108 protein-coding genes (2 of these 108 running past the window's edge) are annotated in these 112920 nt (G+C 70.9%); 64 read left to right on the plus strand and 44 right to left on the minus strand.

Annotation, left to right across the window (positions count from 1 at the left end):
* From ACIPJ2_RS04825 to ACIPJ2_RS04840, 4 genes are all read left to right on the plus strand, one after another.
* Window positions 1-616, plus strand: the 3' portion of a protein-coding gene (locus ACIPJ2_RS04825; protein ID WP_402727795.1) for an ABC transporter permease. 293 nt of this gene lie to the left of the window's left edge; the window shows 616 of its 909 coding nt (coding positions 294-909); its start codon lies off the left edge, out of view; its stop codon occupies window positions 614-616.
* Window positions 613-2322, plus strand: coding sequence for a dipeptide ABC transporter ATP-binding protein (locus ACIPJ2_RS04830; RefSeq protein WP_402727796.1), 1710 nt, complete (start codon window positions 613-615; stop codon window positions 2320-2322). The genes ACIPJ2_RS04825 and ACIPJ2_RS04830 overlap by 4 nt, the downstream gene beginning before the upstream one ends.
* Window positions 2319-3530: an acyl-CoA dehydrogenase family protein gene (locus tag ACIPJ2_RS04835; RefSeq protein WP_402727797.1), complete on the plus strand. Its 1212-nt coding sequence runs from the start codon at window positions 2319-2321 to the stop codon at window positions 3528-3530. Before ACIPJ2_RS04830 ends, ACIPJ2_RS04835 begins: the two co-directional genes overlap by 4 nt.
* Window positions 3531-3622: 92 nt before the next feature.
* Window positions 3623-4801, plus strand: a complete 1179-nt coding sequence (locus tag ACIPJ2_RS04840) for a Fic family protein (protein ID WP_402727798.1) — start codon at window positions 3623-3625, stop codon at window positions 4799-4801.
* A gap of 13 nt (window positions 4802-4814) precedes the next feature.
* On the opposite strand, the gene ACIPJ2_RS04845 is transcribed toward ACIPJ2_RS04840, so the two are convergent.
* Entirely contained in the window at window positions 4815-5630 is an 816-nt protein-coding gene (locus ACIPJ2_RS04845; RefSeq protein ID WP_402727799.1) for a hydrolase, read from the minus strand.
* 156 nt (window positions 5631-5786) lie between these two features.
* Here ACIPJ2_RS04845 and ACIPJ2_RS04850 point away from each other — a divergent pair, with 156 nt between their 5' ends.
* Together ACIPJ2_RS04850 and ACIPJ2_RS04855 are read left to right on the plus strand one after the other, a co-directional pair.
* Window positions 5787-7010 (plus strand): MFS transporter, encoded by a 1224-nt coding sequence (locus tag ACIPJ2_RS04850; RefSeq protein ID WP_402727800.1) that lies wholly within the window; start codon window positions 5787-5789, stop codon window positions 7008-7010.
* A gap of 153 nt (window positions 7011-7163) precedes the next feature.
* Window positions 7164-8252, plus strand: a complete 1089-nt coding sequence (locus ACIPJ2_RS04855) for an N-formylglutamate amidohydrolase (RefSeq protein WP_402727801.1) — start codon at window positions 7164-7166, stop codon at window positions 8250-8252.
* Window positions 8253-8386: 134 nt separating this feature from the next.
* On the opposite strand, the gene ACIPJ2_RS04860 is transcribed toward ACIPJ2_RS04855, so the two are convergent.
* Window positions 8387-9730, minus strand: a complete 1344-nt coding sequence (locus ACIPJ2_RS04860; RefSeq protein WP_402727802.1) for an anaerobic C4-dicarboxylate transporter family protein — start codon at window positions 9728-9730, stop codon at window positions 8387-8389.
* A gap of 130 nt (window positions 9731-9860) precedes the next feature.
* Here ACIPJ2_RS04860 and ACIPJ2_RS04865 point away from each other — a divergent pair, with 130 nt between their 5' ends.
* The 5 genes from ACIPJ2_RS04865 (at window position 9861) to ACIPJ2_RS04885 (ending at window position 15432) form a co-directional block, all read left to right on the plus strand.
* Window positions 9861-10544: a response regulator transcription factor gene (locus ACIPJ2_RS04865; RefSeq protein WP_402727803.1), complete on the plus strand. Its 684-nt coding sequence runs from the start codon at window positions 9861-9863 to the stop codon at window positions 10542-10544.
* Window positions 10541-11878 (plus strand): ATP-binding protein, encoded by a 1338-nt coding sequence (locus tag ACIPJ2_RS04870; protein WP_402727804.1) that lies wholly within the window; start codon window positions 10541-10543, stop codon window positions 11876-11878. The genes ACIPJ2_RS04865 and ACIPJ2_RS04870 overlap by 4 nt, the downstream gene beginning before the upstream one ends.
* Before the next feature lie 114 nt (window positions 11879-11992).
* Window positions 11993-13201 carry an ATP-binding protein gene (locus ACIPJ2_RS04875; RefSeq protein WP_402727805.1) on the plus strand — a complete coding sequence of 403 codons (1209 nt, stop codon included), beginning with the start codon at window positions 11993-11995 and terminating at the stop codon, window positions 13199-13201.
* Window positions 13202-13240: 39 nt separating this feature from the next.
* Complete coding sequence (locus tag ACIPJ2_RS04880; RefSeq protein ID WP_402727806.1) at window positions 13241-14449, plus strand: UDP-N-acetylglucosamine--N-acetylmuramyl-(pentapeptide) pyrophosphoryl-undecaprenol N-acetylglucosamine transferase; 1209 nt, start codon at window positions 13241-13243, stop codon at window positions 14447-14449.
* On the plus strand, window positions 14446-15432 hold the full coding sequence (locus ACIPJ2_RS04885; protein ID WP_402727807.1) for an SDR family NAD(P)-dependent oxidoreductase: 987 nt from the start codon (window positions 14446-14448) through the stop codon (window positions 15430-15432). The genes ACIPJ2_RS04880 and ACIPJ2_RS04885 overlap by 4 nt, the downstream gene beginning before the upstream one ends.
* Here ACIPJ2_RS04885 and ACIPJ2_RS04890 read toward each other — a convergent pair.
* The 7 genes from ACIPJ2_RS04890 to ACIPJ2_RS04920 form a co-directional block, all read right to left on the minus strand.
* Window positions 15429-15785: a cation:proton antiporter gene (locus ACIPJ2_RS04890; RefSeq protein WP_402727808.1), complete on the minus strand. Its 357-nt coding sequence runs from the start codon at window positions 15783-15785 to the stop codon at window positions 15429-15431. The genes ACIPJ2_RS04885 and ACIPJ2_RS04890 overlap by 4 nt on opposite strands.
* Entirely contained in the window at window positions 15782-16120 is a 339-nt protein-coding gene (locus ACIPJ2_RS04895) for a sodium:proton antiporter (protein WP_402727809.1), read from the minus strand. Before ACIPJ2_RS04895 ends, ACIPJ2_RS04890 begins: the two co-directional genes overlap by 4 nt.
* Entirely contained in the window at window positions 16117-16704 is a 588-nt protein-coding gene (locus ACIPJ2_RS04900) for a Na+/H+ antiporter subunit E (RefSeq protein ID WP_281266574.1), read from the minus strand. The genes ACIPJ2_RS04895 and ACIPJ2_RS04900 overlap by 4 nt, the downstream gene beginning before the upstream one ends.
* Window positions 16701-18353 carry a Na+/H+ antiporter subunit D gene (locus ACIPJ2_RS04905; RefSeq protein WP_402727810.1) on the minus strand — a complete coding sequence of 551 codons (1653 nt, stop codon included), beginning with the start codon at window positions 18351-18353 and terminating at the stop codon, window positions 16701-16703. Before ACIPJ2_RS04905 ends, ACIPJ2_RS04900 begins: the two co-directional genes overlap by 4 nt.
* Window positions 18350-18802, minus strand: coding sequence for a Na(+)/H(+) antiporter subunit C (locus tag ACIPJ2_RS04910; RefSeq protein ID WP_402727811.1), 453 nt, complete (start codon window positions 18800-18802; stop codon window positions 18350-18352). The genes ACIPJ2_RS04905 and ACIPJ2_RS04910 overlap by 4 nt, the downstream gene beginning before the upstream one ends.
* Complete coding sequence (locus ACIPJ2_RS04915) at window positions 18799-21699, minus strand: Na+/H+ antiporter subunit A (protein ID WP_402727812.1); 2901 nt, start codon at window positions 21697-21699, stop codon at window positions 18799-18801. The genes ACIPJ2_RS04910 and ACIPJ2_RS04915 overlap by 4 nt, the downstream gene beginning before the upstream one ends.
* A gap of 110 nt (window positions 21700-21809) precedes the next feature.
* A complete protein-coding gene (locus tag ACIPJ2_RS04920; RefSeq protein ID WP_402727813.1) occupies window positions 21810-22754 on the minus strand; it encodes a zinc-binding dehydrogenase in 945 nt (314 codons plus the stop codon).
* 73 nt (window positions 22755-22827) lie between these two features.
* Between ACIPJ2_RS04920 and ACIPJ2_RS04925 the strand changes: the two genes are divergently transcribed.
* The 6 genes from ACIPJ2_RS04925 to ACIPJ2_RS04950 all read left to right on the plus strand — a co-directional run bounded on the left by ACIPJ2_RS04925 (window position 22828) and on the right by ACIPJ2_RS04950 (window position 28684).
* Window positions 22828-23241 (plus strand): MarR family winged helix-turn-helix transcriptional regulator, encoded by a 414-nt coding sequence (locus ACIPJ2_RS04925; protein ID WP_402727814.1) that lies wholly within the window; start codon window positions 22828-22830, stop codon window positions 23239-23241.
* Window positions 23242-23606: 365 nt separating this feature from the next.
* Window positions 23607-24725, plus strand: coding sequence for a PQQ-dependent sugar dehydrogenase (locus ACIPJ2_RS04930; protein ID WP_402727815.1), 1119 nt, complete (start codon window positions 23607-23609; stop codon window positions 24723-24725).
* Between the two features lie 44 nt (window positions 24726-24769).
* The gene (locus ACIPJ2_RS04935) at window positions 24770-25591 is read left to right on the plus strand and encodes an aldo/keto reductase (RefSeq protein WP_402727816.1); all 822 of its coding nucleotides are present in this window, start codon (window positions 24770-24772) and stop codon (window positions 25589-25591) included.
* A gap of 54 nt (window positions 25592-25645) precedes the next feature.
* Entirely contained in the window at window positions 25646-26521 is an 876-nt protein-coding gene (locus tag ACIPJ2_RS04940; RefSeq protein WP_402727817.1) for an SMP-30/gluconolactonase/LRE family protein, read from the plus strand.
* Between the two features lie 7 nt (window positions 26522-26528).
* Window positions 26529-27680, plus strand: a complete 1152-nt coding sequence (gene rlmC / locus ACIPJ2_RS04945; RefSeq protein ID WP_402727818.1) for a 23S rRNA (uracil(747)-C(5))-methyltransferase RlmC — start codon at window positions 26529-26531, stop codon at window positions 27678-27680.
* Between the two features lie 338 nt (window positions 27681-28018).
* Entirely contained in the window at window positions 28019-28684 is a 666-nt protein-coding gene (locus ACIPJ2_RS04950) for a transglycosylase family protein (protein WP_402727819.1), read from the plus strand.
* Between the two features lie 67 nt (window positions 28685-28751).
* On the opposite strand, the gene ACIPJ2_RS04955 is transcribed toward ACIPJ2_RS04950, so the two are convergent.
* Both ACIPJ2_RS04955 and ACIPJ2_RS04960 read right to left on the minus strand, forming a co-directional pair.
* The gene (locus ACIPJ2_RS04955; RefSeq protein ID WP_402727820.1) at window positions 28752-29750 is read right to left on the minus strand and encodes an LCP family protein; all 999 of its coding nucleotides are present in this window, start codon (window positions 29748-29750) and stop codon (window positions 28752-28754) included.
* Between the two features lie 42 nt (window positions 29751-29792).
* Window positions 29793-30191: a MarR family winged helix-turn-helix transcriptional regulator gene (locus ACIPJ2_RS04960; protein WP_402727821.1), complete on the minus strand. Its 399-nt coding sequence runs from the start codon at window positions 30189-30191 to the stop codon at window positions 29793-29795.
* A 77-nt stretch (window positions 30192-30268) separates the two neighbouring features.
* On the opposite strand from ACIPJ2_RS04960, the gene ACIPJ2_RS04965 reads away from it, so the two are divergent.
* Both ACIPJ2_RS04965 and ACIPJ2_RS04970 read left to right on the plus strand, forming a co-directional pair.
* On the plus strand, window positions 30269-32404 hold the full coding sequence (locus tag ACIPJ2_RS04965; RefSeq protein ID WP_402727822.1) for an MMPL family transporter: 2136 nt from the start codon (window positions 30269-30271) through the stop codon (window positions 32402-32404).
* Between the two features lie 4 nt (window positions 32405-32408).
* Entirely contained in the window at window positions 32409-33059 is a 651-nt protein-coding gene (locus tag ACIPJ2_RS04970; protein WP_402727823.1) for a GntR family transcriptional regulator, read from the plus strand.
* A 55-nt stretch (window positions 33060-33114) separates the two neighbouring features.
* On the opposite strand, the gene ACIPJ2_RS04975 is transcribed toward ACIPJ2_RS04970, so the two are convergent.
* The 6 genes from ACIPJ2_RS04975 to ACIPJ2_RS05000 all read right to left on the minus strand — a co-directional run bounded on the left by ACIPJ2_RS04975 (window position 33115) and on the right by ACIPJ2_RS05000 (window position 38985).
* The gene (locus ACIPJ2_RS04975) at window positions 33115-34182 is read right to left on the minus strand and encodes a 2-aminoethylphosphonate ABC transporter substrate-binding protein (protein ID WP_402727824.1); all 1068 of its coding nucleotides are present in this window, start codon (window positions 34180-34182) and stop codon (window positions 33115-33117) included.
* A gap of 67 nt (window positions 34183-34249) precedes the next feature.
* Window positions 34250-35044: an ABC transporter permease gene (locus ACIPJ2_RS04980; protein WP_402727825.1), complete on the minus strand. Its 795-nt coding sequence runs from the start codon at window positions 35042-35044 to the stop codon at window positions 34250-34252.
* Window positions 35044-35904, minus strand: a complete 861-nt coding sequence (locus ACIPJ2_RS04985; RefSeq protein WP_402727826.1) for a 2-aminoethylphosphonate ABC transporter permease subunit — start codon at window positions 35902-35904, stop codon at window positions 35044-35046. Before ACIPJ2_RS04985 ends, ACIPJ2_RS04980 begins: the two co-directional genes overlap by 1 nt.
* Window positions 35901-37100: an ABC transporter ATP-binding protein gene (locus ACIPJ2_RS04990; RefSeq protein WP_402727827.1), complete on the minus strand. Its 1200-nt coding sequence runs from the start codon at window positions 37098-37100 to the stop codon at window positions 35901-35903. The genes ACIPJ2_RS04985 and ACIPJ2_RS04990 overlap by 4 nt, the downstream gene beginning before the upstream one ends.
* Window positions 37097-37810, minus strand: a complete 714-nt coding sequence (locus ACIPJ2_RS04995) for a phosphonatase-like hydrolase (RefSeq protein WP_402727828.1) — start codon at window positions 37808-37810, stop codon at window positions 37097-37099. The genes ACIPJ2_RS04990 and ACIPJ2_RS04995 overlap by 4 nt, the downstream gene beginning before the upstream one ends.
* The gene (locus ACIPJ2_RS05000) at window positions 37807-38985 is read right to left on the minus strand and encodes a TIGR03364 family FAD-dependent oxidoreductase (RefSeq protein ID WP_402727829.1); all 1179 of its coding nucleotides are present in this window, start codon (window positions 38983-38985) and stop codon (window positions 37807-37809) included. Before ACIPJ2_RS05000 ends, ACIPJ2_RS04995 begins: the two co-directional genes overlap by 4 nt.
* Before the next feature lie 146 nt (window positions 38986-39131).
* Between ACIPJ2_RS05000 and ACIPJ2_RS05005 the strand changes: the two genes are divergently transcribed.
* Window positions 39132-39869, plus strand: coding sequence for a GntR family transcriptional regulator (locus ACIPJ2_RS05005; RefSeq protein WP_402727830.1), 738 nt, complete (start codon window positions 39132-39134; stop codon window positions 39867-39869).
* 142 nt (window positions 39870-40011) lie between these two features.
* Here the strand turns inward: ACIPJ2_RS05005 and ACIPJ2_RS05010 are convergent, their stop codons facing one another.
* Window positions 40012-40788: an IclR family transcriptional regulator gene (locus ACIPJ2_RS05010; RefSeq protein WP_402727831.1), complete on the minus strand. Its 777-nt coding sequence runs from the start codon at window positions 40786-40788 to the stop codon at window positions 40012-40014.
* A 379-nt stretch (window positions 40789-41167) separates the two neighbouring features.
* On the minus strand, window positions 41168-43408 hold the full coding sequence (locus ACIPJ2_RS05015) for an FAD-dependent oxidoreductase (protein WP_402727832.1): 2241 nt from the start codon (window positions 43406-43408) through the stop codon (window positions 41168-41170).
* Between the two features lie 108 nt (window positions 43409-43516).
* Between ACIPJ2_RS05015 and ACIPJ2_RS05020 the strand changes: the two genes are divergently transcribed.
* From ACIPJ2_RS05020 to ACIPJ2_RS05030, 3 genes are all read left to right on the plus strand, one after another.
* On the plus strand, window positions 43517-44869 hold the full coding sequence (locus ACIPJ2_RS05020; RefSeq protein ID WP_402727833.1) for an MFS transporter: 1353 nt from the start codon (window positions 43517-43519) through the stop codon (window positions 44867-44869).
* Between the two features lie 112 nt (window positions 44870-44981).
* Window positions 44982-46502 (plus strand): LCP family protein, encoded by a 1521-nt coding sequence (locus ACIPJ2_RS05025; protein WP_402727834.1) that lies wholly within the window; start codon window positions 44982-44984, stop codon window positions 46500-46502.
* Between the two features lie 10 nt (window positions 46503-46512).
* On the plus strand, window positions 46513-47295 hold the full coding sequence (locus ACIPJ2_RS05030) for an endonuclease/exonuclease/phosphatase family protein (RefSeq protein WP_402727835.1): 783 nt from the start codon (window positions 46513-46515) through the stop codon (window positions 47293-47295).
* Window positions 47296-47304: 9 nt separating this feature from the next.
* On the opposite strand, the gene ACIPJ2_RS05035 is transcribed toward ACIPJ2_RS05030, so the two are convergent.
* The gene (locus ACIPJ2_RS05035; protein ID WP_402727836.1) at window positions 47305-48018 is read right to left on the minus strand and encodes a hypothetical protein; all 714 of its coding nucleotides are present in this window, start codon (window positions 48016-48018) and stop codon (window positions 47305-47307) included.
* A 122-nt stretch (window positions 48019-48140) separates the two neighbouring features.
* On the opposite strand from ACIPJ2_RS05035, the gene ACIPJ2_RS05040 reads away from it, so the two are divergent.
* The 5 genes from ACIPJ2_RS05040 to ACIPJ2_RS05060 all read left to right on the plus strand — a co-directional run bounded on the left by ACIPJ2_RS05040 (window position 48141) and on the right by ACIPJ2_RS05060 (window position 53426).
* Complete coding sequence (locus ACIPJ2_RS05040) at window positions 48141-48854, plus strand: GntR family transcriptional regulator (RefSeq protein WP_402727837.1); 714 nt, start codon at window positions 48141-48143, stop codon at window positions 48852-48854.
* Window positions 48851-49897: an ADP-ribosylglycohydrolase family protein gene (locus ACIPJ2_RS05045; RefSeq protein ID WP_402727838.1), complete on the plus strand. Its 1047-nt coding sequence runs from the start codon at window positions 48851-48853 to the stop codon at window positions 49895-49897. Before ACIPJ2_RS05040 ends, ACIPJ2_RS05045 begins: the two co-directional genes overlap by 4 nt.
* A gap of 75 nt (window positions 49898-49972) precedes the next feature.
* Window positions 49973-51460, plus strand: coding sequence for a cytosine permease (locus ACIPJ2_RS05050; protein WP_281266597.1), 1488 nt, complete (start codon window positions 49973-49975; stop codon window positions 51458-51460).
* A complete protein-coding gene (locus ACIPJ2_RS05055) occupies window positions 51460-52392 on the plus strand; it encodes a PfkB family carbohydrate kinase (protein WP_402727839.1) in 933 nt (310 codons plus the stop codon). Before ACIPJ2_RS05050 ends, ACIPJ2_RS05055 begins: the two co-directional genes overlap by 1 nt.
* Window positions 52393-52514: 122 nt before the next feature.
* A complete protein-coding gene (locus tag ACIPJ2_RS05060) occupies window positions 52515-53426 on the plus strand; it encodes an SDR family oxidoreductase (protein WP_281266599.1) in 912 nt (303 codons plus the stop codon).
* A 140-nt stretch (window positions 53427-53566) separates the two neighbouring features.
* Here the strand turns inward: ACIPJ2_RS05060 and ACIPJ2_RS05065 are convergent, their stop codons facing one another.
* Window positions 53567-53890, minus strand: coding sequence for a hypothetical protein (locus ACIPJ2_RS05065; RefSeq protein ID WP_281266600.1), 324 nt, complete (start codon window positions 53888-53890; stop codon window positions 53567-53569).
* 166 nt (window positions 53891-54056) lie between these two features.
* On the opposite strand from ACIPJ2_RS05065, the gene ACIPJ2_RS05070 reads away from it, so the two are divergent.
* Window positions 54057-54731 (plus strand): TetR/AcrR family transcriptional regulator, encoded by a 675-nt coding sequence (locus ACIPJ2_RS05070; protein WP_281266601.1) that lies wholly within the window; start codon window positions 54057-54059, stop codon window positions 54729-54731.
* 19 nt (window positions 54732-54750) lie between these two features.
* On the opposite strand, the gene ACIPJ2_RS05075 is transcribed toward ACIPJ2_RS05070, so the two are convergent.
* Window positions 54751-56259 carry a threonine/serine exporter ThrE family protein gene (locus ACIPJ2_RS05075; protein ID WP_402727840.1) on the minus strand — a complete coding sequence of 503 codons (1509 nt, stop codon included), beginning with the start codon at window positions 56257-56259 and terminating at the stop codon, window positions 54751-54753.
* Between the two features lie 70 nt (window positions 56260-56329).
* Here ACIPJ2_RS05075 and ACIPJ2_RS05080 point away from each other — a divergent pair, with 70 nt between their 5' ends.
* Complete coding sequence (locus tag ACIPJ2_RS05080) at window positions 56330-57034, plus strand: hypothetical protein (protein WP_402727841.1); 705 nt, start codon at window positions 56330-56332, stop codon at window positions 57032-57034.
* Window positions 57035-57043: 9 nt separating this feature from the next.
* On the opposite strand, the gene ACIPJ2_RS05085 is transcribed toward ACIPJ2_RS05080, so the two are convergent.
* Both ACIPJ2_RS05085 and ACIPJ2_RS05090 read right to left on the minus strand, forming a co-directional pair.
* Window positions 57044-57289, minus strand: coding sequence for a hypothetical protein (locus ACIPJ2_RS05085; RefSeq protein WP_402727842.1), 246 nt, complete (start codon window positions 57287-57289; stop codon window positions 57044-57046).
* A 140-nt stretch (window positions 57290-57429) separates the two neighbouring features.
* Window positions 57430-57870 (minus strand): OsmC family peroxiredoxin, encoded by a 441-nt coding sequence (locus ACIPJ2_RS05090; RefSeq protein WP_402727843.1) that lies wholly within the window; start codon window positions 57868-57870, stop codon window positions 57430-57432.
* 119 nt (window positions 57871-57989) lie between these two features.
* Here ACIPJ2_RS05090 and ACIPJ2_RS05095 point away from each other — a divergent pair, with 119 nt between their 5' ends.
* On the plus strand, window positions 57990-58613 hold the full coding sequence (locus ACIPJ2_RS05095; protein ID WP_402727844.1) for a DUF805 domain-containing protein: 624 nt from the start codon (window positions 57990-57992) through the stop codon (window positions 58611-58613).
* Here the strand turns inward: ACIPJ2_RS05095 and ACIPJ2_RS05100 are convergent.
* Entirely contained in the window at window positions 58565-59404 is an 840-nt protein-coding gene (locus ACIPJ2_RS05100; protein ID WP_402727845.1) for a TSUP family transporter, read from the minus strand. The genes ACIPJ2_RS05095 and ACIPJ2_RS05100 overlap by 49 nt on opposite strands.
* Before the next feature lie 77 nt (window positions 59405-59481).
* Here ACIPJ2_RS05100 and ACIPJ2_RS05105 point away from each other — a divergent pair, with 77 nt between their 5' ends.
* From ACIPJ2_RS05105 to ACIPJ2_RS05115, 3 genes are all read left to right on the plus strand, one after another.
* Complete coding sequence (locus ACIPJ2_RS05105) at window positions 59482-60237, plus strand: AraC family transcriptional regulator (protein WP_402727846.1); 756 nt, start codon at window positions 59482-59484, stop codon at window positions 60235-60237.
* A gap of 331 nt (window positions 60238-60568) precedes the next feature.
* The gene (locus ACIPJ2_RS05110; RefSeq protein WP_402727847.1) at window positions 60569-61729 is read left to right on the plus strand and encodes a peptidoglycan DD-metalloendopeptidase family protein; all 1161 of its coding nucleotides are present in this window, start codon (window positions 60569-60571) and stop codon (window positions 61727-61729) included.
* A gap of 65 nt (window positions 61730-61794) precedes the next feature.
* A complete protein-coding gene (locus tag ACIPJ2_RS05115; protein WP_402727848.1) occupies window positions 61795-62511 on the plus strand; it encodes an NYN domain-containing protein in 717 nt (238 codons plus the stop codon).
* A gap of 72 nt (window positions 62512-62583) precedes the next feature.
* Here ACIPJ2_RS05115 and ACIPJ2_RS05120 read toward each other — a convergent pair whose 3' ends face one another.
* From ACIPJ2_RS05120 to ACIPJ2_RS05145, 6 genes are read right to left on the minus strand one after another with little or no spacing between them, the layout of a single operon-like run.
* Window positions 62584-63285: a GntR family transcriptional regulator gene (locus tag ACIPJ2_RS05120; RefSeq protein ID WP_402727849.1), complete on the minus strand. Its 702-nt coding sequence runs from the start codon at window positions 63283-63285 to the stop codon at window positions 62584-62586.
* Between the two features lie 43 nt (window positions 63286-63328).
* On the minus strand, window positions 63329-64954 hold the full coding sequence (locus ACIPJ2_RS05125) for a dipeptide ABC transporter ATP-binding protein (RefSeq protein ID WP_402728314.1): 1626 nt from the start codon (window positions 64952-64954) through the stop codon (window positions 63329-63331).
* A gap of 10 nt (window positions 64955-64964) precedes the next feature.
* Window positions 64965-66821, minus strand: a complete 1857-nt coding sequence (locus tag ACIPJ2_RS05130) for a gamma-glutamyltransferase family protein (RefSeq protein ID WP_402727850.1) — start codon at window positions 66819-66821, stop codon at window positions 64965-64967.
* 5 nt (window positions 66822-66826) lie between these two features.
* A complete protein-coding gene (locus ACIPJ2_RS05135) occupies window positions 66827-67702 on the minus strand; it encodes an ABC transporter permease (RefSeq protein WP_281266613.1) in 876 nt (291 codons plus the stop codon).
* Window positions 67699-68652: an ABC transporter permease gene (locus tag ACIPJ2_RS05140; RefSeq protein WP_281266614.1), complete on the minus strand. Its 954-nt coding sequence runs from the start codon at window positions 68650-68652 to the stop codon at window positions 67699-67701. Before ACIPJ2_RS05140 ends, ACIPJ2_RS05135 begins: the two co-directional genes overlap by 4 nt.
* The gene (locus tag ACIPJ2_RS05145; protein WP_402727851.1) at window positions 68649-70307 is read right to left on the minus strand and encodes an ABC transporter substrate-binding protein; all 1659 of its coding nucleotides are present in this window, start codon (window positions 70305-70307) and stop codon (window positions 68649-68651) included. The genes ACIPJ2_RS05140 and ACIPJ2_RS05145 overlap by 4 nt, the downstream gene beginning before the upstream one ends.
* 191 nt (window positions 70308-70498) lie before the next feature.
* Here ACIPJ2_RS05145 and ACIPJ2_RS05150 point away from each other — a divergent pair, with 191 nt between their 5' ends.
* The 4 genes from ACIPJ2_RS05150 (at window position 70499) to ACIPJ2_RS05165 (ending at window position 73998) form a co-directional block, all read left to right on the plus strand.
* Complete coding sequence (locus ACIPJ2_RS05150) at window positions 70499-71215, plus strand: NYN domain-containing protein (RefSeq protein ID WP_402727852.1); 717 nt, start codon at window positions 70499-70501, stop codon at window positions 71213-71215.
* 167 nt (window positions 71216-71382) lie between these two features.
* Window positions 71383-72480, plus strand: coding sequence for a type I restriction endonuclease (locus tag ACIPJ2_RS05155; protein ID WP_402727853.1), 1098 nt, complete (start codon window positions 71383-71385; stop codon window positions 72478-72480).
* Between the two features lie 91 nt (window positions 72481-72571).
* Window positions 72572-73375, plus strand: coding sequence for a sulfite exporter TauE/SafE family protein (locus tag ACIPJ2_RS05160; protein WP_402727854.1), 804 nt, complete (start codon window positions 72572-72574; stop codon window positions 73373-73375).
* Window positions 73372-73998: a DNA alkylation repair protein gene (locus tag ACIPJ2_RS05165; protein ID WP_402727855.1), complete on the plus strand. Its 627-nt coding sequence runs from the start codon at window positions 73372-73374 to the stop codon at window positions 73996-73998. The genes ACIPJ2_RS05160 and ACIPJ2_RS05165 overlap by 4 nt, the downstream gene beginning before the upstream one ends.
* Window positions 73999-74003: 5 nt before the next feature.
* On the opposite strand, the gene ACIPJ2_RS05170 is transcribed toward ACIPJ2_RS05165, so the two are convergent.
* Window positions 74004-74855, minus strand: coding sequence for a polysaccharide deacetylase family protein (locus ACIPJ2_RS05170; protein ID WP_402727856.1), 852 nt, complete (start codon window positions 74853-74855; stop codon window positions 74004-74006).
* Between the two features lie 89 nt (window positions 74856-74944).
* Here ACIPJ2_RS05170 and ACIPJ2_RS05175 point away from each other — a divergent pair, with 89 nt between their 5' ends.
* The 7 genes from ACIPJ2_RS05175 to ACIPJ2_RS05205 all read left to right on the plus strand — a co-directional run bounded on the left by ACIPJ2_RS05175 (window position 74945) and on the right by ACIPJ2_RS05205 (window position 86805).
* The gene (locus tag ACIPJ2_RS05175) at window positions 74945-75832 is read left to right on the plus strand and encodes an aminoglycoside phosphotransferase family protein (protein WP_402727857.1); all 888 of its coding nucleotides are present in this window, start codon (window positions 74945-74947) and stop codon (window positions 75830-75832) included.
* A gap of 105 nt (window positions 75833-75937) precedes the next feature.
* The gene (locus tag ACIPJ2_RS05180) at window positions 75938-77125 is read left to right on the plus strand and encodes a zinc-dependent alcohol dehydrogenase (protein WP_402727858.1); all 1188 of its coding nucleotides are present in this window, start codon (window positions 75938-75940) and stop codon (window positions 77123-77125) included.
* A complete protein-coding gene (locus tag ACIPJ2_RS05185; protein WP_402727859.1) occupies window positions 77122-78171 on the plus strand; it encodes an NAD-dependent epimerase/dehydratase family protein in 1050 nt (349 codons plus the stop codon). The genes ACIPJ2_RS05180 and ACIPJ2_RS05185 overlap by 4 nt, the downstream gene beginning before the upstream one ends.
* Before the next feature lie 137 nt (window positions 78172-78308).
* Window positions 78309-78746 carry a DUF6314 family protein gene (locus tag ACIPJ2_RS05190; RefSeq protein ID WP_402728315.1) on the plus strand — a complete coding sequence of 146 codons (438 nt, stop codon included), beginning with the start codon at window positions 78309-78311 and terminating at the stop codon, window positions 78744-78746.
* A 29-nt stretch (window positions 78747-78775) separates the two neighbouring features.
* Window positions 78776-79453 carry a pentapeptide repeat-containing protein gene (locus ACIPJ2_RS05195; protein WP_402727860.1) on the plus strand — a complete coding sequence of 226 codons (678 nt, stop codon included), beginning with the start codon at window positions 78776-78778 and terminating at the stop codon, window positions 79451-79453.
* Window positions 79454-79826: 373 nt separating this feature from the next.
* The gene (locus ACIPJ2_RS05200) at window positions 79827-86525 is read left to right on the plus strand and encodes a PA14 domain-containing protein (protein WP_402727861.1); all 6699 of its coding nucleotides are present in this window, start codon (window positions 79827-79829) and stop codon (window positions 86523-86525) included.
* Window position 86526: 1 nt separating this feature from the next.
* Window positions 86527-86805: a hypothetical protein gene (locus tag ACIPJ2_RS05205; protein WP_402727862.1), complete on the plus strand. Its 279-nt coding sequence runs from the start codon at window positions 86527-86529 to the stop codon at window positions 86803-86805.
* A 1084-nt stretch (window positions 86806-87889) separates the two neighbouring features.
* Here ACIPJ2_RS05205 and ACIPJ2_RS05210 read toward each other — a convergent pair.
* Window positions 87890-88870 (minus strand): NAD(P)/FAD-dependent oxidoreductase, encoded by a 981-nt coding sequence (locus ACIPJ2_RS05210; protein WP_402727863.1) that lies wholly within the window; start codon window positions 88868-88870, stop codon window positions 87890-87892.
* 57 nt (window positions 88871-88927) lie between these two features.
* On the opposite strand from ACIPJ2_RS05210, the gene ACIPJ2_RS05215 reads away from it, so the two are divergent.
* Window positions 88928-89545: a helix-turn-helix domain-containing protein gene (locus tag ACIPJ2_RS05215; RefSeq protein WP_402727864.1), complete on the plus strand. Its 618-nt coding sequence runs from the start codon at window positions 88928-88930 to the stop codon at window positions 89543-89545.
* A gap of 15 nt (window positions 89546-89560) precedes the next feature.
* On the opposite strand, the gene ACIPJ2_RS05220 is transcribed toward ACIPJ2_RS05215, so the two are convergent.
* Window positions 89561-90232 carry a hypothetical protein gene (locus ACIPJ2_RS05220; protein ID WP_402727865.1) on the minus strand — a complete coding sequence of 224 codons (672 nt, stop codon included), beginning with the start codon at window positions 90230-90232 and terminating at the stop codon, window positions 89561-89563.
* Between the two features lie 142 nt (window positions 90233-90374).
* Here ACIPJ2_RS05220 and ACIPJ2_RS05225 point away from each other — a divergent pair, with 142 nt between their 5' ends.
* From ACIPJ2_RS05225 to ACIPJ2_RS05250, 6 genes are all read left to right on the plus strand, one after another.
* Window positions 90375-90803, plus strand: a complete 429-nt coding sequence (locus ACIPJ2_RS05225) for a MarR family winged helix-turn-helix transcriptional regulator (RefSeq protein WP_402727866.1) — start codon at window positions 90375-90377, stop codon at window positions 90801-90803.
* A gap of 72 nt (window positions 90804-90875) precedes the next feature.
* A complete protein-coding gene (locus ACIPJ2_RS05230; RefSeq protein WP_402727867.1) occupies window positions 90876-91577 on the plus strand; it encodes an HAD family hydrolase in 702 nt (233 codons plus the stop codon).
* Window positions 91574-92086 carry a VOC family protein gene (locus ACIPJ2_RS05235; RefSeq protein WP_402727868.1) on the plus strand — a complete coding sequence of 171 codons (513 nt, stop codon included), beginning with the start codon at window positions 91574-91576 and terminating at the stop codon, window positions 92084-92086. Before ACIPJ2_RS05230 ends, ACIPJ2_RS05235 begins: the two co-directional genes overlap by 4 nt.
* A gap of 51 nt (window positions 92087-92137) precedes the next feature.
* Window positions 92138-92620 (plus strand): GNAT family N-acetyltransferase, encoded by a 483-nt coding sequence (locus ACIPJ2_RS05240; RefSeq protein ID WP_402727869.1) that lies wholly within the window; start codon window positions 92138-92140, stop codon window positions 92618-92620.
* A 46-nt stretch (window positions 92621-92666) separates the two neighbouring features.
* Entirely contained in the window at window positions 92667-93287 is a 621-nt protein-coding gene (locus ACIPJ2_RS05245) for a TetR/AcrR family transcriptional regulator (RefSeq protein ID WP_402727870.1), read from the plus strand.
* Window positions 93284-94981 (plus strand): MDR family MFS transporter, encoded by a 1698-nt coding sequence (locus tag ACIPJ2_RS05250; protein ID WP_402727871.1) that lies wholly within the window; start codon window positions 93284-93286, stop codon window positions 94979-94981. The genes ACIPJ2_RS05245 and ACIPJ2_RS05250 overlap by 4 nt, the downstream gene beginning before the upstream one ends.
* 309 nt (window positions 94982-95290) lie before the next feature.
* On the opposite strand, the gene ACIPJ2_RS05255 is transcribed toward ACIPJ2_RS05250, so the two are convergent.
* Window positions 95291-96289 carry a LacI family DNA-binding transcriptional regulator gene (locus tag ACIPJ2_RS05255; RefSeq protein WP_402727872.1) on the minus strand — a complete coding sequence of 333 codons (999 nt, stop codon included), beginning with the start codon at window positions 96287-96289 and terminating at the stop codon, window positions 95291-95293.
* Window positions 96290-96438: 149 nt separating this feature from the next.
* On the opposite strand from ACIPJ2_RS05255, the gene ACIPJ2_RS05260 reads away from it, so the two are divergent.
* Genes ACIPJ2_RS05260 through ACIPJ2_RS05275 form a run of 4 tightly spaced genes read left to right on the plus strand, consistent with a single transcriptional unit; the run spans window position 96439 to window position 100721 of the window.
* Window positions 96439-97434 (plus strand): nucleoside hydrolase, encoded by a 996-nt coding sequence (locus tag ACIPJ2_RS05260; protein WP_402727873.1) that lies wholly within the window; start codon window positions 96439-96441, stop codon window positions 97432-97434.
* Between the two features lie 5 nt (window positions 97435-97439).
* A complete protein-coding gene (locus ACIPJ2_RS05265; RefSeq protein WP_402727874.1) occupies window positions 97440-98879 on the plus strand; it encodes an MFS transporter in 1440 nt (479 codons plus the stop codon).
* Entirely contained in the window at window positions 98876-99733 is an 858-nt protein-coding gene (locus ACIPJ2_RS05270) for a ribokinase (RefSeq protein WP_402727875.1), read from the plus strand. Before ACIPJ2_RS05265 ends, ACIPJ2_RS05270 begins: the two co-directional genes overlap by 4 nt.
* A gap of 49 nt (window positions 99734-99782) precedes the next feature.
* Window positions 99783-100721, plus strand: coding sequence for a Ppx/GppA family phosphatase (locus ACIPJ2_RS05275; protein ID WP_281266639.1), 939 nt, complete (start codon window positions 99783-99785; stop codon window positions 100719-100721).
* Window positions 100722-100727: 6 nt separating this feature from the next.
* On the opposite strand, the gene ACIPJ2_RS05280 is transcribed toward ACIPJ2_RS05275, so the two are convergent.
* Together ACIPJ2_RS05280 and ACIPJ2_RS05285 are read right to left on the minus strand one after the other, a co-directional pair.
* A complete protein-coding gene (locus ACIPJ2_RS05280; protein WP_402727876.1) occupies window positions 100728-101333 on the minus strand; it encodes an antibiotic biosynthesis monooxygenase in 606 nt (201 codons plus the stop codon).
* A gap of 25 nt (window positions 101334-101358) precedes the next feature.
* Window positions 101359-102123, minus strand: coding sequence for an SDR family NAD(P)-dependent oxidoreductase (locus tag ACIPJ2_RS05285; protein ID WP_402727877.1), 765 nt, complete (start codon window positions 102121-102123; stop codon window positions 101359-101361).
* A gap of 22 nt (window positions 102124-102145) precedes the next feature.
* Between ACIPJ2_RS05285 and ACIPJ2_RS05290 the strand changes: the two genes are divergently transcribed.
* Together ACIPJ2_RS05290 and ACIPJ2_RS05295 are read left to right on the plus strand one after the other, a co-directional pair.
* Entirely contained in the window at window positions 102146-102868 is a 723-nt protein-coding gene (locus tag ACIPJ2_RS05290) for an SDR family oxidoreductase (protein ID WP_402727878.1), read from the plus strand.
* Entirely contained in the window at window positions 102865-103521 is a 657-nt protein-coding gene (locus ACIPJ2_RS05295) for a FadR/GntR family transcriptional regulator (protein WP_402727879.1), read from the plus strand. The genes ACIPJ2_RS05290 and ACIPJ2_RS05295 overlap by 4 nt, the downstream gene beginning before the upstream one ends.
* Window positions 103522-103605: 84 nt before the next feature.
* Here the strand turns inward: ACIPJ2_RS05295 and ACIPJ2_RS05300 are convergent, their stop codons facing one another.
* Window positions 103606-104559 (minus strand): Ku protein, encoded by a 954-nt coding sequence (locus tag ACIPJ2_RS05300; RefSeq protein ID WP_402727880.1) that lies wholly within the window; start codon window positions 104557-104559, stop codon window positions 103606-103608.
* A 62-nt stretch (window positions 104560-104621) separates the two neighbouring features.
* Between ACIPJ2_RS05300 and ACIPJ2_RS05305 the strand changes: the two genes are divergently transcribed.
* The 6 genes from ACIPJ2_RS05305 (at window position 104622) to ACIPJ2_RS05330 (ending at window position 110007) form a co-directional block, all read left to right on the plus strand.
* Window positions 104622-105512 (plus strand): SDR family oxidoreductase, encoded by an 891-nt coding sequence (locus ACIPJ2_RS05305; RefSeq protein ID WP_402727881.1) that lies wholly within the window; start codon window positions 104622-104624, stop codon window positions 105510-105512.
* Window positions 105509-108034 carry an ATP-dependent DNA ligase gene (locus ACIPJ2_RS05310; protein WP_402727882.1) on the plus strand — a complete coding sequence of 842 codons (2526 nt, stop codon included), beginning with the start codon at window positions 105509-105511 and terminating at the stop codon, window positions 108032-108034. The genes ACIPJ2_RS05305 and ACIPJ2_RS05310 overlap by 4 nt, the downstream gene beginning before the upstream one ends.
* Before the next feature lie 148 nt (window positions 108035-108182).
* On the plus strand, window positions 108183-108338 hold the full coding sequence (locus ACIPJ2_RS05315; protein WP_402727883.1) for a hypothetical protein: 156 nt from the start codon (window positions 108183-108185) through the stop codon (window positions 108336-108338).
* A 156-nt stretch (window positions 108339-108494) separates the two neighbouring features.
* A complete protein-coding gene (locus ACIPJ2_RS05320; RefSeq protein ID WP_402727884.1) occupies window positions 108495-109109 on the plus strand; it encodes an RNA polymerase sigma factor in 615 nt (204 codons plus the stop codon).
* Window positions 109106-109681 (plus strand): hypothetical protein, encoded by a 576-nt coding sequence (locus tag ACIPJ2_RS05325; protein ID WP_402727885.1) that lies wholly within the window; start codon window positions 109106-109108, stop codon window positions 109679-109681. Before ACIPJ2_RS05320 ends, ACIPJ2_RS05325 begins: the two co-directional genes overlap by 4 nt.
* On the plus strand, window positions 109678-110007 hold the full coding sequence (locus ACIPJ2_RS05330) for a hypothetical protein (RefSeq protein WP_402727886.1): 330 nt from the start codon (window positions 109678-109680) through the stop codon (window positions 110005-110007). Before ACIPJ2_RS05325 ends, ACIPJ2_RS05330 begins: the two co-directional genes overlap by 4 nt.
* A gap of 21 nt (window positions 110008-110028) precedes the next feature.
* Here ACIPJ2_RS05330 and ACIPJ2_RS05335 read toward each other — a convergent pair whose 3' ends face one another.
* The 6 genes from ACIPJ2_RS05335 to ACIPJ2_RS05360 all read right to left on the minus strand — a co-directional run.
* Window positions 110029-110208 (minus strand): hypothetical protein, encoded by a 180-nt coding sequence (locus ACIPJ2_RS05335; protein ID WP_402727887.1) that lies wholly within the window; start codon window positions 110206-110208, stop codon window positions 110029-110031.
* 10 nt (window positions 110209-110218) lie between these two features.
* Entirely contained in the window at window positions 110219-111166 is a 948-nt protein-coding gene (locus ACIPJ2_RS05340) for a sugar phosphate isomerase/epimerase (protein ID WP_281266652.1), read from the minus strand.
* Window positions 111167-111343: 177 nt separating this feature from the next.
* Window positions 111344-112027: a fumarylacetoacetate hydrolase family protein gene (locus ACIPJ2_RS05345; RefSeq protein WP_402727888.1), complete on the minus strand. Its 684-nt coding sequence runs from the start codon at window positions 112025-112027 to the stop codon at window positions 111344-111346.
* Window positions 112028-112055: 28 nt separating this feature from the next.
* Window positions 112056-112268, minus strand: a complete 213-nt coding sequence (locus ACIPJ2_RS05350) for a hypothetical protein (RefSeq protein ID WP_402727889.1) — start codon at window positions 112266-112268, stop codon at window positions 112056-112058.
* Window positions 112243-112587 (minus strand): hypothetical protein, encoded by a 345-nt coding sequence (locus ACIPJ2_RS05355; RefSeq protein WP_402727890.1) that lies wholly within the window; start codon window positions 112585-112587, stop codon window positions 112243-112245. The genes ACIPJ2_RS05350 and ACIPJ2_RS05355 overlap by 26 nt, the downstream gene beginning before the upstream one ends.
* Before the next feature lie 101 nt (window positions 112588-112688).
* On the minus strand, window positions 112689-112920 hold the 3' portion of the coding sequence (locus tag ACIPJ2_RS05360) for a phosphoketolase (protein WP_402727891.1). Its footprint extends 2168 nt past the window's final position; only the last 232 of its 2400 coding nucleotides appear in the window; the start codon falls outside the window, past its right edge; it ends in the stop codon at window positions 112689-112691.

Genomic DNA, 112920 nt, shown 5'->3' on the forward strand with positions numbered 1-112920 from the left:
CGGAGCCGGCCAGTCGGTCCTGATCGGGGTCGGCGCGACCGCGCTCGGGCTCGCGGGGGCCGTGCTGCTCGGGGTCCTCGGCGGACTCGGCGGGCGTGCCGTGGACGCCGTCGTGACCCGCGTGATCGAGGTGCTCTACGCGTTCCCGGGCATCCTGCTCGCGCTCATCCTGATCGCCGTGTTCGGGTCGAGTGCGGGGACGCAGATCCTCGCCGTCGGCATCGCGACCATCCCCGGGTACGCCCGGATGGTCCGTGGGCAGGTGCTCGCCGTCCGCGGTGCACCGTACGTGCAGGCGGAGCGGGCGCTCGGCCACTCGTCGGCGCACGTGCTGTTCCGGACGCTGCTGCCGAACGCGTTCCGGCCGCTCACCGTCCTGGTCACGCTCGGCATCGGGCAGGCGATCGTCTGGGCGTCGGCGCTCGGGTTCCTCGGCATGGGCGTGCAACCGCCGGCACCGGAGTGGGGCGCGATGCTCAACGCCGGCCGCAACTACCTGCAACAGGCCTGGTGGCTCGACTTCTGGCCCGGCGTCGTGATCGTGCTGCTCGCCCTGTCGCTGACTGCCGTCGGTCGCGCCGTGCAGACCCTGACCCAGCCTGGAGGCCCCCGGTGACCACCGCAGACTCGCTCACGTCCGCCACGTCAGTCGTCCAGGGCCCAGCCCCGGTCGTCGACGTCCGGAACCTGTCCGTCGCCTTCGGCGACCGCACCGTCGTGCAGGACGTCTCCTTCACGCTCGACGCCGGCCGCTGCGTGGCGATCGTCGGCGAGTCCGGCTCCGGCAAGAGCGTCACCGCCCGGTCGTTGCTCGGGCTGAACGGGACCACCGCGACGACCACGGCCTCGGCCCTGTCGCTCGGCGGTCAGGACCTCCGCGACCTGTCCGACGGCGCATGGCGGAAGGTCCGCGGGAAGCAGGTCGGCTACGTGCTGCAGGACGCACTGGTCTCGCTCGACCCGCTCCAGAAGGTCGGGGCGTCCGTCGCCGATGCCCTGCGTGAGCACGGCGTCGGGCCCCGCTCCGTCCGGGAGCAGCAGGTGCTCTCGCTGCTCTCGCGCGTCGGTGTGCCGTCACCCGCGCTCCGTGCTCGTCAGCTGCCGTCGGAGCTGTCCGGCGGGCTCCGGCAGCGTGCGCTCATCGCCGCCGCGATCGCCCTCGACCCGGCCGTGCTCATCGCCGACGAGCCGACGACCGCGCTCGACACCACCGTGCAGGCGCAGATCCTGGCGCTCCTCGACGAGCTTCGTGCGGGCGGGACCGGGCTCGTGCTCATCAGTCACGACCTCGGCGTCGTCGAGCAGCTCGCGGACGACGTCGTCGTGATGCAGCACGGGGTCGTCGTCGAGCAGGGGCCCGTCGGCGCCGTGCTCGGCGACCCGCAGCACCCGTACACGAAGCGTCTGCTCGCGGCGATCCCGTCCGCACACGCACCGGGAGCCCGGCTGTCGGACGCTCCCCGTGCGACCCTCGCCCCGCGGCCGGCATCACGTCCGGTGCCCGTCGCCGGCTCCGTCGTGCTGTCGGTGTCGCACGTGACCAAGCGGTACCGGGGGCCCGACCGGGTCACGCGGACCGTGGTCGACGACGTGTCGTTCGAGCTCCGCGCGGGCGAGACGCTCGGCATCGTGGGGGAGTCCGGCTCCGGGAAGTCCACGACCGCGGCGATCGCCCTCGCACTGACCCCGCCCTCGTGGGGGACGGTCACGTTCGAGGGCCGCCCGTGGTCGGACCTGTCCGAGCGGGCTCGTCGCGGCGATCGTCCGCGCATCGCCACGGTGTCGCAGGACCCGCTGTCCTCGTTCGACCCCCGCCGCACGGTCGGCGAGCTCATCCGCTCCGCCCTGACGGGTGCGCGCGCCGCCCGAAGGTCATCCGACGACGGTCGTTCCGACTCCGGTCGCGTGGAGGATCTCCTCACGGGCGTCGGGCTCGACGTGGGGATCGCCCGCCGGCACCCCTCGACGCTGTCCGGCGGGCAGCGCCAGCGCGTGGCCATCGCCCGAGCGCTCGCCACCGACCCCGACGTGCTCGTCCTCGACGAGGCCGTCAGCGCGCTCGACGTCTCCGTCCAGGCGCAGGTGCTCGACCTCCTCGCGGACATCCGCCAGGAGTACGGCACCGCCGCGCTCTTCATCTCGCACGACCTCGGGGTGATCCACCACGTCAGCGACCGCGTGCTCGTGCTGCGCGACGGTCGTGTCGTCGAGGAGGGGCCGGCCGACCAGGTCTTCCGCTCCCCGCGCGACCCGTACACGCAGGGGCTGCTCGACGCGGTCCCCGGCGTCAGCATCCACCGGAACCCGCAGGAGGAACCATGACCGTCACGACCCAGCCCACCCGGACCTCGCTGCTCGATCGCTTCGCCCCGGTGTTCGACCGGATCGCCACCGGAGCCGTGGAGCGCGAGCAGACCCGCACCCTGCCCCACGAGCAGGTCCGATGGCTCGCCGCCGCGGGGTTCACCGCCGTCACCGTTCCCGTGTCAGCCGGGGGCAGCGGTGCGTCGGCGACCGACCTGTTCACCCTGCTCATCCGGCTCGCCGAGGCCGACTCGAACATCCCGCAGCTGCTCCGCGCGCACTTCGCCTTCGTCGAGGAGCTCCTGCTCGGCCCCGACGTCGTGCGCCGCGACGAGTGGTTCACCCGGATCGCAGCCGGAGAGGTCTTCGGGAACGCCAGCCACGAGCGGAGCTCGGCCGCGGTCGGCCAGCTCGCGACGCACATCGTGCCGGACGGCGACGGCTGGCGGCTGCACGGCGAGAAGCACTACAGCACGGGGACGATCTTCGCGGACTGGACCACCGTCACCGCGCAGACGCCGGACGGCCACACCGTCGGCGTCACCGTGCGGGTGGACGATCCGGACGTCGAGGTCCACGACGACTGGAACGGCTTCGGGCAGCGCCTGACCGGCAGCGGCACCACGACGTTCGACGGGGTCCGCGTCGAGCTCTGGCAGCTCCGACCCGAGCGTGCCGAGCGACGCACGGTGCTGCCGGCGTTCCTGCAGACCGTGCTGCTCGCCTCGCTCGCGGGTGTCGGCGCGGCCGCAGCCCGCGACGCCGCCGCGTTCGTGCGGTCCCGGACCCGGCACTACCAGCACGGGGTCGGCCGGACCGCGGCGTCCGACCCGCTCGTGCAGTCCGTCGTCGGCCGGATCGCATCGGACGCCGTCGCCGCAGAGGCCCTCGTGCTCAACGCCGCCGCCGCCATCGACGCCGCGCACGACGCGATCGTGGACGGCGAGGACGGCCCCGGGCTCGACGCGGTCATCGACGCCGCCGAGCTCCGGACGATCGCCGTGCAGGGGGCCGTCGTCGAGGTCGTCCTGCGTGCGACGACGACCCTGTTCGAGGTCGGCGGTGCGAGCGCGACCGACCGCGACCGCGCACTCGACCGGCACTGGCGGAACGCCCGGACGCTGTCGTCGCACAACCCCGTCGTGTTCCAGCAGCGGGTGATCGGCGACCACCTGGTGAACAGCGCTCCCCTGACCTACTTCTGGGCGACGGGGGAGACCCGCTGACCGACGACGATCTGTCACTCGCCACACCGACGAGTTACACTTAGCGCGATAAGTGTCAAAACCTTCGCGTCGTGGTGACAGATCGGAGCGTCATGAACTGGCCATCGATCGATTCTGAGGAACTCTGGTTCGAATCGAAGTACGCCGGGTTCGGTGTCGCCGCCAGTCGGCGGAGCACCCTCGGGCACGCGTACCGCGCGGCCGTTCCGCCGCTCATCGCAGATCTCGACCCCGTGGTGTCGTCGTCGACTGCCGCGCTCGTCGACGACGCGGTCGAGGCCCTCGTGCGGTTCGATGCGCAGCTCGGTGGGGAGATCGCACCGTTCGCCTCGTTGCTCTTGCGGTCCGAAGCGGCGGCATCGTCGCAGATCGAGAACCTCACTGCGAGCGCTCGGGCCGTCTTCACGGCCGAGCTCGGCGACGACTCACGGCAGAACGCCGCGCAGATCGTCGCGAACACCCGTGCGATGCAGAGCGCGCTCGACCTCGCTGACGAGCTCACGCCCGAATCCGTGCTCGCCATGCACGGCGTCCTGCTCGACGGTGATCCGCATCACGACGCCGGGTCTTGGCGTGAGGAACCGGTCTGGATCGGCCGGAGTGCAGACAGCCCTGCCGGTGCGGACTTCGTCGCTCCCGGGTTCGAGCGGGTTCCCGTCCTCGTCGACGACGTCATGGCGTTCGCTCGCCGCACCGACCTGCCGCGGCTCGTGCAGATCGCCGTCGCGCACGCCCAGTTCGAGACCATCCACCCGTTCACGGACGGCAACGGTCGGACGGGCCGCGCTCTGATGCAGGCGATGTTCCGCGGAACGGGGCTCACCCGGAACGTGACGATCCCGGTGTCTGCGGGGCTTCTCACCGACACCGTCGGCTACCACGCGGCTCTCGACGCCTATCGATCCGGCGACATCGAGCCGATCGTCGTCGCCGCGGCGGAGGCGTCGTTCCGAGCCGTCAACAACGCGCGCGAGCTCGTCGACGACGTCCACGCCGCCCAGGCTCGGTGGCGGGAGGGCGTCACGGCGCGCGCAGACTCGGCGGTGTGGCGGGTCCTCGAGGTCGTGGCACGCCAGCCCGTCCTCACAGCAGCATCGCTCTCGGCGCAGCTCGGCGGATCGGTCAACGTCTACCGGCTGCTCGACACGCTCGTCGCCGCGGGAGTGCTCGTGTCGAAGTCCGAGTACAAGCTCAGGACGACCGTGTGGCGGAACGACGACGTCCTGCGCGCGCTCGATGCCTTCGCCCGGCGCTCCGGTCGTCGCGGCTGAACCGACTCGGGCGTCACTCGGGGAAGTCGCCCCGCAGCCAGCCGACGTACCGCTCGAGCGACGACTCGACGATCCCCGATGCATCGGCGGGGAGCTCGCCGAAGGCGCTGTAGAGCCGATCGAACGCGAACCCCCGCGCCACGTCCTGCACTCGACGAACCGCGCGCTCGGGCAGCGGGATGTTGTTCACGAAGCTCCGCATCACGTTCGCCGATTGCCGGTCCCCACCGACCGCGATCGTGTCGCCCGTGAGCAGCACGCCGCGTCCGTCGGAACCGGCTGCCCAGTGCACGACGCTGCTCCCCGCGAAGTGCCCGCCGGCCTCGACCATGACGAGCCCGGGCAGCAGCTCGACCCGGTCCCGCCACAGCGCGATCACCGGGTCCGGCCGACGGACCCAGTGCCCGTCCTTCTCGTTGACCAGGACGGGGACCCGGTCGAAGGCATGGCTCCACTGGATCGACGACCCGGTCAGGTGCGGGTGGCTCGAGGCGATCACCGCGACGCCGCCGAGGGCACGCACGGCTGCGACCCCGGCCGCGTCGATGAACCCCGGCGGCTCGAACAGCAGGTTCCCGCCCTCGGTCTGCACGAGGAGTCCACGCTGGTTGATGCCGAGCGCGGGCTCGGTCGTGATCGCGTGCAGGCCCGGTTCGATCTCGGTGACGACGATCCGGAGGCCCTCGTCGGCGAGGGCGTCCCGGGTCGTCCACCGCTGTCCGCCCGCCGGGACGAACTGCCGTTCGTCCGAGCAGATCTCGCAGCGGACGGGTGGTTCGTCGGTGTCGGCGTGCTCGATGGCGCACGTGGCGCAGGTCCAGACGGTCATGGCATCCAGTGAACGACCTCAACCAAGGTGGAGATCAAGCCCTTTGGTACCATCAGCGAACGCAGTGTGTATCTACCGGCCGTCGCACCTCGACGGACAACGGCGGCACCCGATGGGTCCGCCGGACAGACGCGGGCCGAGAAGGCACACCTCGACATGCTCCAACCGCGTTCTTCCGACGCATCGCTGATCGCCCACGCCGGACGGTCCTACTTCCCGATCGCGTTCATCGCCCGGCTCCCCTTCGCGATGATGGTCGTCGGCGTCCTGACCCTCGTCGTCGCGTCCCGTGACTCTGTCGCCCTCGGTGGGATCAACTCCGCCTTCGTCGGCATCGGCTCGGCGGTCTTCGGCCCGATGGTGGGCGCAGCGGCCGACCGGCTCGGCCAACGGAAGGTGCTGGTCCCCGTCGGCCTGGCGAACGGCGTGCTGCTCGGCGTCCTGCCGTTCGTCGTGCAGAGCGCCGCTCCCGACCTCGCCGTGCTGGCGATGTCGTTCCTCATCGGCGCGACAGCACCCCAGGTCGCCCCGATGTCCCGCACGCGGCTCGTCGCGATCATCCGGCAGCGCATGTCGGGGGACCGTCGCGAGCGGGTGCTCAGCGGCACGATGGCGTACGAGTCCGCCGCCGACGAGACGGTGTTCATCATCGGCCCGTTCCTGGTCGGGCTGCTCGCGAGTGCGATCGCCCCGTGGGTGGCCGTCGCTGGCGCGTCCGTGCTGACGTTCGTGTTCGTGACGGCCTTCGCGCTGCACCCGACCGGCAAGCTGTCCGCCGGGCAGCACGCCGTGGTCGCCCAGGCGCCGGCTCGGGAGCTCCTGCGCCCGCGGCTCGTCGTCGTGATCGCCGGGATCCTCGGCATCGGCTTCTTCTTCGGCTCGACCCTGACCTCGCTGACCGCGTTCATGGAGGTCCACGGCGAGTCCTCGCAGGCAGGGCTCCTCTACGGCCTGATGGGGATCGGCTCCGCGGGACTCGCGCTCGGTTCGGCGGCGTTCCCGAAGACGTTCGGCATCGGCTGGCGGTGGCTCGTCTTCGGTCTCGTGCTCCTCGGCGGGGCCGTCGCGTTCGCCTCCGCGGACTCGGTGCTCGCGGTCGGGATCGTCCTCGCGATCATGGGTGTCGGCATCGGCCCGACGCTGGTCGCGCAGTACAGCCTCGGCTCGGACCGGTCGCCCGTCGGGCGCTCGGCGACGACCATGACGATCCTCGGCTCCGCCGTGATCGTCGGCCAGTCGCTCACCTCGGCGGTCGTCGGCGAGGTCGCGGAACGATCCGGCACCGAAGCCGCGATGCTCTTCCCGGCCCTGTCCGCCGCCCTCGTGGTGCTCGCAGCCGTCGTCAACCTGGTCCTGTCGCGTCGCAACCAGCGGGGCTGACGCGACCACGGGACGGACGGGAGGCTCCCCACCGGTCACGGCCGACCCGCCGCTGGCGCGTCGGTCCGGAACCGGCCGGTGTGGGCCCAGGTGCCAGCCCGCACCGAGCCTCCCGTCCGTCCCCCGGTCGCGTCCTGCGGATACGTTCGGTCCATGGACGAAGCGAGTCGCGACCTCATCCCCGCCGGCACCACGTTCACGGCCGACGACGTCACCTGGTGGGCCGGGAAGGGCGAGCGGTCCCTCGACCAGGCGATCGCCGAGGCCGACGTCCTCGTCAGTGCTCCGCATGCCGGAGCAGCGATCCCGGAGGAGCTCGACCGGTTCCTCGCGCCGGAGTTCACGCGGCGGCTGCAGTACGACTACACCGACGTGTCGACGAGCGCCGTCGTGCGTCGCTGGGCCGAGATCGATCCCCGCGTCGTCGTCGTCGAGAACCCGCACCCCCGCATGGTGCGCGACCCGAACCGTGCACGTCCGGCGAGCCTCGTCGACGACCTGCGCGAGGCGTTCGACCGCGTCCGCACGGCCGGCCGCGGGAACCGCGTGGACCTCGGCGGTGTCGACGCGATCCGCCCGGTGACGTTCTCGTTCTTCCCGCTCATCGAGCCGCCGACCTCGGACGCGGCGCTCGTGGACCTGGCCGCGGCGTTCGAAGACGTCGCCGACCGCGGGCTCGGCGTGTACGAACGGACCCGCGACGAACTCATCGAGCGTTTCGTGACGCGCACCATGGCCGGCGGCGGCACGTTCACCACGCTCTCCTTCCACGACACGATGAACACCACCACGAGGATCGACGGCGCGGTCGACGTTCCCCGGGAGCCGGCGGACCGGCTCCCGGACGTGGTGGCGCTCTCGAACCGCGGCGACGCGAACGGTGACCGGCGTGGGGACGACGCCGTGACGATGGACCCGGCGCGACTGCGGTCTCTGGCGGCGGCGCACCGGATGGCGTTCGGGGTGCCGGACGGCGCCGTGCAGTGCAACCAGCCGTACCTCGGCAGCCAGGAGATCATCCGCGCCGGAGCCCGGTTCGCGCAGCTGGCGAACGACGCCGCCGTGCACGGGGCGACGTTCGACGCGGTGCAGGCCGAGTTCCTGCGGGAGTTCCTGCTCGGCGACGCGAACACGGCGGTGCTCCGTGCGCCGGGGACCGGGTGGGTCACGCCGGATGCCGCGCACGTGGACCGCATCGCGCACGCGTGCCGAGACGCCTGGGACGCGTACCGGGCTGGCTGACCCGTGCTCGCGCGGGCGGCCGCCTTCCCGATCGCACCCCTGTACGAACATCGCACCCGGGCGTGACGGGGCGTGATGTTCGTGCGGGGGTGCGATCACGCCGCCGATCGCGCTCGCGGGCGGCGGTCGCGGGGTCAGCCCCAGAGCAGGCCGAACACCGCGCCGAACACGATCGTCGTCGCCGCGAGCACGAGCGTCGGGACGAAGAACGAGTGGTCGACGAGCTTCGTGCCGAGCTTCGTGCTGCCCGTCGGGTCGAAGTTCGCCGCCGCGATCTGCGACCCGTTCGTCGGCAACAGGTAGATGCCCGCGAACGCGCCCGCCCACATGCCGCTGAGCAGCCCGAGCGGGATGCCCGCAGCGAGCCCGATCGGCACGATCGTCCTGGTCGCCGTCGACTGGCTCGTGGTGAGCACACAGACCAGGAAGACACCGAGGGCGAAGATCCACGGCGCAGCGGTCACGAGTCCGCCGATCGACGTCGAGATCTCCTCGGTGTAGTGCGACAGGAACGTGTCGGTCAGCCAGGCGAGCCCGAAGAGGGCCACGGCGGAGACCATGCCGGCGCGGAACACCGTCGCCGTCGGGACCTCGGACGCCTTCGGTCGGCTGATCAGGATGATGAGCGTGCCGACGACGAACATCACGATCTCGATGATCGGCGTCATGCTCACCGGCACCCCCTCGGCGTCGAGCGGGCGGAGGCCCCGGAAGAGCCCGAACACCACGATCGCGACGACGCCGAGCAGGAACACGATCGCCGCGTTGCGTCCGCCGGAGGTCACGGTGACCTCGGCCTTCGCCGCGTCGGCCGCCGCGGACCCCGGCGCGGGGATGGTCCCGGCGGCGATGCGCGCCTGGATGTCGGGGTCGTGCGCGATGTCCTTGCCGAGCCGCCCGACCACGAACGACGACACGACGATGCCCGCGATCGCCGCCGGGATCGTCACCTTGAGGATGTCGACGAGCTCGTACCCGTACGGCGGCACCTCGGTCAGTGTCACCATCGCCGCCATGGCTGCCGAGACCGGGCTGCAGGCGAGGGCGACGCCGGTGGCCACCACCGAGAGTGACAGGGGCCGCGAGGGTCGGATGCCGTTCCGGTAGGACAGGTCCTGGATGACGGGCAGCAGCGGGTAGAGGATGTTCGAGGTCCCCGCGCCGACGGAGAACAGGAACGCGACGAGCGGGGCGATCAGGGTGATCTGCTTCGGGAAGCGCGAGATGATCTTCGCCGCGACCGACACCATCCAGTCGATGCCGCCGGCGACCTGCATGATCGACGAGGCCACGACGACCGAGATCACGATGAGCAGCGCGTCGATCGGCGGCGACCCCGGCGGCAACCGGAAGACGAACACCAGGATCGCGACACCGAAGCCGCCCCAGAGCCCCAGCCCGACGCCGCTCGACCGGGTGCCCATGACGATGCACCCGAGCACGACCAGCAGTTCCACGATGAACAGCACGACGTCCATGCCGGACCCCTCCGTGTCAGCGCCCCGGCCCCTGTCCGGCGCGTCGAGCGCGAGCCTATCCAGGAAGCGCAGAGCCGGTTCGGCGCCGCATGAGGCGAAGGTGAAGCGGTTCCGTGCCAGCATGACGGGCATGGCACGGCAGACGACGGTCCTCGTGGTGGACGACGACCCGAACGTGCTGCTCGGCATCCGTGTCGCCCTCGAGACCGACGGCCACACGGTCGTCACCGCTCCCGACGGTCGGCAGGCACTCGCCGCGGTCGTGTCGGACGACCCCGACGCCGTCGTGCTCGACCTGGCGATGCCCTTCCTCGACGGCCTCGGCGTGTGCCGGGCCCTGCGTGCCGCCGGCGACGCCGTCCCGGTGATGATGCTCACCGCGCACGACCGACCCCGCGAACGCGTGGACGGACTCGACGCCGGTGCGGACGACTACCTCGGCAAGCCGTTCGACGTCGACGAGCTCCGGGCGCGGGTGCGTGCGCTCGTCCGACGAGGTGGCCAGAGCACGGGGACGGACCAGCCCACCTGGCGCGGGAACGGTCTCGACGCCGAGCAGCAGCGACTCCTGACGGCAGCCGGCCCCGTCGACCTCACACGCACCGAGACCGTCGTCGCCGAGCTGCTCTTCCGGGACCCTGCCCGCGTGCGCACCCGCGACGAGCTCGGCGAGGCGGTGTGGCCCGACGGATCCGTGCCCACGTCGAACGCCCTCGACGTCGCGGTGAGCTCCCTGCGACGGAAGCTCGTCGCCGCGACCGACGGCCCCGCGATCACGGCCGTCCGCGGTCTCGGCTACCGGCTCGAGCCGTGAGGACGCGGACCGGATCGCTCCGCCGTCGCCTGGCCGCCGTCGTGGCCGGAGCCGTCGCGGTCGCCGTCGTCCTGGTGGCCGTCCTGACGTGGTTCGTCGTCGCCTCGCAACTGCACAGCGCGCTCGACACCTCCCTCGACCGCGAGGCCACCCGCGTCCAACGTCTGATCCAGGCGAACGCCGACTGGACCGGCGAGGGGAGTGGCGGGTGCGCGTACGCCGTGGAGCCCGCGTGCGTCCGGCGCATCGACACGAGCGAGCCGGTGGGGGCTGGGAGCGGGCCGCTCACCGTCACCGAGCAGGCGCACGCGGTCGCCACCCGGGAATCGGCACGCGCGCGGTACACGGCCGACGGGGTCCGGGTCGCTGTGGTCCCGACCCGTACGGACGAGGCCGTGATGGTCGGCGTCCCCACCCGCCAGACCGAGACGGCGCTCACGCGCACGGCGATCGCGCTCGCCGTCGCCGGTGCGATCGGGATCGTGCTCGCCGCGGTCCTCGGGTACGTCGTCGCCACCGTGGGGCTCCGGCCCGTGCGCGCGCTCGACACCGCGGTGCGACGGGTCCGAGACACGGCCGATCCGCACGAGCGCGTCGACGTGCACCGCAACGACGAACTCGGGCGGCTCGCCGGCGCCTTCGACGAGATGCTCGCCGAGCTCGCGGCCGCCAGCGACGCACAGCGGGACTTCGTCGCCGACGCGTCGCACGAACTCCGGACCCCGCTGACGACCCTGCGCACGAACCTCCAGCTCCTCACCGACGACCGGCCGCTCGACGAGGCCACCCGCGCCGCCCTGCGCGCAGCGGTCACCGAGGAGATCACCGCGATGCAGGCGACGATCGACGACCTCGCAGAACTCGCGCGCGGGGACCGTCCCGGCGCCGACACCCTGACGACGGTGAACCTGGTCAGTGTCGTCCGGTCGTCGGCGGCCACGGCGGCCCGTCGTTGGGGCGTGTCGTTCCGGGTGCAGTTCCCGTCGTCGGACGTCCCGGTCCGCGTCGCCGACGGACGGCTCCCGCGCCTGCTGGACGTCGTGCTCGACAACGCCGGCAAGTACGGCGCAGGCGAAGCGGTCGACATCGAGGTCCTCGACGGGCGGCCGGTCCTCGTGTCGATCCGGGACCGAGGGATCGGCATCCCACCGGAGGACCGCGCACACGTCTTCGACCGCTTCCACCGGGCCGCGTCCGCGCGCGGGCTCCCCGGGTCCGGTCTCGGGCTGGCGATCGCGGCGCAGATCGTCGCCGCGTCCGGCGGGACGATCACGGCTGCCGCTCGCGGCGACGGCCCCGGTACCGAGATCGTCATCACCCTGCCGGCGACCTGACCGGATTCGTGCGGAGGCAGCGTCGCACGATGAGTGGCCGACCCATCGGCGGGCAGGTATTGCGAGCGATTGCCAGCAATTGGGTTTTCATAATCATCCACTATCGTTCTGTACATGCTGCCGGAACAGAACCCGTACAGCCCGGGATCGGGCCGCCGGCCGCCTGAACTGGTCGGTCGAACCGGCGAACTGGAAGCGTTCGACACGCTCCGGGCTCGGGTTGCCAACGGGCTCGGCGACCGTGGTGTCGTCCTCACGGGACTCCGGGGCGTCGGGAAGACCGTCCTCCTCAACGAGATGCACCGGATGGCGGACAGATCCGAGTGGCTCACCGTGCGTATCGAAGCGCGCCGCGATGAGACCGGAGCTCGTGCAGTCCGACGCGCGCTGGCCCGAGAACTCGTCGTTTCGGCTCGGAAGCTCACGCGAACAAGGATGACAGCGCGGATGCGCGAGGCGCTCGGCACGATCTCGTCCTTCAACGCCAAGGTCGGTGCAACCGGGATCGAGCTCGGTGTCGATCTGAGTCTGGGACGCGCGGACTCCGGCGATGCAGAGGTCGATCTGCTCGAGTTGGTGGAGGACGTCGCGCTCGCGCTCGGCGAGGGCCGACGAGCGTTCGGCGTGTTCGTCGACGAGATGCAGGATCTCGACTCGGAGACGATGGGGGCGCTCATCGCCGCGCAGCACGCGGCGAACCAGCGTGACTGGCCGTTCTACGTCATCGCCGCCGGTCTGCCGAACCTCCCGCGGGTCCTCACCGAGACCCGCTCGTACGCCGAGCGCCTGTTCAACTACCGCCAGATCGGCAAGTTCAGCCGCGAGGACGCGACGCAGGCGCTTCGGGAACCCGCGGAACGACTCGGCGCGGAGTACTCCCCCGATGCGTTGGAGATCCTCCTCGACGCGGCAGGCGGCTACCCCTACTTCATCCAGGAGTACGGGCAAGCGGCATGGAACCTCGCGGGCGACCGGCTGGTGTCCGGCGCGGACGCAGTCGCTGCAGTGCAGTACGGCACCGAGCAGCTCGACAGTGGGTTCTTCCGATCAAGGTGGCATCGGGCCACGCCGTCCGAGCGACGGATGCTCCGCGCGATGGCGGTGGACGGCGAGGGACCGTCGCCCACCGCGCGCGTCGCACAACGCATGGCGCTGCAGCCCAGCAGCCTCGGCCCCTACCGCGCGGCCCTGATCAACAAGGGTCTCGTGTACGCACCCGAACACGGTCAGATCGCCTTCACCGTCCCCGGGATGGCCGCCTACGTGGACCGCCACCATGACGACCTCGACGACGCTGCCGACGATGGAGCCGCGACCGACTGACCTCACGTTCGGCTCACGACCGCGTCGCACCCTTGCGGCATGGTCATGCTGCACTCGAACCGCACGTCGCGCCCCGTCGCCGACGGTGCACCGCTCCGCGTCGTCATCGCCGCCGGCGGCACCGGCGGACACGTCTTCCCCGGCCTCGCGGTCGCCGCCGCGATCGAACGACTCGTGCCCGGCGCGTCCGTCACGTTCTCGGGAACGCCGGACCGCCTGGAGGCCCGGCTCGTCCCCGCCGCCGGGTACCGTCTCGACACCACACGGATGGTGCCGTTCCCGCGTCGCGTGGACCGGCGCGCGTTCGGCTTCCCCGCACGGTTCATCCGGTGCGTCCTGCGCGCCCGCCGGCAACTCCGCGACCGACGGGCGGACGTCGTCGTCGGCGTCGGCGGGTACCCGAGCGTGCCGGCGATCGTCGCCGCGTGGACGCTCCGGATCCCGGTGCTCGTGCACGAGTCGAACGCGACGCCGGGGCTCGCCAACGTCCTCGCCGCGCGGCTGGCCGGGAAGGTCGCGTGCGCGTTCGACCCCGAGCGTGCCGGGTTCGCGTCGAGCGCCGAGGTCCGGCGGGTCGGCATCCCGATCCTCCCGGGGCTGGCGTCCTGCGACCGCAAGGTGATGCGGGAACGTGCCAGGGCGGTGTTCGGCATCGCCGCCGAGGAGCGCTTCGTGGTCGTGTCCGGCGGGAGCCTCGGCGCGGTGTCGCTCGACCGGGCCGCCGTCGACCTGGCGTGTGCCCGGTCGTGGGACGGTCGGCTCCGCATGCTGGTCAAGGCGAGCGGCTCGCACGCCGAGGAGCTCGGACAGCGACTCCGCGACGGCGGGGGAGACGCGGTCGCCACGCTCGTGCCGCACATCGACGACATGGCCGCCGCGTACGCCGCAGCCGACGTCGTGGTCGTCCGGGCCGGAGCCTCGACCGTCGCCGAGGTCGAGCACCTCGGTGTCCCCGCCGTCCTCGTGCCGCTGCCCGGTGCCACCGCCGACCACCAGACCGCGAACGCCCGAGCCCTCGCGGCGTCCGGCGCCCGTGTCGTGGTGCTGGCCGACTCGGAACTGGACGCCCGTGCCCTGGACCGGGCCGTCTCGGAACTCGCCGGGCCCGTCGGAGCCGGACCGGGCCTCCCGGTCGCACCGATCAGCCACGCGCACCACGCGACCTCACCCCATGCGGCGGCGGCCGACGCCGTCGCCGACTGGGCGATCGAACTCGCCCGTACCTCCTCGGAAAGGACCGCACGATGAACGACACGTCCTGGGAGGGCCGCAGCGTCCTCGTGACCGGAGCCGAGGGCTTCATCGGCTCGACGCTCGTCGACGCTCTCGTCGAACGGGGCGCCCGTGTCCGCGCGCTCTGCCACTACAAGCCGTACGGATCGGCTGGGTGGCTCGCCCGGTACGCCGAGGACGACCGCGTCGAGGTCCTCGCGGGCGACGTGCGCGACCCGTTCCTCGTCGACTCCGCGGTCGCGGGCACGGACACCGTGTTCCACCTGGCGGCCCTCATCGGGATCCCGTACTCCTACGTCGCGCCGGAGTCGTACGTGCAGACGAACGTCGTCGGCTCGCACAACGTCGTCGCCGCGTGCCGACGCCACGGTTCCCGGATGGTGCACACCTCGACGTCGGAGACCTACGGCAGCGCGTTGCGGGTGCCGATGGACGAGACGCACCCGGCGCAGCCGCAGTCGCCGTACTCCGCGTCGAAGATCGCCGCGGACGCGATGGTGCTGTCGTACCACGCGGCCTTCGGCACGCCGGTCGCGGTCTGCCGCCCGTTCAACACGTACGGACCCCGGCAGAGTGCCCGCGCAGTGATCCCGGCGGTCCTCGGGCAGCTCGCCGCGGGGTCCGACGTCATCCGACTCGGCTCGACGACACCCACGCGGGACTTCACGTACGTGACCGACACGGTCGCGGGGTTCCTGGCGATCGGGGCCTCGGACGCGGCGGTCGGACGCACGTGCAACCTCGGGACCGGGAGCGAGGTGTCCATCGGGGACCTCGCGGCGATGCTCGTGCGGGTGAGCGGCCGGCGGGCGCGGATCGTGGTGGACGAGTCGCGCCTGCGCCCGGAGGCCAGTGAGGTCGATCGACTGCTGTCGGACAACACGCTCGTCCGGTCGCTCACCGGGTGGGCACCGCAGGTGTCGCTCGAGGACGGTCTCGCCCGCACGTGGGAGTCGGTGCGTGCGGCCTCCGGCCTGGGGACCGCCTACGTCGTCTAGGACTCGGTGTCGTCGACGAGGAGCGCCTGGTGGTCGTAGTCGCCCGACCGGACCCCGGCCCGGGCGATCATGTGCGTCGACACCGGCACCAGGAAGAGCTGGAACACCATGATCGGCAGGACGACCCAGAGCGCGGTCCACGTCCACACCGCGACGACGATCGCCGCGAGCCCGAACGCCAGCCCGAGGACCTGCGGCTTCGCCATCGCGTGCAGCCGGACGAGCGGGTCGGGGAAGCGCACGATGCCGACGCCGGCGCCGAGTGAGAGCAGCGACCCGACGAGCAGCAGCCCGACGGCGATCCATGCCCGGATGCCCGCGCCGTCGATGAAGGACTCGATGAGTTCGATCACGACTCGCCTCCTCGTCGTCGCTCCGGTGTGGTGACGTCGGCACCGTCGTCGGAGGGGTCGGAGGACGGGGTCACGGCACGGGCCACGGCGATGGTCGCGAAGACGCTCGTCGCGGCGATCACCACCAGCACCGGGATCCCTGCGAGGTCCTGCCGGATCACCATGGCCGCGGCGATCACCACGAGGACGGTGGTGAGCACCATGTCGGAGCCGATCATCCGGTCGAGGATGGTCGGGCCGCGGACGATGCGGAACACGGCGAGGAGCAGGGTGGCCCCGAGCAGGGCGAGGACCACGGCGATGAGGATCCCCATCACGACGACTCCGGCACTCATCGGGTCACCTCCGGCAGGGGTTCGGACAGTTCGGAGAGGTCCTGCTTCGACCCGAGCGCCCGGATCACCATCGTCTCGATGCCGAGTGCCTCGCGCTTGGCGTGCTCGACCTGTTCACCCCGTTCGGTGTCGAGCACGTGGAGCAGGAGCCGACGGCGGCGGAGGTCGACGTCCGCGACGTACGAGCCCGGCACGAGCGACACCGCGAGGGTCGCGAGGGTGAACGTCATCTCGGACGTCGTGTGCATCTGCACGAGCACGATCGAGCTGCGTCGGACACCCCGCGGCCGGAACGCCACCCACGCGACCCGGAACGACGCGGCGACGACGAGACCGGACCAGACGACGAGGAACCAGACGAAGTGCAGCGGGGAGAACCGGGAGGACAGCGGGACGGCCGGCAGGGGGAGGGCCTGCGTCACGAGGAGCGCGACGACGATCCCGCACAGCAGGGTCAGTGGCGTCCACGATCCCCACAACAGCGCCCACAGCACCGTGAGTCCGAGCACGAGCGGCACGTCGTAGCGCCACGCGACGGCGATCCGTCGGGCGTTCGCGATGCGTCGGGTCCTGGCGTCGGTCACGGTCGTGCCCCCAGGACTGCCTCGACGTACTGCTGGGGGGACTCGAGCGACTCGGCCGCCCTGGTGGCGTACCCGTACAGCGGGCCGGCGACGACGGTCAGCGCCACGGAGCCGAGCACGGCGACCGTGGTGACGCCGACCAGCATGCGCGGCAGGCGGGTGCGGCCGGAGACGTGCTGCATGCTCCCCGTGACCGGATCCGTGACCGTCACCGAGCCTCCCGACAGGACCGAGCCGTCCGCCTCGGATCGGGTGACGGGTGCCGGCTCCGGCGCCCGCAGCGACTCGTGCGGCTCCGCCACCGCGACGTGCGGGGCCGCTGCCTCGGCGGCGGGCTTCGGCCGCCAGAAGGCGGCATCCCACACGCGCATCAGCGCGTAGAGGGTGAGGAGCGAGGTCACGACCCCGGCGGCGATGGTCATGTACGCCAGTGGACTGCCGTCGATCGCCGCGGCGCGGAAGAGTCCGAGCTTGCCGATGAAGCCGGAGAAGGGTGGGATCCCGCCGAGGTTGAACGCCGGGATCAGGTACAGGGCGGCCAGGAACGGTGCGGCCTTGAGCAGGCCGCCGAGCGACCTGGTCGACGTGGTCCCGCCGACGCGTTCCATCAGGCCAGACACCAGGAACAGGGTCGTCTGCACGACGATGTGGTGCACCGTGTAGAACACCGCAGCGGCCGTGCCGACGACCGATCCGAGCCCGATGCCCATCACCATGAACCCGATGTGGCTGATCAGCGTGAACGACAGCAGTCGCTTCACGTCGGTCTGCGACACGGCGCCGAGCACGCCGACGATCATCGTCAGTGCGGCGACCACGAGCAGGACGGTGTTGAGCTGTGGACGCGGGAACATGATCGTCTCGAGGCGGATGATCGCGTAGATGCCCACCTTGGTCAGCAGGCCGGCGAACACCGCCGTGACCGGTGCGGGTGCGGTCGGGTACGAGTCAGGGAGCCAGAACGCCAGCGGGAACACGGCCGCCTTGATGCCGAAGCCGATGAGCAGCATCGTGTGGATGAGCAGCTGCACGTGATCAGGCAGCGCTGCCATCCGCTCGCTGATCTGGGCGATGTTGACCGTGCCCGTCGCGCCGTAGACCAGCCCGATCGCGGAGAGGAAGATCGCCGACGCGATGAGGCTCGTCACGATGTACGTCGTGCCGGCCCGCACGCGCTGCTCGCTGCCGCCGAGGGTGATCAGCACGTAGCTCGCGACGAGCAGCATCTCGAACGCCACGTAGAGGTTGAAGAGGTCGCCGGCGATGAAGGAGTCGAGGACGCCCGCCGCGAGGACGAGGTACGTCGGGTAGAAGATCGTGACCGGGGCCTCGCCGTCGTCCGCGGCCAGACCCTGCCCGATCGAGAACAGCAGGACGATGAGCAGCACGCTCGCGGACACCGTGAGGAGCAACGCGCTCAACCGGTCGACGACGAGCGAGATGCCGTAGGGGGCGTCCCAGCCACCGACCTGCACGACGATGGTGCCGTGGTGGTCGACGAGCACCATCAGCGTCGCGGCGACGGCCAGCGCGATGACGAGCACGGCCACGGTGATCGCGCGCTGGATGCGCTGGTGCCGGAGCAGCCCGAGGGCGACGGCCGCACCGAGGAGCGGGACGAGGACGAGGAGCGGGACGAGGAAGGTCATCGGTGGGCCTCGTCCTGTGTCTGGTCTTCGTGGTGCCGTTCGTGGGCGGTGTCGGCTTCCGGGTCCGTGTCGGTCTCCGGGTCGTCCTCGGCCGGGGCGTCCCGTTCGTGTCGGATCGCGACGTCGGCCTCGTCCACCTCGACCTCGTCGGCGCGGGACAGCGTCCAGGAGCGGTGGATGAGGGCGAGCAGGAACGCGCTGACGGCGAAGGTGATCACGATGGCGGTCAGGGCGAACGCCTGGGGCAGCGGGTCGGTGATGCCGTCCGACGACTTGCCGATCGGCGGGTTCCCGGCGGCGCCGGACATCACGAGCAGCAGCAGGTTGAGGGCGTTGCCGACGAGCAGGAACCCGAGCAGCATCCGCGTCAGCGAGCGTTCGAGCAGCAGGTAGACCCCGCAGGCGAAGAGGACGGCCATCGCGATGACGAGGACGAGGGTGATGGTCATGCGGTCACCTCTTGCTGTTCGCGGTCGTCGGGGTTGCCCTCGATCGAGTCGGACGTCGGGGTACTGGAGTCCTCGAGCCGCTGCCGGTCGACCTCTGCGCCGAGGCTCCGCAGGACGTCGAGCACCAGGCCGACGACGACGAGGTACACACCGATGTCGAAGAACGTCGCCGTGACGAACTCGACGTGCCCGAGGATCGGGACCGTGGCCTCGAAGAACTCCGAGTACAGGGCTTCGCGGCCGAAGAACAGCGGCACGATCGCGGTGATCGCGGCCGTCGCGACCCCCAGGCCGAGCAGCCGGCCGGCACGGATCGGAGCGGCGGCGCCGAGCTCGGCTGGGCCACCGGCCAGGTAGCGGGCCGCGAGCGCGATGCCCGCGACGAGGCCGCCGGCGAACCCGCCGCCGGCGGCGTTGTGCCCGGCGAACAGCAGGTACACGGACAGGACGATGAGCCCGTGGAACAGCAGTCGGACGACGACGTCCAGCAGCGCGGAGCGACCGGTCGGGAGCGCGGCGCTCGTCGGCAGCCAGGCGCGGGGCTCGCCGTCCGGGCGGTGCTTGTCGCTCGCGATGACACTCGGCAGGTCGCGGAGTCGGGGGAGCGTGTCCTCTCGCGAGTTCACGAAGATCAGGCTCGCGACACCGGTGGCCGCGGCGACGACCACGGTGAGTTCACCGAGCGTGTCCCAGCCACGGAGGTCGACGAGCGCGACGTTCACCACGTTCAGGCCGTGTCCGAACGAGCTCGTCAGCGCGGGGAGGTCCGGCCAGATCGGCTTGGCCGACCGAGCAGAGGCGGCGACGATGACGACGACCGCCAGGGTGGCGCCCGCGAGTGCTGCGAACAGGGCGCGGAGCACCCGGAAGCGCGAGGGGTTCGCCGTCGCGATCCGCGGGGGGAGGCGGCGGAGCACCAGGACGAAGGCGATGAGCGTCACCGTCTCGACGACGAGCTGCGTGAGGGCGAGGTCCACGGCGCCGTGCAGGACGAACAGCACGGACATGCCGTAGCCCGTGACGCCGACGAGCACGGCTGCGGCGAACCGGGTCTTCGCGGTGAGGACGGCGATCGCGGCGATCGACATCACGATCACGACCGGGATCTGGCCCCACGAGTCGGCGAAGCGCACGTGGAACTCCCACGGCCCGCCCAACGCCAGGTTGACGAGGGCACCGGCGACGAACACCGACAGGATGACCGTCAGGTAGTAGGGGAGCGAGCCCCGCTGGAGCGCGGCGGTGACACCGGTGGCGGCGCGATCGAGTCCGCGCATGAGGTGTCGGTAGGTGTTCGCGGCGCTCGGGAACCCGGCGAGGCGGTGCTGGAGCGCCTCGACCTGCGTGCGAGCGGCGAAGAGCGCCAGGCCGCCGATGAGCGTGATCGCGGAGATGCCGAGCGCCGGCTCGAGTCCGTGCCAGAGCGCCAGGTGCGGCACGGCTTCCCCGGACATCGACGCGGCGGCCGCGGCCGGTTCGAGCCCGTGCGCCACGACCGGCGTGAGGAGTCCGAGCGCGAGGCCCGTGAGCCCGAGGATCGACGGGACCACCCCGAGACCGTGCAGTGCATGCGGCTCGGTCTGCTCCACGCCGGGCTTGCGGGCGAAGGCGCCCCAGAGGAAGCGCAGCGAGTAGGCGACGGTGAGGACGGACCCGACGGTGACACCGACGAGTGCGAACCACGCCCACCCGGACCCCGGGCCGTGCAGCGCTTCGACGAGTCCGGTGAGGACGGCTTCCTTCGCCACGAACCCGATCATCGGCGGGATGCCGGCCATCGACAGGAGCGCCAGGACGGCGACGGTCGCGAGCCATGGGAGCTTCCGCCCGAGCCCGGACAGATTGCCGAGGTCCCGGGTGCCCGTGACGTGGTCGATCGTCCCGACGACCAGGAACAGCGTCGACTTGAACGCGGCGTGGGCGACGAGCAGCGCGACCCCGCCGAGGGCGATCGCGGGCGTGCCCCAGCCGGCGGCGAGCACGAGGAACCCGAGCTGGGCGACCGTGCCGTACGCGAGCAGCAGCTTGAGGTCGGTCTGGCGGAGGGCCCGGTACCCGCCGATCACCATGCCGAGCACGCCGAGCAGGGTGATCGTCTCGCGCCAGCCCTCGAGCAGCGCGAACGCCGGGGCGAGCCGGGCGACGAGGTAGATGCCGGCCTTGACCATCGCCGCGGCGTGCAGGTACGCGCTCACCGGGGTCGGCGCGGCCATCGCGGCCGGGAGCCAGAAGTGGAAGGGGACGATCGCGGACTTCGTCAGGGCACCGGCGAGGATCAGCACCACCGACACCGTGACGACCGTGCCGGTCGGGGCCTGCGCGACGATGGCGGACAGCTGCGTCGTGCCGGCCGTGACGGACAGGATGACGAGGCCGGCGAGCATCGCCAGGCCGCCGGCCGTGGTGACGACGAGCGCCTGCATCGCAGCGGCGCGGCTCGCCCGCTTGACGGCGTCGTGCCCGATGAGCAGGTAGGAGAAGACGGTGGTCGCTTCCCACAGGACGAACAGCACGATGACGTCGTCGGCGATCACCAGGCCGTACATCGACCCGGCGAACGCGGTGAGGACCCCGGCGAACCGGCCGAGCCCGGGTTCCTCCGGGCCGAAGTACGACGCGCAGTACACGAGCACGAGCGCGCCGACGACCGTCACCACGAGCGCGAGGACCCACGACAGTGCGTCGACCCGGAGCGCGATCGACAGGTCGAGTTGCGGGATCCACTGCACCGACGAACGGACGCCCCCGTGCAGGGCCCGGTCGGTCTGCGCGATGGTCAGGACCGCAGCAGCCGCCGGCGCGAGGGCGGCGACGTAGAACACACGGCGCCCGAGCAGGGGCGTCAGCGCGGGGACGAGGAGCGCGACGACCCCGAACGCGACGAGGACGGTGACCATGGGGCGCCTCCTCGGGGTCGGGCGTGCAAGTCCGGCTCTGGGTGGCTCTCAGGCTACCGAGAGCCGGATGGGGAGAACCTGAACGACCGGACAGGATGACCCACCGAGGATCAGACTTCGAGCACCACTCTGCTCGTCCCGGTGTCGACCTGTCCGGCCCATGCGTCCGCGACGGTCCGCATCGGCAGCGCGGTCGCATCGACCGTGATGGTGCCGTCCGCGATGGCGCCGACGATGCCCGGGAGCTCGGCGACGAACCCGGACGTCCCCACCGATCCCTGCCCGCTGCCGACGATGGTGAGGCCGGACGCCCGGAGCGCTGCGGACGGGATCGGAGCCTCCTGGCCGGCCGTCGACCCGATCGCGATCCAGTCGAGGCGCTCGCCGCGGGCCTCGCGGGCGGTGACGAGCGTCCGCATGACCGCGGCGGCGGGCGCACCCCAGACGTAGTCGATGACGACGTCCACGTCGGACGCCGCGCGGCCGATCGCCTCGACGTCGTCGAGCGGGACGACGACGTCCGCGCCGAGCGCGGGGAGTCCGGCGAGCCGCTCCGCACTGCGGCCGCTCGCGACGACGTGGGACGCCCCGAGGTGCTTCGCGACCTGCACGGCGGCACGGCCGGATGCCCCGGTCGCGCCGAGCACGAGCACCCGCGCCCCGTCCGGGAACGCGATGCGGCGACGGAGCGCCACCCACGACGACATCACCGGGTTGACGCCGGCTGCGACCCGGGCGGGGTCGGCGCCGTCGGGCAGCACGACGCTCGCGCGGGGGTCCACCGCGGTGCGTTCGGCCATCGAGCCCCTGGTGTCGGACTGCACGGCGAAGTAGCGGAGCGTGCCGTCCGGGAAGCGCCCGACGCCGTCCACGCCCGGCACGAGGGGGAGCGCGCCCTCGCTCGTGTAGTGCGACCCGTCCGCCTGCGACCGGACGCGGGGGTGCAGGCCGGCGGCGACGACGTCGACCACGACCTCCGCACCGCGGGGTTCGGGTTCCGGGAACTCGGTCCACGTGGGTGCCGAGTCGAAGTGCGTGACGACCGATGCGTGCATGACTGTCTCCAATTGGTTCGTGTTGCGAATCAAATTAGTTCGCACAACGAAGTTCGTCAAGTAGGCTCGGTCCATGGACACCACCGAGCAGGACCGCCTCGTCGACGCCCTCGGCCACGCGGCGTTCACGACCATGGGATCGCTGACCGGGCTGGCGGCCGACGCCGGGTTGTCCCTGACGCAGCTCCGGGTGCTCGCGATCCTGCGTGACCGACGCCTGCGGATCGGCGACCTGGCCGAGTACCTCGGGCTCGAGAAGTCCACGATGACCGGCCTCGTCGCCCGTGCCGAGAAGAAGGAACTGCTCGCGCGCGTCCCGAACGCGGACGACGCGCGCGCGGTCGACGTGGTGCTCACCGACCGCGGGCACGAGGTGGCCGCCGCGCTCGAGGCGGCCATGCGTGACGCGCTCCTGCCGCTCACCGAGCGGCTGCCGTCGGCGGACCGCCGTCGGCTCCGCGAGCTGCTGGAGCGCATGCTGCGCTGACGTGCGAGGGTCCGGCAGGTGCTCTGGTCGCGCCAGCGCCGGACGGGAGGCTCGTGCCGGGGCCGCCACGAGCCTCCCGTCCGGTGGCCGGCCGCGTCGATCGCCGTGGGACGCGCGCACGTGTCGTTGCGTCTGCAAGGAGCGACAGGGTCGCTGTCGTACGACAGCGACCCTGTCGCTCCCACGCGCCTGCAACTGTTGCGGACGCGTGGGGACGACAAGACCGATGTCGTACGACACCGACGCTGTCGTTCCGAGTCGGGTGGAGGGAACGCGGGTGCGGGGGCGGGTGCGGGGGCGGGTGCGGGGGTGCGGGAGGGGGCGGCGCACGCGGGCTCGCAACCGCGGCGCGTACTGTGCGCGCCATGCGCACCCGGACCGCAGCACCGATCGCGTCGTTCGCCCTGCTCGTCCTGGCGCTCGCCGGGTGCACCGCCGGGTCGGACGCCGACGAGTCGACCACGCGCCGCAGCGCCACCGCGGGGCCGGCGCCGACCGACCTGGCCACCGGCGAGGTCGCACCCACCGGAGCCGTCTCGGACGTCGTGCTGGACCTCGACGCCCCGTGGTCGGTGGTGCTCACCGACGACGACGTCCCGCTCGTCAGCCTGCGCGACTCCGGGGACGTGCTCGAAGTCGGGGACGACGGCGACACCCGCACGGTCGGCACGATCGAGGGTGTCCGGCACGGCGGCGAGGGTGGGCTGCTCGGCCTCGCGCTGCACGACGACGACCTGTACGTCTACTCGACGGGCGACGACGGCAACCGCGTCGAGCGCTACCCCCTCACCGGCAGCGCGGGGTCGTACGCCCTCGGCGACGCGACGACGGTCATCGACGACCTGCCCGCGAACAGCTTCCACAACGGCGGGCGCATCGCGTTCGGCCCCGACGACATGCTCTACGTGACCGTCGGCGACGCCGGCAACCGGTCGGAGGCGCAGGACCGGGACTCCCTCGCCGGCAAGATCCTGCGGCTCACGCCGACCGGGGAGGTCCCTGCCGACAACCCGTTCGACGGCTCCCCGGTGTGGTCGCTCGGGCACCGGAACGTGCAGGGGCTCGGGTGGGCCTCCGACGGCACGATGTTCGCGTCCGAGTTCGGCGAGAACACCTGGGACGAGCTCAACGTCATCGAACCCGGTGCCGACTACGGCTGGCCCGAGGTCGAGGGCACCGGTGGTGTCGATCAGGGTTTCGTCGATCCGGTGCAGCAGTGGCGGACCTCCGACGCCAGCCCGTCCGGCCTCGCGGTGGTCGATGACACCGTGTTCGTCGCGAACCTCCGCGGCGAGGTGCTGCGGTCGGTGCCCGTGTCCGACCCGTCGACGTCGCGGGAGTGGTTCGCCGGGACGTACGGGCGGCTGCGCACGGTGCTCGCCGGCCCCGGCGACACGCTCTGGTTCGTGACGAACAACACCGACGGCCGCGGCAGCACCGGGACCGGCGACGACCGGATCCTGTCGGTCGCACTGACCGACTGACCGGCTGGCGGACCGACGCACGGCGCGCGCGTACCGTCGGGGCCATGCCTGCTCTCACCGACACGTTCGTCATGTCCAACGGCCTCCACATCCCGAAGATCGGGTTCGGCACCTGGCAGATCCCACCGGGCTCCGAGGCCTACGACGCCACCCGCGTCGCGCTCGACGCCGGCTACCGCCACATCGACACCGCGGCCGCCTACGGCAACGAGGCCAGCGTCGGCGAGGCCGTCCGCGACAGCGGCGTCCCGCGTGACGAGGTCTTCATCACCACGAAGCTCCCGGCCGAGATCAAGACCGCGGCAGGCGCCCGTGAGGCCTTCGCGGCCTCGACGGCGGCGCTCGACCTCGGTGTGGTCGACCTGTACCTGATCCACGCGCCGTGGCCCTGGAGCGACATGGGCAGCGACCACCGCGCGGGCAACGTCGAGGTGTGGAAGGTCTTCGAGGAGCTCTACGACGCCGGCAAGACGAAGTCGATCGGTGTCTCGAACTTCGTCGTCGCGGACCTCGAGCACCTCCTCGCGAACACCGACGTCACCCCGCACGCCGACCAGATCCGCTGGTTCATCGGCAACACCCAGGACGACACGACGGCCTTCTGCGCCGAGCACGAGATCCTCGTCGAGGGGTACTCGCCGCTCGCCACCGGCGGCCTGCTGTCGAACACCGCGATCGAGGACATCGCCCGGAAGTACGACAAGTCCGTGGCACAGGTCGCCATCCGCTACCTGCTCGAGAAGGACGTCCTGCCGCTGCCGAAGTCCACGACCCCGTCCCGCATCGCGGAGAACGCCGACGTCGACTTCGTCCTGGCGCCGGAGGACGTCGCGACCCTCGACGCGCTGGAGGACACCACGGCGTGACCGCGAGTGGCGCCGGGACGGGGTCGTAGGCTCGTGGTGTTCGAAGGAGAACCCATGACGTCGATCACCGACCTCGTCCCGGACCCCGCCGCGCTCGAGCGCATCGCGACCGGCAGCACCTGGGCCGAGGGGCCGTGCTGGATCCCCGCCACCCGGACGCTGCGGTGGTCGGACATCCCGGGCGACCGGATCCTGCAGTGGCACGCGGACACCGGTACGACCGACGAGTACGCCGCCGCCGTCGAGTTCACGAACGGCCGGACACTCGACCGCGACGGCAGCGTCGTGCAGTGCTCGCACGGGAACCGCCGCGTCGAGCGCGACCGGGACGGTGTCGTCGAGGTCATCGCTGACGGCTGGAACGGCGTCCGGCTGAACTCCCCGAACGACGTCGTCGTCTCGCGGGACGGTGCCGTCTGGTTCACCGACCCGGCGTACGGCATCACCCAGCCGCGCGAGGGGCACCCGGGCGAGCGCGAGTACGGCGACCACTGGGTGTTCCGCTTCGGCCCCGACGGCGCTGACCTGCGTCCGGTGGTGCTCGACGCCGACGAGCCGAACGGGCTGGCGTTCGACCCGTCCGAGCGTGTGCTCTACCTCGCGAGCTCGTCCGGCGAGCGCCCGGTCATCCGCGCGTACGACGTCGACGGACACCGCGTGAAGAACGGCCGGGTCTTCGCCGCACTCGCGCCAGGTGAAGGCGCACCGGACGGCATCCGCGTGGACACCGACGGCAACGTGTGGTCGTCGTCGCACGATGGCGTCGTCGTGTACGCCCCCGACGGAACCCGCATCGGCGAGGTCCCTGTCCCCGAGGTCGTCGCGAACCTCTGCTTCGGCGGCGACGACGGGACGACACTCTTCATCGCGGCGACCACCTCGATCTACCGCATCGCCACACGGGCGAGGGACGCTGCTGCCGTATCCTGACCGGGCCATGCAGTGCGACTACTTCGACCGCGGGGTGTGCCGCTCGTGCACGCTCATGGGGCAGCCGTACGCCGAGCAGGTCCTCGACAAGGAGCTCCGGACGCGCGAGCTCCTGCACGACGCGGTCGAGGCCGCCGGGGGTCCCGGCAGTGTCGAGTGGCTCCCCGCGGTCACCAGTCCGGAATCCGGGTACCGGAACAAGGCGAAGATGGTCGTCGGCGGGTCGACCGAGCACCCCACGATCGGGATCCTCGACCACCGGCAGCGCGGGGTCGACATCCGGCATTGCGGGATCTGCACGCCTGGGATCCGGCAGGCGCTCCCCGTCCTCGCGGAGTTCGTCACGTCCGCCGGGCTGATCCCGTACGACGTCACTGCACGGCGGGGTGAGCTCAAGTACGTCCTCGTCACCGAGTCGCCGGACGGCGAGCTCATGGTCCGGTTCGTGCTGCGCTCCGAGGGGCAGCTCGCCCGACTCCGCTCGCGGCTCGGCGACCTGCTGCTGGCACTGCCGGACGCGGTGGTCGTCACCGCCAACCTGCTGCCGGAGCACAAGGCCGTCACCGAGGGGGACCGCGAGATCGTCCTCACCGAGCAGGAGACACTGCCCATGCGCTTCGGCGACGTGACGATGCACCTGCGCCCGCAGAGCTTCTTCCAGACCAACGCGCACGTCGCGTCCGCGCTGTACATGCAGGCGTCGGCATGGATCGACGAGGTCGCCCCGGCGTCGATGTGGGACCTCTACTGCGGCGTCGGTGGCTTCGCCCTGCACGCCGCCCGCCCTGGTCGTGCCGTGACCGGCATCGAGACCAGCGTCGAGGCCGTCCGGTCCGCGAAGCAGTCGGCACGAGAAGCCGGGCTGGTGGACGTCCGGTTCGCAGCGGACGACGCGACCGAGCACGCGCTCCGGTCCCGACCCGACCTGGTGCCCGAGCTGGTCGTGGTCAACCCGCCACGACGGGGCATCGGTCAGGCGCTGTCGGAGTGGATCGAGACGTCCGACGTCGAACACGTCGTGTACTCCAGCTGCAACCCGGTGACCCTCGCGAAGGACCTCGCGCGGATGCCGTCACTGCGGCTGCGCCGCGCGCGGGTCCTCGACATGTTCCCGCAGACCGGCCACCTCGAGGCGGTCACCCTCCTCTCCCGCGTCTGACCGGATCCGGTCCGGACCACGGCCGGACGGGAGGCACGGGTCGGCGCCGCCACGAGCCTCCAGTCCGGCCTTGCCAGGGGATTCGGATGTTCGTGTACCCGGGTACGGCGGATCGCCGCGTCCGCGGCGATCGGCGCGTACAGGTTCGGCGGAGGGGGACGACCGCCGATGGGTAGAACCATTTGTCTCAGTTTGATAACGACGCGGAGTTTCCTATGGTGGCCGACCGTGACGCCGGCGCGAACCGCTGCCCCCGGCGACACCTCAACAGACCGCGATCGGTCGGGGTGGGCAGCGACTACGCCGGAAACGGCGGGCGGCCCCGGTGGAGCAACAACATGAAGAAGACCACTCGTACCCGCGCCGTCCTCGGCGGACTCGCCTTCGCCGGCATCGCCGCGGCAGGCGTCGGGCTCTCGGCCCCGGCCAACGCGGCCGACGGATCCACGTGGGACGCCCTCGCGCAGTGCGAGTCCGGCGGCAACTGGGCCATCAACACCGGCAACGGCTACTACGGCGGCCTGCAGTTCACGCAGGGCACCTGGGCCGCGAACGGCGGCACCGGCAGCCCGGCGAACGCCAGCCGCGAGACGCAGATCGCCGTCGCCGAGCACGTCCTCGCCTCGCAGGGTTGGGGCGCATGGCCCGCCTGCTCCGCGAAGCTCGGGCTGAGCGGCACGACCGGAGCCGCCCCGGGCGCGATCCCGCAGCAGCAGGCTGCCCCGGCACCGGCTGCGTCCGCTCCTGCGGCCCCGGCGCAGAAGGCCGCTCCGTCGACCACGAGTACTGCTCCGAAGGTCACGGCCCCTGCCGCGCCGTCGAAGCCGGCCGCCGTGCCCACCAGCGGCAAGACCTACCAGGTCGTCTCCGGTGACACGCTCGACTCGATCGCCACGAAGCTGGGCATCGACGGCGGCTACAACAAGCTGTGGGCCGCCAACACGACCACGATCGACAACGCGAACCTGATCTACGCGGGTCAGACGCTGCAGCTCCCGGCCTGATCCCGGTCGACCGATCACCACGCGAACGCCCCCGTGACGCTTGTCGCGGGGGCGTTCGGTGCTCCGGTCAGTGCGGGTTGTCCTGCAGCCAGCGGCCGAGGTCGTCGGAGCGGAGCGCCGACGAGAGTGACTGCACCGCGCCGGCGTTGACCGCGACGTAGGACTGGCCGTCAGCCGACGTCCCACCGCCGGCGGTGGGCAACGTGAACGTCTGCAGGTCGCTCGGACGGACGTCGCGGAGGGACCAGCCGAGCCCCACGAGGGTCTGGAAGTCCAGGCCGGCATCCACCGACAGGTACTTGCTCGTCGCCGTGACGAAGTCCTGGACGCGTCCGGGGTTCGTGATCGTGCCCTTCGAGAGCACCCCGTCGATGACGCCGCGCATGAACGCCTGCTGGTTCTCCACGCGGGTGTGGTCGGCATCGGCAAATGCGTGCCGTTCGCGGACGAACGTCAGCGCCTGGGCGCCGTCGAGTCGGTTGGCTCCGGCGACGAAGTGCTGCCCGCGGACGGTGAAGTCCTTCGGTGACTGCACCGTGACGCCGCCGAGCGCGTCGGTCATCCCCTCGAAGCCGGCGAAGTCGATCTCGGCGACGTGGTCGATGCGGACGTCGAGGAGCTGCTCCACCGTCTGCACCGTCAGCGGGACGCCACCCCACGAGGAGGCGGCGTTGATCTTCGCGGTGCCGTGGCCGGGGACGTCGACCCACGAGTCCCGCATGATCGACATCAGGTACACGGCCTTCCGGTCGGCCGGGACGTGGGCGAGCATCAGGGTGTCCGACCGGCCGCCCGCGGCATGGTCGCCGTCCCGGTCGAGCCCCTTCCGGGAGTCGGAGCCGATCAGCAGGATGTTCTCCGCGCCGCCGGTCGCCGCCGGACGGTCCGCCTTCGGGAACGCGTCCGCGATGACGTCCGAGTTGCGGTCGTAGCTGCGCGCGAGGCCGCCGATGAAGACGCTGGCGACCACGGCGATGACCGCCGCGATGCCGACGAGTGCGCCGACGGTCGCGATGAGGGCGACGAGGAAGGGGCGACGACGACGGGCAGTGCGGCGACGAGGCATGCCACCGATGCTACGGCATGTGGTATGTCACGTGTGATGTGGTCAGGATCTGTGGAGGATCCGCCCCAGCGCTGCGCGCAGATCGGGATCGTCCGGCAGGATCTCACGCTCGATGTGCCGTGCGGTGTCCCACATCGTGCGCCCGTGCTCCGTGACGGTGACGACCCGGCGGCGACGGTCGGCGGGGTGTGGGCCGCGCTCGATCATGCCGTCGCGCTCGAGGCGCTCGAGCGTCCGCGACATCGTCTGCGGTTGGACCCTGGCCGTGCGGGCGAGGGTGTCCGCCCCCGTCGGCCCCGTGCGGATGACGATGTCGAGTGCGATCAGTGCGGCGTGCGGCAGCCCGATCGCGCGGAGTCGCTCGTCCCAGTCACGTTCGACCGAGCGGGCCGCGGCGGCGAGCAACCGGCCCAGAGGCCACTCGGCGGGGGCGTCGTCCATGGTCGGAGTCTACGGTCGTCGCCACTGCTGATCCGTCTAGTAATCAGCATGCTGAAGATCGGAGTACGCTCATCGACGTGCCCCGCTTCCTCCGCATCACCATCCCCGCGGTCGTCATCGTCGCCTGGCTCGTCATCGCGTCGATCGGCGGTCCCTTCTTCGGGAAGATCTCCGAGGTCTCGACCAACGACCAGACCTCGTTCCTGCCGGCGTCCGCCGACGCGACCAAGGTGCAGGAGCGCACTGCGGACTTCCGGGACCCGTCCGGAGCGCCTGCCGTGATCGTGCTCGAGCGCTCGGGCGGGTTCTCGGCCGCCGACACCGCTGTGGCCGCTGCCCTCGTCGGACGGCTCGGCGACCGCTCCGACGTCCAGTCGGTCAGCCCCGCGATCCCGAGCGACGACGGTGACGCCGTGGAGATCGTCGCCACGCTGACGACCGCGGCGGACACCGGGGACGCGGTCGAGGCGATCCGCGCGGACGTCGACGACGCGGTGCCCACGGGGATGCGCGGGTACGTCACGGGGCCGGCCGGGTTCACGGCTGACCTCACGGAGGCCTTCGCCGGGATCGACGGCATCCTGCTCGGCGTCGCGCTCGCAGCCGTCCTCGTCATCCTCATCGTCGTCTACCGCTCACCCCTGCTGCCGTTCCTGGTGCTCGGGACCGCGACGTTCGCGCTGACCGCGTCGATCCTCGTCGTGTGGGCCTTGGCGAAGGCGGGCGTCGTCACCGTCAACGGGCAGGTGCAGGGCATCCTGTCGATCCTCGTCATCGGTGCGGCCACCGACTACGCGCTGCTGTACGTGTCCCGGTACCGCGAGGCCCTGCGCGACCACCGCACCGGCTGGGAAGCGACGAAGGCCGCGCTGCGTGGGAGTCTCGAGCCGATCCTGGCCTCCGGCGGCACGGTCATCGTGGGCGTGCTCTGCCTGCTGCTGTCCGACCTCAACTCGAACAAGGCGCTGGGTCCCGTCGCGGCCATCGGCATCGCGTTCAGCCTCCTCGCCGCACTCACGCTGCTGCCCGCGCTGCTCCTCGCCTTCCGGCGTGCGGCGTTCTGGCCGCTCCGCCCCGTCCACGGCAGCGCACACCCCGTCGTCACCGGGCCGGACGCCACCGGGCTCTGGGCGCGCGTCGGCCGGCTCGTCGCGCGGCGCTCACGGGTCGTCTGGATCGTCTGCACCGTCGGGCTGCTCGCCATGGGGACCGGGCTCATCGGACTCAAGGCGGACGGGGTCCCGCAGAGCGACCTCGTGATCGGGCAGTCGCAGGCCAGGGACGGTCAGGACGTGCTCGCCGATCACTTCCCGGCGGGGTCGGGAAGCCCGGCGCAGGTGATCGGCTCGGCGGACCGGATCGATCGGTTGGCGTCGGCGATCCGCGGTGTCGACGGTGTCGGCGAGGTCGTCGCGGTGTCGAAGGACTCCCCGTCCGGCACCGTGTCGATCGGGTCGTCGGACTCGCCGACGGTGTCGGACGGTGACGTCCTGCTGCAGGCCACGCTCACCTCCGCGGCCGACTCGGACGCCGCGGAGCAGACGATCAGGGACATGCGGACCGCGGTGGAACGCGTCGACCCGTCCGCGATCGTCGGCGGTGTGACCGCGACCGCCGTCGACACGAACGACACCGGCATCCGGGACCGGTCGGTGATCATCCCGGTCGTGCTCGTCGTCATCCTGCTGATCCTGATGCTGCTGCTCAGGAGCATCGTCGCGCCGCTCGTGCTGATCGGCAGCGTGATCGTGTCGTTCGCGGCGGCGCTCGGCGTCGGGGCGCTCGTGTTCGACCACGTGTTCCACTTCCCCGGGGCCGACCCGTCCGTGCCGCTGTACTCGTTCGTGTTCCTCGTGGCGCTCGGGGTCGACTACAACATCTTCCTCATGACCCGGGTGCGCGAGGAGACGATCCGGTCCGGTCCGCACGAGGGCGTGCTCCGCGGGCTCGGCGTCACCGGCGGCGTGATCACGTCCGCCGGCGTGGTCCTCGCGGCGACGTTCGCAGCCCTCGGGGTGATCCCCATCCTGTTCCTCGTGCAGATCGCGTTCGTGGTCGCGTTCGGGGTGCTGCTCGACACGATCGTGGTCCGTTCGCTGCTCGTCCCGGCGCTGGCGTACGACCTCGGGCGGCACGCGTGGTGGCCGTCGCGGCTGTCGCGTCGAACTGCCGACGATCCTGTCGCGGCGACGAGCCGACATGTGACACGCTGAGCGCATGCCAGTTCCCTCGACGCAGCCCGCAGCAGAGCGCAAGCTCCTCCGTGACACCGTGCAGGACAAGATCCGCGACGCGATCATGGACGGCACGCTCGAGCCGGGGGAGCGCCTGAACGACGACGACCTCATCGCGTGGCTCGGCGTCTCGCGCACCCCGATCCGCGAGGCCCTCGCGGAGCTCGCCCGCTCCGGCCTGATCGAGATGGCGCCGAACCGGTACACCCGGGTCGCCGCTCCGGCCAAGGACGAGCTCCTCGACGCCTACCGGACGCTCGGCGTGATCTACGGCGGTGTCGTCCGGCTCGCGGTCCCGCGGTTCACCGACGCCGAGCGCAAGAAGATCGTGAAGATGCTCGACGACGTCGTCGCTCGCGTCGGCAAGGACGAGCAGTCCGAGGTCGCGCACGACGGAGCCGACATCTACTCGATGTGGGCGGATGCGTGTGGGAACCCCTCGCTCGAGCAGCTCTGCAAGTCGACGACCGACGGGCTCGCGTTCAAGCTCCGCGTTCCCGAGCTCGCCGAACTCGTGCCGGCTGACGTCATCCTGCCGGAGCTCGCGAAGCTGCAGGAAGCGGTCGTGGCGAAGGACCCGATCGCCGCCGAGCTCGCGATGGAGGCCGTGCACCTGCTGCCGTCGCGCGGCTGACGACACCGTCGAGCCCCCGCGCCGAGCGTCGCGGGGGCGGTGGGACACGTGTGGGTCAGAGCGTCCCGGTGGCGGTGTTCCAGCGGTCGACGGTGTCGTCCAGGTCCTTCAGGACCGCGTCCCAGTCGGGACGGACGACGGTGACGCCGTCGAGCAGCTTCGTGACCTTCTCCGCCTCCGGACCGGTCGGCGTGACGTCATCGCGTGCCGGCAGCCCGCCGGCGACGGTGGTCGCTTCCTCCTGCACCTTCTCCGAGTAGAGGTAGTCGAGCAGCTTCTTGCCGGCGGCAGCATGCGGGGCGTCCTTGACGAGGCCCGCGACGTACGGCACCGACATGGTGGTCGGCTTGCCGTCCTCGCCGTCGAGGAAGAAGATCCCGAGGTTCGGCATCGACGCCTGCTGCGCGAGGTTCATCTGCACGTCACCGTTCGCGATCGACAGCTCGCCCTTGTCGACCTTCGCCGCGAGGGCGCCGGTCGAGTCGGACGGGCCGACGTTGTTCTCCTGCAGGTCCCGCATGTAGCCGTCGACGGCCTGCTTGCCGAGGACCTGCTGCGCGAGCAACAGCATCGCCGTGCCGTCGCCGGCGACACCCGGGGTCGAGTACTGCAGCTTGCCCCTGTAGTCGGCGTCGAGCAGGTCCTTCCAGGTCGTCGGGGCCGACGGCACGGACGAGGTGTTGCGGATGAACCCGATCACGTTGTCGACCATGGTCGTGTACGTGCCGTCAGCGGCCTTGTTGTCGTCCGCGACGTGCTCGGACCCGGCCGGCGTGTACTTCGCCAGGAGCCCCTGCTGGTCGGCCTGCTGGATGAACGGTGGCAGCGTCACGAGGACGTCGGCCTGGGTGTTCGTCTTCTCCTTGGCGGCGCGCTGCACGACCTCCCCTGAACCCGCTTCGACGACGTTCACGGTGATGCCGGTGTCTTTCCGGAAGTCGGCGAACACGGTCTTGTAGAACGACGAGTCCCCGTCGTTCAGCCCGTCGGCGGTGTAGAGCGTGACGGTCTTCGAGTCGGAGCCGGTGCTGGCGGCGCCGGTCGCGGAGCAGCCCGCGAGGACGGCGACGGTGGCGACGGCGGCGATGCCGGCGGCGACGCGGTGGCGGGGGGATCGGTGCATGGACATGGTTCTCCCTGAGGCGGATGTGGGGCGGATGCGATGGCGGATGCGGTGGGTCGGGCGGGGGTCAGGCGGCCCGGCGCGCGAGGCGGCCGAGGCCGAGCAGCACGACGAGCGTGATGCCCATGAGCACGACGGCCAGGGCCGCGCCCTCGTACAGGTGGATGCCGCGGCTCGTCATCGAGAAGACCTGCAGCGGCAGCGTGCGCCAGGTCGGCGGCGCGACCATCATCACGGCGGTCAGTTCACCCATCGACAGCGCCGTGCAGAGCGCGGCGGCGGCGATGAGCGCCGGGCGGAGCTGCGGGAGCACCACGGTCACGAGCACCCGGATCCCGGATGCCCCGAGTGCCGCGGCCGACTCCTCGTAGCGTCGGTCGAGCCGTGCGACCGCCGCGGCGATCGGCTGGTGGGCGATGGCGCTGACGAGCACCACGTGGGCGACGAGGACGATCCACACGGTGCCGTTCAGCGGGACGGGGCCGGTCGAGAACGCGATGAGGATCGCGAGCCCGATCGCCACCGACGGCACGGCGACGGGCAGCAGGAACGCGGCGTCGACGACCGGGCGGAGTCGGGGGAGTGCACGGGCACCGAGCGCGGCCGAGGTGGCGAGCGCGATCGCGACCAGGGTGGCGACCACGGCGGTGGCGAGCGACGCCCCGACCGCGCCGAGCGTGCCGGACTCCCCGAAGACCGCCACGAAGTTGCCGAGCGTGATCCCGGACGGGAGCGCCCCCGACCACGACGACGCGAGCGAACCGAGCAGCACGGCGCCGAACGGCAGCGCGAACACGGTGAGCAGCAGGGCGATCGCGATGGCCTGTACGGTGCGGCGGACGGCAGCGCTGCGGACCAGCATCAGCGCACCCCCGCCCGCGTCACGCGCCGTGCGACCAGGTACAGCCCGATCGAGACGGCGACGTTGACGACCGCGGCGATGGCGGCGGTCTGGTACTCGCCGCGGCCGATCGCCTGGCTGTACACCAGGGTCGGCAGGGTCTGCACGTCCTTCGCCCCCGTGAACAGGACGATCCCGAACTCGTTGAGCGAGTACATGAGCACGAGCGCCCCGCCCGCGGCGATCGCCGGCAGCACCTCGGGCAGCACGACGGTCCTCATGATCCGCCACGGCCCGGCCCCGAGCGACTCGGCGACCTCCACCTGGCGACGGTCGACGTTCTCGAGTGCGCCGAGCACCGGGCGGAGCACGAAGGGCGTGAAGTACACGACCTCGGCGAGGACGACGCCCCACTGTCCGTCGAGCAGGTGCACCGGTCCGAGGCCGATCGCCGCGAGGCCGCCGTTGACGACGCCGACGTCGCCCCAGACGAACACCAGCGCGAGCGTGATGAGGAACGAGGGGAACGACACCGCGACGTTGAGCGCCCCGACGACGAAGCCGGTCCCGGGGAACGGCACGAAGGCGATGACGAGTGCCAGGAACGTGCCGAGGGCGACGCAGCCGATGGTCGTCAGTACGCCGATCCGGACGGTGGTCCAGATCACGTCGAGGAACACCGGGTTGCCGAAGAGCTCGCTCCACCTCGCCAGGTCGACGGTCCCGAGGTCGTCGTGCACCGCGTTCGACAGCAGCAGGACGAGTGGGTACACGCCCAGGACCAGCAGGACGGCGAGCGGAAGGAGCGCTGCCACGGCCGGACCGGCGACCCGGTTGCGGGGCCGTGGCATGGCGGGTGGTGCGCCGATGACGGCGGTCACGGCATGCTCCTGGCGAGGGTGTGCCGGGAGGCTCGGCTCGACCCGGGCACGGCCGCTTCCGCAGTCCCGTGGTCGGGTCGCATGGCCGTGGCCGGGTCGCGGACGACCACCACGTCGTGCGGCTCGAAGCCGAACCGCACCGTCGAACCGACGGTCGGCGGCACGCTGAGCTCGAGGAGCTCGGCGGCGAACGACTGCGTGCCGATCGTCCCGGTGACGTGGTGGGTCGCCCCGCGCCACTGCACGTCAGTCACCGTCACCGCGAGCTCGTTCGTGCCGTGTTCGTCGCCGCACAGCAGCCGGACGCGGTGGGGGCGGACCGACAGGCGGACGGTGGAGCCGCCGCGGACGGGCTCGACGAGCCGGAGCGCGGACGGGGCCCCGTGGACGAGGACCTCGTGGTCCCCGGCGACCGTGCCCTCGAGGACGTTCGACGCCCCGAGGAACCGGGCGGTGAATGCGTACTCCGGGTCGCGGTAGAGGCTCTCCGACGCGCCGTACTCGACGAGCCGGGCGTCGGCCATCACGGCGATGCGGTCAGCCAGCGCGAGCGCCTCGTTCTGCCCGTGCGTGACGTAGAGCATCGTGACGTCCGGGAGCTCCCGGTGCAGCCGTGCGAGTTCGGCGAGCATCCCCGAGCGGAGCTGCGCGTCGAGGGCCGAGAGCGGTTCGTCGAGCAGCAGGACCGCTGGCCGGGGCGCGAGCGCGCGGGCGATGGCCACGCGCTGCTGCTGCCCGCCGGAGAGCGACGAGGGACGACGGTCCGCGAACGACGCCATCCCGACCATCGCCAGCGCCTCGCGGACGCGCTCGGTGGTGTCGCGGCGACGGACCCCTCGTGACCGGAGCCCGTACGCGACGTTCTGCGCGACGGACATGTGCGGGAACAGGGCGTAGCTCTGCACGACCATCCCGATGCCGCGGTCGCGGGGTGCGACCGACGTGACGTCCCGGCCGCCGAGGAGCACCTGCCCCGACGCCGGCGCCTGGAACCCCGCGACGGCGCGCAGCGCGGTGGTCTTGCCGGCACCGGACGGGCCGAGCAGGGCGACGATCTCGCCGCGCGGGACGGCCATCGTCAGCGAGTCGAGGATCACCCGGCCGTCGTCGCCGCGGACCGTGACGTCCCGGAACTCGATGCCGTGGGCGGTGGACCCGTCCGTCTCGGCGAGGCGAGCCGGGCGGTCGGCGCTCACCGTGCCTCCAGGACGGCCGGGACGGCCAAGCCGAGCAGGGACGGGAGGTCCGCGATCGACGCGAGCACGTGCGTGGCCCCCGCGGCGCGGAGGGCTGCCTCGTCGTGCGCGCCCGTCAGGACCCCGACGGAGGCTGCTGCGCCGGACCGGACGCCCGACAGGACGTCGTTCGCGGTGTCACCGACGACCACCATCTGCTGCACGGACTCGGTCTCCGTGCGGATCAGCGCGGTGAGGGGCATGTCCGGGAACGGGCGGCCGCGACCGGCGTCCGCCGGCGTCAGCACCACGTCGACGATGTCGGTCCAGCCGAGCGACGCGAGCAGTGCCTCCTGCGTCTCGGCGGAGAACCCGGTGGTGAAGGCCGTTCGGACACCGGCGGCGCGCAGCGCGTGGATCGTGTCGGCCGCGCCGAGGATCGGCTCGCACCCGCCGGACGCGACGATCTCGCGGTACGCGGACTCGAACGCGGCGTTCGCGCGCCGGGCGAGGTCCTCGTCACCGTTCGCCAGGTGCCGGAACACCACGATCTTCGAGTAGCCCATGGTGTCGCGGACGTACTGCAGCATGTCCCGGCGGCCGGCGTCGTCGGCGGCGAGCCCGACGGCGGCGTCAGCGGCGAGGAAGGCGCGCTCGACGGTGCCGTCGTCGCTGACGGTCGTGCCGGCCATGTCGAGGACGACGAGCGTGATGGGGGTGTCGATGGTCATCGGGTCTCCTGGAGGGTGGTCGTGACGGGGCTCGACGGCAGGGTCCCCGCCGCGATGTCGGCGGCGGTGCCGTCGAAGGTGAAGGGGGCGATGCCGAGTCCGGTCGTCATGCCGATCCCGCTCGCGACGGTGACGACGTGCACACCCGGCTCCGGCTGCTCGATGACGAACTCGCGGTCGGGCGACGAGGCGTAGACGCCCTGCCAGCGCTCGACGACCGGGACGTCCTCGACGCCGAACAGCCGCTTCGTCTCGCGGATGACCAGGTCGAACCCGGCTTCGGACTCGAACGGCGTCGCATCGATCCCGCGCTCGTGGGTGTCGCCGAGGATGAGCGACCCGTCGACGTGCTGCGTGACCATCTGGTTGAGGTCGAGCGCGACCCCCTCCGGCATCTCCCGCTGCAGCCGATCACGCAGTGCGTCGGCGCTCGGCTGGGTCGCGAAGCCCGAGTAGCGGAGCAGCGACCAGCCGGTGAAGAGCGGGGCGACGAGGGGTGCCCGGAGCGCCGGCGTCGCCCGGAGCATGTGCAGTCGGCAGCGCACCAGGCGGGCGCGCTCGGCGATCTCCGGGAACAGGCGGTCGAGGTCGTGGTTCGTGGCGACGACGACGGTCGCTGCGGCGATGTCGCCGCGGGTGGTGGCGAGGGTCCCGCTGGTCACGCCGGTCGCGCTGGTGCGCCAGCGGAAGTCGACGCCCTCGGCCGCCAGGAACGCGGCGATCGCGGGCGTCGCGGTGCGCGGGTCCACCTGCAGGTCGGCCGGGAGGAACGCCCCGCCGACGACCTCGTCCGGGGCGACCGGGATGCGGGCGGTGGCAGCGGTGGCGGTGAGCAGCTCGACCGGACCGCGGGTGGCGGCCGCGAACTCCTCGACGACCGCCAGCTCTTCCGGCCGGCGGGCGACGACCAGCGTGCCGGTCTCGCGGGCCGTGAAGCCGGCGCGGACCGCGAGCTCGAGCCAGCGGCCGCGCGCCTCGTTCGCGAACACCGCGGCCGCCCCGGTCTGCGGGGTGATGCAGGCGTGGCCGAAGTTCCGGACGGAGGCGCCGTGCGGGCCGGCTGCGGCGTCGACGACGACGACACGGAGGCCCCGGCGGTGGGCTTCCCAGGCGTGGGCGAGCCCGACGATGCCGGCGCCGACGATCGCGACGTCGTGGTGGGACGTGGTGGACATGTCTAGGACGATTCCACACGATCACGCCACATGGGTATACAACTACGGGATCGTCATGCTCTGTTCACCAGTTCGCAATACAACTCTCGCCGTCCGGGGCGGTGCGCCGAGCGATCCTCGCGGGTTGGCGTCTCTACGATCGACACGTGGCCGACTTCGTGTACCAGCAGATCGCGGACTCCCTGCGTGCCAGGATCCTCGACGGAGACCTCGCACCGGGGGACGACGTCCCGACCGAGGGTGACCTCGCGGTGCAGTGGAACACGTCACGCGGCCCGGTCCGCAACGCGCTCGCCGAGCTGCGGAACGAGGGGCTGATCGAGTCGACGCGTGGACGTCCCTCACGCGTGCGGACGCGGCAGGTGCAGCAGCGCGCCGACGTGTACACGCCGTTCACCGCCTGGGCGCGGTCGTTCCACCGGACACCGGGCGGGCGGACCGAGGAGCTCGCGGTGCGGCGTGCCGACGAGCACCAGGCCGCCGCGCTCGGGATCGAGGTCGGGGACCGGGTCGTCGACGTCATCCGGATGCGCACGCTCGACGGGCGTCCTGCGATGGTCGAGCGCTCCACGTTCATCGAGCCCGTCGGCCGGCTGCTGTTCGAGTTCCAGGAGATCGACGAGGAGTCGATCACGGCGTTCCTCGCGACGAAGGGCCACCGGTTCGCGGACGTCACGCACGAGATCGACGCCGTCGCGGCGGACGACCTCGACGCACGGCTCATGGAGGTCCAGCTCGGGTCCCCGATCCTCCGCGTCCGGCGCACCACCGTCGGTGACGACGGACGCGCGTTCGAGTGCTCCGACGACCGCTACCGGAGCGACGTCGTCCGGTTCACCGTCGCCGCCGCGGGCAACCCGTCCTTCATGCAGCCCCGTTCCTGACCCACGGGGCGCTGTGCCTCCGTGCCGGGGTGGTGGCCGGCGGACCGCACCCCGTCACGAACACTGCACCCGGTCACGACGGGGCGCGATGTTCGTGCGGAGGCGCGACGCCGTGTCCATGCCGGGACGAACGCGGTCGCGGTCAGTGTGCGACGGCGCTGATCATCCCCAGCCCGACACTGATCCGGTCGGCCACCTCGATGAGGTCCTCGGCGAGGGAGTCCATGTCGCGGTCGCGGAGCTGCGTGACCCGGCCGGAGATCGACAGCGCTGCGGCGATCCGACCGGAGGCGTTCCGGATCGGCGCCGCGATGCAGAACCGACCGAGCGCGAGCTCCTGGTTCTCGACGCACCACCCACGCGATGCCGACGCCGCGAGGTCCGTGGTCAGGGCGTCGTGCGTCGTGATGGTGTGGTCGGTGTAGCGGGGGAGTTCCGGGAGCAGCGCCCGTCGCCGCGCCTCGGTCAGGTCGAGCATCAGGGCCTTGCCGAGCGCCGACGCGTGCAGGGGTTGCCGCATGCCGATCATCGTGTGCGACTTGGGCGCGAGCGATCCCTCGAAGTGACAGAGGTAGATCGCCCACGCGTCGTCGAGGACGCCGACATTGGCGGTCAGGCCGATGCGGTGCGCGAGCTCCTGTGCCGCTGCACGGGACTCGCGGTGGACCGGGTTGTGGTTCAGGCCCTGGCTCGCGAGCTCGAGCACGGCCCGCCCGACGGAGTAGCCCTGCGTCTCCGGGTCGCGGCGCACGTACTCGAGCGACTCCAGCGTCGCGAGGAGCCGACCGGTCGTCGACGTCCCGAGCCCGATGGCCCTGGCGATGTCCGACGCGCGGACGCTCCCGTTCTCGGAGGCGCCGAGCGCACCGAGGACCGCCGCGGCGCGTTCGATGCTCTGGTTCGGAGGGGTGGTGGCCATGTGCCCATTCTGCTGGTCGGACGGGCACCCCGCGTCGATCCCGACGCGGGGTGCCCTGGGTTCTCAGCCCTTGCGCCACAGGTCGACGAGGAGTCTGGTGAGGTTCACGAGCAAGCCGCCGGCGGACATGAGAAGCGCAGGCCAAGGGGTTCGCAGCTCGCCGGGTGGGGCGGGCTACAATGGTCCGAGTTTGTGAGCTCGGGACGCTGGTTGTCCCTTGGCCATCCACTCGGAGGGCCGACCGAAGCCCATCATCGTTGGCGCGGTGATGGGCTTCAACTCTGCCCGGGCCGCGCCCCGGCGGTGACGCGGACCCGGCGTCAGCGTACGTCCTCGCCGCAGCCGGATCCGCGTATTCCACATGCGGTGGAGCTGGTGGTCAGGACACCTTCATGGCGCTCGCCGTCACGAACGGCGAGCCGTTGGTCGCGGTCACGACGACGCGCAGCGACGACGTGCGGACCGGCTCGACGTCGTGGACGCGGTGCCGGTGGCGGTTGGCCTCCACCTCCGCCACCGTGCGCCAGTCGCCGTCGACGCACGCCTCGATCCGGTAGTCGCGAGCGAGATCCGGGACGGCGTCCCAGTGCGTGCGGTGGTGGTGCAGGTTGATGAGGTCCGCGTCGACGTCGTCGTTCCAGACGATGCGGACCTGGTGGATGTCGACTGGCTCCGCCCAGTCGAGCGTCAGCGCTGCCGTACCGACCGCGTCGGACGACCACATGTGCGGGCCGCCGAAGGGACGCTGGTAGCCGTCCACCACCCTGGAGGCTCGCCACGCGTCCGTCTCGCCGCTCACGCTGAACGCGAAGCCGGTTCCGCGCAGGGCGCGGGCCTCCCAGTCGGTGACCGGTTGGTCGGCCTCCTCGGGGATGTGGTCGTCGAACGCCTCGTCCTCGGCGGATCGGGCTCGGAGCGCCATCACGCCGTACGGGTGGGCGGTCGTCCGGAAGAGGCGGACGCCGGGGGCTGCCCGGACGACGACGACCGCGTTGCACGGCTCGTCCGGCGTGAACGCGAGGTCGACCACCGCGTCGCCGACACCGGCGGGCACGTTCGCCGCGTGCGTGGCGACGTGGACGATCGGGGCGTAGTTCTGTGGCTTGCCGGTGGTCCAGAGCTCGACGGTCAGGTCGGTGGCGTGGTCGGCTGCGGTGCGGATGGCGATCGTGCCGAGCGTCGGGTCCACCGGGAGGACGATCGCGGCGTCCCGGTCGAGGGCGAAGGTCTCCTTGCTGAGCCAGGGCGTGGTGTCGATCGTGGTCAGCTCCGAGCTCGCCGAGACGCGAGCGCTGCGTGCCAGGTCGGCGCCGTCGATCGCCCGGACGCCGATGAGCGGGGCGTCCTCGCGGAGGAGCGTCTGCTGGAGCATCGCGACGTGGTCGGTGCCGAGCTCCCGCGGCGTCGTCCCGTGCCGCGCCACGAGGTGTGCGGCGGTCCCGGCGGCCTGTCCCTGGGCGGAGCACGTGGCCATCACCCGCGTCGACCCGAAGGCGATGTGCGACGCGGAGATGTTCCGGCCGGCGAAGAGCAGGTTCGCGACGTTCGCCGAGTAGAGGGAGCGGAACGGGATGTCGTACGTGCCGTCGGTGTAGCGCTGCTGGGCGCCGGCCGTCTCCGCGTAGACACCCTCAACGGGGTGCAGGTCGATCGACCAGCCGCCGAACGCGACGGTGTCGGGGAAGGTCCGCTGCGACAGCAGGTCGTGCTGCGTGAGGGTGTGGTCGCCCACGAACCGCCGGTACTCGCGCTTGCCGGGGATCGCGCCGACCCAGTCGAGCGTCAGGGTGTCGGCGTCGAACTGCCCGGAGTTCTTGATGTGGTCCCAGATGCCGTAGACGACACCCCAGAGTTCGTCGCGGATGTGTTCGTTGTCGGTCACGGTGTCGAGCTCGCCGCCCCACTCGATCCACCAGTAGTTGCAGCCGTTGTCGCCCGTCTTGATGGCGCGGTTCACGAGGATCGGGGTCGTCGACAGGTCGACGGCGATGGACGGTGCGACGAACTTCTCGGGCTTCCCGGTGTCGTGCGTGGAGAAGAAGATCGAGCTGCCGAGGAGCTCGTCGTCGGCCTGCTCCGGTCCCCAGTCCTCGCCGTACTCGTCGCGCCCTTCGCGGCCGATGCGGTACTCGGCGCCGGCGAGGGCGCCGACGAGCCCGTCGCCCGTGCAGTCGAGGAACACCGGCGCGGTGAAGGTCGTCTCGATCTCGCTGCCCATGGTCCACCCGGTGACGCTCGTGATCCGGTGCGCCCCCTCGTCGTCGGACGTCGTGACCGTGCGGACGTCGGTGTTGAGGTGCAGGTGCACGTTCGGCTCGGCGCGGACGAGGTCGAGCACGACCTGGTCCCAGTAGATCGCGTTGCCCTGCGGGTTCCGGTACTGGTTCTCGAGGAACAGCTCACCCATGATCCCGGTCTCGCGGGCGAACCGCTGCGTGCCGTGGGCGGTGGCGCCGACGACCCACACGCGGATCTCGCTCGATGAGTTCCCGCCGAGGACGGGACGGTTGGTGACGAGGGCGACGCTGGAGCCGAGGCGGGCGGCGGCGACGGCGGCGCTCACACCGGCGAGACCGCCGCCGACGACCACGACGTCGTGGTGCTGTTTCCGGGACTGCATGGCAGCGAACGTATCACCCATTGGCGTTTCTTTCCCACTGTGTGGCAAAATATGCCCGGCCGATGCTATGGTCAAGCAACTCTCGACAACGAAGTGTGAGGTTCCCACATGAGCGACGTAACCCGAGCGCCCGCAGCGCCGGACGCTGCCACCACCCCAGACCTGAACGCCGCGCTGGGTGACGACGCTCGTCGCACCGGCATGCGGAAGGTCATCGTCGCCGCCGGTGTCGGCCACTTCGTCGAGTGGTTCGACTTCGGCCTCTACGGCACGCTCGCGACGGTCATCTCCGTGCACTTCTTCAAGCAGGGTGATCCGCAGGTCGCACTGCTGTCGGCGTTCGCCGTGTTCGGCGCCGGGTTCGTGATGCGTCCGCTCGGCGGGCTCTTCTGGGGATCGCTCGGCGACCGGGTCGGCCGCAAGACGACGCTCGCCACGGTCATCCTCATCACGAGCGGCGCGACCGCGCTGATGGGCATCCTGCCGACGTACGAGAACGTCGGACTGTGGGCACCGCTGCTGCTCGTCGTCGTGCGACTCGTGCAGGGCTTCGCGGCCGGTGGCGAGGGAGCGGGGGCGACGACGCTGCTGGCGGAGTACGCCCCGTCGAACCGGCGCGGGTTCGTCACGAGCTTCATCGACGTCTTCGGGTTCGTCGCCTTCATCGTCGGCGGCGGCCTGGTGTTCCTCTTCACCGCGATCGCCGGCGGGGACGCACTCGGGTCGTGGGGTTGGCGAGTCCTCTTCCTGATCGCCGTGCCGCTCGGTCTCGTCGGGCTCTACCTCCGCACGAAGCTCGAGGACACCCCGGAGTTCCGGGCGCTCAAGGCGAAGGGCGAGGTCGCGGCGAACCCGCTGCGCCGCTCGATCCGCAGCTCGTGGAAGGCGCTGCTGTTCTGCGTCGGGTTCGTCGTGATCAAGGCCGTCGGGCACTGGATCCTGCAGACGTTCATGCCGTCCTACCTGCAGACCGACCTCGGGTACTCCCCGCTGGTGTCCTACGGTGCCGTCGTCCTCGGGTTCATCGTGATCGCCGCCCTGGTGCCGTTCTTCGGGCTGCTGTCGGACAAGATCGGCCGGAAGCCCGTCATGCTGGCCGGTTGCGCGGGGTTCGTCGTGTTGACCTACCCGACGCTCATGCTCATGAACGTCGGCAACTTCTGGGCGGCGGCCGGGGCGATGATGCTCCTCGGGTTGTTCATGGCCGCGTTCGACGGCGCCGTGAGTGCCGCGATGGCCGAGCTCTTCCCGACGAACATCCGCTACGGCTCGATGGGCATCGCCTACAACATCAGCGTGGCGGTCTTCGGTGGGATCACCCCGTACTTCGCCACCTGGCTGATCGCCTCCACTGGCAACACGTTCGCACCGGCCTTCTACGTGATGGCCGCCGCGCTGATCAGCGGTATCGCGGTCCTGCGGGCCCGCGAGACCAACAAGGCCTCGTTGCGTCCGGAGTGAGGCGGCGACCCGGAGCCGGTCTGGAGGTCCGTGGCGGGGGTGCCACGGGCCTCCAGGCCGTTTTGCAGGGCGGTTTCATGCTCGACTCACGGTCCGCCGCTATCGTGCTCACGTGAGTTCGCAACCCGATGAGACGACTGTGCGCCGCGGACGCGGCGCCGTGCCGCCCCGGCACGGCCGCCAGAAGCGCGGTTTCGGCGTGGTGCTGCCCGCCGTCGCCGGCGTGCTCACGATGGCCCTGCTGCTCGGCGGCGGCTACGCGGCGTACGCGTACAACCGTCTGGCGTCCAGCGTCACCAAGGTCGACGCGATCACCGGTTCGACGGACAAGAAGGACGACGTCGACGGCAAGGCGATGAACATCCTGCTGGTCGGGGACGACCACCGGCCGGACAACGCCACACCCGAGCAGATGGCGGAACTCAGCACCGAGTCGGACGGCGGTGCGACGAACACCGACACGATGATCGTGTTGCACATCTCCGCGGACGGCAAGGACGCGACGATGATCTCGTTCCCGCGCGACTCCTACGTCGCGATCCCCGGCGTCGGCAAGGGCAAGCTCAACAGTGCCTTCTACTACGGCACCCTCAACGGCGGTGGTGCCGCCGGCGGTGCACAGCTGCTCATCAAGACGATCGAGGGGCTCAGCGGGCTGTCGATCGACCACTACGTGCGCGTCTCCCTGCTCGGGTTCTACGAGATCGTCAAGCAACTGGGACCGGTCTCGGTCTGCCTCAAGGAGCCGGCCAAGGACAGCTACTCGGGCGTCGACCTGCCGGCCGGCACGTCCGAGCTCGACGCCAAGCAGGCGCTGTCGTTCGTGCGGCAGCGGCACGGACTGCCGAACGGCGACCTCGACCGCCAGGTCCGTCAGCAGTACTTCCTGTCGCAGGAAGCGCGGAAGATCCTGTCGGCGGGCACCCTGCTCAACCCCGTGAAGACGACGAACATCATCGATGCCATCGGCGGGTCCATCGAGACCGACCAGGGGCTCGACATGCTCTCGCTCGCCACCCAGCTGCGGAACCTGCGGCCGGCGAACATCAAGTCGGCGACGATCCCGATCCTCGGCACCCCCACGATCTACGTCGGCGGCTCCGCCCTGTCGATCGTGGAGGTCGACACCGCCGGCATGCCCGCGTTCGTCCAGAGCCTCGTCGGACAGCCGGAGGCGTACACGAAGGCCACGGCGGCTGACCCGGCGAGCGTCGCGGTGACCGTGCTCAACGGCAGCGGCGTGACGGGCGCTGCAGGTGCCGCCGCCACGGTGCTCGCCGGACGGTCGTTCCAGGTCGGCGCACCGGGATCGTCGGACACCACCGCGACGACGATGGTGCAGTACCCCGCGGGCATGGAAGCGCAGGCCAAGGCCGTCGCCGCCGCGGTCCCCGGCGCGGTCGCCGTGCAGACCTCCTCGGTGCAGGGCGTGACGCTCGTCCTCGGCACGGACGGCAAGACGGCGGTCGCGGCCGAGCAGCCGGCCGACCCGGCGGCGCCGTCGGACGCGGCGTCCCCGTCGGACCAGGCGTCGTCGGACTCCGGCTCGGCGGACTCGGGATCGTCGTCCGAGCCGAGCCCGACGTCCACCGCCGTGCACAACTACGGCTCGGCGGACGCCTGCATCTACTAGGTTCGAGGGTGTGGACAACGCATCGCGTCCGATCACCCTGATGACCTACAACATCAAGAACCCGGATCCGGCGCACGACTGGCCGGCCAGGCTCCCCGTCCTGCTCGACATCGTGCGGCGCCACGACCCGGACGTCCTGTGCGTGCAAGAGGCCTTCGACCACCAGATGGACGACCTCCGGCAGGGGCTCGGCGGCTACACGGCCGTCGGACAGGGGCGCGAGGGCGGCAGCGCTGGGGAGCACGCCGCGGTCTTCTTCCGACAGGACCGCCTCCGCCCGATCGAGGACGGATCGTTCTGGCTGTCGGACACCCCGGACGAGCCGGTGTCGAACACGTGGGGCAGCCTGTTCCCCCGCATCGCGAACCACGTCCGCTTCCTGGACGTCGACGGGGCAGCGTTCACCCTGTTGACCACGCACCTGGACCACGAGGCGAACGAGCACGGGGACGAGGTCCGCGGCAAGAGTGCTGCGCTCATCGTCGAGCGGCTCGCGGGTGTGGACGGCCCCGTCGTCGTGGCGGGGGACTGCAACGAACCGGCCGGTGCGGGGACGGCGTCGCGCGTCTTCGCCGGCGGTGGGTACGTCGACACGTGGACGGTCGCAGGCGACCCGGACGACCGGACCGCGACGTTCAACGACTGGCTGCCACCGGTGGAGTCGGGGGAGCGGATCGACTGGGTCCTGACGAAGGACGTGGCCGGGGTGGACCGCGTCGTGATCGACCACGATGGTCCGGAGACCTGGTTCGCGAGTGACCACTTCCCGGTGGTCGCGACGATCCGGATGTGACCCGGCGGGTCAGCAGCTCCTCGTCGCGTTGACCGGCATCGGCGACCCGATCACGGTCACGGTGGTGCCGTCGGTCAACGCCGAGACGCCGTTCGTCCCCGCGCCCGGATGGTCGGAAGCCCATCCCTCGGCGAGGAGCAGCTGCCAGGCTTCGGAGTCCCCGGACCCCAGGGACTCGCGGTCGCGCTTCGGGGCGTCGTCGATCAGGTCCGACACGTCGTCGCCGACCTGGACGCCGTCCGGTCCGCTCAGCTCGACGATGCCGCCCGTGCGCGAACGGACCTCGTCGCGGAGCACGCGGACCTCGAGCGAGTTGCCGAGATCGGACGGCTCGGACAGTGCGGCGACGCGAAGCGACCCACCCCACGTGTAGGTCGTCCCCGCCGGCAGGCATCGTCCCCCGTCACCCTCGGCGGTGAGGGTGCGGGACGGGGTCCCGAACAGGCGGTCGAAGAGCTCGACGGTCGCGGAGCCGTTCCGCATCGACGCGACGGCGACGGTGCGGTCTCCACGGCGGAGCGTGATGGACTCGGCGCCCAGCTCGAGTCCGTCGACCCGCTTCAGCTTGGCGTTCGAGACCGGGGACGGCGTGGTCGCCGGTGTCACCTCTGCTGCTGCGGCCCGGTCGTCAGCGGCCGCACCGGTCGTCAGATCGACGCTCGTGGTGCCGGCCACGAGGGCGAGCACGACGGCGCCGGTCGCGAGCAGGGTCCGTGCGGTCACCATTCGACGGTAGGGCCGACGAGCTCGTTGCACGACGTGTGTTACCGAATCGGGGCCTGGCCGAAACCGGACCGTGACCTTCTGATGGACTGGACAGGTCTTGTACATGTACCATCGCCGTCATGCCCGTCTCATCGAAGCGACGCCTCGTCGCCGACGCCCTCCGCGACGCGATCGCGACGGGCCGGTACGTCTCCGGCGAACGACTCCCGGGGGAGCACGACCTCGCCGAGCGCTTCGCGGTCAGCCGCGGCACCGTCCGTGCAGCGCTCGCCGACCTCGCCGACGACGAGTACATCGCCACCCACGGCGGCATCGGTTCGGTCGTCACCTTCGACGGTGCGGCGCTCGACCCGCGTGCCGGGTGGGCACGGTCCATCGCCGGGAGCGGCACCGAGGTCCGGGCGTCGACGCTGCGGATCGAACGCATCGAGGACGCCGAACTCGCGAGCCTGGTCGACGCCGAACCGGCCTTCGTCGCCGTGGACCGGGTGCGCTCCGTGGTCGACGGGCCGCACGTCTCCTACGAGCGCAGCGTCGTGCCGCGCATCGGCCGGCTCGACCGTGCGGTCGAGGACGGACTCGTGGACGGGTCGTTGAGCGCGACGATCGAGGCGGCCGGCCTCGTCCCCGCGCGAGCGGAGCAGTGGATCGACGTCCGCCCGCTCGACGACGCCGAGGCCGCGGTGCTCGACCGCACCCCTGGTACCCCCTTCCTGCACAGCCGTCGGGTCTCCCGCACCGCGGGCGGTGCCTTCGTCGAGGCCGTCGACAGCCTGCTCGACCCCGAGCGCTTCCGCATCCACATGCGCTTCGGACAAGGAGACCCCCGATGACCCGCACGACCACCTCCGACCACGCGCTCGCTGCCTTCCGGGGCCTCGCGATCGGTGACGCCCTCGGCATGCCGACGCAGTCGATGTCCCTCGGGGAGATCCGCGAGGACCACGGACGCATCACCGGGTTCGTCGACGCCGGCCCCCGGCAGCGCATCGCGCACGGCATGCCCGCCGCGAGCATCACCGACGACACCGAGCAGGCAGTGCTCGTCGCACGGCTGCTCGTCGAGGGCGACGGCCGGCTCGACCCGACCCGGTTCGCCGAGGCGCTCATCGACTGGGAGCGCGGGATGGCGGCGAAGGGGTCCCTCGACCTGCTGGGCCCGAGCACGAAGACCGCGGTGCAGCGCATCCTCGACGGTGTCCCCGCGTCCGAAGCCGGTTCCACGGGCACCACCAACGGTGCAGCGATGCGGATCACACCGGTCGGCATCGCCACGACCGCTGAGGACCTCGGTGCGCTCGTCGACGCCGTGCAAGACGCCTCCAGGGTCACGCACGACACCGGACTCGGCATCGGCGGGGCGGCCGCGATCGCCGCTGCCGTCAGCGCCGGGATCGACGGAGCGTCGCGCGCCGAGGCGCTGGACGTCGCGGTCGCCGCCGCCCGGATCGGGGAGCGACGGGGCCACTGGATCGCCGGGGCGTCGATCGCCGACAAGACCGCATGGGCCCGGGAGTGGCTCCCGACCGTGCCGTCGTCCGACCGGATCGCCGCCATCGACGGCGTGATCGGCACGAGCGTCGCCAGTCAGGAGTCCGTCGTCGCCGCGCTCGCCCTCGTGTCGCTCGACCTCGACCCGTGGGAGACGCTCTGCACCGCGGCGAGCATCGGTGGCGACACCGACACGATCGCCGCGATGGCCGGCGCGGTGCTCGGCGCCGTGCACGGTGCCGGCGCGTGGTCGCCCGAGACCGTCGACCAGGTCGAGTCCGTGAACGACATCCGCTTCGCCGACGTCGTGACCCCCCTGCTGCAGCTCCGCGCGAGCCGCGTGGAGCGCGTGGACCGCGCCCGCACCGCGAGCAGCACCTCCTAGCCCCCGGTCGGTGGCATCCCCCACGAGCCACCGCCCGGTCCCACCCCAAGCCCTTCCGACGACGTAAGAGGAACCATGGCAGACACCCCGAGCTCGGGAACCCTCACCAGCATCGAGCAGCGCGGCATCGAACCGGTGCCCGCCGCCGAGCGCACCGGGAACGCCGGCGCGCTGTTCTGGGTGTGGTTCGCCGCCAACATCTCCATCCTCGGTCTGCCCCTCGGCGCGACCCTGGTGGCGTTCCAGCACCTGAACATCTGGCAGGCGCTCCTCGTCGCCGTGATCGGCGCCGCGGGGTCGTTCGCCGTGGTCGGTGTGATCTCGATCGCCGGGCGCCGTGGTGGCGCACCCGGCCTGACCCTGAGCCGCGCGGTCTTCGGCGTCCGCGGCAACATCGGCCCGACGTTCGTCTCGCTGCTGTCCCGCCTGGGCTGGGAGACGGTGAACACCACGACCGCGGCCTTCGTGCTGCTGTCGCTGTTCACGATCCTCTTCGGCACGGACGGGGACGCGAAGCACAACCCGGTCCTGACGATCGTCGCGATCCTGGTCTTCGTCGTCGCGACCGTGCTCATCTCCGGCCTTGGACACGCCTTCATCGTCGCCGTGCAGAAGTGGGCCACATGGGTCTTCGGCGCGCTGAACGTCTTCGTCGCCGTGTTCCTGGTCGTCCGCGTCGACTGGCACGTCGTCGGCAGCGCCCCCGCCGGGCCCGTCGCCGCGATGGTGATCGGCATCGGGACCATCGCCGCCGGCACCGGCATCGGGTGGGCGACCGCCGGTGCCGACATCGCCCGCTACTCGAAGACGAGCGTCCGCGCCGCCAAGCTGGTCAGCGCGAGCGCAGCCGGTGCCGGCATCCCGCTCGTCGTGCTCGTCGGCCTGGGCGCGCTGGTCTCCGCCGGCGATCCGACCCTGGCGCAGGCGGGCGACCCCGTCGCCGCGATCCGCGACCTGCTGCCCGGCTGGATGGCGGTGCCGTACCTCATCGCGGCGTTCGGCGGGCTGCTCCTCTCGAACCACCTGTCCGTGTACTCGGCGAGCCTCACGACGCTCACGCTCGGCATCAAGGTCCCCCGGGTCTGGGCGGTCACCGTGGACGTCGTGGTCACGTTCCTCGGGGCGATGTACTTCATGCTCGTCGCTGACGGCTTCTACGCGCCGTTCATCACCTTCATCTCGGTGCTCGCCGTGCCGATCACCGCCTGGCTCGGCGTCTTCATCGCCGACATCCTCCGTCGCACCTGGTACGACCCGGTGGCCCTGCTCGACCTCCGCGCCGGCGGCCGGTACTGGTACTCGGGCGGCATCGCATGGCGTGCCGTCATCGCGTGGGCCGTCGCGATCGTCGTCGGCTTCCTGTTCACGAGCGTGCAGGTCGGCGACGCGGACCCGGTGTTCGTCGGCGCGTTCTCGAGCACCTGGATCGGCGCCAACGGACTCGGCTGGATCGTCACCTTCTTCGTCGCCGCAGCCGTGTACGTGCTCACGGGCGGCCCGAAGGGCGTGCTCCACGAGCCTGTCGACGAGTCCGCGCCGATGCACGTGACGGAGCACGCCTGATGCCTCGGCTCGTCTCCGTCGGCAACGTCGTCGTCGACATCGTGATGCGCATCGGAGAACTGCCGGAGCCCGGTGGCGACGTGATCGCGTCGTCGTCGGACATCACCGCCGGTGGCGGCCTGAACACGATGGTCGCCGCTCGGCGTGACGGCCTCGAGGTCGTGTTCGCCGGGCAGTACGGCACCGGCCCGTTCGGCGACGTGGTCCGCGCCGCGCTCGCCGCCGCCGACGTCGAGGTCCTGCAGCCCGGGGTTCCCGACCAGGACAGCGGGTACTGCGTCGCGCTGGTGGACGCCTCGACCGAGCGCACCTTCGTCACGAGCGTCGGCGCGGAGGGGCGTCTCGGGACCGCCGAGCTGGACCGCGTCGAACTCCGAGACGACGACACCCTGTTCGTGTCCGGGTACGGGCTCGCCCACCCGGTGAACGGGCGTGCGATCGCGTCCTGGATCACGACGATCCCGGCATCGGTACGGGTCGTGTTCGACCCGTCGCCACTCGTCGCGACGCTGGACCCGCAGGTGGTCGCGCCCGTGACGGCGCGTACCGACGTCCTGTCCACGAACGCCCGGGAGGCCCGGCTCATGTCCCCGGGATCGGCCGACCTCCGGCAGGCGGTCACCGCCATGGCCGCGGTCGCGCGGGGCGCGGTGCTGGTGCGTGACGGCGGGGCCGGGTGCTGGATCGCGGACGATTCGCTGCCCGACGGGCCCGTCCTGGTGCCGGGGTTCACGGTCGCAGCCGTGGACACGAACGGAGCCGGCGACGCCCACGGTGGCGTCCTGGTCGCGGCGCTGTCCCGTGGTGCGCCGCTCCTCGACGCCGTGCGGCGTGCCAACGCCGCGGCGGCGATCGCCGTCTCGCGCCTCGGTCCCGCGACCGCGCCCACCCGGGGCGAGACCGACGCGTTCCTCGCCGCCCACCCGGCGTAGGCCGACCGCCGGGGCCGCACCGGGCCTCCCGTCCGGCGAGCACCCGCCGGCCTGGCCGCTGCGCGCATCGGGGGACAGCCTCCTGGAGCGGTCCTGACGGCGGCCTGCGTACCGTCGGCGGCATGACGGACCAGCAGATCGACCAGTACACGATGCAGGACCCGACGAAGCTCTACGCCGACAAGCAGCCCGACGAGCAGTACCTCGAGGGTGCTGGCACCGACGAGGAGATGGCGAAGAACGTCCCGGCCGACCACGGCGAGGAGACGTACCGCGGCTCCGGACGCCTGCAGGGCCGGAAGGCGCTCGTCACCGGCGGCGACTCCGGGATCGGCGCGGCGGTCGCGATCGCCTACGCCCGCGAGGGTGCCGACGTCGCGATCGGCTACCTGCCGGAGGAGCAGGAGGACGCCGACCGGATCGTCTCGCTCATCGAGGCCGCCGGCCGCAAGGCCGTCGCTATCCCGGGTGACATCACGTCGCTCGCGTTCTGCGAGGAGCTCGTCGCGACCGCCGTGCAGGAGCTCGGTGGGCTCGACATCCTCGTGAACAACGCCGGCAAGCAGCAGAACGTGTCCTCGATCGAGGACATCTCGGACGAGGAGTTCGACGAAACCTTCAAGACGAACGTCTACGCCACGTTCCGGATCACGAAGGCCGCCGTGCCGCACCTGCAGCCGGGGTCGACGATCATCAACACGACCTCGATCCAGGCCTACGCGCCGTCGCCGCACCTGGTGCACTACGCGGCGACCAAGTCGACCGTGAACAACCTGGCGAAGGGCCTCGCGGCGCAGCTCGCGCCCAAGGGCATCCGCGTGAACGCGGTCGCGCCGGGTCCGATCTGGACGCCGCTGCAGCCCGCCGGTGGGCAGCCGCCAGAGGCCCTGCCGACCGCGGGTGAGCAGACGTACCTCGGGCGCTGGGGGCAGCCGGCCGAGCTCGCGCCGGCGTACGTGTTCCTCGCGAGCGGGGAGTCGTCCTACGTGGTCGGCGAGACGCTGCACGTCGACGGCGGCATGCCGACGCCGTAGCGCGCCCGCGCTCGCGCCAGCGCTCGGCCGGCCAGGAGCCCGCCGCCCGCACAACCAGAAGCACCCCGCACCACGTGTTCGCGTGGCGCGGGGTGCTTTCGGTTGTGCGCAGAGCGGCGAGCCGGCGAGTTACCAGCCGGTCAGCTCGCGACGCCGCAGGACCTCGCCATGCGCTCGAGGAGCTCACGCGCGGACAGTGCGGCCGCGAGTTCGACCTCGACCGGGTTGATGCCGAACGCCCGCTCGAGCCTGCGACGACGGGCCTGGTCGGCCACGGGCACCTCCGGACGCTGCGGCAGCACCGCGATCGCCTGAGCCGCCGCCTCGAACGCGCCGTCCGGCCGACCGACCTGCTCCCACATCGCCCGGACGTCGTGGGCGACCTGATCGGCGTCGCCGCCGAACTCGAAGCCGGCGGAGGCCATGGTCGCCAAGCCCTGTGCGGTGGGGTCGTTCGGGGTCATCCCGGCATCGTCACACAGCTCGCCGGGAACCCGCCAGGAGTCCGTGACCGCCAGCACCTGGACGTTCTGTCCCCCATCATGCCGACCCCCGGAACGGGGATTCTGTCGCACCCCGGAATCCGTTTGGATGGACGTGCGGACAGGACGTCCGCAGACGGAGGGCACGATGCTCGAGGACACCAGCGCGGACACCCAGGCAGCTGCAGCCGCAGCAGCGACCCTGCACCTGCGGATCACCATCGTCGGCGCGACCGTGGACCTGCTCCGCGACGTCCCGTTCCACGAGGCCCGTCCCGAGGCCGTCGCCGAGCGCCTGGACATCAGTGTCGCCGAGCTCCGTCAACACTTCCCGTCGTGGGACGGTCTCGTGCTCGCCGCACTCGACCGCTGGAACGGCGGCCGCATGGACGAGGTCACGCGCGAGGTCGGTGACGGCAGCACGGTCGAGCTGCTCCGTGCGATCGTCGCCTCGAACGCCGAGGACCCGGCCCTGATGCGGCTCCTCGTCGCCCTGTTGTCCGTCGCGGGCAACCCGGCGCACCCGATGTCGACGTACCTCCGCTCGCGCTACCAGCTCTTCTACTCGCAGATCCGGCGCGGGCTGGAGCACGACGTCGCCGTCGGCCGTGCCCCGCACACGATGGACCCGCGCCGCGGCGCCGAGCAGCTCATCGCGCTCTACGAGGGGCTCCAGCTGCAGGCCCTGCTGCGCAGCGACCTCGACCTGGTGCCCGCGTTCGACCGTGCGGTCGCACGGATGGAGCGCGGCTGGATGGAACGCTACGAGCCGCAGGCGCAGCGCCGGCTGTCCACGTGGTCGGACGGCGGCTGGGACATCTAGCCCGCCGCGGTCACCTGGGTCACCGCGTGCGGGAACCGCGGGGGACCGAGCCGTTGCCCGGGTCGTAGCCCGTGTCGCGCAGCACCGGGATCGCCGTCGTGTCGTTGTGCACCGAGTGCACCACCACGCGCCGGGTCCGCCGGAGCGCACGTCGAGCCCCCGGGGTCGCGAACAGGCCGCCGAGCACGAGCCCCGCGCCGATCCCGAGTGCGACCGAGACCGCGGCGACGAAGTCGAGCGCGGCGCTCGACGACCCCGACATGAAGTTCAGGAGCGCGTTCGACACTGCGACACCGGGCAGGAGCGCGCCGCAGAACGCCGGGACCGCGATCGCCGCGACCGCGGTGCGCATCCGGACGGCGGCGTACGTGGAGAGGACGCCGAGGAGCACGGCGGCGATGAACGTCGCGCCGAGCAGCGGGAGCCCGAGCTGGCGCAGCCCCCACAGCGACGCCGCGGCCGCGACCGAGAACACCACCGCGACCGGGATCACCCGGGCGCTGGCCTGCTGCACGAAGCAGTTCGCACCCGCCGACACGACCGTCAGCGCGAGCGAGGCCCACAGCGGCAGCGCCTGGGTGACGATGCCGGACGGGTCGACCTCGAGGTGGAGCCACTTCGTCAGCGCGATGCCCGCCGGGACCCCGACCACGATCGCCGCGATGACCAGCCCGATGTAGAACGCGCGGGCGACGGCCATCGCCCGGAAACCGGAGATCGCGTCCTGCGCCCAAGTGACGAGCGACACGTGGGGCAGGAGCAGCACCACGAGGGCCGCCACCATCGTCGCGGCGCCGGCCGGGTGCAGGATCCCGATGCCGATCGCCAGGGTGCCGATCACGGACACCACCGCCCCCTGCGCACCGGAGACGAAGAACTGGGGGTAGCCCCTGCCCGTCAGCCAGCGCCCGGAGACGATGATGCCGAGCATGAGCACGAACGCCCCGATGCCCGCGCGCCAGCCCCCGCCGGCCTGCATCGCGATCGACGTGCCCAGGATGGACAGGCCGACGTCGGCGGTCCACATCGGCCACCGGGAGGGCATCCGCAGCACGGCGACGAGCGCGCTCACCGCCGACGACATGTCCCGCTCGTCGTGGATGACGTCGTCGACGATCTGGTTCGCCCACGCGAGCCGGTTCAGGTCGGAGCCGTCCGAGCTCACCGTCCGCATCTTGACGAGCATCGGCGCGTCCGACGGCGCGTACTGGATCGTCACCGAGCTGCCCGTGAAGTCGAGTTCGAGGGGTGCGAGGTTCCACTTGGTCGCGACGGCCACCAGGGCGATCTCGACGCTGCGGGTGTCGGCGCCCGAGGCCAGCATCACCTCGGCGAGGTCGAGACAGAAGTCGACGATCTGCTGCGCGGAGTACTGCTCGCGCCGCGACCGGGTGTCCGGCGCGACGTGCTCGTAGATGGTGCCGCGGAGCCGGGCGCGGATGTCGCGGAGGTCGTGCTGGGCGACGCTGCGGGCACGCGGGCGGTGCGGACGACCAGGCCGCGCGCCGGGGAGGAGCGGTTCGGCCATCGGTCCATTGTGCCTGCCACGTCCACCCGAGTCCGGACGTCTGCTGAACGCCACGACTACCGGGCTGCCCATGGCGACCACCGACGGAGATCCCTGGGCGACGGTCCTCGACGTGCTGCCCGACGGTGCCACGCACCACGACGCCGATCGGGTCCTCCGAGCCTCTGGCTGGACCGGCTGCGGCACCGGTGACTGGGCTTGGGCCCTCCGCGCGCCCGACGGCCGGTCCGTCGCACGGATCAGTCCGTTCGACCCCGCCGCGCCGTACTCGGCAGCGCTCTACCGGGTGGCGTGGGACACCCGGCAGGTGCCCGCGTTGTTCGGGCACCGGGTCCTCGACGGCGGTGGGGACCTCACCCTGATGGAAGCCCTGGAGCCGGTCGCGGAACCCGAGGCCGCGGCGTTCCACCGATCGCTCGCAGCCGGGGATCCCGAGGTCGCGGCGCTCGTCGGGCACATCCGGGCTGTGCACGCGCAGGGAGCAGACGAGCAGCCGTGGTGGGGCCCGCTCGACGACAACCCGGCGAACGTGATGCGCGGTGCTGACGGTCGGCTGGTGGTCACCGACCTCTACTACGCCGACGGGCCGAACCTGTACCGCACCGTGCTCGAGGACCCCGATCGCGTCGTCCGCGCGTTCCCCGAGGAGCGTCGCCGGTACATGACCGAGCTGCCGCTCGCGAGCTCGGGCGGCTGGCCGGACGGCGAGGCCGAGCGCATGCGCGCCGGGCTCGCCGCAGCCGATGCCCGGCTCCGCGTCGCGGACGGGCGGTGAGTCGCTCGGTCAGCGGCGGCGCACGCTGAGTCGTCCGGCGGCGAAGGCCGCCGAGACGAGCCCGAGGACCACCAGTGCGTACCCGAGCAGCGTCTGCCAGCTCGGCGGTCCGGCGACGAAGGCGTAGTCACTCAGCGGTGCGTAGGCGAACCAGCCGAAGGACGCCCTCGGCGTGGTGGCGACGAGCAGGGCACCGCCGATGACGGCCAGCAGGCCGAGCCACAGGGTCAGGTGGGTCCAGGTCCGTCTGATCACGGCTCCGAGCGTAGCCAGGAGACGGACGGGAGGCCCGTGGCGGGTTCGCCACCCCTCCCTCGCAGGCGCGGTCGGCGCGCCCCGCGCAACGCTTCGCGTTGCCGCTGAGCGGGGCGCGCCAGTCCGTCAGGTGGTGCCGACTACTGCTCGAACGTCGCGTTCAGGGTGATGTCGACTCCGGTGAGCGCCTTGCTGACGGGGCAGGTCGCCTTGGCGTCCTCTGCCGCCTTGAGGAAGGTCGCCTCGTCGATGCCGGACACCTCGCCGCTCACCGTGAGGGCGATGCCGGTGAGCTTGAACCCGCCGGCCGAGTCCGGGCCGAGCGAGACGTCGGCCTTGACGTCGAGGGCCTCGACGGTGCCGCCGGCCTCGCCGAGCACGGCGGAGAACTGCATCGCGTAGCAGGCGGAGTGCGCTGCGGCGATGAGTTCCTCGGGGCTGGTCGTGCCGTCGGCGTCCTCGGCGGCGCGCTTCGGGAACGAGACGTCGTACGTGCCGACCTTCGAGCTGGAGAGTTCGACCTGGCCGGAGCCGTCCTCGAGTGCGCCGTTCCAGGCGGTGCGTGCGGTGCGCGTGGGCATGGCCGCTCCTTTCGTGTGGGGTGCGGTCCCGAGCGGGAGCCACGGAGCCGAGTCAATCGGAGAACGCACGTTCTCGCAAGGGGTTCCCGGCGAAGACGCAGGTCGGTAGGGTCGAGCGCATGGGGGATCGAGGGACGTTCCGGCAGCAGGCGCTCGCCCGCGGTCCGCAGCGTGACGTGGGACCGCTCGTCGCCTGGGCCCGGTTCTGGACACAGGGCTGGCGGTTCTCCGGTCGGGCGAGCCGGTCCGAGTTCGCCTGGCCGATGGTGTTCGAGCTGATCGTCGTGGTGCTCGCGGTCGGGATCCCGGTGTGGTCGGGGACGCCGTGGCGCTGGACCTGGTACGCCGACCCGTTCGGGATCATGCCGTCCCCTGCCGTGTACTTCCACCTCTGGGGGAGTGGGAACTGGTGGTGGGGCTACGGCGACGGGGCGGACGTCCCACCGAGGGCGTGGGACCTCCCGGTGATCGCCTGGGTCGCGGTGACGGCGATCCCGCGCTGGACCCTGCTGGTGCGGCGGCTGCATGATCGGGACCACACCGGGCTGTGGGTGCTGCTGCTCGCGTTCACCGGGCCGATCGGGTGGCTCGTGGTGAGTGCGATGGTCGTGCGTCGGCCTCGTGCGGCTGGTGTGCGGTTCGACCGGACCCTGTGGGACGCGTACAAGCCGAGCGCCACGTTGCCGCCCGAGTCTCAGGACACGGCGACGGCGACGCCCGCGGCACCGAGCAGCACGACGTAGCCCCACGCGTGCACCGCTTCGGGGATGCGCGGCGGACGTCGGCGGAGCAGCACGATCACCGGCATCGCGCCGAGCAGCAGCGCGACGGCGGCCGGGACGTCGACCGCGCCGACCATGCCGGTCGCGTCGGGTGCCTGCCCATGTACGAGCAGGGTGACGAGGACCGCCGGTGCGGCGATCGCGAGCGTCAGTGGGTTCGCCAGGGCGGTCGCCACCGGCATGGACGCACCGGCCCGGCGCATCACCGGGACGGTCATGACGCTGCCGCCGACACCCAGGAACGCCGCGACCGCGCCGACCGGGAGGCCGAGCACCGTCCGCATGCCGTTCCCGCCGGGCGTGCTGCCGGACACCACGGCCGTGGGGCGCGTCCCGAGGGTCGGCTCACGTCGGGACCGGGGACCCCGCTTGCGTCGGAAGAACCCGGGGCGGACGAGCAGGTCGACCACGGTGGCCCCGACGTACGCGACGAAGCCCCACCGCAGGAGCGCATCGGGCGCGAACCGAGCGGCTGCCGCGCCGACCGCACCCCCGAGGACGAGCAGCGCGAAGAGTTCGGTGCGTCCGCGGAGTCCCCGGAGGACGACGCGCTTCGTGGATGCCGTCGCCACTGCGGCGTTCACGAGCATCACGAGCGCGGAGGTCGCCGTCGCCACGCGGACCGCATCGCCTCCGAGTGCGGCATCGGCGACGGTGATGATCGGGACCGTCACGAATCCGCCGCCGAAGCCGAACAACACGGTTGTCAGCCCGACGAGGACCCCGATGAGCGCGAGCACGAAGAACGTCATGGCATCCAGTCCAGCGCCGACCGTCGCGGCGAGCAATCGATGGTCCGTCGCAGACCTTCGAGGGTTAGCCTTGCGGAGTGCGCAACGTCCGGGTCGAGGACCACGACCACCTGCCGCTCAACGTCCTGCCGATCGGGACCGAGTACCCGCCCGACTTCCTGCTCGCCCGGCACGCGCACCGACGTGCTCAGGTGCTCTACGGGGCCAGCGGGACGATGCTCGTCGAGACGGACGAGGGGTCGTGGACGGTGCCGACCGACCGTGCCGTGCTGATCCCTCCGGGGGTCGAGCACGAGGTCAGGATGCTCGACGTCACCACGTGGAGCCTCTACATCGAGCCGGACGCGGTGCCGTGGTGGCCGACCTCGTGCACGGTCGTCGAGGTCGGGCCGCTCCTGCGTGAACTCCTCCGCGCGGCGTTCGACCTGCCGCTCGACCTCGACGTGCACGGCCGTGACGGCGTGGTGCTCGACCTCGCGCTGCACGAACTCGAGCGCGTGGCGCCCGTCCCGCTGTCCATCCGGCTGCCGGCGGAGGGCGTCCTCCGCGACCTGTGCCGCGCGTACCTGGCCGACCCCGACGTGCACGTGACGAACGCGGACTGGGCGAGCCGGGCCTCCGTGAGTGGTCGGACGCTCGACCGGCGGTTCCGGGCGGCCACGGGGGTGGGGCCCGCGGTGTGGCGCGTGCGTGCGCGACTGCTGGCGAGCCTCCCGGCCCTCCGCACGACGTCCGTGACGGACGTCGCGGGCCGACTCGGCTACGCCACACCCGCCGCGTTCACCGCGGCGTTCACCCGTGCGTTCGGGGTGCCGCCGTCGCGGTTCCGCTGAGGCCTTGACGAATGCTGCTCGCGGGCGCTCGAACGCGCCGGACTCATCACCCGTGAACGGCAGGGGCAGTGGCGGACGTGCCGCCTCCGTCCCGGCGCCGTCGACGGGCTCAGCGCATGGCTGGGCGCTGCTGGCGACCCCGAAGGAGTCCTTCCAGCTGCCCTCCTGACGGTTGCTGCACACGGAACCGGTCCGGACCACCCCCGGTACTGGGGCTGTGTGCGCACCCCGTCGCTTGTGAGCATCGTTCGGCGGCGTGTTCAGGGCGCGTCGCCGAACGGTCCGCACCGGACCGGCGGTCCGCGCCGTCCTCCGCGGGAGCAGGGGAACGATGCGCAGCACCAGGATCTGGACCAGGACCGTCACGGCCGTCACCGTGATGGCGATCGCCCTCGCCGGGATCGTCGTGACGGCGGCACCGGCGCAGGCGGCGACCTACACGGGACTGCTTCCGGCCGGCTCGAAGCTCTACCCGGGTGACTCGCTGACCTCGGCGAACGGGCAGTACCGCCTGGTGATGCAGGGCGACGGCAACCTCGTCGAGTACGGCATCGGCAACGTGGTCCTCTGGGCGTCCAACACCGCGAACAAGCCAGGCGCCGTCGCGGTCGCCCGGATGGACGGGTACCTCGTGCTGACCATGAACGGCGGCATCTTCGCCAAGTGGGGGCCGAACGGGTACGCGTCGAAGGGGTTCTCCGTCGAGCCGGACGGGTCCATGCGCACCACCGACACCGCGGGCGTCGTCCGCTGGCAGCTCACCGCCTTCCAGAACCGCGTCCCCGCCGGGACCGTCCTGAAGGCCGGCACGACGCTCCGCTCCGACGCCAGCACCGCCCGCGTGCTGACCATGCAGGCGGACGGCAACCTCGTGCTCTACGTCAACGGCCGTGCTGCGTGGTCGACGAAGACCTACCGGAACCCGGGCGCGTGGACAGCGGTGCAGACCGACGGCAACCTCGTCGTCTACCGCGCGGACGGGCGGGCCATCTGGTCGACACGCACCTACCGTGCCGGAGGCGGACAGCTGCTCGTGCAGGTCGACGGCAACGTCGTGCTCTACGGCAAGGCGGGCACCCGGTCGTGGTCGTCGAAGCCGGTCACCACGCTGCTGTGGCCCGTCGTGAGCAGCACCATCAGCGGCCGCTACGGTGACGACCGGGGCGCCGGGCACGTGCCGCGCTACCACCAGGGGACCGACGCCGCGGTGAAGACCGGGACGCCGGTGTACTCGTCCGGACCGGGGACGGTGACGAAGACCGTCGCGAACGACCCGTCCTACGGCAACTACGTCGTGGTGACCTACGGCGTGACCACGGTGCTCACGGCGCACCTCAGCGTGATCGAGGTCTCCACGGGGCAGGTCGTCGGCGCCGAGCAGGAGATCGCGAAGTCGGGGAACACCGGGCAGTCGACGGGGCCGCACGTGCACGTCGAGACACGGGTGAGCGGGACGCTGCAGGACCCGCTGACGGTGCTGCGCTTCCGGTAGGTCGCGCGAGCTCTGCACATGTGAGATGTTCGGCGGCTGCGCGCTCGATCCCCGATCATCGGCGGATGCCCACTCTGACCTCCGCTGCCGGCAAGCCCACGGCTGCCGTGTACGTCGACGGCTTCAACCTCTTCCGCCGTGCCCTCCATGGCCGTGGTGACCTCAAGTGGCTCGACCTCGAACTGCTCTGCGGCCACCTGCTGCCGACCTACGACATCGGTCAGATCCGCTACTTCACGGCGAGGGTGCGTCATGTCGAGGGGAGGAACCCGAGCGGGCCGCAGAACCAGGAGGCGTACCTCCGAGCCCTCGCCACCCTGCCGTCCGTCTCACTGCACTTCGGGACGTTCCGTGCGGACAAGCGCTGGATGACGCTGTCCCCGCTCGAGCGCGACGCCGCCGGAGAGCCGAGGCGGGTCCGCGTGCGGAAGATCGAGGAGAAGGGGACGGACGTGAGTCTCGCGTCGCACATGGTGTGCGACGCGATGCACGACCTGGTCGACGCGTACTTCCTGCTCTCGAACGACTCCGATTTCGCGGAGGCACTGCGGCTCGTGCGATCACGCGCCCGTCGACAGGTCGGGCTCATCGTTCCGGCGGGGGCGGCGGCGCGGGAGCTGCTCCGGCTCGAACCGGACGAGATCCGTGTCGTTCGGGAAGGAAATCTGCGGGAAAGTCAGTTCCCCGACCGGATCGTCGACGAGCTCGGCGGGTTCTCGCGCCCGAAGGCCTGGAGAGAAGCAGGGGCCCCGTTCCGTAGAACAGGGCCCCGCGCCGGTTAGCCGTTTGCGGCACCCCGGGTTGCGGGACGAGCGTAACCCGACTGGTCGCCGCCCGCAACTGCAGTATCACATTCAGATCGCCGGGCCTGCTGACCGCAGGGCCTCGGCGCGGTCGGGCGACGACCGCGCCGCGTACCCGATCCGGCTCTCGCGGACGTGCCACCCCATCCGCTCCGCCGCCGCGTCCACGTCGCCGGCGTCGATCGCCGCGAGGATGCGTCGGTGCTCGGGCCACAGCCGCTTGCCACGGGAGAACGTGTCCGTTGCGTACAACCACTCGATCTTCCGGGACAACTGCCGGAGCAGCGTCGCGAGCGTCGCGCTGCCGGAGAGTTCGGCGACCAGGAAGTGGAAGCGGTCGTTGAGGTCGACGAGCAGGTCGAGTTCGTCCCGCTCGACCGCGTCGTCACCGGCGTCCAGGATCGCGCCGAGCTCGCGCCGGATCCGCCACCAGTCCTCGGGCGGGGCGTCACCGTCGAAGAGCGTGCGCGCCCGGGTGGCCGCACGCCTGGCGGTGGCGATCTCGAGCGACTCCCGCACGGCGAACAGGTCGTCGGCCTCGTCGAACGGGATCGCCGCGATCCTGGAGCCCACGTTCGGCTGCGACACGACGAAGCCCTCGCCCTCGAGGCCGCGCAACGCCTCGCGCACCGGGACCCGGGAGACGCCGTACCGCTCCGCGAGGAACGCCTCCGTCACCCGGGTCCCGGGCAGGAGCGCGCCGGCGACGATGTCGCGGCGGATCGCGTCGAGGACGCCGGTACCGTTCAGCACGGTCACGATCGTCTCACGCGGACGACCGCCCACGGCGGGCGTGTCACGCGGCGTGCTCCGCCAGTGCCCGACCGGGGATCGCGTCGAGCAGGTCCCGCGTGTACTGCTCGGCGGGGGCGTCGAACACCTGCGCGACCGACCCGTGCTCCACGACCTTCCCACGGCGCATCACCACGACGTCGTCCGCGATGCGCCTGACCACTCCGAGGTCGTGGGTGATGAACAGGTAGCTCAGACCAAGACGGTCCTGCAGATCGTCGAGCAGCGCCAGGATCTGCTCCTGCACGAGGACGTCGAGCGCGGAGACCGCCTCGTCGAGGATGAGCAGCTCCGGCTCGAGTGCGAGCGCACGGGCGATCGCGACGCGCTGCCGCTGGCCGCCGGACAACTCGTTCGGGCGGAGCTGCGCGACCGTGCGCGGCAGGGCGACCTGGTCGAGCAGCGTCGCGACCCGCTCGGTGCGGGACGCCCGGTCGCCGATTCCGAACACGCGCAGGGGCTCGTCGATGATCCGCTCGATCGTCGACGTCGGGTCGAGGGAACCGTACGGGTCCTGGAACACCGGCTGCACCCGACGACGGACGCTCCGCCGTTCGGCACCGCGCGCGGTCCCGATCGAGAGCCCGTCGACGAGCGCACTGCCCGACGTCGGTGTCTCGAGCCCCAGGACGATCCTGGCGACCGTCGTCTTGCCCGACCCGGACTCCCCGACGACCGCGGTGGTGGTGCCGCGTCGGACGGTGAACGAGACGCCGTCGGACGCGCGGAGGGTCCCGGCCCCGCGCCCGCGCAGCTTGTACTCCTTCACCAGGTCCGACACGACGAGGATCGGTTCACCGGCGGCCACCGGCTCCGGGGCGACGCCCGTCAGCGCGGGTGCCGCCGCGATGAGCCGCTTCGTGTACTCGTGCTGCGGGTTCCGGAGGATGTCCTCCGGCGCGCCCTGCTCGACGATCGCACCGTCGAGCATCACGACGACGCGATCGGTCCGGTCCGCCGCGACCCCGAGGTCGTGCGTCACGAAGAGCAGCGTGGTGCCGTGCTGGTCCACCAGCGTCTGCAGGTGGTCGAGGATCTGCCGCTGCACCGTCACGTCGAGCGCGCTGGTCGGCTCGTCGGCGATGAGCAGTTCCGGCTGGCGGGCGAGCGCGATGGCGATGAGGATGCGCTGCCGCATGCCGCCGGAGAACTCGTGCGGGTACTGGTCCGCCCGTCGCGCGGCTTCCGGGATCCCGGCCTCGGTCATGAGCTCCACGACGCGCTGCCGGACCGCCGCGCGGCCGCGGAGCCCCCCGGCGCGGAGCGAGTCGGCGATCTGCGCGCCGACCTTCATCGCTGGGTTGAGGTTGGTCGACGGGTCCTGCGGCACGAGTCCGATGCGTCCGCCGCGGACCGGGCGCATGGTGGCCTCGTCCGCGCCGGAGACGTCGAGGTCGCCGAGGCGGATCGATCCCCCCGTGATCCGTCCGGCTCCGGGCAACAGCCGGAGCACCGCCGCGATCAACGTCGACTTGCCGGATCCGGACTGGCCGACGATCGCGACGCGCTCACCGCGACGGACGTCGAGGTCGACGCCGTGCAGCACCTCGGTGCCGCCGAACGCGACGCGCAGGTCGCGGATGGTCAGCAAGGGGGCGGACGGGAGGCTCGGGTCGGCTCCGGTGGGCATCGTGCGGTCCTCAGCGTCCTGCGGCATGTCCCTGTGCTCCTCTCGGGTTGGCTGCGGCGCCCATGACGCCGGTTTCGGGGTCGCGCGTCACGCACGACAGGCGGCCGAGCGCCCACTCGCCGGCTCGGGTGACGACGTGGCCGAGTTCCTCGAGGCCGGCGATCACGTCCTCGCCGAGCCGGTCCTCGACGACGAGGCCGCCCGGGGTCCAGGTCCGCGGCCAGAACGACCCGGGGAACGAGGTCGTGTGCAGCGCGGGCGCGTCGATGGCCTGCTGCGGGGAGTAACCCCCGACGATCGTGCGGAGCAGGAAGAGCAGCTGCCACTGGTCCTGCTGGTCGCCGCCCGGGGAGCCGAGCGCCACGACGGGCTCGCCGTCACGGAGCACGAGCGTCGGGGTCAGTGTCGTGCGAGGGCGCTCGCCGGGGCGGAGCGTCGACGCGGTGCCCTCCTCGAGCCAGGTCATCTGCATGCGGGTGCCGAGGCAGAACCCGAGCTCGGGGATCGTCGGGGAGGACTGCAGCCAGCCGCCGGACGGTGTCGCGCTGATGATGTTGCCCCAGCGGTCGACGACGTCGATGTGGACCGTGTCGCCGCGGGTCTCGCCGGTCGCCATCACGATCGGCTCACCTCGGTCTTCGACGGGTGCCGGGACGGTCGGTTCGCCGATGCCGGCGATCGGTTCGCCGCCCGGTGTGTACGTCTCGCGGAGCGGCGGCAGCGTGCTCGGGCCGTCGGCGGTCGTCCCCGGGCGGAACTCGTGGGACGCGTGGTCGCCGATCAGCGCGCGACGGGCGTCGGTGTACGCGTCGCTCAGCAGTGCGTCCATCGGGACGTCGTGGTCGCCGTAGTACGCCTCGCGGTCGGCCATGGCGAGCTTCTGCGCCTCGACGATGGTGTGTGCGCCGTCGACCGTCGACGGGTCGAGCTGGGCGTCGTCGAAGGGCTCGAGCAAGCGCAGGGTCTGCAGCAGTGCGGGCCCCTGCCCCCACGGGCCGGTCTTCGCGACCGTGTACCCGCGGAACTCGGCGGTCGTCGCGGGCTCGTAGGACGCCCGGAACGCGCTCATGTCGCTCGCGCGGATGACGCCGGCGTGGTCGGTGCCCGAGGCGTGCCGGTGCGGGGCGCGCACGAACCGGTCGATCGCCTCCGCGACGAACCCGCTCGACCACGCATCGCGCGCAGCGTCGATGCGGGCGACCCGGTCGTCCACGCTGCCGCCCGTGTGGGCGGAGCCGGCGTCGACGAGCCGGTCGAGCACCGCAGCCCACGTCTCGTTGCGGATGACGGTCCCGGGGACCGGCACCGAGCCTCCCGGCAGCCACCGAGCAGCGGAGGACGGCCAGTGGTCGCGGAACAGGTCCTGGACCGTCGCGATCGTGGCGACCACGCGGGGCGCGACCGGGTGACCGTCGCGCGCGTAGCCGATGGCGAAGGCGAGGACGTCGGCGAGTTCCCACGTGCCGTGGTCTCGGAGGAGCATGAGCCAGGCGTCGACGGCGCCGGGGACGGCGGCGGCGAGTGCGCCGGCGCCGGGGACCAGGTCGAGGCCCTCCGCGCGGAAGTGTTCCGGGGTGGCGCCCGCCGGTGCCGGACCCTGGCCGACCAGCACCGTCGGTGTCTTGTCGTCGGCGGTGGCGAAGACGGCGGTCATGTCGCCGCCCGGACCGTTGAGGTGCGGTTCGACGACGTGCAGGACGAATGCGCCGGCGACGGCGGCGTCGAAGGCGTTGCCGCCGCGTTCCAGGACGGCCTGCGCGCTCGCGGTGGCGATCCAGTGCGTGGCGGCGGCCATGCCGAACGTGCCCTGCAGGTCGGGACGTGTGGTGTGGGCGGTCGGCTGGACGAAGGCGGGGTTGGTGCTCATGGTGCTCACTTGCGGTCCGATGCGGTCGGGTCGAGGGCGTCGCGCAGGGCGTCCCCGAACAGGTTGAAGCCGAGGCAGATCACGGCGATGGCGATGCCGGGGACCACTGCGGCCCACGGTGCCTGACCGAGGTACTGCTGCGCGTCCGAGAGCATGATGCCGAGGCTCGGGGTCGGCGGCTGGATGCCCAGACCGAGGAACGACAGCAGCGCTTCGCCGATCACCGCGACCGGCATGATCACCGTCGCCTGCACGATGATCGCGGAGACGCAGTTCGGCAGGACGTGCTGCGCGATGATCCGGGCCCCACCGGCGTCGAGGGTCTTCGCGCTCGTCACGAAGTCGGCGCTCGTGATGCGCAGCGTCTCACCGCGCACGATGCGGATCATCGCCGGGACGTGCGAGACGCCGATGGCGATGACGGCGTTCGACAGGCTGGGGCCGCTGATCGCGGCGAGTCCGACCGCGATGATGAGGAACGGGAACGCCAGGGCGACGTCGGTCAGTCGCGAGATGATCGCGTCGAGCCACTTCCAGTAGCCGGCGAGGAGCCCGAGCGGGGTCCCGACGACGACGGCGACGAGCACGGAGAGTGCGCCGACGACGAGTGAGACCTGCACGCCGTAGAGCGTGCGGGACAGGATGTCGCGACCGAGGTCGTCGGTGCCGAGGCCGAAGCCGACGGTGAACGGCACCTGGAACGGCAGGTCGAAGTGCGTCTGCGTGGGGTCGTGCGGCGCGACGAGCGGAGCGGTCAGCGCGGCGAGCACGACGACCGCGAGCATGACGCCGCCGGTGAGCCCGAGGCGGTTCGCCCTGACCTGCTTCCAGACGCGGCCGCGGCTGGAGCCGAGGTCGAACGTGGGTGTCACGGTGGTCATCGGGTGCCTCCCACGCGGATCTTCGGGTTGATGACCGAGTACAGGACGTCCACGGCCAGGTTGATCACGACGTAGCCGACCGTGATGACGAGCACGACCGCCTGGATCACCGGGTAGTCGCGGGTGAACACCGAGTCGAGCGTCAGCTTGCCGAACCCGGGGAGCGCGAAGATGCGCTCGGTGACGACGGCGCCCGAGATGAGCCCGCCGAGCTGCAGCCCGACGATCGTGACGACCACGATCATCGAGTTGCGGAGGCCGTAGCGGAACAGCACCCGGCCGCGGCCGAGCCCCTTCGCCCGTGCGGTCCGGACGAAGTCGGTCTTCATCGTCTCGATCATCGACGCACGGGTCTGCCGCATGATCACGGCCGCGAGCGAGGTGCCGAGGATGAGTGCCGGCAGGGTCAGGTGGTAGAGCGCACTGAGCGGGTTCGACGTCATCGGGACGTACCCGGACGCCGGGAACCAGCCGAGCCCTGCCGCGAGCCACACGATCGCCAGGATGCCGAGCCAGAAGTTCGGGACGCTGAGGCCGACGAGCGCAGCGGCGTTCGCCATCCACTCCGGCCACTGCCCGCGGTAGCGCTCGGCCAGGGTGCCGAGGGCGACCCCGACGAGCACGGCGACGACGATGGCGTAGAGCGCGAGCCACAGTGTGACCGGGAGCGTCGAACCGATGAGCTCGGTCACCGGGGTGCCCGTGCGGGTCGAGCGGCCGAAGTCGCCCTGGAACGCGTTCACCAGGAAGCGCCAGTACTGCACGACGATCGAGTCGTCGAGGCCGAGCTGGGCCCGGACCGCGGCGAGCCGCGCAGGGCTCGCTTCCTCGCCGGCGAGCGCGAGCGCCGGGTCGCCCGGGAGCTGTCGGACCCCGAAGAACACGACGATCGACGCGAGCACCAGCGTGATCGCCGACTGCCAGATGCGGGTGCTGACGTAGCGGATCACTTCGTCGCTCCTTCCACGAACGCGGCCTTGCTCAGCCGCACGACGCCGTCCGCGTACGTCGAGACGCCCGCGATCGTGTTCCCGACGCCGGTGATGCTCCGGGTCCGGTAGAGGTAGATGATCGGGTCGTCGAGTTGGACGATCTTCGTCATCTCGCCGTACAGGTCGGCTCGCTCCTGCTCGTCGGTCGACTGCGCGGCGCGGGTGATGAGGTCGTCGACCTCGGCGTTGCTGTAGCCGGCGTAGTTGTTGCCGCCACCCGTCGTCAGGAAGCCGCCGATGTTGCCGTGCGGGTCGACGCGGCCGGACCAGCCGAGCTGCAGCGCCTGGAAGTCGCCGCGGGTCTGGTCGTCGAGCAGTGTCGTGTACTCGACCGGGGTGATCGTGATCGCGAAGCCGCCACTGCGGGCCTGCGCCTGCAGTGCCTGGGCGAACCGCACGGTGTCGGGGGTGTTCGTCACCTCCATCTCGATCGGGAACGGCTGCTGGACGCCCGCCTTCTCGAGGATCTTCTTCGCGGCGGCCGGGTCGTACTCCGGGCACGCCTTGCTCGCCGTGCTGGCGAACACGCTCGTGTCCGGCACGGGGGAGCACGCGACGTCGGCCCAACCGTGGAACACGCTCTGCACGAGCTCCGCGCGGTTGATCGACATCGACAGGGCCCGGCGGACGTCCGCGCGCTTCGCCAGCGGGGTGTCGATCTGCTTCGGGTCCGTGCCGACGCCGTCCTGGTTGCCGATGTTCACGGTGATGCCCTGGTAGCCGAGGGAACCCGTCCGCAGGATGGACAGGTCCTTGCGCTTCCGCAGGTCGTCGACGTCCTGCGTGGAGATCGTGTCCGCCACCTGGACGTCGCCGGAGCGGAGGTTCGCCGCCCGGATGCTGGCGTCGGTGATGATCCGGTAGGTGATCGTGTCGAAGTGCGCCGACGACGGGTCGTAGTACTCCGGGTCCTTCTCGACCTGGATCGAGGTCTGCGGGACGCGCTTCACGAACTTGTACGGGCCGACGCACACCGGGGAGTCGCCGAAGTCGTCGCCCTTCTCCGCGAGCGCCGTCGGCGACATGATCATGCCCGCGCGGTCCGCGAGCGCCGCGGTGAGCGGGGCGAACGGGGTCCCGTAGTGCAGCCGCACGGTGTGGTCGTCGACCGCCTCAACATCGGACACCGGGCCGAGCTCGCTCTTCCGGCTGGAGTCAGCCTTCGTCAGGTTCCGCTCGAGCGTCGTCACGACCGCGTCGGCGTCGAACGGCGTGCCGTCGGCGAACCGCACGCCGGTCTTCACCGGGAACGTGACGGTCTTGCCGCCGTCGCTCACCGTCGGGAGCTCCGTCGCGAGCATCGGGACGAGGGTGCCCTCGGCGTCGATGTCGTAGAGCTTCTGGCACATCGTCTCCATGACGTACCGGGTGTACAGCGACGACGAGGTGGTCGGGTCGAGGCGGTCGGGCTCTGCCGAGAGCGCCATCACCAGGTCACCGCCCTCCTTGATCTGCTGGTCGCCGATCGGGGCGGTGGTGACGGTGCCGGCGGTGGTGCCGCCGGCCTTCGAGCGTTGGACGGGGACGCAGGCGGTGAGTGCGAGCGTCGCGGCGATGAGGACGGCGGGCAACGCGATGAGCGTGCGTCGTCGTCGGGGGCTGATCGGGGACATGCGGTTCCTGATGCTGGGGAGGTGCGTGGCGTCCCTTGTGGGGTCGCGCTCAGGATCGGGGTTGATTGCATACAATCACACGTGTTGGCCGTCGCTTGTATACATTTCGTTTCGATTGTGTAAAACGACCAGCTGTCCACCGGTGTCGTCTGCGTGGTCTGCTGCGGCGGAGGTCGCGCAAGTCTGGCGAGATGCGCCCTTCTCGCTCGCGACCGACCGCCGCCGTCTACGTCGACGGCTTCAACCTGTTCCGACGGGCTCTCCAGGGTCGCGACGAGTTGAAGTGGCTCGACCTGGAGCTGTTGTGTGCGCGGCTGCTCCCGACGTTCGACGTCGGACAGATCCGGTACTTCACGGCACGGGTCCGGCACGTCGAGGGGAAGGACCCTCGCGTTCCGCAGAACCAGGAGCGGTACCTCAGGGCACTCGCCACGCTGCCGTCGGTGTCGCTGCACTTCGGGACGTTCCGGGCGGACAAACGATGGATGGCGGTCTCGCCGCTCGTGCTCGACGATGCCGGTGAGCCGCGGCGCGTCCGGGTGCGGAAGATCGAGGAGAAGGGGACGGACGTGTCGCTCGCTGCACACATGGTCGCGGACGCGATGGCAGGGACCTTCGACGTGTCCTTCTTGTTGTCGAACGACTCCGACTTCGTCGACGCACTCCGCATCGTGCGGGAGCGCGCGCGGAAGGAGATCGGGCTCATCGTGCCGAATGAGTCTGCGCCAGCTCGGAGTCTGCGCGAGGTCAGGCCGGACCACATCCGGTACATCAAGCAGAGCGCGCTCCGCGGAAGTCAGTTCCCGGCGCGGGTGGTCGACGAGTTGGGCACCTTCGGGCGGCCGAGCGCTTGGGAGATGCAGAAGCCCCTCTCGATGGAGAGGGGCTTCTGGCCGGTTAGCCGTTGACGTGGCACCCCGGGGGGTGACCTCAGCCTACGTGGACACGAGCGCCCGATGCAACTGGAACTTCACATACGCTACGGTCGGTGCCGTGACCCACGAATTGGGGTCCTGAGCGATTCTCGATGTCGACTGTCCTTCAACTACGGTCGCATTGATGTAGGGGAGAGACGATGGAGTTCGAAGAACGACTCGCAGCGCTGGCCGCAAAGGTGCAGAACCAGCGAGACGCGATCCAGACCGAAGAAGCCACCAAGAACGCGTTCGTGATGCCGTTCATCTCGACGATCCTCGGCTACGACGTGTTCAACCCGCTCGAGGTGGTGCCGGAGTTCACGGCCGACGTCGGCGTCAAGCGTGGCGAGAAGGTCGACTATGCGATCATGCGAGACGGGGAGGTGCAGATCCTCATCGAGTGCAAGAAGTCGACGGAGCCACTCAAGATCGAGCACGCGTCCCAGCTCTTCCGGTACTTCTCGGTCACGAACGCTCGGATCGCCGTCCTCACCAACGGCGAGGTCTACAACTTCTACACGGACCTCGACGCGCCGAACAAGATGGATGACCGTCCGTTCCTCGTCCTCGACCTAGCGGACATCGACGAGACGCTGCTGCCGGAGCTCCGGAAGCTCACGAAGGACGTGTTCGACCTCGACTCGGTGATCAGCGCGGCCGAGGAGCTGAAGTACGTCGGCTCGATCAAGCGTGCGATCGCCGCACAGTTCCGTGAGCCGGAAGAGGATTTCGTCCGACTGTTCACGAGCCGCGTCTACGACGGTCGCTTCACGCAGGATGCGAAGGTGCAGTTCACGGCACTCGTCGCGAAGGCCTCGAAGCAGTACCTCAACGAGCAGGTGAACGATCGTCTGAAGACTGCGCTCGGTGCTTCCTACTCGGCACCGGTCAGCGTCGAGGCTTCGGAAGAAGCGGTTTCGAGTGAGTCCGTCGCTCGAGACGACATCGACCGGGACACCGAGATCGAGACCACCCTCGAAGAACTCGAGGGCTACCAGATCGTCAAGGCGATCGCCTGCAGCGAGGTCAAGCCCGACCGGATCGCGCACCGCGATCAGAAGTCGTACTTCGCGATCCTGCTCGACGACAACAACCGCAAGCCGATCGCGCGCCTCTGGTTCAACGGTAAGAAGCAGAAGTACCTCGGGCTGTTCGACGAGGACAAGGTCGAGACGAAGCACGCGATCGAGAACCTCGACGACATCTACCTCCACGCCGCCACGATCCGCGAGGCCACACACCGCTACGCGGGCTGAGGCCGGCGCGCGATGAGCATCGACTTAGCGACGCAGATCGGGCCCATCGACTGAGAGCTCCGCCGCCGACTCGGGCCGTACCCTGGACGGGATGAGATCCCGCGCCGCGCAACTGACCGTGCTCGTCGCGATCGGGATCGTCGCCGGGGTGCTCTCCGGCCTGTTCGGTGTCGGCGGCGGCGTGATCGTCGTCCCCGCACTCATGGCCTTCCTGCACATGGATCAGCGCAGCGCCTCCGCGAGCTCCCTCGTGGCGATCGCTCCCGCGGCGGTCGTCGGTGCGATCACCTACGCCGTGCAGGGCGAGGTGCACTGGCTCGCGGCACTCACCCTGGCGATCGGCAGTGTCGTCGGAGCGCCCATCGGCTCCAGGCTCCTGCGGGCGATCCCGCTCCGGGGGCTCCCGTGGATCTTCGTCGGATTCATCGTCGTCGTCCTCGTCTCCCTGTTCACCAACGTGCCCACCCGTGAGGGTGACGTGCACTTCGGCCCGATCGAGGCGGTCGTGCTGCTCGGGATCGGGCTGCTGGCCGGCGTCCTCTCCGGCCTGATCGGTGTCGGCGGCGGGGTGGTGATCGTGCCCGGGATGGAACTCGCACTGGGCGCGGGTGACCTGCTCGCGAAGGGGACGTCGCTGCTCACGATGGTGCCGACGTCGGTCTCCGGCACGGTGGCGAACCTCCGCCGTGGCGTCGTGGACATCCGCGTGGGACTGACGGTGGGCATCACGGCGGCGGTCTGCTCGCCGATCGGGGCGTTCATCGCAGGGGTCGTCGACCCGCAGGTCGGGACGTGGATGTTCGCCGGGTTCTTGGTCGTGGTGGCGGTGATCGTGCTGCGACGCGGACTCAGGAAGGCGAGCAAGCCCGATCCGCAGGTCGGAGAGGTCGCGTGACGGTCACCGCCGAGGACGTCCTCGCCGCGTTCGCGAAGACGCCGGGCGACGTCGCGGGTGCCCGGCGGGTGGCTCGGGCGCACCGGGACCTCGACGAGGGCGAACGGTCCGCGCTGTTGTGGAGCGAGGACCCCGGCGCACGGCTCGTCGCCGTCGTGCTGCTCGTGCAGGCGATGCGGGAGCGCGCCGATCCCGAACTCACCGAGGAGTACCTGTCGGCGGCACGCGCCGAGCGGATCGACCGCGTGGAACTCGTCGACATCGCTGCCGAGGAGCTCGTCGGCGCGCCGATGCTCGACGGCTCGACCGGTCCACTGTTCGCGCTCGCGAAGTCGGACGTCGCGTGGGTCAGGCGCATCGCGGTGGTCGCGACGCTGGCGTTCGCCAAGCAGGGCGACGCGGACGTACCGCTCGCATTGGTCGGCCGACTCGTTCGGGAGCGTGGGGACACCGTGCAGTCTGCCCTCGGCTGGGTGCTTCGAGAGGTCGGCAAGCGGGCGTCCGAGCCGGCCCTCGTCGCGTTCCTCGAGCGACAGGGGCGGTTCCTCAGCCGGAGCGCGCTCGAGACCGCGACCGAGCACCTGCCGGCGGCCGAGCGCGACCGTCTCCGCCAGACCAGCTGAGCGCGCTACCGTGCGAACACGTCGTCCAACGTGAACGTCGACAACTTCCGCTCCTGCAACAGCGCGTGCAACCGCGGCAGCGCCCCGATGGTCCCCCGGAAGTTCGCGTGCCCGATCACGATGTGCGCCGGCTGGAACCACTGCTCCGCGAACCCGACGATCTGGTCCGACGTGATGTCACCGGAGTCGGCCAGCGACCCGTACCAGAGCAGCGGCGTCGTGTACCCGGCGCGGGCGGCTGCGGCGTCGACCCGGGCGTCGTGGTACCCGAACGGCGGCCGGAAGTACGGCTTCGCGTCCACGCCGTAGGTGTCCCGGATGAAGTCGTGGTTCCGGGTGAGCTGGTCGATGATGCCCTGGTCGGAGAGCTTCGTGAGCGCCGGGTGGTCCCACGTGTGGTTCCCGAGCTGCACCTGCCCGGAGGTCACCAACGGTCGCAGCAGGTCGGCGTGCTCGGTCCACGCGGGGCGCACCCCGTTCACGAAGAACGTCAGGCGTGTCCCGGTCTCGGCGGCGAACCGGGCGTAGGCCTCGACCACCTCGCTCGACGCTCCGTCGTCGACGGTCCAGGCGATCCCGGGCGTCCCCTCCGGCAGCCCGGTGATCGTCCCAGCGGGGAGCGGCTGTCGCTGCAGGGCGACCGGCGGAACAGTCGCGGTCGCGGTCGCCGTCGCAGTCGCGGATGACGAAGCCGAAGGGGACGGCGACGCGGAAGCCGGAGAGGTCGGCGAACCCGTCGGCCGTGACGACGGCCCGGCCGAACACGCGGCGAGCGCCCCCGTCAGCACGGTCCCACCGACCCCGGCCAACAGCGCGCGACGGGACGGACGGAAAGGAGCGCGGTGGTTCATCGCCATCCAGCGTCCCCGCGCGGTGCAATGCCGCGCATCGGTCACCAGGACGATCCCCGATGGCCGATCGGCCACCGATGCGGCACGATGACCCCATGCCGCACACCGAGGTGCCCGTCATCGACGCCGATCTCGTCCGACGCCTCGTCGCCGAGCAGTTCCCCGCATGGTCGGACCTGCCCGTCGCCGAGGTCGACCCGCAGGGCTGGGACAACCGCACCTACCGGCTCGGCGACGCACTGTCGGTCCGGCTGCCGAGCGCGGAGGGCTACGTCGCAGCCGTCGAGAAGGAGCAGCGCGTCCTGCCGTACCTGGCGCCGTCCCTCGATGTCCCGGTTCCCGAGCCCGTCGGACTCGGACGCCCTGGCTGCGGCTACCCGTTCCCCTGGTCGGTGCGTCGCTGGCTCGACGGCACGGTGGCAGCACGCGCCGATCCGGACCGATCGGCGCTCGCCGCGGACGTCGGCCGGGTCCTCCGGCAGCTCCGGGCCGTCCCGGCCGACGGCGGTCCGGCCGCCGGGGCGCACTCGTTCCACCGTGGCGCGCACCCGTCGTTCTACGACCACGAGGTCCGCGACGCACTCGACCGGCTCGGCGACGACGTCGACCGGGCGGTCTGCGAGGCGGTCTGGGACAGGGCGTGCGCCACGGCCTGGGAGCGACCCGCCGTGTGGTTCCACGGCGACGTCGCCCCGACGAACCTGCTCGTGGGCGACGACGGCCGGCTCACGGCACTCATCGACTTCGGCACGTGCGGCGTCGGCGATCCGGCGTGCGACCTGGTGCTGGCGTGGACGTTCCTCGACCCGGCGGCGCGGCAGGTGTTCCGCGATGCGGTCGGGCTGGACGACGCGACCTGGGCCAGGGGCCGTGGTTGGGTCCTCTGGAAGTCCCTCATCATGCTGGCCGGCAGTGCCGGCCCCGGCGACCGCGCAGGCCACCAGGCGGTCCTGGCCGCCGCCCTGGACGACGCGGTCGCTTGACTGGAGGCTCGTGGCGGCGCCGCCACGAGCCTCCCGTCCGACCCGCGCTGAGAAGGCGCGCCGGTGCGTCCGGGTACACGGGACGTACCGACGATAGGAGCGTTCATGCGCGCACTCACCTGGCAGGGCACGGAGAAGGTCTCGGTCGAGACAGTCCCGGACCCGACCATCCACGAGCCCACAGACGCGATCGTGCGGATCACCTCCACCGCGATCTGCGGCTCCGACCTGCACCTGTACCGCGTGCTCGGCCCCTACATCGACAGGGGCGACGTGCTCGGTCACGAGCCGATGGGCATCGTCGAGGCGGTCGGCAGCGCCGTCACGAACCTGAAGGTCGGCGACCGCGTCGTCGTGCCCTTCAACATCTCCTGCGGCCACTGCTGGATGTGCCAGCGAGGCCTGCAGTCGCAGTGCGAGACCACCCAGGTCACCGAGTACGGCAGCGGAGCGGCGCTGTTCGGCTACACGAAGATGTACGGCCAGGTCCCCGGTGGCCAGGCCGAGTACCTCCGCGTCCCGCACGCCGACTACGGACCCATCGTCATCCCCGACGACGGCACCCCCGACGACCGCTGGCTGTTCCTCAGCGACATCCTCCCGACGGCGTGGCAGGCCGTGCAGTACGCCGACGTGCCGGAGGGCGGGACCCTCGCGGTCCTCGGTCTCGGACCGGTCGGGCAGTTCGCCGCTCGGATCGGCAGACACCTCGGCTACCGCGTCCTCGCGGTCGACCCGGAGCAGGTCCGCCGCGACCTCGGGTCGCGCCACGACGTGGAGACGTTCGACCTGACGAAGGACCTCGTCGCCCAGCTGGTCGACCTGACCGACGGTCGCGGGCCGGACGGCGTCGTGGACGCGGTCGGCATGGAGGCGCACGGCAACCCCCTCGCCGGCTTCGCCCAACGCGCGGCCGGACTGCTGCCAGACGCCCTCGCGCAGAAGGCGATCGGGACCGCCGGGGTCGACCGGCTCGCTGCCGTGCACGCCGCGATCGACCTGGTCCGCCGCGGCGGCACCGTCTCGCTGAGCGGGGTCTACGGGGGCATGGCGGATCCGATGCCGATGATGACGCTGTTCGACAAGCAGATCACCGTCCGCGAAGGCCAGTGCAACGTGAAGCGCTGGATCGACGACATCATGCCGCTCGTGTCCGACCCGGCCGACCCGCTCGGCACACTCGACCTGGTCACGCACCGGGTCCCGCTCGAGGACGCCCCGCACATGTACGAGGTCTTCCAGAAGAAGCAGGACGGCTGCGTCAAGGTCGTCCTGGAACCGGCCACGGCGTGACCCGCATCGTGGTCGTCGGCGCGACCGGCAACGTCGGCACCGCCGTCGTCCGCCGGCTCGCCGCCGAGCCCGACGTGCAGGTCGTCGGGGTCGCCCGGCGGCTGCCCGACGTGCACACCGCGCCGTACGGCGATGCCGTGTGGCACGCGGTGGACGTCGGTGCCTCCGACGCCGTTGATCAGCTCGCCGCCGTGTTCCGCGGCGCGGACGCCGTGATCCACCTGGCGTGGGCACTGCAGCCGACGCACGACATCCCGGTGCAGTACCGCACGAACGTGACCGGGACGGCGAACGTGCTCGCCGCCGTGGCCCGGGTGTCGGTCCCGCATGTCGTCGTGGCGTCGTCGGTCGGGACCTACCGCGGGGTCGATGCAGCGGGCAAGCGCTTGCGCATCGACGAGTCGTGGCCGGTGGACGGCATCCCGACCGCGACCTACTCGATCCACAAGGCCGAGAACGAGCGGGCGATGGACGCCTTCGCGCAGGCGAACCCGGACGTCGTGGTGACGCGACTCCGACCGGGGCTGATCTTCCAACGGGCGGCTGCTGCCGAGATCCGTGGGCTGTTCCTCGGTCCACTGGTGCCGATGCAGATCGTGCGCTGGGTGCAGTGGGCGGTGCTGCCGCTGCCGTACCCGTTCGTGTTCCAGGCCGTGCACGCCGATGACGTCGCCGACGCGTACTGGCGTGCGGTGGACCGGCGGGCGGCAGGAGCGTTCAACATCGCCGCGGCGCCCGTGCTCACCCCGCCCCGGATCGCGGCGGTGCTCGGGATGCGTGGGGCCGTCCGGATCCCGCTCCGACTGCTCCGCGGGCTGGTCACCCTGACCTGGCGGCTCCGGATCCAGCCGACGGACGCCGGGTGGATCGACATCGCCGCGTCCGTCCCGATCATGCGGACGGACCGTGCGCGCACGGAACTCGGGTGGGAGGCTCGGCACACCTCCGAAGACGCGTTGCGTGCGCTCGTGTCCGGGTTCGCGGACGGTGCGAACGTCGAGGGGTCGGGTCCCCTCCGCGGGGAGCGAGTTGGTCGGCGGCGCTGAGTGTGGTCGGGCGGGTCGTTTCGTGCGTAGGGGGTCGAATCGCGCGTAGGCGGTCGAGTTTCCGTGACTCCTACGCGCGAAACCGCATCCCAGGGTGGGCGTGGTGGGAAAGTTCGGGCGGGTACGCTCGCCCCGTGATGCCGGACCAGCTGCTCGGGGAGTGGGCGCTCGAGCGTGCCGTGGTCGATCGTCGTGCAGGCGTGCGGGGCACCGTCCGAGGGACCACGACGCTGACGCTCGAACACGCCGGGCTCGTGCGGTGGGAAGAGTCCGGCACGATGGAGCTCGCGGGCCGCTCGACACCGGTGTCCCGGACGCTCATCGTGCGGCGGGACGACGACGGCGCCTGGACGGTGTGCTTCGCCGACGGTCGCCTGTTCCACGACTGGGTCTGGGGTGTGTCCGTGGTGCATGACTGTGCGCCGGACGAGTACACCGGCGAGCTCGACGGCGACGCATCGCGCTGGACCGTGCGGTGGGACGCGGTCGGTCCGGCGAAGGACTACCGGCTCGACAGCGTCCTGACCCCGCTCGACCTGCGGCTCGATCTCCCGCTCGGCCTCCCGCTCGTGTGAGCGTCGGCGGGGCGCGGCAGACTGGGTGCATGGCCCGCACCTCCGGCAAGTCCTCCGGCACCGACGCCCCTCGGATCACCCTGACCGAACCCGCCGACCTCGATGACTGGGCCCCGGCACCAGGCGACGTGCTCTCCGGTGACCGCATCGACGGCAAGCGCATCGCGTCGCTCGACATCGCGGGCGAGCGTCTCCCCGACCTCGAGATCGAGGAGTGCGTCATCGAGGATCTCCGTGCCGACGGCGCCGACCTCCGCGGGGTGCGCGTGCACGACACCGTGATCGATGCCCTCGACGCCCCGGTCCTGCGGGCATCGAGCAGCTCCTGGCGCGAGGTCCGGATCGGCGGCGGCCGGGTCGGCTCCGCGGAGCTCTACGACGCGGGGCTGAACGGCGTCGAGTTCGTCGGGATGAAGCTCGGGTTCGTGAACCTCCGCGGGGCGACGGTCACCGACGTGGTGTTCCGCGACTGCGTCATCGACGAGCTCGACATCGCCGACGCCAAGCTCCTGCGGGTGTCCTTCGAGGGGACCCGCATCCGTGCTGCCGAGGGCTCGAACACCCGGATCGAGCACGTGGACCTGCGCGGCGCCGACCTCGACCGGGTCGAGCGGCTCGAGGGTTTCCGCGGTGCGACCATCGCGGCGGACCACCTCTACACGCTCGCACCGCTGCTGGCGGCGCAGGCGGGGTACCGCGTCGACTGATCCGCCGTTCGCACGGCTCCCCGGCGTTCCTGAGTGGAGCTTCACGAAGCTGGTATGTCCCCCGAAGCAATTCCATAGCGGAATCATTTCTGTGTGAATTCACGGAGCTGCGCGGGCGCCCGGTACCCCGTTTCGGCAGCACCCCTCGAACAGGTGTCACGATGCCGCTGGCCCGCTGTGCCTAATGTCAGCTCCGTGCTCCCGAGGGGGGAGCGGGGAGCGGACACGGGTCCGCGTGAGCAGAGTGGAGCCCCACGTGTTGGGACGCCTTCGGCGAGCCGGTGTGCTCGCCTCGATCGTGCTGTCGGTCGCGTTGACCGCTGAGGTCCTCGTTGCTGTTCCGGCGCAAGCCGCGGCGGTAGAAGACCGACCGGTGACGACCTTGCCCGCCGTGTCGTCGAACGCGGTGCCGGCCGCGACGCCGACCGTCCCCGACGGTGGCGCCGACGCTCCGGGCGTCTCGTACGAGCAGGCGCCGAAGGCGGTCGCGGATGACCGCACCGCCGCACTGACTGACGATGCGCTGCAGCCAGCTGCTCCGGAATCACCCTTCGATCCGGACACGTCGAAGCTCGTCAGACGATCGACGTTCAACGACACGTACCTCAACACGGACGGTTCGAAGACGGCGGTGATCTCCCAGACGCCCCAGAACGTCAAGAACACTGCAGGCAATTGGGTGCCGGTGAACACCGACGTCGATGTGACGTCGAAGGGCACCGGCGTCGTGGACGACCACCCGCTGGACCCGGTGTTCGGCGACAACGCCTCTGACCCCGACGTGCTGTCGATGCGGCACGACGGCTACACCCTCAGCTACACACTCGACGGTGCGGCAGACAGTCCGCTCTCGCACACGAACAAGGGCGGTGCCGGCGACGAGGTCATGTACCGCGACGTCTTCCCGGACACCGACCTGCACTACACCGTCACGAACGGCACCGTGAAGGAGGAGCTCGTCCTCGCGGAGCTCCCGACGAAGTCACGGGATTCGTGGACGTGGCACGTAACGGGCAAGGGGCTCGCCGCCACAACCGAAGCCGACGGGACGATGGTGTTCGGGAGCGACGAGGGCAAGGTCGAGTTCGCGATCCCACAGCCGCAGATGTTCGACTCGTCCGGGATCAAGGGCGTGCAGGAGCCAGCGGAGACCGCCGTCGACACGGTCCTCGCGGCAGAAGCCGACGGGTGGACGATCACCATGACACCGGACCGGGCATGGTTGGCCGACCCGGCGCGGGTGTACCCGGTGCACGTGGACCCGACATCCTCGGTTGCGTGGTCGAAGGACCAGCACGCCTACAAGTCCGACGGAGCGTCGATCACGGACGGCGTGATCCGCATCGGTAACTCGCGTGACGGCGGCGACAAGTACTGGCGAACCGTCGCGAAGTTCGACTACGAGCAGGTGTTCGGCAAGCAGGTCATCGATGCCCGCGTCGACGGGTACCTGCGCGATTCCGGAACAGCGAACTCCTTCACCGGCTCCGTGCACGTCGGCACGGCGTTCAACTACGGCGGGTACGGCACGAACCTCAGCGCGTGGACGATCACCGACTCGGGGTCCGCGCACGGAACCGGGGTCGCCGACCAGATCGCGTCGTGGGTTCGGGCTCGGTCCAGCGGCAACTACCTGACCCTCCGCGGGCAGGAGACCGCCGGCGTCTACACCTACAAGACCCTCGACGCGGCACTGATCGTGGACTACAAGGACCTGCCCACGGCAGGCGCAGCGATCGCTCCGTCGCCAGCGAACGCCAAACGTGGTCCGCTCGCGCCCAAGCTCGCGATCTCCGGGACGGACCCGGAGAAGACCGGCTTGGACTACGCCTACCACGTCAGCACCAACAGCAACCCCGACGTGGGCACGGTATGGGATTCGGGGTGGGGCGCGCAGACCGTCCAGGTGCCGTGGGGGAAGCTGAAGCCCGGCACGAAGTACTACTGGAAGGGCTTCATCCGCGACGGCTACGACGGCGTGCACGGAACGTCCACGAAGTCCGAGTCGGCGGTGTACTCATTCACTTCGAACAACGCCGCGGTGTCGAAGCAGTCCGGGGCGACCCCGGCCGACGGCACGGTCGTCACCACGACCACACCGACCTTCTCTGTGCCTGCGATCACCGATGCCGACGGTGACCCGGTCAAGGTTGACTTCACGGTCGCGACTGGGTCTGACGCGAGCACGGGCACGGTCGTCTCCTCGGGTTGGCAGACCGGTACGTCATGGACGGCGCCGGCGAACAGCCTGCAGGACGGTGGATCATACACCTGGACCGTCCGCACCGACGACACGTACGACAAGCCGCCGGCGACCTGGACGAGCGCGCTCACCGTCAACCAGCGGATCGGTGAAGCCGGTCCTGCGCCGACGGACACCGCCGGACCGGTCACGGTGAACCTCGCCAACGGCAACGTCGGCATGCGCTTCTCGTCCCCGACGATCTCCACGCTCGGTGGCGACATGGGCATGGCGTTCAGCTACAACTCGCAGCAGGCGTCGCTCGGCGGGCTCACCGGCTCGTACTACGACGACACTCCTGCGTCCGGCGCGGCGCCCGACTACTCCTTCACCGGCAAGACGCCGGTGCTCGTTCGCACGGATCCGTCCGTGTCGTTCGACTGGGGCACCGGATCACCCGCCCCGGCGGTCCCGGCGAACGACTTCCTCGTCCGGTGGAGCGGGTACCTGACGGTCCCGAAGGCGCTCGTCGGGCAGAAGCTGACGTTCAGTGTCGTGCATGACGACGGAACGCGGCTGTACGTGAACAACGCGAAGATCCTCGACAAGTGGGCCCCGCAGAAGGGTGAGGACGACGCCACGGCGGTCACGCTCGGCGCGACTGCCGTGCCGTTCCAGCTCGAGTTCTTCGACCACACCGGTACCGCGAACGTCCTCCTGTCGTACACGGCAGCGGACGGGGTCAAGCGGACGGTCCCCGCGGACTGGTTCTCTCGTCAGGTCGAGTCGTTGCCCGCCGGGTGGTCGTCCTCCACAGCCCTCGAAGGGGACGCCGGCGATTGGGCAAGCGTCCGCGTGGCGGACAACAGCGTCGTGCTCACGGACACGACCGGCACCGCGTACACGTACACGAGGACCGGCGGCAGCGGTTCGTCGACGGGTTACAAGGCGCCGGCGGGGGAGTACGGCCAGGTGGCGCTCGACCAGTCCGGTCAGGTGACCTTCACCGACGACGATGGGACTGTCACGGTGTTCAGCGCGGCAGGCCGTGTCGCGACCGTCACGAGTGCCGGAGACGCCATCAAGCGCGCGACCCCGTTCTCGACCTACCGAGGTGCGACCGGCATGGTCGATCGCCTCACCGATCCGCTGTCCAAGTCGAGCGACGGCAAGTCCTACAGCCGGCAGATCCGCTTCGCGTACGCCGGCGACAAAGCCACCGATGTGGGCCTCAGCGCCGCGGACACCGACTCAAGTGGTGCTGCGTGCCCCGTGCCGAGCGGGTTCAGCGCAGTGCCGGCGAACATGCTCTGCCGCATCGTCTACCCCGACCACGTCCCCGGTAAGCAGGACACCACGCAGCTGTTCTACGACGCGAACGGCAACCTGGCCCGGATCCTCGACCCGGGCAACGAGCAGACCGACTTCGGCTACGACGCCGGCAAGCTGACGCTGCTCCGCGACGCGACCGCCAATGATTGGCTCGCCGCGGACAGCAGCCGCACTGTCGACACGAACACCGCGTCGACGATCGCCTACGACGGCGGCCGCGCCGTCTCGGTCACGCTCCCCGCCCCGGACGGGGTGACCAGTGCCTCCCGGCCGGTGAAGACGTTCGGGTACGGCGACAAGTCGACGACGGTCGACGTGCCCGCGCTCGGTCTGCCCGACGGGACCCACGCCGAGACCGTCACGTACGACGACGCCTGGCGACAGCTGACGACCACCAGCCCCTCGGGGCTGACTGCCTCGCAGACTTGGGGCGAGCGCGACAAGCTGCTGTCCTCCACGGACCCGCAGGGTCGGATGTCGACGACGATCTACAACGCGCAGGACCGCCCGACCGACACCTACGGCCCCGCGCCCACGGCCTGCTTCCAAGCGGACCGGACCCCGACCGCAGCCTGCGCAGCGACCACCGCGCACAGCTCCACCGGGTACGACCAAGACGCTTCCGGCAACCCACTGCGCGGCCTGAACGCGACCTGGTACGACAACGACCGGCTCGCCGGAGCGCCCAAGTCATACGGGCTCGGCGTGGGCAACAGCGACGGGTCGATCAACCAGACGTGGGCGAAGGGCAGCCCACCCGCAGCCGGCGCCGGGTTCACGACGGACAACTTCTCCGTCCGCCTCACCGGTCTTGTCACCGCACCCCAGGACGGGACCTACACGTTCCTCACCAAGTCCGACGACGGTGCCCAGCTCTGGGTCGACGACCTGCCCTTGATCGACGACTGGGGTCCGCACTCGGCAACCGAGACAGCGGCGACGCAGACGGTGACCCTGAAGAAGGGACAGGCGGTCAAGATCCGCCTGCAGTACCGCGAGGTGACAGTCGACGCGTCCCTGGTACTCGAGTGGAAAGTCAACGGCGGCGCCACGGCGGTGATCCCGGGTACCGCGCTCTCGCCGGACTACGGCCTGGCGACGTCGTTGAAGACCGATGACCAGGCGCCCACCGGCGTCGTCGGCGTGAGCGCATCGCAGATCAGCGCGTCGACCACAGCGACGGTATTCGACAAGCCGTGGCTCGGCATGTCGACAGCGACCATCACTGATCCGGCGGGGCTGGCGCTAAAGGATACTGCTACCTACGAGCCGCAGGACTCCGGGTATCTCCGACTGCTGACTCACACGCTGCCTGCCCAGGCTGCGGCCGCTTCGACGGACACCTACTTCGGCGACACGCAGACGATCAAGGACGCCTTCGGCACCACCGATGGGCAGATCTGCGGCGTTGACGTGTCAACCCCCCAGTACGGGCAGGTGGAGACCGCCGCCGGCGCTAAGCCCGCCATCGGTGACGCGGTTACCACGTCGTTCATCTATGACGTGTTCGGCCGGACGGTTGGGACAAAGCAATCCGGTGACAACGAGTGGTCCTGCACTTTCTACGACGCGCGCGGTCGTGCCGTAAAGAGCACGACGCCCGCGTTCAACGGGCAGCCCGGTACTACAGAGACGGCGTCGGTGTCAGACGACGGTCTCACCACCGTCGTCACGGATGATGCTGTTGCAGGGTCCAACAACGGGTCGAAGATCACCACGACCTCGAACCTGCTCGGGCAGGTCGTCAAGTACGTCGACGTGTGGGGGACCACCTCGACGACGACCTACGACCAGGCCGGCCGTGTCACGTCTTCCCTCGCGGTCACCGCAGACGGTATTCACCACACGACCGGTCAGAGCTACGACATCGACTCGAAGGTGACGCAGTTCACCGCTGACGGCAAGGTCGTCGCGGTCCCGACCTACCAGCAGGGCGAGGTCACCTCGGTGGCGTACCCGTCCGGGGACGGCAACGGCGGCAACGGCACCTCGGCGACGGTGACGAAGGACGGAACCGGTGCCCTGACCGGGTTGGCGTGGTCGTTCCCGAACAACCAGCCGCAGGTCACCGACCAGGTCGTCCGGTCTCAGTCCGGTGACATCCTGCAGGACACCACGTCGAACGGGTCCGTCACGAACGTCGCGTCGTACTCCTACGACACGGCCGGGAGGCTCGTGGCCGCGTCGATCCCGCGGCACACGCTTACCTACGGGTTCGGCCCATCGACGTGCACCCAGCCCGGTGCGGTCACTGCGGCTGGGAAGAACGGGAACCGGACATCCTCGTCGGACCAGCTCCTCGACGCCTCCGGCAACCCGGCGGGTGCGGCGACGCAGGTCGCGTCCTGCTACGACGCCGCCGACCGGCTCCTGGGGACGACGGTGACGAATCCGGTCCCGGGAGCGACTCTGGTGAACCAGTCCCTGACATCGTCACAGTTGGTCTACGACGCGCACGGGAACACCACCCGACTCGCTGACGAGGCCCTTGCGTACGACGGGCAGGACCGGCACGTGCAGACCACGTTGGACGACGGGTCGAAGGTGTCGTACATCCGCGACGCGACGGACCGGATCGTGCAGCGCACGGAGCAGGCGGCTGACGGGACGAAGACGGTGACCCGGTACGGGTTCACCGGTGACGCGGACACTCCCGACTTCGTTTACGACGGCTCGAGCACGCTGACCGAGTGGGACCTGCCGGTGGCCGGCGGCGTGACGGTGGAGTACCGGGGCAGTGCGGCGGTGTGGTCGTACCCGAACATCCACGGCGACATCATCACCACCACTGACGCCGCGGGACAGATCACGACGCCCACCCTGCCCGCATACGACCCGTTCGGTCAGAACATGGACCAGACCACCGGGCTCTTCGGGACCGTGCCGGCGAACCAGACCGGACCCGACACGCAGCAAGGCAACGCGGACTACGGCTGGGTCGGGCAGCATCAGAAGCTCACCGAGCACCTGGGGTCCATCGCCACGATCGAGATGGGTGCACGCCAGTACGTCGCAGCGCTCGGCCGGTTCCTGCAAGTCGACCCCGTCGAAGGGGGCACCGACAACGCCTACGCGTACGTGAATGACCCCATCAACGACAGCGACCTGACCGGTAACTACCGCACGTGCGGAAGCTGGAACGGTTACTGCATGAAGGGGCAGCACAATCGCTACATGCGGCACTTCTGGGCACGAACCTGGAAACGTACCTGGCACAGCCTCTGGCACAACTATGCCCCTGGTATTCCGGAGGAAGGAGCAGTTGTCACAGGAGCAGGCTGGGCGGCTCGATCAATCAAAGCAGCGCAAATGGCTCGTGAGGCCGAAGCTGCCAGGGGAGTTGCAGCAACTGCTCGGGCGCTGCGCTTCAGAAGAGTGAACGGTGCGCTATCGCACGGCCAGGCTGTCTGGACGAACGGGAAGCGGTGGATTTCTCATGATCACACCTCTCATAATGGTGGATACTGGAAGATGGCGAAGTCGCTCGAAGGTTTGGCGCATAGGCACACGAGAATGGGAACCTACAGTAAGAGCCTTCACCACAGGATTGGAGATTGATATGGCGGACAAGAGCCGCGAGGATTGGTTCATCGTTTTCCCATTTCTCGAAAGGACGTCAGGGAGGATAATCGTGGCAATTGCGCGAATCCTTCGACTGAATGTGAATCCACAACTGGTCTCGAGCCAGAACCTGCTGCAGTTAATCTTGGATAGGGAAAGTGCGACGCAACTGCTCGAACTGGTGGAACGAGCGACAATTAACGATAACGATGGCACGCTGCGTTATCTGATTCAAGAAGAACTGCGAGATTTCCTTGACTTGAATGATTCTCACTGAACAGACCGTTCACAGATGTCTCCAAACCGTTCGGTACGCGGTCCGTCCTGGGCTTCAACGCATCGAGCCGCAGCAGGCACCGGATCGACGTCGTGAGCGACTACAGCGACGACTTCGCGAACGCCGATGAGCCGAGTCAGGAAGCACGGACAACCGAGACGGAACGTATTGCATTGGATCTATCGATAATCCTCTTTCAGTGCCGAGCTCGATGACCAGGAAATCCACGGAGCTAACGTTCTCGACATCGTTTTCCACGAGGAATACGATTCCGCACCCGGGCGCCCGTGAGCAAGCGTGCTGCCCGTAACGGCTTTCTACTTCGAGCATGCTGTGCAGCCGCTCCGCAACCGACACAGGCCTGGCGGCTGGGGTGGCGATGATACTGAACTGGGATGAGATCACTGAAGGAATTTCCAGTAGGATTTCGGAGGCTGTGATTTTCTACCGAGAGCCTGCAAGTACCCCGAATCCGGAGTCGCTTTTGATCAGCAGGGGAAATTCGACAATCCGGCTGTACGGATTCCATTCCGACATATCAGTTGAGGCCGCCAGCTGGACATTCAATTCTGAGGAAACGAAACAGGGTGTTGCCGATACGAGAGGATGGGCCATTGATCTCGCGTCGAGGATAATCGAATACGGCATTCGGTCGCCTCGGTTGAGAAGGCAGCCGCCCGTTCCAAGCTCGCTGGAAGACGCACTCTCCCTTGAGAGATCGCGCGCGAGGCGCCGATTCGTTCTCAAGTAGAGGGTGCTGCATCGAGGCGCGTTTGGGGTTACCCACGGAAACAAACGTTTGAACCATGCAGGAAGCGACGATCTTTGACTATCGATTCGCAACTATTCGAGAACCTTGCGAGCGGCGCCAGAAGATCACCGAGCACCTCGGAGCTATCATCACAATCGAGGCGGGTGACCGGCGTGCGACGGTCTGGCATGTAGGCACACGGGGTTGGGGGCCTGTGGCGTGCGCACGTCGGTACTGCGAGAGCGACAGTCTCCGCCCGGGATTCGGACGGAGACTGTCGTTTTGGCGGCACAACGCACGGTGCCGGGCGGAGCGAGCCCCGCACTCGATGGATCAGCCGCGCGCGAGCGAGCCGGCAGCGGCCAGGGCCGCGGCGAGGTCGGCCTGCACGAGGTCGCCGTGCACCGCGGCGCCCGCCTGGGTCCCCGCCGCCGACGAGGCGATGACGGTGGCCATCGGCGACGCCACGTTGCCCGCGGCGTAGACCCCGCGCACGGACGTCTTCCCCATGCCGTCGACGGTGACCGCACCGGCGATCCGGACGTCGCCCATCAGGACGTCCTCGGCCACGATCCCGAGTCCCTCGAGGCCGTCGATGCGCGCCTCTGCGGAGCTCGCCGCGGCGAGTGCGTCGAGCGACACCGTCGTTCCGTCGCCGAGTTCAACGCCGGTGAGCACGTCACCGTCCGACACGACTCGGGTCACCGGGCCGTCGTACACCGTGATCCCGTGGGCGGCGAAACCTGCTCGAGCGGTGTCGTCGACGAGCGCGGGGTCGGTCGCGAACACCGTCACGTGCTCACTCAGCGCGCGCCAGAGCAGCGCCTGGTGCGCCCCGAACGGCCCCGTCACGAGCACGCCGATCCGTCGATCCCGGACCTCCCACCCGTGGCAGAACGGGCAGTGGATCACTCCGCGGCCCCACTGTTCCGCGAGACCCGGCACGTCCGGCAGGACGTCCACGGCGCCGGAGGCGACGACCACGCGACGGCCCGTCACCTGCGCGCCGGAGTCGAGGGTGGCGGTGAAGGCGACCTCGTCGGCATCGCTCGCCGGCGCGGGGGACGCGGCCACGAGCCTCCCGGCCGTGATGTCGACCCCGTACCGGGCGGCCTCCGCGCGACCGATCCGTGTGAGCTCCAACGGTGGCGTGCCCTCCTGCCCGAGGTAGTTGTGGACGCCCGCCGCCGGGGCGTTGCGGGGGTCGCCCGCGTCCACCACCAGCACGGAACGGCGAGAGCGGCCGAGGATGAGAGCGGCGGCGAGTCCGGCGGCTCCGCCGCCGATGACGATCACGTCGTAGGTGTCACGCATGCCGACATCGTGCGGCACCGCCCATGACCTGGCAACAAACCTTGCCGCTCTGGCAACATGGTCGGCATGGACCACGGACAGGAGGCTCGGCCCACCTCGCGGACGACGGCTGAGGTCGTTGACGGGGTCGGGCCTCGGCTGCGCGCGTTGCGTCAGCGACGTGACGTCACGTTGGCTGCACTGGCGACGGAGACCGGGATCTCGGTGAGCACGCTCTCGCGACTGGAGTCGGGGCAGCGCAAGCCGACGCTGGAGCTGCTGCTGCCGCTGGCCCGGGCGTACCAGGTGCCGCTCGACGACCTCGTGGGGGCGCCGCAGACCGGCGATCCGCGCGTGCACATGAAGCCCGAGATGCACGGTGGGCGGGTCGTCGTGCCGCTCACCCGGCGGACCGGCGGAGTGCGGTCGTTCAAACAGCTCTTCCCGCCGCACTCGCCCGGTGGTGAACCGTCCCCGAAGACGCACGAGGGCTACGAGTGGCTCTACGTGCTGTCCGGTCGGCTGCGGCTGGTGCTCGGCGAACACGACTTCGACCTCGGGCCGGGTGAGGTCGTCGAGTTTGACACGCACACGCCGCACTGGATCGGGAACGTGACGGACCACGTGACCGAGGTGCTCTGCCTGTACGGGCCGCAGGGCGAGCGGGCGCACGTGCGGTCGCGGCCGGCAGGGTGATGGGACGCGGCGTGCTCAGAACACGTGGGCCATGACGTCGTCCAGCAGGCCGGAGGTCGGGACGTTCGCCTGGCTGATGTGGATCGCGATGTCACCACGGGTGAAGTAGGTCACACCCGTCTCGACGCCGTACTGGTTGTCGGTGCTGATCCGTTGGCACCGGTAGCCCTCGGCGAGGTGCTCGCACTGGAAGCCCTGCAGGCCCTGCAGCACCGCGAACGCCTTCGACGAGTCGACCACCTGCACGGCGATCGTCACGTTCGTGATGTCCGCTCGGGGGTCGCGCCAGACGCAGTAGAGGCGCTTGCCGTCGGGCTGCAGCACCGGTGTGAACACCGACTTCGGGATCTCGACGGGATCGCCGACGATCGCGGGGTCGTTGAGCGGCGCGCGGAGGAACGAGTCCTTCCACTTGCTCGTGGTGATGAGCCCGTCGCACGTGTCGGGGACCGTGCCGCCGTCGTAGTCGACCCCCGGGACCGGCGTGATCGTCGAGTTCGAGCGCGGGGTGGTGCTCGTGCTCGGACCCGGGGTCGTGCTGGTGCTGGGAGCCGGTGTCGTGCTCGGTGTCGTACTCGCGCTCGGCGTCGGGTCCGGGGTGGTGTTCCCGGTGCAGCCGCTGAGCAGCGTCGCGGTTGCTGCCAGCGCGACCGCGATCCCCGCGGCGCGTCGTCGTGCGTTCCCCATGGTGTGCTCCCCTCCGCTCTCCGAATCTACGGACGTCGCGCCTGGTGTGCGGTTGCTGTTCCATCACGATGCGGTCCTCGACGTCATGGTCGCCGGCGCGACGCCCCGGAGGGTGTTCGGCGCCAGACGATACGGTCGGGGCATGGACTCGCCCGATGACCTCGCCGACGAACTCCGGGAGTCGATCGGGCGGATCGTCCGTGCGACCCGCGGCAAGGTCGACACGATCCCGCCGGCGCACTCGGCGACGCTCGGGCTGCTCGACCGGCAGGGTGCCATGACGATCGCCGACCTCGCCCGCAAGCGCGGGGTGAAGCACCAGGGGCAGTCCCGCACGATCGGCGAGCTCGAGGAACGCGGGCTGGTCGTACGGGAGACCTCGGCCGAGGACCGCCGGGTGTCGGTGATCGGCATCACCCCGACCGGACGCGACGTGGTGCTGCGGGACCGACGGGCGCGGGCGGACTGGCTCGCCACGGGGATCGCGGAGGACCTGTCGGCCGACGAACGGGAGATGCTCGCCCGGATGCCGCCGTTGCTCCACCGGATCGCCCGGCGCGTCGAGGAGTGACGACCACGGCGCACCCGTGACACGTCGTCGCGGACTGAGCCGGAGCAGAGGCGGGCAGAGTTGCCTGGGGTGATGCCTGCCGACCCCAGTACCGCTGTCCTGTTCGACATCGACGGGACGCTCGTCGACTCGAACTACGCCCATGTCGACGCGTGGTGGCGGGCGTTCCGCGCCGTCGACGAGTCCGTTGACGCCTGGCGCATCCACCGCGCGATCGGCATGGACTCCTCCCGCCTGCTCGGGGCGTTGCTCCCCGACGCGCCCGACGACGTCCGCGCGACCGCGAAGCAGTACCACTCCGCGTACTACGCCGAGCAGATGCCACGGTTGCGCACACTGCCCGGAGCCCGCGACCTGTTGCGCGCCGTCGCCTCCCTGGGGCATGCGGTGGTGCTCGCCACGAGTGCTCCCGCTTCCGAGCTCGTCCGGCTGCGGGAAGTCCTCGACGCCGAGGAGTGGATCACCGCGGTGACCAGCTCCGAGGACGTCGACGAGGCGAAGCCGGCGCCCGGGATCGTCCAGGTCGCGCTCGACCGGGTCGGGGTCGTCGCGGAGCGGGCGGTCATGGTCGGGGACGCGATGTGGGACGTCGAGGCGTCGGCGAGGGTCGGCGTGCCGTGCGTCTCCGTGATGACGGGCGGCATCGGTGGCGACGAACTGCGGCAGGCCGGAGCCGCTGCCGTGTACGACGACGCGGCTGCGGTCCTGGCGGATCTCGACGGCGGCCCGATCGGTGCGCTCGGGGCGCCCGGGTCGGTCGGGGGGCGCTCGTGACGGTGCGCGGCGTCGACCACGTCGGGCTCACCGTGCCGGACGTCGACGCGGCGACGACCTTCCTCGTCGAGGCCTTCGACGCGGTCGTGCTCTACGACACCCTCCCCGCCGACGCGCCGCCGAAGAGCGGCCACGAGACGGACGAGCGGCTCGGCGTGCCGGACGGTGCCCGCGAGGTCCGCGTCCGGATGCTCGCCCTGCCCGGCGGGCCCGGCATCGAGCTGTTCGCGTTCGACGGTGCTGCGCAAGGGGCCCCAGCGGTGCCGACGGACCTCGGATGGCAGCACGTCGCGCTGTACGTCGACGACCTCGACGCGACACTCGACCGGGTCGTGCGTGCCGGCGCCGTCGCGCTCGGTGCACCCCGCCCGCTCCCGGGGCCCGAGGCCGGTGCCCGGAACCGGTTCGTCTACGTCCGGACACCGTGGGGGAGCACCGTCGAGCTGCTGACGTACCCGGACCCCCAGCCGTACGAGGCGCACACGGACCGTCGTCGCTGGCACCCCTGACCCCGGACCCGCGTTCGGCGGTGTCGTCCGTGCGTGTCAGGATGGTCGATCGTGATCACGATCGAACGCGTCGCCTGGGAAGACCCCCGCGGAGTCGTCCTCCGCGCCCGCATGGACGAGGAGATGCACGAGCGCTACGGGTCGGCAGCCGCCGACGAGGACCCCGCCGTCACCGCCGAGCGCGACCGGTCGCTCGCCGTCGATCCGGCCACGGTCATCACCTCGGTGCTCGCGATCGACGAGGACGGCGAGGCCGTCGGGCACATCGCGGTCCGTCGGCTCCGTGACGAGGTCGAGCTCAAGCGCCTCATCGTGCTGTCGTCCGCTCGCGGCAAGGGTGCGGCGACGGCGCTGCTCGACGAATGTGAGCGCATCGGTCGCGAACAGGGCGCACGGCGGTTGATCCTGCAGACCGGCGATCGGCAGCCCGACGCCGTCGCCCTGTACGAGAAGACCGGATGGCGCTCGATCCCCGTGTACGAGCCGTACGCGGCGACGATGCCGTGGTCGTTCTGCTTCGACAAGGCGCTGTAGCACCTCCCGTATTGCACTTTCGTGCCACGAGTGCAATTCTTGTCCGGTGAGCACGGCCGAACGCACCCGCACGCTGCGTCGACGCATGATCGTCGAGGCGCGTCGGTCGACCGTGGAGAGCGGTCTGCACGGCTTCACGATCGAGCAACTCTGCGAGACGGTCGGGGTGTCCCGACGCACGTTCTTCAACCACTTCGCGTCGAAGGAAGACGTCGTCCTCGGCATCGAGCTCAACGCGGACGAGAACCTGCTCGTGGCGTACGCCCGCGGGCAGGTCGTCCCGGCGACGCTCGACCCCCTGAGCTCGATCGTCGCGCTCGCGATCGAGCAGGTCCACGTCGTGGGGCTCGACCGTTCCGATGAAGCGCTCGTGCGCAAGGTCTTCGACCGAGAACCCGCACTCGTCGCACGGTTCCTCTCGGCGACGGACGTGCAACTCGCGAAGGTCGCCGACGCCGTGCGGGAACGCTTCGGGTGGACCGTCCCGGACGACCCTCGCGCTCGGCTCGTGACCGAGTCGGCGGCAGGGCTGCTCAAGGTCACCGCCGCCGACTACTTCGACGACGACTTCGACGAGTCGACGGGCCCGTCCTTCGACGACCTGCTCACCACGAACCTCCGCCTCATGCGGGCGGCCATCACCACCGGACAGGAAGACACCGAATGAGCACCTCAGCGCCGCGCACCGCCAAGCGCGCACGGCCCGGGAGCGACGGGCCGCTGCTCCTCACCCAGCGTCGGATCTGGATCATCTTCTCCGCGCTGATCGCCGGCATGCTGCTGTCGAGTCTCGACCAGACGATCGTCTCGACCGCGATGCCGACCATCGTCGGCGACCTCGGCGGCGTCGCCCACCAGGCGTGGATCACGACCGGCTACCTGCTGGCATCGACCATCGTGATGCCGATCTACGGCAAGTTCGGTGACGTCATCGGCCGCCGCAACCTGTTCCTCATCGCGATCGCGCTGTTCACGCTGGCATCGCTGGGGTGTGCGATGTCGACCGACTTCTGGCAGTTCGTGGTCTTCCGTGCCCTCCAGGGCCTCGGCGGCGGTGGCCTCATGATCCTGTCGCAGGCGATCATCGCGGACATCGTCCCGGCGTCCGAGCGCGGTAAGTACCTCGGGCCGCTCGGCGCCATCTTCGGCCTCTCCGCCGTCGGAGGCCCGCTGCTCGGCGGGTTCTTCGTCGACCACATGACCTGGCACTGGGCGTTCTGGATCAACATCCCCGTCGGCATCGCGGCGTTCTTCGTGGCCTGGTTCGCGTTGACCCTGCCGAGCAAGAAGGCGACGAAGCGCATCGACGTCCTCGGCGTCGCGCTGCTCTCCGCGACCACCGCCTGCCTGGTGTTCTTCACCGAGTTCGGCGGCAACAAGCAGCACGGGTGGGGTGCGCTCGAGACCTGGGCCTGGGGCGCCGGGTTCATCGTCGCTGCCGCGCTGTTCGTCCTCACCGAGTCCAGGGCCGACGACCCGATCATCCCGCTGTCGTTCTTCCGGAACCGCACGTTCGTCACCGCGACGGCGATCGGCTTCGTGCTCGGCCTCGGGATGTTCGCCGCGATCGGCTTCGTCCCGACGTTCCTGCAGATGGCGTCCGGCACGTCGGCCGCCGTCTCCGGTCTGCTGATGCTCCCGATGATGGTCGGGCTCATGGGGACGTCGATCCTCTCCGGCACGCTCATCACCAAGACGGGCCGGTACCGCGCGTTCCCGATCATCGGCACGATCATCGTCGGCATCGCGATGCTCGGCATGACGACCCTCGCTGCGGCGACCCCGATCTGGCTGATCTGCGTCTACCTGTTCGTGTTCGGTGCCGGCCTCGGCCTCATCATGCAGGTCGTCGTGCTCGTCGCGCAGAACGCCGTCCCGCCGGAGCACGTCGGCACGGCGACCTCGACGAACAACTACTTCCGTGAGGTCGGCGCCTCCCTCGGTGTCGCCGTGTTCGGTGCGATCTTCACGTCCCGCCTCACGGAGTCGCTGACGGACGTCTTCACGAGCGCCGGCGGAAGTGCCTCGCAGGCGGCGAGTGCGAGCGCGAGCATCGACCCGACGCAGCTCGCGAAGCTGCCCGAAGCGGTGCAGGACGGCATCGTGAACGCCTACGCCGACTCGCTGTCGCCGGTGTTCTGGTACCTGCTCCCGTTCATCGCGGTGGCCCTCGTGCTGGCCCTGTTCATCCCGCAGATGAAGCTCGCGGACGTGGCCGGCATGGTCGCCCGCGGCGAGGCGGTCGGCGGCGCCGAGGCGGACGAACTCGAGCGCGCGCAGCGCGGTTCGGGCGCGGAGCGTCCGGCCGAGTCGGTCGGATCCGGAACGGGGTCGGTCCCGACGGCGCGGCACGACGAGTAGAGGCTCACCCCACGACGGACGGGAGGCACGGTGCCAGCTGGCACCGTGCCTCCCGTCCGTCGTGGGGTGCGGGCCGTGCGCCGGTCCGGTCGCTCGTTGCGTGGGCAAGGAGCCCTGGTTCCCGCACTTGTTGCGTGTGCAAGGAGCGACACTGTCGATGTCGTACGACAGCGACGCTGTCGCTCCCGGGCGCGTGCAACTGTTGCGCGTGCAAGGGGCGACAGGATCGTTGTCGTACGACAGCGAGCATGTCGTTCCGAGTCGGCAACCGCTGCTCGCCCGCCGCCGCCCGCCGTGCACCCGCCCGCGTCAGCCGCCCGTGCTCGCGCGCGGGACCAGGCGCGTCGGGAGTGACGGGGCCGGCGCCTCCGTGCCGTCGAGCGTCGCGAGCAGCCGGAGTGCTGCGGCACGTCCGAGTTCCGCTCCCGGCAGTGCCACGCTCGTGAGCGCGGGTGCGGTGACCGAGGACGACGGCAGGTCGTCGAAGCCCGCGACGGCGAGGGTTCCCGGGATCCCGACGCCTCGGGCGGCAGCGACCCGCAGCACCCCGTACGCCAGCGTGTCGGCTGCGGCCACGACGGCCGTCACGCCGGAGTCGAGCCATGCGTCGAGCACGCCGGACACCGCGGTCGTGGCGGCCTCGATCGTCAGGTCGGCGCTCGCGGGGAGGTCCGACACGGTGATGCCCGCGGCGGCGCACGCGTCCTCGAACAGGGTGCGGCGCACGGCGAAGGTCGTCGCGCGAGAGGTGCCGTCGAGGTAGCCGACACGCCGGTGCCCCGCGTCGGCGAGGTGCGTGACGAGCGCCGAGACCCCGGGGGACAGGTCGTAGTTGACGGCTCCTGGGCCTCCCGGCGCGTCGAGGAGCACGACGGGCACACCGGCAGACATCGACTCGCCGGCTGCCGGGGCGTCGACGAGGATCCCAGCTGGCCGGAGTCGCTCGAAGCGCCGGACGTCGGCGTCGACGGGTTGCTCGCCGCGTTCCGTGACGGAGAGCACGAACTGGAACCGGTCGCCGATGGTGTCCCGGACGCCGCGGATGACCTCGGCGAAGAACGGGTTCGACAGGTCGGGGGCGATGAGCACGACGAGGTCGCCGCTGCCTCGGGCGAGGGAGCTGGCGGCGTGGTCGACGACGTACCCGAGCTCCTCGACGACATCGCGGACCCGGGTGGCGATCGGCACCGAGACGCGGCCGCGGTCCTTGCCGTTCACGACGAGCGACACCGTGGCGATGCTGGTGCCGGCGCGTTCGGCGACCATCGCGGCGGTGACGCGACGAGGGGTCCCGGAGGATGCTGGCACCCGTCGATGCTACCGACTGAGCCCTGCTCGACTTGACGTCAAGCGTTTGATGAGGTGTGATGTCAAACGCTTGACGCGGAGTGCATGGCCGCGTTGAGCCACAGCCACCGCCGGCGAGCCCGGCATCCCCGACGAAGTGGAGCGCACACGTGCCGAACGCGACCAAGCAGAAGATCATCCTCGACTGCGACCCCGGCCACGACGACGCCGTCGCCATCCTGCTGGCACACGGCAACCCCGACATCGAGCTGCTCGCCGTGACGACCGTCGTGGGCAACCAGACGCTGCCGAAGGTCACCCGCAACGCCCTCGCCGTCGCCCGCATCGCGGGGATCACCGGCGTGCCGTTCGCCGCGGGCGCCGACCGGCCGATCCTCCGCGAGATCGAGGTCGCGCAGGACATCCACGGCGAGAGCGGCCTCGACGGGCCGATGCTGCCCGAGCCCTCGTTCGACCTGGACGAGCGGCACGCGGTCGACCTCATCATCGAGACCGTCATGGCGCACGAGCCGGGCACCGTCACCCTCGTGCCGACCGGCGGCCTGACGAACATCGCGCTGGCAGCCCGCAAGGAGCCCCGCATCGTCGATCGCGTCAAGCAGGTCGTGCTGATGGGCGGCGGCGTGCACGTCGGCAACTGGAGCCCGGTCGCCGAGTTCAACATCGTCATCGACCCCGAGGCCGCGTCGATCGTCTTCGACGCCGGCTGGGACGTCGTGATGGTCGGTCTCGACCTCACCCACCAGGCCCTGGCGACGCCCGAGGTCGCTGCCCGGATCAGCGAGGTCGGCACCGGACCCGCCGCGTTCGTCGGGGAGCTGCTCGACTTCTTCGGCCAGACCTACAAGGACGCGCAGGGCTTCGACTCCCCGCCGGTCCACGACCCCTGCGCCGTCGCGTACGTCATCGACCCGACGATCGTGCGGGCCGTGAAGGTCCCGATCCACGTCGAGACCCAGGGCGCGCTGACCCTCGGCATGACCGTCGCCGACTTCCGCGCCCCCGCGCCGGAGGACTGCCGCACGAGCGCCGCGATGGAGCTCGACCACGGCCGCTTCTGGGACCTCGTCGTCGACGCCCTCGAGCGCATCGGCGAGACACCGGACACCGGCTGGACCCCGCGAACCGAGACCCAGAAGGCCTGACCCCCATGACCTCCACACCGACGACGATGTCGAAGAAGTCCATCGGCGCCCTCACCGCGGCGCTCCTCGCAGCATGCATCGCGTTCCAGCTGAACGCGAGCATGCTCAGCCCGGCCCTCGTCACCATGGCACGGGAGCTGCACACCGACGACGCGACGATCGGCCTCTCGCAGACGCTGTACTTCACCCTCGCCGCGCTGTTCTCGCTGTTCCTGCCCCGCCTGTCCGACATCGTCGGCCGCAAGCGCGTGCTGATCGGCATGCTCGCCGTGATGCTCATCGGCAGTGTCGTCGCCGCCCTCGCGGTGAACGTGCCGATGCTCTTCGCCGGCCGCATCATCCAGGGCGTCACCGGCCCCGTCGTCCCGATCTGCCTGCTCGTGCTCCGCAACGAGATCGCCGACCCGAAGCGCTACGGCGCCGCGCTCGGCCTCCTCACCGCGGTGAACGGCGGCATCGCCGGGATCGACTCCCTCGCCGGCGGGTGGATCGCCACGAACTTCGGGTTCCGCGGGATCTTCTGGGTCATCGCCGTCGTCACCGTGGTCGCGCTCGCGCTGGTCGCCGTGTGGGGCGTGGAGTCCCACCCGTCCAAGGGCACCCGCATGGACTGGATCGGTGTCGTGCCCCTCGTGGTGAGCGTCGGTGCCCTGCTGACCGCCTTCAACGAGGCCGGCAAGCTCGGAGCCGCGAACCCGGTCCTCGTCATCGGCGGGATCGTCGTCGCGCTCGCTGCCTTCGCCGTGTTCTGGGCGGTCGAGTCCCGCGTGCAGGAACCGCTCGTCGAGACGCGGTTCCTGAAGCGCCGTGCGACGTGGGCGCTCCTCGCCACGACGTTCCTCACCATGACGGGCGTCTTCGCCGTCGTCAACGGACTCGTCACGAGCCTCGCGCAGAACCACGACGCCGGATTCGGGATGGAGGCGGACCTCGCCTCCCTCGTGTTCCTCACGCCGTACGCGCTCGTCGGATGGATCGTCGGACCGTTCGCCGGGCGCCTCGCCCCGACCCTCGGCTACCGGGCGATCCTGCGCGTCGGGCTCGTCGGCAGCATCGTCGCGACGCTCCTGATGGCCTTCGTCGGCGTGCACTCCCTGCCGGTGCTCATCGCCGCGACCGTGCTCATCGGCATCACCTACGCCGGCATCGCGAACATCATCCTGAACGGGCTCGGCATCGTGCTCTCGCCGGACTCGAACCCCGGGTTCCTGCCCGGCCTCAACGCCGGGGCGTTCAACCTCGGCGCCGGTGTGAGCTTCGCCGTCCTGCCCGCACTGCAGATCGCCCTCGGGGTCGGCGGGTCCGCGGGCACCGCCGGGTACTCCGGTGGGATGCTGCTCGGTGCCGTCATCACGATCGCCGCCCTCGCGACGTCGTTCCTCATCCCGCGCCCGTCGAGCGCCGAGACGACGTCCGTCGCCCCGCAGAAGGAGACCGTCCGTTGAACACCATCGTCGTCGTCGGGTCGCTGAACGCGGACCTGGTGGTCCGCACGGAGCGCTTCCCGAAGCCGGGGGAGACCCTGCACGGTTCCGACCTCGCGATCCTGCCAGGCGGCAAGTCCGCCAACCAGGCGGTGGCAGCCGGGAGGCTCGGGGGCACGGTGCGCATGATCGGTGCGGTCGGCGACGACGGGAACGGTGCGCTGCTCCGCGACTCCGTCGCGGCCGCGGGTGTGGACACGACGCACGTCGCCGTCCGCGAGGGCGTTGCGACAGGCACCGCCGTCATCACGGTCGACGCGCAGGGTGAAAACACCATCGTGATCTCCGGCGGCGCGAACGCCACGCTGACACCGGACGACGTCCCCGCCGATGCCCTCGACGGGGCCGCGGTGCTCGGGCTCTGCCTCGAGGTCTCGATCGACGTCGTCCTCGCCGCCGCCCGTGCCGCACACGAGGCCGGCGTGACCGTCCTCACGAACCTGTCCCCGTTCGGCGACGTGCCACGCGAGCTCCTCGACCTCACCGACGTGCTGCTGGTGAACGAGCACGAGGCGGAACTGCTCGGCGACCACGGCGTCGCCCGGTCGATCGTCACGCGGGGTGGCGACGGGTCGATCGTGCACGACGGCGACGCCGCGCCCGTCGAGGTCCCCGCGATCCCCGTCGAGGCCGTCGACACCACGGGCTGCGGCGACGCGTTCATGGGTGCTGTGGCGCTCCGACTCGCCGCAGGCGACGACCTCGCGGACGCCGCGCGGTTCGCCGCCGGGGTCGGGGCGTACGCCGCGACCGGAGCCGGGGCACAGGCGTCCTACCCGACCACGGAGCAGCTGGAGGCGTTCCTGCGGGCGTGATCCGAGCCTCCCGTCCGACCGGGCCGACGTGAGCCGGTATCTTGCATACATGCGCGTGGGAGTCCTCGACATCGGGTCCAACACCGGTCACCTGCTGGTGGTCGACGCCCACGGCGGCGCTGCGCCGCTGCCGGCCTCGTCGTTCAAGCAGCCGCTGCGGCTCGCCGAGCACCTCGACGACCGGGGCGCTGTCACGCAGGTCGGCATCGACGCGCTGACCGGCTTCGTCGCGGACTCGGTGCGCGTGGCCGAGGAGCGCGGCTGCGAGGACATGCTCGGGTTCGCCACGTCGGCGGTCCGTGACGCCGTGAACTCCGAGGCCGTCCTCGCCCACGTCGAGGAGCGCACCGGCGTCGAGCTCGCCGTGCTGTCCGGCTCCGACGAGGCGCGACTCACCTTCCTCGCCGTCCGCCGCTGGTTCGGCTGGTCCGCCGGGCGGCTCGCGGTGTTCGACATCGGCGGCGGCTCGCTCGAGATCGCCGGCGGTGCGGACGAGGCACCGGACGTCGCGTGGTCGATGCCGATCGGCGCCGCCCGGCTCGCGCGGTCGTTCTTCGCGGCGGGCACCCCGACCGAGGACGACGTCCGCCGGATCCGGCACGAGATCCGCGTCGAGATCGCCCGGGACGCCGGCAAGCTGCTCCGCTCGGGTGCGCCGGATCGTGCCGTGGCGACCTCGAAGACGTTCCGCTCGATCGCACGGATCTGCGGGGCCGCACCGTCCGGGGCCGGTCCGCTCGTGCCGCGCTCGCTCGACGGTGCGACCCTGCGGGCGAAGCTGCCGTCCCTGCTGCAGATGTCCGTCGCCGAACTCGCCACGCTTCCGGGGGTCTCCGCGAGCCGGGCGCACCAGGTCGTCCCGGGAGCGCTCGTCGCCGAGGCGTGCCTGGACATCTTCGACCTGCCAGCACTCGAGATCTGCCCGTGGGCACTCCGTGAGGGCGTGATCCTCGAGCGGCTCGACCAGCTCTCGGTGCTCGGCGCGTAGGGCGCCCTACCGACTTCGCGGCGGGGCGAGCAACCACGGACGGATCAACTTCGTCACGAACGGCAGCACCCAGAACGTCATGATCGGTGTGAGCACCAGCGTCGTGATGAGGACCCGGGGCAGTGCTGCGAGCCCGGCGAAGGACGGCACGAGCACGCCGACGAGGATCGTGAACGCCAGGTTCACCGGGAAGAACCCGAGCCAGATGCTCACCGCCTGCTTCCACCGCGGGGGAGCACTCGACGCTGGGGTGTCGGACGGGGCGTCGAACCAGCCCTCGATCCCGGTGCGCTTCTCGACGCGGGACTCCACCACGAGGTCGCGGCCGAGGTCGAGCCACCGCAGCCGGTCGTCGGAGTTCTCCCACGTCGCCAGGGAGTCGTGGTCGGCGAAGCGGTAGAGCATGTGCCACTCGCGGGACTGCGCCCGGGAGCGGACCCACCCGGAGCCGAGGAACCCCGGGTACCGGTTGGCGAGGTTCACGCCGGACTGCACCCAGCGGGTGACCTCGGGGATGCGCTCGGGTTCGACGAGACGGGTGATGGACACGGTGACGGGCGGGCCGGCGGTCTCGGGTGACGACTGCAGGCTCCCTGGCTCTTGTGGAGTCATGTGCCCAGTGTCCCCGACCCGTGTTTCACGCTCGTGTCGGGTACGCCCTCGACGGGATCTGCGTCGCCAGCTTGCCGCCCGACACGTCGTGCAGCGTCCCCGTGATGTACCCGGCCTGGTCGCTCGCCAGGAACAGCAGCAGGTTCGACACGTCGTCCGCCGTCTCCCACCGGCGCAGCGACAGCGTGTCGAGCAGCACGTCCTGCTCCTCCTGCGGGCGCGTCGCGAAGCCGTTCATCGCCGTCGGCACCATCCCCGGCGCGTAGGCGTTCACGGTGATGCCCCACGGGCCGAGCTCCGACGCGAGCACGCGGGTGAAGGACACGACGGCGGCCTTCGATGCCGCGTAGGCCGCGCTGCCGACGCTCGGGATGATCGCCGCGAACGACGCCGCGTTGATGATCCGCCCGCGGCCGGCGCGCTGCATCACCGGTGCCACGGCCTGGCTCATGAGGAACACCCCGCCCAGGTTGACGTCCATGCACCGCTGCCAGTCGGCCCACTGGAGCTCGGCGACCGGTCCGTCGACGTTGATCCCGGCGTTGTTGACGAGGACGTCGATCGTGCCGTGCCGCTCGACGACGGCGTCGACGGCGGTGCGGACGGAGTCCGGATCGGCGACGTTGCAGGTCACGGTGTCGGCCGAGTCCGTCGGCGCTCCGTCCGGGAACGCCAGGTCGAGCGCGACGACCCGCGCTCCGTCGGCGGCGAACCGCTCGGCGATGGTGCGACCGATCCCGCGACCGGCTCCGGTGATGACGACCACGCGGCCGGTGATGTCGAGTTCCATGCAATGAGCATACTATTGGGCCATGACGACGGGACGTGTGCTCTGGATCACCGGCGGCGGCAGCGGCTTGGGGGCCGCCAGCGCCGCCGCCGCCGCCCGCGCCGGCTGGACCGTCGTGTTGAGCGGCCGCCGCGCCGAACAGCTCGACGCAGTGGCGGACGGCATCCGCGCCGACGGCGGAACCGCGCACGTGCTCCCGCTCGACGTGACCGATCCGGACGCAGTGCGAGCCGCAAGGGACACCGTCGTCGCCGAGCACGGTCGGCTCGACGGACTCGTGCTCGCAGCCGGGCTCAACGCACCCGCCCGACGGTGGGACGACCAGACGATGGGCTCGTTCCAGAGCATCATCGACACGAACCTCACCGCCGTGGCGACCGTCACGGACGCGGCCCTCCCCGCCCTGCGGGAGACCGGCGGCGTCGTCGTGGTGATCTCCTCGTACGCCGGGTGGTCGTTCCAGCCCGGTGCCGGGGTCGCCTACTCCGCGAGCAAGACCGCGCTCGGCTCCCTCACGAGGTCGCTCAACCAGCAGGAAGCGCAGCACGGCGTCCGGGCGACGCACCTCTGCCCCGGTGACGTCGCGACGGACTTCCTCGCACAGCGCCCACAGGTCCCCGACGAAGCTGCCCGTGCCGTCATGCTCACCCCGGAGGACATCGGCCGCAGCGTCGCCTTCGTGCTCGACGCCCCCGCGCACGTCCGCATCGACGAACTCGTCATCTCCCCGGTGTCGCAGCGGTGATCTTCGACCGGGTGCTCGACGAGCTCGGCACCGCGATCGTCCGCGGCGACCTGCCCGTCGGGCACGCCGACAGCGTCGAGGGTTTCGTCGCCCGCACGGGCGCCTCGAGGAGCATCGTCCGCGAGGCCACCCGTGTCCTCGTCTCCCTGGGCATGCTCAGTGCTGGCCGACGCGTGGGGCTCCGGGTCCTGCCCGCCGAGCAGTGGGACGTGATCGACCCGCACGTGGTCCGGTGGCGCCTCGACGGCCCCGACCGAGCGGTCGCGCTGGCCGAACTCCGTGCCCTCCGTCGTGCCGTCGAGCCCGCGGCTGCTGCGGCAGCCGCCCGCGCGGTCGCGTCCGGAACGCACGACCGATCCGACCTGGCGGCCCTGCTCGCCTCCGCCGAACGCCTCGCCTCCGCCGCCGGTGCGGCGGACCCGGCCCCGATCCTCCCGGCCGACCGCGCGTTCCACGGACGGTTGCTGGCACTGTCGGGCAACGCGATGTTCGCGCGCCTGCAGCGTGTGGTCGAGCGAGCGCTCGAGGAGCGCGCGGACGTCGAGCCGGACGCCCACGACGTAGCGCTGCACCGGACGCTCGCGGACGCGGTCGCCGCCGGCGGCGCCGACCTCGCTGCGGCCGCGATGCGGGAGATCGTCGACCGCACCTGACCGCCGCCCGCGTTGCACCCCCACACGGACATCGCGCCCCGTCGCGGCAGGGCGCGATGTCCGCGCGCGGGCGCGATCTCCGGGCTAGCTGGCCTTCTTCTTCGCCGCGGGCTTCTTCGCCGGGGCCTTTTTCGCCGGTGCGCGCTTCGCCGGGGCCTTCTTCGCCGGCGCCTTCTTCTCAGGTGTCTCGTCGGCGGTGGAGCTGCCGGACGAGGAGCGCGACCCGGACGACGAGCGCGACCCCGAGCCTCCCGTCCGCTTCTTGTCCACGGACGCACGGAGGGCGGCCATCAGGTCGATGACGTCACCGCCCTCGTCGTCGGACGACTCCTGCTCGCCGAACGTCTCGGACGTGTCGACGTCGTCGCCCGACTCGAGCTTCGCGTCGATGAGCTGTTGCAGCTCGGCCTGGTACTCGTCGGTGTAGCGCTCCGGATCGAAGTCGGTCGACATGCTCTCCACGAGCGACGACGACATCTTCAGCTCGTTGGCGCTGACCTTCACCGAGGTGTCGAGTGCCTTGAAGTCAGCTGCACGGACCTCGTCGCCCCAGAGGAGCCCCTGCAGGAGCAGGACGTCGTCGTGCACGCGCAGGACACCGAGCCGGGTCTTCTGGCGGAGCGTGAACTGCACGATCGCCAGGCGATCGGTCTCCTCGAGCGTCCGGCGGAGCAGCACGTAGGCCTTGGGGGAGCGGGAGTCCGGTTCGAGGTAGTACGTCTTCTCGAACATCATCGGGTCCACCTGGTCGACGGGCACGAACTCGAGGACCTCGATCTCGTGCGACTGCTCCTGGGGGAGCTTCTTGAAGTCGTCGGCGGTGAGCACGACGGTCTTCTCGCCGTCGTCGTAGGCGCGCTCGATGTCGGCGAACTCGACCTCGTGCCCCAGCTCGCACACGCGCTTGTACCGGATGCGGGCCTTGTCCTCGTCGTGGACCTGGTGCAGGGACACGTCGTGGGTCTCGGTGGCGGCGTAGACCTTGATGGGCACGTTGACGAGCCCGAACGCGATGGAGCCCTTCCAGATCGACCTCATGCGCTCATGATGCCCGTGCCGAGGCTGGAGCGCCCGGAGTTCGCAGGGAGCACGATGGGCTGATGAGCCAGCTGGACAAGGACGACCCGCGGACGAAGTACGCGCGGCCGCCGTTCCCCGCGCAGACCCAGCAGGGGTCAGGGAGCACGAGTGCGATGGACCCGCAGCCCGACAACGGGGAGACGAGCTACCTCGGCACGGGGCGGATGCCCGGCTACCGGGTGCTCGTGACGGGGGCGGACTCGGGCATCGGCCGCGCTGCCGCGATCGCCATGGCGAAGGAGGGTGCCGACGTCGCGCTGAACGCCCTGCCCGAGGAGCTCGACGACCTCACCGAGGTCCGCGACCTGATCGCCGACCTCGGTCGGAACGCCGTGATGCTCCCGGGGGACCTCACCGACGAGGCGTTCTGCGACCAGCTCGTGCGGACCGCCGTCAGCGAGCTCGGCGGCCTCGACGCACTCGTCCTCGTCGCCGGGCACCAGCGCGTGCACGAGGACGTCACCGAGCAGCCCACCGAGGACTTCGACCGCACGATGAAGGTCAACGTCTACGCGATGTTCTGGCTCGTCCGTGCGGCGGTCCCGCACATGGCACCGGGGAGCGCGATCGTCACGACGAGCTCGGTGTCGGCGTACCAGCCGCAGGACCGGATGATCGACTACGCGGCGACGAAGGCGGCGATCATCGCGTACACGAACGGGCTCGCGCGGCAGCTCGCGGCGAAGGGCATCCGCGCGAACACCGTGGTGCCCGGGCCGGTGTGGACGCCGCTCCAACCGATCAGCTACCCGGGCGACGAGATCGCGCACTACGGCGAGGGCACGCCGTTCGGACGGCCGGCGCAGCCCGTCGAGCTCGGCAGCGCCTACGTGTACCTGGCCGGGCCGGAGTCGTCCTACACGTCCGGGTCCACGCTCACGGTGGCCGGAGCAACCGGGGTCGCGTTGTGAGTCCGGTTTCCCGGAAGACCACGGTCCTCGTCGGGGACCGCCGCATCGCCCTCACGAACCTCGACAAGGTGATGTACCCGGAGACCGGCACCACGAAGGGTCGCGTGATCGAGTACTACACGCGCGTCGCGCCGTGGATGATCCCGCACGTCAAGGACCGGCCGGTGACCAGGAAGCGCTGGGCGAACGGCGTCGACGGCAAGGTGTTCTTCGAGAAGAACCTGCCGGACTCCGCGCCCGACTGGGTCCGCCACCACACCATCGAGCACACCGAGCACGACAACGAGTACCCGATCGTGGACGACCTGCCGACGCTCGTCTGGATGGCGCAGCAGGCCGCGCTCGAGCTGCACGTGCCGCAGTGGCGGTTCGGTCCCCGCGGCGGGCAGCAGAACCCCGACCGGCTGGTGCTCGACCTCGACCCCGGCGATGGCGTCGGGCTGCCGGAGTGCGTCGAGGTCGCGGTCGCGGCACGGGAGATCCTGCAGGGCATGGGGCTCGAGCCGTACCCGGTGACGTCCGGGTCGAAGGGCATCCACCTGTACGCGGCACTCGACGGGAAGGCCGCCACCAAGCACGTCTCCGAGGTCGCCCACGAACTCGCCAAGGCCCTCGAACAGGACCTCCCCGACCTGGTGCTGTCCTCGATGAGCCGTGCGGAGCGGAAGGGCAAGGTCTTCGTCGACTGGTCACAGAACAACGGCAACAAGACGACGATCGCCCCGTACTCGTTGCGCGGCCGGTCGCAGCCGACCGTCGCCGCGCCGCGGACGTGGAAGGAACTCGCCGAGAAGGGGCTGGCCCAGCTGACGCTGGACCAGGTGCTCGAACGACTGGAGGACCGTGGCGACCCCCTGCACCCGGTCGCCGCCGCCTCCTTGGCGGTCGGTCGCGCCGACCACGGTCACTGGGACAGCGACCGGACCCAGCAGGCGAACGACGCGGAACGGAAGGGAGGCTCGGGGAACGACCGCCTGTCGGCCTACCGTGCGAAGCGGGACGCGTCCAAGACGCCGGAGCCGGTTCCGGAAGGAGCGCCGACGGTCCGGCAGGACGGCACCCCGACGTTCGTCATCCAGGAGCACCACGCCACCAGGGACCACTACGACTTCCGGCTGGAGCACGACGGCGTGCTCGTCAGCTGGGCGCTGCCGAAGGGGGAGCCGACCGATCCGGGGAAGAACCACCTCGCCGTGATGACCGAGGACCACCCGCTCGAGTACGGCGGCTTCGAGGGGACGATCCCGAAGGACGAGTACGGCGGCGGGACGGTCACGATCTGGGACGAGGGCACGTACGACCTCGAGAAGTGGCGCGAGGGCGAGGAGGTGATCGTCACGCTGCACGGCCGGACGAACGGCAACCGACGCCTCGCGATCCTGCACACCCGGGGACGCGGGCGCGGCCGCGAGGGCGACGAGAAGAACTGGCTCATCCACCGCACCAAGGACCAGCCCGACCCGACGGCGGACGGGACCGGCGGGGCGGAGGCGAGCCGAGCCTCCCGGCCTCACAGGCACGACGACGGCCGTGAGCGGATCGACGGGGCCGCCGCGTCGGAGACCGAGCCGGTGGAACGGCGGACGATGCAGGCGACCCTGGCGAAGGGCGAACCCCGGCTCGATCCGACCGAGTGGGCGTTCGAGCTGAAGTGGGACGGCGTGCGCGCCCTGGCCACCGTCCGTGACGGCGAGGTCACGCTGCGGAGCCGCAACGGCAACGACCTCACGGCGCAGTACCCGGAACTGCGGGAACTCGGCGAGCGGGCGGGCGTGGACGGGGTGTTCGACGGGGAGATCGTGGCGCTCGACGAGCGCGGGCGGCCGTCCTTCCAACTCCTGCAGAACCGGATGGGCCTGACGAAGCCGCGCGAGGTCGAGGCCGCACGGAAGGCCACCCCGGTGCGCTTCCTGCTGTTCGACGTGCTCGAGGCAGACGGTCACGAGCTGACGCGACTGGCGTACACCAACCGACGAGAGGCGCTGTCGACGGTCGTCGATGCCGGCGGTGTCATCGAGGTGCCGCCCGCCCACGACGGTGACCTCGACCAGGCGATGCGCGATTCCCGGAAGGCCGGGCTCGAGGGGGTCGTGGCGAAGAAGCGCGCGTCGAAGTACGCCGAGGGTCGTCGGTCAGAGGCCTGGCTCAAGCTGAAGCACCACGCCACACAGGAGGTCGTCGTCGGCGGGTGGAAGCCCGGGAACGGTCGGCGCGCCGGCGGCGTGGGCTCGCTGCTGCTCGGGATCCCCGGCACGGACGGCCTGGAGTACGTCGGCAAGGTCGGGACGGGGTTCAGCGATCGTGACCTCGACGAGATCGCCGTGGTGCTCGGCCTGCTGGAACGAAAGACGCCCCCGTTCACGGACGTCCCTCGTCCGGATGCCCGCGACGCGCACTGGGTGACCCCCGAGCGCGTCGGCGAGGTCGAGTTCGCGGAGTGGACCGGAGACGGTCGACTCCGGCAGCCGTCGTGGCGTGGCTGGCGGATCGACAAGTCGGCGGGTGACGTCGTCCGAGAGTGAGCGCGCACGCGATCGGATGCGTGTGCATGGGGTCCGCTGCGGGCGAACTTCCGTCCCCCGTCGGCCCCCGTTGTGGGGGACGAAATCATCACGATCGCTGGGATGAACGTGCCGGGCTGTTACCTTCCTCGGGACGAAGGGAGCGGCGATGAGCGCGTCCAACTACCTGCCACCGTTCACCACGGAGGAGCGCGTCGCCATGTCGGGGGACCAGTCGCTGCGGAAGCCGGTGGACCCGGCAGCGGCGGTGACGGACCCGGAGGCGACCTACGCGGACTTCCTCGGCGACGAGGTCGACGACTGACGCCACCCCGTTCTGGGAGAAGACGGCCCGTGCGCCGGATCAGGGAACGCACGGGCCGCCGCAGAAGCGCCGTGACCGGTCGTTCAGGGATGACCGGCCACGGCGCGCTCGAGACCATCAGCACGCAGGCGCCGATGGTAGGCACGTACTGAAGACGTGCCGAACCACGAATTCGTCACGCGAGAACCGAAACCCGATCCGAGAGGCCCGACCCTGACCGAGGACACGCAGCTGTCGTCCCTGTCGGACGGGTCGCTCGTCGAACGTTCCGCGGACGGTGACGCCGCCGCGTTCGGCGTGCTGATCCACCGGTACGGGCCGCTCATGCGCGCCTACGCCGCGCGCATCCTCGGGCACGGCGACGGCGAAGCGGACGATGCCGTGCAGGAGGCGTCGTTGCTGGCCTGGCAACGGATCGACACCGTCGAGGAGCCGGACCGGGTGCGGACGTGGCTGTTCCGCATCGCGGCGAACAAAGCGCTCGACCGACTCCGCCGCCGCCACCCGCACCTCGACCTCGAGGCATTGCCAGAGGCCTCGGAGGACCGCCCGGTCGACGAGGTCGTGGCGACACGCATGCAGGTCGACGCGCTGGCCGTGGTCGTCCAGAACCTCCCGGATGCGCAGCGAGCAGTGTGGGTGCTGCGCGAGATCGGTGGCGCGTCCTACGCCGAGATCGCCGAGCAGACCGGCCTGTCGGCGGCGAGCGTGCGCGGCCTGCTCGCACGTGCGCGCCGGACCGTGCTCGAGCAGATGGAGGGGTGGCGATGAACGACGACGACGACCGTTTCGGCGCCTTCACGCTCGACGACCTCTCGGACTACCTCGACTCCGGCCGGGATCCCGTGCGGGACGACATCGAGTCGGACGCGGCTGCCCGCGCGGCGCTCGTGCGTCTCGGCGAGTTGCGAGCGGCGTCGTCGGAGCTGCTCGACGCGGACGTCCGCGCTGCCGACGGCGCCGACGAGGGATGGATCGCCGGTGTCCTGGCCTCGATCCGCACCACCGCGCACGCCGGTCGGGACATCCCGGTGCCCGACGACGACCCGTCCAGCACGCTCGTCGTGACCGAGGGGGCGATCCGGGGCTTGGTCCGTGCGCTCGGTGACACGCTCCCGGGCGTCCTCGTCCGTCGGACCCGGTTCACGGGCGACCTGTCGGTCCCCGGCGGAGCAGTCGACGTCGAGGTCGCGATCGTGGTCGATCCCGCCGCCCCGATCCGCAGCCGTGCCGACGAGCTCCGCACGATCGTGGCCGCCGCCCTCGCGGAGCACGCGCCGTTCGAGGTGCGCTCCCTCACCGTCCGGGTCGCGGACCTGCTCGCCCCCGGGAGGAACCAGTGACCGCTGACACCCGCGCGCTCTCCCGCGCAGCGACCGAAGCCGTGCTCGGGGTTCCCGGGGTGCGGTCGGTGATCCCGCCGGGGCCGAGTCTCGCCGTGCTCGTCCGCGACGTCCGGTCGGTGCTCGACCTGCCGCGGGACGGCGGTGCGGTCTTCGTCGACGAGCAGGGCGAAGGGCTCCGGGTGCGCGTCGTGATCGCCGTCGATGCGGGGACGTCGGCGATCGGGCGCGCCAAGGCCGTCCGCGATGTCGTGGTCCGACGCGTCGAGGACGTCGCCGGTCGTCGACCCACTGACGTCACCGTCCGCGTGGTCGAGATCGTCTGACGCCCGGGTCGCCGGGGTCGTTCAGGACGCCGGAGCGGGGCCGTCGGACGGCTCGGCGTCGTCCGCGACCGGCAGACCCTCGTCGACGAGTTCGTCCTCGTCCGGCTCGACGACGTCGGCCGCTGCGGCCTTGGCGTCGTCGATCGCCTGCTGCGACTCGCGCAGGAGTGCTTCGTCCGCGTGGGGTGCCTGATCGCTCATGCCGGCGACGCTACGCGGGCGTCCCTGAACCGGTCTCCCGACGCGGACGGTGCTGCGGCTCGTAGTCGACCGCCGAGGTCGGGGCAGGAGACGTCGGCATCGCGGGCGCTGCTGGAGCGCCGTACGCATCGGCGGCGTCCAGCACCGCGCGGGTCGCTGCGGCAGCCGTCCGCAGCGCGTCGGCGATGGGGAGCGCTCGGTGCGCAGGGGTCCGGACCTCGACACCCCACGGGTCGTCGTACCCGAGTTCCCGAGCGACGCGGATGAACCCGGGGATGTCCCAGGCGCCAGCGCCCGGGAGGTACCGGCCATCGCGCGACTCGTCCGCGAGCGTCATCCCGCTCGGGGTGGAGAGCAGTCCGTCGCTGAGCTCGACCGCGGCCAGGGTCGACGGGGCGATGCCCTGCCGGATCGACGCGAGCGTGGAGCCACCGCGCAGCGCGTGCATCGCGTCGAGCAGCAGGCCGCTGTTCTGGTGTCCGGCGGCCGCGACGAAGCGGGATGCCCGCTCGACCGTCGGCAGGTTCGACCACGGTTCCGGTTCGAGCACGAGCTGCGCGCCGACGCTCTCGGCCTGGGTCGCGAGCACCACCCAGTCGTCGAGCATCGCCGCGGGGGAGACGCCGGGGAGCGTGACGTCGGCGCGCGCCACCACCTGCCACGCGCGGAGGGATGCCGCCGCCTCGAGGAGGACCCCGCGGTCGGCGTCCTCGCCGGTGGTGCGGCTCGTGCAGGTCCACCAGTTGCCGAGCGTACCGAGCTGGATCCACACGATGCCGGCGTCGTCGAGCATGCGTCGGAGCGTGGCGAAGCCGATGGTTGCGCGGACCTCGTGCAGGTCGTCCAGCGCGAGGGAGATGCCGGCGAACCCGGCGTCACCGACCGCACGGACCCGTTCGTCGATGGGCTCGTCGCCGTCCCACGTCCAGGACGTCGCGAGCAGGTCGTGTTCGATCACGTCGCCACCTTCCGTCTCCGGGCGCGCGGTGTCCGTCCTGACCGTGCTCGGTCCCGCTGTCCCTGTCGATGAGAACCACGACGCCGGTTCCCGACACGGCGTCAACGACAGTGATACGCTCCGCGGCTCGGAGTGCTCCCAGGTCGCCGTGACGTGCACGAAACGCGACCGTCGTCGTCAGACGATGCGGGTCGACACCGTCCCGATGCCGTCGATCGTCCCCCGGAGCACGGCGCCGCGGTCGATCGCCCCGACGCCGTCCGGGGTGCCCGTCATCACGAGGTCGCCCGGCGCGAGTGCCACGAACCGGGAGAGTGTCGCGATGACCTCGGCGACGGACCAGGTCTGGTCGGCGAGGTCGCCGTGCTGCCGCGGTGCGCCGTCGACGTCGAGTGCGATCGAGCCGCGGGTCGGGTCCGCCGTCGCTGCCGGGACGAGCACGCCGATCGGTGCGGATGCGTCGAACCCCTTCGCGAGGTCCCACGGGCGCCCGAGTCGTTTCGCCTCGGCCTGGAGGTCGCGCCGGGTCAGGTCGAGCCCGACGGCGTAGCCCCACACGTGGTCGAGCGCGGACTCGACGGGGATGTCCGCCCCGCCGATGCCGATGGCCGCCACGAGTTCGACCTCGTGCTCCAGCTGCCCGGTCATCGTCGGGTACGGGGTGTCGGCGCCGTCGACCACGATCGCGTCGGCCGGCTTCGTGAAGAAGAACGGCGGCTCGCGGTCCGGGTCGTGGCCCATCTCGCGGGCGTGTGCGGCGTAGTTCCTCCCGACGCAGAACACCCGCCGCACCGGGAAGCGCTCGCCGGTGGACGTCGGGACGGTGGGGACGGGCGGGGCCGGGATCACGAGGTCGGACACCCGTCCAGCGTGGCACGGCGCCCGGTAGTCAGTCGGCGAACGACGCCTCGTACTTGAGCTTGCGCGCCCGAGCGCGCTCCTGTCGCTCCCGCCACTCGGCCCGGAGTTCCGCGAGTTCGACGTCCCTGCCCTTCGCGATCATGATCGGGCGGTAGTACTCGCTCTCGAGGAGTCGCGGGATGCAGAGTTCGGCGTCGTCGAGGCGGCGCTTGAACTCACGGTCGCTGAGCTTGGAGATCATCGTCTTCCTCCGGGTTCGGGCCGGGGCTGCGCCCGCGGACCACATCGAACATGTAGGTGTCGTCGTCGGTCGTCCAGTCGCGCGTTGCGAGCGCTTCCGCCATGATCGACGCCGCGGCTCGATCACGTGCCGTCATCGAGAACGCCCGGTCGACGACCCACGACCAACGCTTCCACCACTGGTCGCGGTGTGCCAAGAACTCCGTATTTCGCCGGAGCGCTCGACCTTCGCGCATGGTGACGGCCAGCGAAGCGAGCGCCCCGCAGGCGCTCACCACCGCGACGAGTGCGCTCGTCCACGTGATCCAGGTGCCGTGCATGTGGGACAGCGTGGTGCCCTGGACGCGATGACCGCCGGACCGTCAGCCGGCCCGTGGAGGGCGAGCCGTGCCTCCCGGCCTGTGGAGGAGGCGCTCGACGGTCAGTCGTCGTCCTGCGGCCACCCCGAGAAGTGCCAGTCGGCGACGGACGGGTGGTCCTCGCCGTTCGTGTAGGCGTACGAGCGTGCCGCGTCCCGGGCCTCGGTCAGCCGCGCCAGCAGCGGCGCGAACCGGTCGGACCCGTCCGCCACCCGCGTCAGCGCGTCGTGCGCGAGCGCGAACCGGTCCATCTCGTTCCGGATCAGCATGTCGAACGGGGACGTCGTGGTGCCC

It is taken from the genome of Curtobacterium sp. NPDC090217, assembly GCF_044746705.1.
In the GTDB taxonomy this organism is placed as follows: domain Bacteria; phylum Actinomycetota; class Actinomycetes; order Actinomycetales; family Microbacteriaceae; genus Curtobacterium.

Coding starts and splice junctions, on each gene's coding strand:
- ACIPJ2_RS04835 (WP_402727797.1), top strand. CDS start 2,319: ATGACCGTCACGACCCAGCCCACCCGGACCTCGCTGCTCGATCGCTTC.
- ACIPJ2_RS04840 (WP_402727798.1), top strand. CDS start 3,623: ATGAACTGGCCATCGATCGATTCTGAGGAACTCTGGTTCGAATCGAAG.
- ACIPJ2_RS04845 (WP_402727799.1), bottom strand. CDS start 5,630: ATGACCGTCTGGACCTGCGCCACGTGCGCCATCGAGCACGCCGACACC.
- ACIPJ2_RS04850 (WP_402727800.1), top strand. CDS start 5,787: ATGCTCCAACCGCGTTCTTCCGACGCATCGCTGATCGCCCACGCCGGA.
- ACIPJ2_RS04855 (WP_402727801.1), top strand. CDS start 7,164: ATGGACGAAGCGAGTCGCGACCTCATCCCCGCCGGCACCACGTTCACG.
- ACIPJ2_RS04860 (WP_402727802.1), bottom strand. CDS start 9,730: ATGGACGTCGTGCTGTTCATCGTGGAACTGCTGGTCGTGCTCGGGTGC.
- ACIPJ2_RS04865 (WP_402727803.1), top strand. CDS start 9,861: ATGGCACGGCAGACGACGGTCCTCGTGGTGGACGACGACCCGAACGTG.
- ACIPJ2_RS04875 (WP_402727805.1), top strand. CDS start 11,993: ATGCTGCCGGAACAGAACCCGTACAGCCCGGGATCGGGCCGCCGGCCG.
- ACIPJ2_RS04880 (WP_402727806.1), top strand. CDS start 13,241: ATGGTCATGCTGCACTCGAACCGCACGTCGCGCCCCGTCGCCGACGGT.
- ACIPJ2_RS04885 (WP_402727807.1), top strand. CDS start 14,446: ATGAACGACACGTCCTGGGAGGGCCGCAGCGTCCTCGTGACCGGAGCC.
- ACIPJ2_RS04895 (WP_402727809.1), bottom strand. CDS start 16,120: ATGAGTGCCGGAGTCGTCGTGATGGGGATCCTCATCGCCGTGGTCCTC.
- ACIPJ2_RS04905 (WP_402727810.1), bottom strand. CDS start 18,353: ATGACCTTCCTCGTCCCGCTCCTCGTCCTCGTCCCGCTCCTCGGTGCG.
- ACIPJ2_RS04910 (WP_402727811.1), bottom strand. CDS start 18,802: ATGACCATCACCCTCGTCCTCGTCATCGCGATGGCCGTCCTCTTCGCC.
- ACIPJ2_RS04915 (WP_402727812.1), bottom strand. CDS start 21,699: ATGGTCACCGTCCTCGTCGCGTTCGGGGTCGTCGCGCTCCTCGTCCCC.
- ACIPJ2_RS04920 (WP_402727813.1), bottom strand. CDS start 22,754: ATGCACGCATCGGTCGTCACGCACTTCGACTCGGCACCCACGTGGACC.
- ACIPJ2_RS04925 (WP_402727814.1), top strand. CDS start 22,828: ATGGACACCACCGAGCAGGACCGCCTCGTCGACGCCCTCGGCCACGCG.
- ACIPJ2_RS04930 (WP_402727815.1), top strand. CDS start 23,607: ATGCGCACCCGGACCGCAGCACCGATCGCGTCGTTCGCCCTGCTCGTC.
- ACIPJ2_RS04935 (WP_402727816.1), top strand. CDS start 24,770: ATGCCTGCTCTCACCGACACGTTCGTCATGTCCAACGGCCTCCACATC.
- ACIPJ2_RS04940 (WP_402727817.1), top strand. CDS start 25,646: ATGACGTCGATCACCGACCTCGTCCCGGACCCCGCCGCGCTCGAGCGC.
- rlmC (WP_402727818.1), top strand. CDS start 26,529: ATGCAGTGCGACTACTTCGACCGCGGGGTGTGCCGCTCGTGCACGCTC.
- ACIPJ2_RS04950 (WP_402727819.1), top strand. CDS start 28,019: ATGAAGAAGACCACTCGTACCCGCGCCGTCCTCGGCGGACTCGCCTTC.
- ACIPJ2_RS04955 (WP_402727820.1), bottom strand. CDS start 29,750: ATGCCTCGTCGCCGCACTGCCCGTCGTCGTCGCCCCTTCCTCGTCGCC.
- ACIPJ2_RS04960 (WP_402727821.1), bottom strand. CDS start 30,191: ATGGACGACGCCCCCGCCGAGTGGCCTCTGGGCCGGTTGCTCGCCGCC.
- ACIPJ2_RS04970 (WP_402727823.1), top strand. CDS start 32,409: ATGCCAGTTCCCTCGACGCAGCCCGCAGCAGAGCGCAAGCTCCTCCGT.
- ACIPJ2_RS04975 (WP_402727824.1), bottom strand. CDS start 34,182: ATGCACCGATCCCCCCGCCACCGCGTCGCCGCCGGCATCGCCGCCGTC.
- ACIPJ2_RS04980 (WP_402727825.1), bottom strand. CDS start 35,044: ATGCTGGTCCGCAGCGCTGCCGTCCGCCGCACCGTACAGGCCATCGCG.
- ACIPJ2_RS04995 (WP_402727828.1), bottom strand. CDS start 37,810: ATGACCATCGACACCCCCATCACGCTCGTCGTCCTCGACATGGCCGGC.
- ACIPJ2_RS05000 (WP_402727829.1), bottom strand. CDS start 38,985: ATGTCCACCACGTCCCACCACGACGTCGCGATCGTCGGCGCCGGCATC.
- ACIPJ2_RS05010 (WP_402727831.1), bottom strand. CDS start 40,788: ATGGCCACCACCCCTCCGAACCAGAGCATCGAACGCGCCGCGGCGGTC.
- ACIPJ2_RS05015 (WP_402727832.1), bottom strand. CDS start 43,408: ATGCAGTCCCGGAAACAGCACCACGACGTCGTGGTCGTCGGCGGCGGT.
- ACIPJ2_RS05020 (WP_402727833.1), top strand. CDS start 43,517: ATGAGCGACGTAACCCGAGCGCCCGCAGCGCCGGACGCTGCCACCACC.
- ACIPJ2_RS05040 (WP_402727837.1), top strand. CDS start 48,141: ATGCCCGTCTCATCGAAGCGACGCCTCGTCGCCGACGCCCTCCGCGAC.
- ACIPJ2_RS05045 (WP_402727838.1), top strand. CDS start 48,851: ATGACCCGCACGACCACCTCCGACCACGCGCTCGCTGCCTTCCGGGGC.
- ACIPJ2_RS05050 (WP_281266597.1), top strand. CDS start 49,973: ATGGCAGACACCCCGAGCTCGGGAACCCTCACCAGCATCGAGCAGCGC.
- ACIPJ2_RS05055 (WP_402727839.1), top strand. CDS start 51,460: ATGCCTCGGCTCGTCTCCGTCGGCAACGTCGTCGTCGACATCGTGATG.
- ACIPJ2_RS05060 (WP_281266599.1), top strand. CDS start 52,515: ATGACGGACCAGCAGATCGACCAGTACACGATGCAGGACCCGACGAAG.
- ACIPJ2_RS05065 (WP_281266600.1), bottom strand. CDS start 53,890: ATGACCCCGAACGACCCCACCGCACAGGGCTTGGCGACCATGGCCTCC.
- ACIPJ2_RS05070 (WP_281266601.1), top strand. CDS start 54,057: ATGCTCGAGGACACCAGCGCGGACACCCAGGCAGCTGCAGCCGCAGCA.
- ACIPJ2_RS05075 (WP_402727840.1), bottom strand. CDS start 56,259: ATGGCCGAACCGCTCCTCCCCGGCGCGCGGCCTGGTCGTCCGCACCGC.
- ACIPJ2_RS05080 (WP_402727841.1), top strand. CDS start 56,330: ATGGCGACCACCGACGGAGATCCCTGGGCGACGGTCCTCGACGTGCTG.
- ACIPJ2_RS05090 (WP_402727843.1), bottom strand. CDS start 57,870: ATGCCCACGCGCACCGCACGCACCGCCTGGAACGGCGCACTCGAGGAC.
- ACIPJ2_RS05095 (WP_402727844.1), top strand. CDS start 57,990: ATGGGGGATCGAGGGACGTTCCGGCAGCAGGCGCTCGCCCGCGGTCCG.
- ACIPJ2_RS05100 (WP_402727845.1), bottom strand. CDS start 59,404: ATGACGTTCTTCGTGCTCGCGCTCATCGGGGTCCTCGTCGGGCTGACA.
- ACIPJ2_RS05110 (WP_402727847.1), top strand. CDS start 60,569: ATGCGCAGCACCAGGATCTGGACCAGGACCGTCACGGCCGTCACCGTG.
- ACIPJ2_RS05115 (WP_402727848.1), top strand. CDS start 61,795: ATGCCCACTCTGACCTCCGCTGCCGGCAAGCCCACGGCTGCCGTGTAC.
- ACIPJ2_RS05125 (WP_402728314.1), bottom strand. CDS start 64,954: ATGCCCACCGGAGCCGACCCGAGCCTCCCGTCCGCCCCCTTGCTGACC.
- ACIPJ2_RS05130 (WP_402727850.1), bottom strand. CDS start 66,821: ATGAGCACCAACCCCGCCTTCGTCCAGCCGACCGCCCACACCACACGT.
- ACIPJ2_RS05135 (WP_281266613.1), bottom strand. CDS start 67,702: ATGACCACCGTGACACCCACGTTCGACCTCGGCTCCAGCCGCGGCCGC.
- ACIPJ2_RS05145 (WP_402727851.1), bottom strand. CDS start 70,307: ATGTCCCCGATCAGCCCCCGACGACGACGCACGCTCATCGCGTTGCCC.
- ACIPJ2_RS05150 (WP_402727852.1), top strand. CDS start 70,499: ATGCGCCCTTCTCGCTCGCGACCGACCGCCGCCGTCTACGTCGACGGC.
- ACIPJ2_RS05155 (WP_402727853.1), top strand. CDS start 71,383: ATGGAGTTCGAAGAACGACTCGCAGCGCTGGCCGCAAAGGTGCAGAAC.
- ACIPJ2_RS05160 (WP_402727854.1), top strand. CDS start 72,572: ATGAGATCCCGCGCCGCGCAACTGACCGTGCTCGTCGCGATCGGGATC.
- ACIPJ2_RS05170 (WP_402727856.1), bottom strand. CDS start 74,855: ATGGCGATGAACCACCGCGCTCCTTTCCGTCCGTCCCGTCGCGCGCTG.
- ACIPJ2_RS05175 (WP_402727857.1), top strand. CDS start 74,945: ATGCCGCACACCGAGGTGCCCGTCATCGACGCCGATCTCGTCCGACGC.
- ACIPJ2_RS05180 (WP_402727858.1), top strand. CDS start 75,938: ATGCGCGCACTCACCTGGCAGGGCACGGAGAAGGTCTCGGTCGAGACA.
- ACIPJ2_RS05190 (WP_402728315.1), top strand. CDS start 78,309: ATGCCGGACCAGCTGCTCGGGGAGTGGGCGCTCGAGCGTGCCGTGGTC.
- ACIPJ2_RS05195 (WP_402727860.1), top strand. CDS start 78,776: ATGGCCCGCACCTCCGGCAAGTCCTCCGGCACCGACGCCCCTCGGATC.
- ACIPJ2_RS05205 (WP_402727862.1), top strand. CDS start 86,527: ATGGCGGACAAGAGCCGCGAGGATTGGTTCATCGTTTTCCCATTTCTC.
- ACIPJ2_RS05210 (WP_402727863.1), bottom strand. CDS start 88,870: ATGCGTGACACCTACGACGTGATCGTCATCGGCGGCGGAGCCGCCGGA.
- ACIPJ2_RS05215 (WP_402727864.1), top strand. CDS start 88,928: ATGGTCGGCATGGACCACGGACAGGAGGCTCGGCCCACCTCGCGGACG.
- ACIPJ2_RS05220 (WP_402727865.1), bottom strand. CDS start 90,232: ATGGGGAACGCACGACGACGCGCCGCGGGGATCGCGGTCGCGCTGGCA.
- ACIPJ2_RS05225 (WP_402727866.1), top strand. CDS start 90,375: ATGGACTCGCCCGATGACCTCGCCGACGAACTCCGGGAGTCGATCGGG.
- ACIPJ2_RS05230 (WP_402727867.1), top strand. CDS start 90,876: ATGCCTGCCGACCCCAGTACCGCTGTCCTGTTCGACATCGACGGGACG.
- ACIPJ2_RS05250 (WP_402727871.1), top strand. CDS start 93,284: ATGAGCACCTCAGCGCCGCGCACCGCCAAGCGCGCACGGCCCGGGAGC.
- ACIPJ2_RS05265 (WP_402727874.1), top strand. CDS start 97,440: ATGACCTCCACACCGACGACGATGTCGAAGAAGTCCATCGGCGCCCTC.
- ACIPJ2_RS05275 (WP_281266639.1), top strand. CDS start 99,783: ATGCGCGTGGGAGTCCTCGACATCGGGTCCAACACCGGTCACCTGCTG.
- ACIPJ2_RS05280 (WP_402727876.1), bottom strand. CDS start 101,333: ATGACTCCACAAGAGCCAGGGAGCCTGCAGTCGTCACCCGAGACCGCC.
- ACIPJ2_RS05285 (WP_402727877.1), bottom strand. CDS start 102,123: ATGGAACTCGACATCACCGGCCGCGTGGTCGTCATCACCGGAGCCGGT.
- ACIPJ2_RS05290 (WP_402727878.1), top strand. CDS start 102,146: ATGACGACGGGACGTGTGCTCTGGATCACCGGCGGCGGCAGCGGCTTG.
- ACIPJ2_RS05300 (WP_402727880.1), bottom strand. CDS start 104,559: ATGAGGTCGATCTGGAAGGGCTCCATCGCGTTCGGGCTCGTCAACGTG.
- ACIPJ2_RS05305 (WP_402727881.1), top strand. CDS start 104,622: ATGAGCCAGCTGGACAAGGACGACCCGCGGACGAAGTACGCGCGGCCG.
- ACIPJ2_RS05315 (WP_402727883.1), top strand. CDS start 108,183: ATGAGCGCGTCCAACTACCTGCCACCGTTCACCACGGAGGAGCGCGTC.
- ACIPJ2_RS05325 (WP_402727885.1), top strand. CDS start 109,106: ATGAACGACGACGACGACCGTTTCGGCGCCTTCACGCTCGACGACCTC.
- ACIPJ2_RS05335 (WP_402727887.1), bottom strand. CDS start 110,208: ATGAGCGATCAGGCACCCCACGCGGACGAAGCACTCCTGCGCGAGTCG.
- ACIPJ2_RS05350 (WP_402727889.1), bottom strand. CDS start 112,268: ATGATCTCCAAGCTCAGCGACCGTGAGTTCAAGCGCCGCCTCGACGAC.
- ACIPJ2_RS05355 (WP_402727890.1), bottom strand. CDS start 112,587: ATGCACGGCACCTGGATCACGTGGACGAGCGCACTCGTCGCGGTGGTG.